This is a genomic window from Microbispora sp. ZYX-F-249, from assembly GCF_039649665.1.
GTDB classification, from domain to species: Bacteria; Actinomycetota; Actinomycetes; order Streptosporangiales; family Streptosporangiaceae; genus Microbispora; species Microbispora maris.
Genome location: NZ_JBDJAW010000002.1, coordinates 171,232 through 284,461, shown reverse-complemented (window position 1 = coordinate 284,461; position 113,230 = coordinate 171,232). Strand labels below are relative to the sequence as shown.

101 protein-coding genes and 1 pseudogene (2 of these 102 running past the window's edge) are annotated in these 113,230 nt (G+C 72.6%); 58 read left to right on the top strand and 44 right to left on the bottom strand.

Going from position 1 to position 113,230, the window contains the following annotated elements:
- A protein-coding gene (locus AAH991_RS03780) for a hypothetical protein (RefSeq protein ID WP_346224306.1) crosses the window boundary here: on the bottom strand, positions 1-735 show its start. The gene continues 1,182 nt to the left of window position 1, outside the view; the window shows 735 of its 1,917 coding nt (coding positions 1-735); the start codon lies at positions 733-735; its stop codon lies off the left edge, out of view.
- A gap of 183 nt (positions 736-918) precedes the next feature.
- Positions 919-1,464: a YbhB/YbcL family Raf kinase inhibitor-like protein gene (locus AAH991_RS03775; protein ID WP_346224305.1), complete on the bottom strand. Its 546-nt coding sequence runs from the start codon at positions 1,462-1,464 to the stop codon at positions 919-921.
- 178 nt (positions 1,465-1,642) lie between these two features.
- On the opposite strand from AAH991_RS03775, the gene AAH991_RS03770 reads away from it, so the two are divergent.
- Positions 1,643-4,879 (top strand): ATP-binding protein, encoded by a 3,237-nt coding sequence (locus AAH991_RS03770; RefSeq protein WP_346224304.1) that lies wholly within the window; start codon positions 1,643-1,645, stop codon positions 4,877-4,879.
- A 27-nt stretch (positions 4,880-4,906) separates the two neighbouring features.
- Here the strand turns inward: AAH991_RS03770 and AAH991_RS03765 are convergent, their stop codons facing one another.
- Both AAH991_RS03765 and AAH991_RS03760 read right to left on the bottom strand, forming a co-directional pair.
- Positions 4,907-5,719: an ABC transporter permease gene (locus AAH991_RS03765; RefSeq protein WP_346224303.1), complete on the bottom strand. Its 813-nt coding sequence runs from the start codon at positions 5,717-5,719 to the stop codon at positions 4,907-4,909.
- A gap of 55 nt (positions 5,720-5,774) precedes the next feature.
- Positions 5,775-6,737 carry an ATP-binding cassette domain-containing protein gene (locus tag AAH991_RS03760; protein ID WP_346224302.1) on the bottom strand — a complete coding sequence of 321 codons (963 nt, stop codon included), beginning with the start codon at positions 6,735-6,737 and terminating at the stop codon, positions 5,775-5,777.
- A 112-nt stretch (positions 6,738-6,849) separates the two neighbouring features.
- On the opposite strand from AAH991_RS03760, the gene AAH991_RS03755 reads away from it, so the two are divergent.
- Positions 6,850-7,359, top strand: coding sequence for a PH domain-containing protein (locus AAH991_RS03755; RefSeq protein ID WP_346224301.1), 510 nt, complete (start codon positions 6,850-6,852; stop codon positions 7,357-7,359).
- Positions 7,356-9,032 (top strand): PH domain-containing protein, encoded by a 1,677-nt coding sequence (locus AAH991_RS03750; protein ID WP_346224300.1) that lies wholly within the window; start codon positions 7,356-7,358, stop codon positions 9,030-9,032. The genes AAH991_RS03755 and AAH991_RS03750 overlap by 4 nt, the downstream gene beginning before the upstream one ends.
- Here AAH991_RS03750 and AAH991_RS03745 read toward each other — a convergent pair.
- The 5 genes from AAH991_RS03745 to AAH991_RS03725 all read right to left on the bottom strand — a co-directional run bounded on the left by AAH991_RS03745 (position 9,029) and on the right by AAH991_RS03725 (position 16,760).
- A complete protein-coding gene (locus AAH991_RS03745; RefSeq protein ID WP_346224299.1) occupies positions 9,029-10,339 on the bottom strand; it encodes a helix-turn-helix domain-containing protein in 1,311 nt (436 codons plus the stop codon). The two genes, AAH991_RS03750 and AAH991_RS03745, sit on opposite strands and share 4 nt — an antisense overlap.
- A 127-nt stretch (positions 10,340-10,466) precedes the next feature.
- Positions 10,467-10,721 carry a hypothetical protein gene (locus tag AAH991_RS03740; RefSeq protein ID WP_346224298.1) on the bottom strand — a complete coding sequence of 85 codons (255 nt, stop codon included), beginning with the start codon at positions 10,719-10,721 and terminating at the stop codon, positions 10,467-10,469.
- Positions 10,722-11,138: 417 nt separating this feature from the next.
- Complete coding sequence (gene sepH / locus AAH991_RS03735) at positions 11,139-13,688, bottom strand: septation protein SepH (RefSeq protein ID WP_346224297.1); 2,550 nt, start codon at positions 13,686-13,688, stop codon at positions 11,139-11,141.
- 500 nt (positions 13,689-14,188) lie between these two features.
- The gene (locus AAH991_RS03730) at positions 14,189-15,481 is read right to left on the bottom strand and encodes a D-arabinono-1,4-lactone oxidase (protein ID WP_346224296.1); all 1,293 of its coding nucleotides are present in this window, start codon (positions 15,479-15,481) and stop codon (positions 14,189-14,191) included.
- Positions 15,482-15,569: 88 nt separating this feature from the next.
- The gene (locus AAH991_RS03725) at positions 15,570-16,760 is read right to left on the bottom strand and encodes an MFS transporter (protein WP_346224295.1); all 1,191 of its coding nucleotides are present in this window, start codon (positions 16,758-16,760) and stop codon (positions 15,570-15,572) included.
- A gap of 176 nt (positions 16,761-16,936) precedes the next feature.
- On the opposite strand from AAH991_RS03725, the gene AAH991_RS03720 reads away from it, so the two are divergent.
- Entirely contained in the window at positions 16,937-18,163 is a 1,227-nt protein-coding gene (locus AAH991_RS03720) for a lytic transglycosylase domain-containing protein (protein WP_346224294.1), read from the top strand.
- Between the two features lie 10 nt (positions 18,164-18,173).
- Here the strand turns inward: AAH991_RS03720 and AAH991_RS03715 are convergent, their stop codons facing one another.
- Entirely contained in the window at positions 18,174-19,172 is a 999-nt protein-coding gene (locus AAH991_RS03715; RefSeq protein WP_346224293.1) for a ferrochelatase, read from the bottom strand.
- 116 nt (positions 19,173-19,288) lie between these two features.
- On the opposite strand from AAH991_RS03715, the gene AAH991_RS03710 reads away from it, so the two are divergent.
- Together AAH991_RS03710 and AAH991_RS03705 are read left to right on the top strand one after the other, a co-directional pair.
- Positions 19,289-21,235 carry a prolyl oligopeptidase family serine peptidase gene (locus AAH991_RS03710; protein ID WP_346224454.1) on the top strand — a complete coding sequence of 649 codons (1,947 nt, stop codon included), beginning with the start codon at positions 19,289-19,291 and terminating at the stop codon, positions 21,233-21,235.
- A 115-nt stretch (positions 21,236-21,350) separates the two neighbouring features.
- Entirely contained in the window at positions 21,351-22,172 is an 822-nt protein-coding gene (locus AAH991_RS03705) for an inositol monophosphatase family protein (RefSeq protein WP_346224292.1), read from the top strand.
- Between the two features lie 225 nt (positions 22,173-22,397).
- Here AAH991_RS03705 and AAH991_RS03700 read toward each other — a convergent pair whose 3' ends face one another.
- Positions 22,398-22,655 (bottom strand): DUF2795 domain-containing protein, encoded by a 258-nt coding sequence (locus tag AAH991_RS03700; RefSeq protein WP_346224291.1) that lies wholly within the window; start codon positions 22,653-22,655, stop codon positions 22,398-22,400.
- A 163-nt stretch (positions 22,656-22,818) separates the two neighbouring features.
- Here AAH991_RS03700 and AAH991_RS03695 point away from each other — a divergent pair, with 163 nt between their 5' ends.
- Positions 22,819-22,995 carry a hypothetical protein gene (locus AAH991_RS03695; protein WP_346224290.1) on the top strand — a complete coding sequence of 59 codons (177 nt, stop codon included), beginning with the start codon at positions 22,819-22,821 and terminating at the stop codon, positions 22,993-22,995.
- A 413-nt stretch (positions 22,996-23,408) separates the two neighbouring features.
- Here AAH991_RS03695 and AAH991_RS03690 read toward each other — a convergent pair whose 3' ends face one another.
- Positions 23,409-23,573, bottom strand: a complete 165-nt coding sequence (locus tag AAH991_RS03690; protein WP_169949406.1) for a hypothetical protein — start codon at positions 23,571-23,573, stop codon at positions 23,409-23,411.
- Between the two features lie 241 nt (positions 23,574-23,814).
- Here AAH991_RS03690 and AAH991_RS03685 point away from each other — a divergent pair, with 241 nt between their 5' ends.
- The 5 genes from AAH991_RS03685 (at position 23,815) to AAH991_RS03665 (ending at position 29,042) form a co-directional block, all read left to right on the top strand.
- Entirely contained in the window at positions 23,815-24,468 is a 654-nt protein-coding gene (locus tag AAH991_RS03685) for a response regulator transcription factor (RefSeq protein WP_346224289.1), read from the top strand.
- 48 nt (positions 24,469-24,516) lie between these two features.
- Positions 24,517-26,001: a sensor histidine kinase gene (locus AAH991_RS03680; protein ID WP_346224288.1), complete on the top strand. Its 1,485-nt coding sequence runs from the start codon at positions 24,517-24,519 to the stop codon at positions 25,999-26,001.
- A gap of 258 nt (positions 26,002-26,259) precedes the next feature.
- Complete coding sequence (locus AAH991_RS03675) at positions 26,260-26,559, top strand: DUF4193 domain-containing protein (protein WP_030505490.1); 300 nt, start codon at positions 26,260-26,262, stop codon at positions 26,557-26,559.
- 19 nt (positions 26,560-26,578) lie between these two features.
- The gene (locus AAH991_RS03670; protein WP_346224287.1) at positions 26,579-27,388 is read left to right on the top strand and encodes a hypothetical protein; all 810 of its coding nucleotides are present in this window, start codon (positions 26,579-26,581) and stop codon (positions 27,386-27,388) included.
- Positions 27,389-27,644: 256 nt separating this feature from the next.
- Positions 27,645-29,042, top strand: a complete 1,398-nt coding sequence (locus AAH991_RS03665; RefSeq protein WP_346224286.1) for an alpha,alpha-trehalose-phosphate synthase (UDP-forming) — start codon at positions 27,645-27,647, stop codon at positions 29,040-29,042.
- On the opposite strand, the gene AAH991_RS03660 is transcribed toward AAH991_RS03665, so the two are convergent.
- Positions 29,032-29,349: a DUF4235 domain-containing protein gene (locus AAH991_RS03660; RefSeq protein WP_346224285.1), complete on the bottom strand. Its 318-nt coding sequence runs from the start codon at positions 29,347-29,349 to the stop codon at positions 29,032-29,034. The genes AAH991_RS03665 and AAH991_RS03660 overlap by 11 nt on opposite strands.
- A 69-nt stretch (positions 29,350-29,418) precedes the next feature.
- Here AAH991_RS03660 and valS point away from each other — a divergent pair, with 69 nt between their 5' ends.
- The 6 genes from valS (at position 29,419) to AAH991_RS03630 (ending at position 35,790) form a co-directional block, all read left to right on the top strand.
- Entirely contained in the window at positions 29,419-31,959 is a 2,541-nt protein-coding gene (gene valS, locus AAH991_RS03655; protein ID WP_346224284.1) for a valine--tRNA ligase, read from the top strand.
- A 179-nt stretch (positions 31,960-32,138) separates the two neighbouring features.
- Entirely contained in the window at positions 32,139-33,341 is a 1,203-nt protein-coding gene (locus tag AAH991_RS03650; protein ID WP_346224283.1) for an AI-2E family transporter, read from the top strand.
- An 11-nt stretch (positions 33,342-33,352) separates the two neighbouring features.
- Positions 33,353-33,793, top strand: a complete 441-nt coding sequence (gene dut / locus AAH991_RS03645; protein WP_182906672.1) for a dUTP diphosphatase — start codon at positions 33,353-33,355, stop codon at positions 33,791-33,793.
- Positions 33,794-33,840: 47 nt separating this feature from the next.
- Positions 33,841-34,518 carry a DUF3710 domain-containing protein gene (locus AAH991_RS03640; protein ID WP_346224282.1) on the top strand — a complete coding sequence of 226 codons (678 nt, stop codon included), beginning with the start codon at positions 33,841-33,843 and terminating at the stop codon, positions 34,516-34,518.
- A 170-nt stretch (positions 34,519-34,688) separates the two neighbouring features.
- The gene (locus AAH991_RS03635) at positions 34,689-35,081 is read left to right on the top strand and encodes an OB-fold nucleic acid binding domain-containing protein (RefSeq protein WP_030505482.1); all 393 of its coding nucleotides are present in this window, start codon (positions 34,689-34,691) and stop codon (positions 35,079-35,081) included.
- Between the two features lie 16 nt (positions 35,082-35,097).
- On the top strand, positions 35,098-35,790 hold the full coding sequence (locus tag AAH991_RS03630; protein WP_346224281.1) for a DUF3159 domain-containing protein: 693 nt from the start codon (positions 35,098-35,100) through the stop codon (positions 35,788-35,790).
- Positions 35,791-35,840: 50 nt separating this feature from the next.
- On the opposite strand, the gene AAH991_RS03625 is transcribed toward AAH991_RS03630, so the two are convergent.
- Positions 35,841-36,509, bottom strand: coding sequence for a potassium channel family protein (locus AAH991_RS03625; protein WP_346224280.1), 669 nt, complete (start codon positions 36,507-36,509; stop codon positions 35,841-35,843).
- Positions 36,509-37,177: a potassium channel family protein gene (locus AAH991_RS03620; protein WP_346224279.1), complete on the bottom strand. Its 669-nt coding sequence runs from the start codon at positions 37,175-37,177 to the stop codon at positions 36,509-36,511. The genes AAH991_RS03625 and AAH991_RS03620 overlap by 1 nt, the downstream gene beginning before the upstream one ends.
- Positions 37,178-37,283: 106 nt before the next feature.
- Between AAH991_RS03620 and AAH991_RS03615 the strand changes: the two genes are divergently transcribed.
- Together AAH991_RS03615 and AAH991_RS03610 are read left to right on the top strand one after the other, a co-directional pair.
- Positions 37,284-39,326, top strand: coding sequence for an APC family permease (locus tag AAH991_RS03615; RefSeq protein ID WP_346224278.1), 2,043 nt, complete (start codon positions 37,284-37,286; stop codon positions 39,324-39,326).
- 49 nt (positions 39,327-39,375) lie between these two features.
- Entirely contained in the window at positions 39,376-40,647 is a 1,272-nt protein-coding gene (locus tag AAH991_RS03610; protein ID WP_346224277.1) for a class I SAM-dependent RNA methyltransferase, read from the top strand.
- Here the strand turns inward: AAH991_RS03610 and AAH991_RS03605 are convergent.
- Entirely contained in the window at positions 40,637-41,209 is a 573-nt protein-coding gene (locus AAH991_RS03605) for a TetR/AcrR family transcriptional regulator (RefSeq protein ID WP_346224276.1), read from the bottom strand. The genes AAH991_RS03610 and AAH991_RS03605 overlap by 11 nt on opposite strands.
- A gap of 120 nt (positions 41,210-41,329) precedes the next feature.
- On the opposite strand from AAH991_RS03605, the gene AAH991_RS03600 reads away from it, so the two are divergent.
- Positions 41,330-42,280, top strand: coding sequence for an NADP-dependent oxidoreductase (locus AAH991_RS03600; protein WP_346224275.1), 951 nt, complete (start codon positions 41,330-41,332; stop codon positions 42,278-42,280).
- Positions 42,281-42,369: 89 nt separating this feature from the next.
- On the opposite strand, the gene AAH991_RS03595 is transcribed toward AAH991_RS03600, so the two are convergent.
- The gene (locus AAH991_RS03595; RefSeq protein WP_346224274.1) at positions 42,370-43,572 is read right to left on the bottom strand and encodes a glycoside hydrolase family 18 protein; all 1,203 of its coding nucleotides are present in this window, start codon (positions 43,570-43,572) and stop codon (positions 42,370-42,372) included.
- A gap of 92 nt (positions 43,573-43,664) precedes the next feature.
- On the opposite strand from AAH991_RS03595, the gene AAH991_RS03590 reads away from it, so the two are divergent.
- The 3 genes from AAH991_RS03590 (at position 43,665) to AAH991_RS03580 (ending at position 48,915) form a co-directional block, all read left to right on the top strand.
- Complete coding sequence (locus AAH991_RS03590) at positions 43,665-44,591, top strand: LLM class F420-dependent oxidoreductase (RefSeq protein WP_346224273.1); 927 nt, start codon at positions 43,665-43,667, stop codon at positions 44,589-44,591.
- A 107-nt stretch (positions 44,592-44,698) separates the two neighbouring features.
- Positions 44,699-46,432 (top strand): 3' terminal RNA ribose 2'-O-methyltransferase Hen1, encoded by a 1,734-nt coding sequence (locus AAH991_RS03585; protein WP_346224272.1) that lies wholly within the window; start codon positions 44,699-44,701, stop codon positions 46,430-46,432.
- Complete coding sequence (locus AAH991_RS03580) at positions 46,429-48,915, top strand: polynucleotide kinase-phosphatase (protein ID WP_346224271.1); 2,487 nt, start codon at positions 46,429-46,431, stop codon at positions 48,913-48,915. The genes AAH991_RS03585 and AAH991_RS03580 overlap by 4 nt, the downstream gene beginning before the upstream one ends.
- Positions 48,916-49,057: 142 nt before the next feature.
- On the opposite strand, the gene AAH991_RS03575 is transcribed toward AAH991_RS03580, so the two are convergent.
- On the bottom strand, positions 49,058-50,644 hold the full coding sequence (locus AAH991_RS03575) for an MDR family MFS transporter (RefSeq protein ID WP_346224270.1): 1,587 nt from the start codon (positions 50,642-50,644) through the stop codon (positions 49,058-49,060).
- Between the two features lie 106 nt (positions 50,645-50,750).
- Here AAH991_RS03575 and AAH991_RS03570 point away from each other — a divergent pair, with 106 nt between their 5' ends.
- Positions 50,751-51,347, top strand: a complete 597-nt coding sequence (locus AAH991_RS03570) for a TetR/AcrR family transcriptional regulator (protein WP_346224269.1) — start codon at positions 50,751-50,753, stop codon at positions 51,345-51,347.
- Between the two features lie 25 nt (positions 51,348-51,372).
- Here AAH991_RS03570 and AAH991_RS03565 read toward each other — a convergent pair whose 3' ends face one another.
- The gene (locus tag AAH991_RS03565) at positions 51,373-51,945 is read right to left on the bottom strand and encodes a TetR/AcrR family transcriptional regulator (protein WP_346224268.1); all 573 of its coding nucleotides are present in this window, start codon (positions 51,943-51,945) and stop codon (positions 51,373-51,375) included.
- Between the two features lie 86 nt (positions 51,946-52,031).
- Here AAH991_RS03565 and AAH991_RS03560 point away from each other — a divergent pair, with 86 nt between their 5' ends.
- The 3 genes from AAH991_RS03560 to mug are packed head-to-tail and all read left to right on the top strand — an operon-like array spanning position 52,032 to position 53,495.
- Positions 52,032-52,403, top strand: a complete 372-nt coding sequence (locus AAH991_RS03560; RefSeq protein WP_346224267.1) for a DUF4267 domain-containing protein — start codon at positions 52,032-52,034, stop codon at positions 52,401-52,403.
- A gap of 36 nt (positions 52,404-52,439) precedes the next feature.
- The gene (locus AAH991_RS03555; protein WP_346224266.1) at positions 52,440-52,946 is read left to right on the top strand and encodes a cupin domain-containing protein; all 507 of its coding nucleotides are present in this window, start codon (positions 52,440-52,442) and stop codon (positions 52,944-52,946) included.
- A gap of 9 nt (positions 52,947-52,955) precedes the next feature.
- The gene (mug, locus tag AAH991_RS03550; RefSeq protein WP_346224265.1) at positions 52,956-53,495 is read left to right on the top strand and encodes a G/U mismatch-specific DNA glycosylase; all 540 of its coding nucleotides are present in this window, start codon (positions 52,956-52,958) and stop codon (positions 53,493-53,495) included.
- Positions 53,496-53,523: 28 nt separating this feature from the next.
- Here the strand turns inward: mug and AAH991_RS03545 are convergent, their stop codons facing one another.
- From AAH991_RS03545 to AAH991_RS03530, 4 genes are all read right to left on the bottom strand, one after another.
- Entirely contained in the window at positions 53,524-54,153 is a 630-nt protein-coding gene (locus AAH991_RS03545; RefSeq protein ID WP_346224264.1) for a DUF6879 family protein, read from the bottom strand.
- Positions 54,154-54,261: 108 nt separating this feature from the next.
- Positions 54,262-54,387, bottom strand: coding sequence for a hypothetical protein (locus tag AAH991_RS03540; protein WP_259401020.1), 126 nt, complete (start codon positions 54,385-54,387; stop codon positions 54,262-54,264).
- A gap of 136 nt (positions 54,388-54,523) precedes the next feature.
- Complete coding sequence (locus AAH991_RS03535; RefSeq protein ID WP_346224263.1) at positions 54,524-55,225, bottom strand: DUF1707 SHOCT-like domain-containing protein; 702 nt, start codon at positions 55,223-55,225, stop codon at positions 54,524-54,526.
- Between the two features lie 2 nt (positions 55,226-55,227).
- On the bottom strand, positions 55,228-55,875 hold the full coding sequence (locus tag AAH991_RS03530; protein WP_346224262.1) for a PadR family transcriptional regulator: 648 nt from the start codon (positions 55,873-55,875) through the stop codon (positions 55,228-55,230).
- Positions 55,876-56,286: 411 nt separating this feature from the next.
- Between AAH991_RS03530 and AAH991_RS03525 the strand changes: the two genes are divergently transcribed.
- Positions 56,287-57,009, top strand: coding sequence for a metal-dependent hydrolase (locus AAH991_RS03525; protein ID WP_346224261.1), 723 nt, complete (start codon positions 56,287-56,289; stop codon positions 57,007-57,009).
- Between the two features lie 233 nt (positions 57,010-57,242).
- A complete protein-coding gene (locus tag AAH991_RS03520) occupies positions 57,243-60,017 on the top strand; it encodes an aconitate hydratase (protein ID WP_346224260.1) in 2,775 nt (924 codons plus the stop codon).
- Positions 60,018-60,195: 178 nt separating this feature from the next.
- Here the strand turns inward: AAH991_RS03520 and AAH991_RS03515 are convergent, their stop codons facing one another.
- Together AAH991_RS03515 and AAH991_RS03510 are read right to left on the bottom strand one after the other, a co-directional pair.
- On the bottom strand, positions 60,196-60,531 hold the full coding sequence (locus AAH991_RS03515; protein WP_346224453.1) for a type II toxin-antitoxin system PemK/MazF family toxin: 336 nt from the start codon (positions 60,529-60,531) through the stop codon (positions 60,196-60,198).
- Entirely contained in the window at positions 60,512-60,826 is a 315-nt protein-coding gene (locus AAH991_RS03510; protein ID WP_183536294.1) for a hypothetical protein, read from the bottom strand. Before AAH991_RS03510 ends, AAH991_RS03515 begins: the two co-directional genes overlap by 20 nt.
- A gap of 176 nt (positions 60,827-61,002) precedes the next feature.
- Here AAH991_RS03510 and AAH991_RS03505 point away from each other — a divergent pair, with 176 nt between their 5' ends.
- Positions 61,003-61,728, top strand: coding sequence for a sulfite exporter TauE/SafE family protein (locus AAH991_RS03505; RefSeq protein WP_346224259.1), 726 nt, complete (start codon positions 61,003-61,005; stop codon positions 61,726-61,728).
- 80 nt (positions 61,729-61,808) lie between these two features.
- Positions 61,809-62,081 (top strand): hypothetical protein, encoded by a 273-nt coding sequence (locus tag AAH991_RS03500; RefSeq protein ID WP_346224258.1) that lies wholly within the window; start codon positions 61,809-61,811, stop codon positions 62,079-62,081.
- A gap of 29 nt (positions 62,082-62,110) precedes the next feature.
- Here the strand turns inward: AAH991_RS03500 and AAH991_RS03495 are convergent, their stop codons facing one another.
- A complete protein-coding gene (locus tag AAH991_RS03495) occupies positions 62,111-63,037 on the bottom strand; it encodes an ATP-binding cassette domain-containing protein (protein WP_346224257.1) in 927 nt (308 codons plus the stop codon).
- Between the two features lie 431 nt (positions 63,038-63,468).
- Between AAH991_RS03495 and AAH991_RS03490 the strand changes: the two genes are divergently transcribed.
- The 4 genes from AAH991_RS03490 to AAH991_RS03475 all read left to right on the top strand — a co-directional run bounded on the left by AAH991_RS03490 (position 63,469) and on the right by AAH991_RS03475 (position 68,118).
- On the top strand, positions 63,469-64,590 hold the full coding sequence (locus tag AAH991_RS03490) for a sugar ABC transporter substrate-binding protein (RefSeq protein WP_346224256.1): 1,122 nt from the start codon (positions 63,469-63,471) through the stop codon (positions 64,588-64,590).
- A 208-nt stretch (positions 64,591-64,798) separates the two neighbouring features.
- Entirely contained in the window at positions 64,799-65,575 is a 777-nt protein-coding gene (locus AAH991_RS03485; RefSeq protein ID WP_169980220.1) for an ATP-binding cassette domain-containing protein, read from the top strand.
- Complete coding sequence (locus AAH991_RS03480) at positions 65,572-66,819, top strand: sugar ABC transporter permease (RefSeq protein ID WP_346224255.1); 1,248 nt, start codon at positions 65,572-65,574, stop codon at positions 66,817-66,819. Before AAH991_RS03485 ends, AAH991_RS03480 begins: the two co-directional genes overlap by 4 nt.
- A gap of 93 nt (positions 66,820-66,912) precedes the next feature.
- Positions 66,913-68,118, top strand: coding sequence for an ROK family transcriptional regulator (locus AAH991_RS03475; RefSeq protein ID WP_346224254.1), 1,206 nt, complete (start codon positions 66,913-66,915; stop codon positions 68,116-68,118).
- Here AAH991_RS03475 and AAH991_RS03470 read toward each other — a convergent pair.
- Positions 68,115-68,927: a neutral zinc metallopeptidase gene (locus AAH991_RS03470; RefSeq protein ID WP_346224253.1), complete on the bottom strand. Its 813-nt coding sequence runs from the start codon at positions 68,925-68,927 to the stop codon at positions 68,115-68,117. The genes AAH991_RS03475 and AAH991_RS03470 overlap by 4 nt on opposite strands.
- Positions 68,928-69,165: 238 nt before the next feature.
- Here AAH991_RS03470 and dxs point away from each other — a divergent pair, with 238 nt between their 5' ends.
- Together dxs and AAH991_RS03460 are read left to right on the top strand one after the other, a co-directional pair.
- Entirely contained in the window at positions 69,166-71,079 is a 1,914-nt protein-coding gene (dxs, locus tag AAH991_RS03465; RefSeq protein ID WP_346224252.1) for a 1-deoxy-D-xylulose-5-phosphate synthase, read from the top strand.
- Positions 71,080-71,145: 66 nt separating this feature from the next.
- The gene (locus AAH991_RS03460) at positions 71,146-72,627 is read left to right on the top strand and encodes an amino acid permease (RefSeq protein ID WP_346224251.1); all 1,482 of its coding nucleotides are present in this window, start codon (positions 71,146-71,148) and stop codon (positions 72,625-72,627) included.
- Here the strand turns inward: AAH991_RS03460 and AAH991_RS03455 are convergent.
- Complete coding sequence (locus AAH991_RS03455) at positions 72,593-73,213, bottom strand: LysE family translocator (protein ID WP_346224250.1); 621 nt, start codon at positions 73,211-73,213, stop codon at positions 72,593-72,595. The two genes, AAH991_RS03460 and AAH991_RS03455, sit on opposite strands and share 35 nt — an antisense overlap.
- Positions 73,214-73,862: 649 nt before the next feature.
- Between AAH991_RS03455 and AAH991_RS03450 the strand changes: the two genes are divergently transcribed.
- On the top strand, positions 73,863-76,043 hold the full coding sequence (locus tag AAH991_RS03450) for an alpha/beta hydrolase (protein ID WP_346224249.1): 2,181 nt from the start codon (positions 73,863-73,865) through the stop codon (positions 76,041-76,043).
- A gap of 103 nt (positions 76,044-76,146) precedes the next feature.
- On the opposite strand, the gene AAH991_RS03445 is transcribed toward AAH991_RS03450, so the two are convergent.
- Positions 76,147-76,515: a MerR family transcriptional regulator gene (locus AAH991_RS03445; RefSeq protein WP_346224248.1), complete on the bottom strand. Its 369-nt coding sequence runs from the start codon at positions 76,513-76,515 to the stop codon at positions 76,147-76,149.
- A 91-nt stretch (positions 76,516-76,606) separates the two neighbouring features.
- Between AAH991_RS03445 and AAH991_RS03440 the strand changes: the two genes are divergently transcribed.
- From AAH991_RS03440 to AAH991_RS03425, 4 genes are all read left to right on the top strand, one after another.
- Positions 76,607-77,416 (top strand): oxidoreductase, encoded by an 810-nt coding sequence (locus AAH991_RS03440; RefSeq protein ID WP_346224247.1) that lies wholly within the window; start codon positions 76,607-76,609, stop codon positions 77,414-77,416.
- Entirely contained in the window at positions 77,353-77,565 is a 213-nt protein-coding gene (locus AAH991_RS03435) for a hypothetical protein (RefSeq protein WP_346224246.1), read from the top strand. Before AAH991_RS03440 ends, AAH991_RS03435 begins: the two co-directional genes overlap by 64 nt.
- 133 nt (positions 77,566-77,698) lie before the next feature.
- Positions 77,699-78,862 carry a DUF4241 domain-containing protein gene (locus AAH991_RS03430; RefSeq protein ID WP_346224245.1) on the top strand — a complete coding sequence of 388 codons (1,164 nt, stop codon included), beginning with the start codon at positions 77,699-77,701 and terminating at the stop codon, positions 78,860-78,862.
- Between the two features lie 175 nt (positions 78,863-79,037).
- On the top strand, positions 79,038-79,676 hold the full coding sequence (locus AAH991_RS03425; RefSeq protein WP_346224244.1) for a hypothetical protein: 639 nt from the start codon (positions 79,038-79,040) through the stop codon (positions 79,674-79,676).
- 428 nt (positions 79,677-80,104) lie between these two features.
- Here the strand turns inward: AAH991_RS03425 and AAH991_RS03420 are convergent, their stop codons facing one another.
- Both AAH991_RS03420 and AAH991_RS03415 read right to left on the bottom strand, forming a co-directional pair.
- Positions 80,105-82,210 (bottom strand): 3-hydroxyacyl-CoA dehydrogenase NAD-binding domain-containing protein, encoded by a 2,106-nt coding sequence (locus tag AAH991_RS03420; RefSeq protein WP_346224243.1) that lies wholly within the window; start codon positions 82,208-82,210, stop codon positions 80,105-80,107.
- Positions 82,207-83,391, bottom strand: a complete 1,185-nt coding sequence (locus AAH991_RS03415) for a thiolase family protein (protein WP_346224242.1) — start codon at positions 83,389-83,391, stop codon at positions 82,207-82,209. The genes AAH991_RS03420 and AAH991_RS03415 overlap by 4 nt, the downstream gene beginning before the upstream one ends.
- A 230-nt stretch (positions 83,392-83,621) precedes the next feature.
- On the opposite strand from AAH991_RS03415, the gene AAH991_RS03410 reads away from it, so the two are divergent.
- The gene (locus AAH991_RS03410; protein ID WP_346224241.1) at positions 83,622-86,045 is read left to right on the top strand and encodes an alpha/beta hydrolase; all 2,424 of its coding nucleotides are present in this window, start codon (positions 83,622-83,624) and stop codon (positions 86,043-86,045) included.
- Positions 86,046-86,098: 53 nt separating this feature from the next.
- Here the strand turns inward: AAH991_RS03410 and AAH991_RS03405 are convergent, their stop codons facing one another.
- Genes AAH991_RS03405 through AAH991_RS03395 form a run of 3 tightly spaced genes read right to left on the bottom strand, consistent with a single transcriptional unit; the run spans position 86,099 to position 88,316 of the window.
- Positions 86,099-86,491, bottom strand: coding sequence for a VOC family protein (locus AAH991_RS03405; protein ID WP_346224240.1), 393 nt, complete (start codon positions 86,489-86,491; stop codon positions 86,099-86,101).
- A gap of 1 nt (position 86,492) precedes the next feature.
- Positions 86,493-87,716: an HRDC domain-containing protein gene (locus AAH991_RS03400; protein ID WP_346224239.1), complete on the bottom strand. Its 1,224-nt coding sequence runs from the start codon at positions 87,714-87,716 to the stop codon at positions 86,493-86,495.
- A 3-nt stretch (positions 87,717-87,719) separates the two neighbouring features.
- Positions 87,720-88,316 (bottom strand): DUF3000 domain-containing protein, encoded by a 597-nt coding sequence (locus tag AAH991_RS03395; RefSeq protein WP_346224238.1) that lies wholly within the window; start codon positions 88,314-88,316, stop codon positions 87,720-87,722.
- Between the two features lie 567 nt (positions 88,317-88,883).
- Here AAH991_RS03395 and hemE point away from each other — a divergent pair.
- A complete protein-coding gene (gene hemE, locus AAH991_RS03390) occupies positions 88,884-89,921 on the top strand; it encodes a uroporphyrinogen decarboxylase (RefSeq protein ID WP_346224237.1) in 1,038 nt (345 codons plus the stop codon).
- 86 nt (positions 89,922-90,007) lie between these two features.
- Here hemE and AAH991_RS03385 read toward each other — a convergent pair whose 3' ends face one another.
- The 5 genes and pseudogenes from AAH991_RS03385 to AAH991_RS03370 all read right to left on the bottom strand — a co-directional run bounded on the left by AAH991_RS03385 (position 90,008) and on the right by AAH991_RS03370 (position 95,973).
- Entirely contained in the window at positions 90,008-91,252 is a 1,245-nt protein-coding gene (locus tag AAH991_RS03385) for a DUF4349 domain-containing protein (RefSeq protein WP_346224236.1), read from the bottom strand.
- A gap of 148 nt (positions 91,253-91,400) precedes the next feature.
- A complete protein-coding gene (locus AAH991_RS40440) occupies positions 91,401-91,928 on the bottom strand; it encodes an FIMAH domain-containing protein (RefSeq protein ID WP_428833935.1) in 528 nt (175 codons plus the stop codon).
- Between the two features lie 3 nt (positions 91,929-91,931).
- Positions 91,932-92,459, bottom strand: a pseudogene (locus tag AAH991_RS40435) (OmpL47-type beta-barrel domain-containing protein); the annotation flags it as partial.
- Between the two features lie 12 nt (positions 92,460-92,471).
- On the bottom strand, positions 92,472-94,718 hold the full coding sequence (locus AAH991_RS03375) for a PQQ-dependent sugar dehydrogenase (RefSeq protein ID WP_346224235.1): 2,247 nt from the start codon (positions 94,716-94,718) through the stop codon (positions 92,472-92,474).
- Between the two features lie 106 nt (positions 94,719-94,824).
- Entirely contained in the window at positions 94,825-95,973 is a 1,149-nt protein-coding gene (locus AAH991_RS03370; protein WP_346224234.1) for a sugar phosphate isomerase/epimerase family protein, read from the bottom strand.
- A 375-nt stretch (positions 95,974-96,348) separates the two neighbouring features.
- Between AAH991_RS03370 and AAH991_RS03365 the strand changes: the two genes are divergently transcribed.
- From AAH991_RS03365 to AAH991_RS03335, 7 genes are read left to right on the top strand one after another with little or no spacing between them, the layout of a single operon-like run.
- On the top strand, positions 96,349-97,491 hold the full coding sequence (locus tag AAH991_RS03365) for an inositol-3-phosphate synthase (protein ID WP_346224233.1): 1,143 nt from the start codon (positions 96,349-96,351) through the stop codon (positions 97,489-97,491).
- Complete coding sequence (locus tag AAH991_RS03360) at positions 97,488-98,333, top strand: SCO3242 family prenyltransferase (protein ID WP_346224232.1); 846 nt, start codon at positions 97,488-97,490, stop codon at positions 98,331-98,333. The genes AAH991_RS03365 and AAH991_RS03360 overlap by 4 nt, the downstream gene beginning before the upstream one ends.
- A complete protein-coding gene (locus AAH991_RS03355) occupies positions 98,330-99,181 on the top strand; it encodes a sugar phosphate isomerase/epimerase family protein (protein ID WP_346224231.1) in 852 nt (283 codons plus the stop codon). The genes AAH991_RS03360 and AAH991_RS03355 overlap by 4 nt, the downstream gene beginning before the upstream one ends.
- Entirely contained in the window at positions 99,147-99,650 is a 504-nt protein-coding gene (locus tag AAH991_RS03350) for an EboA domain-containing protein (RefSeq protein WP_346224230.1), read from the top strand. Before AAH991_RS03355 ends, AAH991_RS03350 begins: the two co-directional genes overlap by 35 nt.
- 6 nt (positions 99,651-99,656) lie before the next feature.
- The gene (locus tag AAH991_RS03345) at positions 99,657-100,499 is read left to right on the top strand and encodes a TatD family hydrolase (RefSeq protein ID WP_346224229.1); all 843 of its coding nucleotides are present in this window, start codon (positions 99,657-99,659) and stop codon (positions 100,497-100,499) included.
- Between the two features lie 2 nt (positions 100,500-100,501).
- Entirely contained in the window at positions 100,502-101,614 is a 1,113-nt protein-coding gene (gene eboE / locus AAH991_RS03340; RefSeq protein ID WP_346224228.1) for a metabolite traffic protein EboE, read from the top strand.
- A complete protein-coding gene (locus AAH991_RS03335) occupies positions 101,614-102,939 on the top strand; it encodes an alkaline phosphatase family protein (RefSeq protein ID WP_346224227.1) in 1,326 nt (441 codons plus the stop codon). Before eboE ends, AAH991_RS03335 begins: the two co-directional genes overlap by 1 nt.
- Before the next feature lie 87 nt (positions 102,940-103,026).
- Here AAH991_RS03335 and AAH991_RS03330 read toward each other — a convergent pair whose 3' ends face one another.
- Positions 103,027-104,205 (bottom strand): ROK family protein, encoded by a 1,179-nt coding sequence (locus AAH991_RS03330; protein WP_346224452.1) that lies wholly within the window; start codon positions 104,203-104,205, stop codon positions 103,027-103,029.
- A gap of 275 nt (positions 104,206-104,480) precedes the next feature.
- Here AAH991_RS03330 and hemG point away from each other — a divergent pair, with 275 nt between their 5' ends.
- Entirely contained in the window at positions 104,481-105,908 is a 1,428-nt protein-coding gene (gene hemG / locus AAH991_RS03325) for a protoporphyrinogen oxidase (protein WP_346224226.1), read from the top strand.
- A gap of 87 nt (positions 105,909-105,995) precedes the next feature.
- A complete protein-coding gene (gene hemQ / locus AAH991_RS03320; RefSeq protein ID WP_346224225.1) occupies positions 105,996-106,697 on the top strand; it encodes a hydrogen peroxide-dependent heme synthase in 702 nt (233 codons plus the stop codon).
- On the opposite strand, the gene AAH991_RS03315 is transcribed toward hemQ, so the two are convergent.
- The 3 genes from AAH991_RS03315 to AAH991_RS03305 all read right to left on the bottom strand — a co-directional run bounded on the left by AAH991_RS03315 (position 106,669) and on the right by AAH991_RS03305 (position 109,896).
- Positions 106,669-107,289 carry a hypothetical protein gene (locus tag AAH991_RS03315; RefSeq protein WP_346224224.1) on the bottom strand — a complete coding sequence of 207 codons (621 nt, stop codon included), beginning with the start codon at positions 107,287-107,289 and terminating at the stop codon, positions 106,669-106,671. The genes hemQ and AAH991_RS03315 overlap by 29 nt on opposite strands.
- A gap of 121 nt (positions 107,290-107,410) precedes the next feature.
- Complete coding sequence (locus AAH991_RS03310) at positions 107,411-108,064, bottom strand: response regulator (RefSeq protein ID WP_346224223.1); 654 nt, start codon at positions 108,062-108,064, stop codon at positions 107,411-107,413.
- Positions 108,049-109,896, bottom strand: coding sequence for a sensor histidine kinase (locus AAH991_RS03305; protein WP_346224222.1), 1,848 nt, complete (start codon positions 109,894-109,896; stop codon positions 108,049-108,051). Before AAH991_RS03305 ends, AAH991_RS03310 begins: the two co-directional genes overlap by 16 nt.
- A 145-nt stretch (positions 109,897-110,041) precedes the next feature.
- On the opposite strand from AAH991_RS03305, the gene AAH991_RS03300 reads away from it, so the two are divergent.
- Positions 110,042-110,647, top strand: coding sequence for a hypothetical protein (locus tag AAH991_RS03300; protein WP_346224221.1), 606 nt, complete (start codon positions 110,042-110,044; stop codon positions 110,645-110,647).
- Between the two features lie 3 nt (positions 110,648-110,650).
- Here AAH991_RS03300 and msrB read toward each other — a convergent pair whose 3' ends face one another.
- Positions 110,651-111,052 carry a peptide-methionine (R)-S-oxide reductase MsrB gene (gene msrB / locus AAH991_RS03295; protein ID WP_346224220.1) on the bottom strand — a complete coding sequence of 134 codons (402 nt, stop codon included), beginning with the start codon at positions 111,050-111,052 and terminating at the stop codon, positions 110,651-110,653.
- A 404-nt stretch (positions 111,053-111,456) separates the two neighbouring features.
- On the opposite strand from msrB, the gene ligD reads away from it, so the two are divergent.
- The 3 genes from ligD to AAH991_RS03280 form a co-directional block, all read left to right on the top strand.
- Positions 111,457-112,470 (top strand): non-homologous end-joining DNA ligase, encoded by a 1,014-nt coding sequence (gene ligD / locus AAH991_RS03290; protein ID WP_346224219.1) that lies wholly within the window; start codon positions 111,457-111,459, stop codon positions 112,468-112,470.
- A 258-nt stretch (positions 112,471-112,728) separates the two neighbouring features.
- Complete coding sequence (locus AAH991_RS03285; RefSeq protein ID WP_346224218.1) at positions 112,729-112,896, top strand: hypothetical protein; 168 nt, start codon at positions 112,729-112,731, stop codon at positions 112,894-112,896.
- A 105-nt stretch (positions 112,897-113,001) separates the two neighbouring features.
- Positions 113,002-113,230, top strand: partial view of a hypothetical protein gene (locus AAH991_RS03280; protein ID WP_346224217.1) — the 5' portion only. The gene runs 62 nt beyond the window's last position; the window shows 229 of its 291 coding nt (coding positions 1-229); it begins with the start codon at positions 113,002-113,004; its stop codon lies off the right edge, out of view.

Genomic DNA, 113,230 nt, shown 5'->3' with positions numbered 1-113,230 from the left:
GGCGAAGGGGTCGCTCGCGGCGGGGGAGTCGAACGGGCCGGTCGAACGGCTCGCGTCGAAGGGACCGGTCGCGGGGGAGCCCGCCGCCGCGGCGGCGGCGTCGAGCAGGTCGGGCGTCGGCGCGGAGAACGTGACGGTCTTCTGGTCGGCGAGGGCCGAGGCGGGAACGGGGGCGGCGGGCATCACGGGCTCGGAGCCGCCGGCGCGGGAGCGGGAGGGCAGGGGGGCCTGCACGGTCGCCGCGTCGGGGTCGGCCGCCTGGGCCGGGGCGCCGGTCACGCCCGCGGTCTCGTCCACCGGACGGGGGGTGGCCATCTTCGCGGCGATCGTCCCCCCGAAGCCGCCGTCGTCGGCGCGTACGCGCGACCAGTAGTCGTCGTCGTAGTCGTCGGCCTCGCCCCACTCGTCCACGCCGCGCTTGCCGCGGGCGGCGGCGGGCTGTTTGCCGCCGCGCTGCGCGGGCCGCGCGGCCTGCCGCCCGCCGGGACGGGGCGCCGGGCGCGGTGCGGGCCGCTGCTTCTCCGGCTCCTCGAAGGCGTCGAACCCCTTGGGGAAGCTCTCGAAGAACGTCTCCTCGGCGGGCCGCCGGGGCTTGGGGCCCTTGTTCTCGGCCATCGCCTTGATGCGCTCGGCGGAGAGAGCGCTCTCCCTGCGGTTCATCGACCGCATGCCCAGCGCCACGACCAGCAGCACAAGAAGCACGACGGCGACAAGACCCACAATGACCGCAGTCATAGCACCACCCTCAAGGCCATGGCCTTTCTGCGGCGCCGGTGAGATCGCGCGGCCATCGACGCGACCTGCCCCCTTTGATCACCTGCGCTCAGCAATTGGAACCGATTCTGCTCGACCACAATGACCGTTGTCACACCCTAGGCGAAGATTGGTGTAGCACGACTACCTCCGGTGCTCGGCATGTCACTCGATCGTGTTCGCCGTGAGGCGCCCACGGGCGATGGTGTGACTCGCGATGCCCTCCAGAGTCTGCGCGAGGTCGGCCCCCTGCTGCAGGTCGAGCTTCGCGTTCAAGGCGTAGACAGTGAAACGGTAGCTGCCGTCGGCCCGGCATGGGGGCGCATAGCCCACCTTCCCGCTCGTCGTCCTCCCCTGCCGGGCACCCCGGGGGACGTCGTTCATGCCCAGCTCCGTCGTCGCGGGGTCGATGTCGTACACCACCCAGTGCACCTCCGGGCCGCTGAGAGGACTGCTGTCGTCGACCACGAGGGCCACCGACTTGGCGCCCGACGTGCCCGACCAGCGGAGAGGCGGGTTGCCCTGCCCCCCCTTGCAGGAGTAGTCGTCCGGCAGGGGGGCGCCGTCGCGGAACTGCGGGCTCGACACGCTGATGACGTCGAGGTTCCTCGGCGATCCCCCGCCCAGGATTCCGCAGCCCGACGCGGCCAGCGTGAACGCCGTCACCGTGACGGCGGCTCGCGCGACCGCTGATTTTCTCGGCGACCCCATGCCCGATGATGCTACGCGGATTGGACAGGTGCCCCGACCGGATCGCGGTGATCCGTACCGGTGATCAGACCCGTTCGGGCCGTTGACCTCGATGTCTTCGGAATCGATCCGTACGCGCCCGAGGACCGTTGTGCGGGGGTGTGAGGCTTCGCGCGCCCTTTTCCGCCACAATCGAGGCATGCAGGGGGACACGCCGGGATCGGGCATGAGCTTCGCCGTCCTGGGCCCCCTCGACGTGCGGCGCGACGGGCGGCCGGTCGAGGTCGGCGGGCAGCGGCTGCGGGCCCTGCTGACGCTCCTGCTGCTCGACGCCGGCCGCACCGTCTCCACCGAGGCGCTCGTGGCGGGGGTCTGGGACGACCGTCCGCCCGGCGGCGTCGGGAACGCCCTGCAGGCGCTGGTGTCCCGGCTCCGGGCCACCGCCGGTCGCGGCCTCGTCGTCGGCGGGCCGTCCGGATACCGCCTGGCCGTCTCGCGTGAACAGGTGGACCTCCACCTGTTCGCCCGCCTCGCGAGGGAGGGGGCGGCCGCACTGGACGCGGGCGACCCGGGCCGCGCCGCCGGCCTGCTGCGTCAGGCGCTCGGCCTGTGGCGCGGCGCCCCGCTGACCGATCTGCCGAGCGCCGAGGCCGAGGTGGCGCGGCTGGTGGAGCTCAGGACCACGGCCACCGAGAACCGTGTCGAGGCGGAGCTGGCCCTGGGACGGCACGCCGACCTGGTCCCGGAGCTGCGGACACTCGTCACCGCCCACCCGCTGCGGGAGCGGCTGCACGGGCAGCTCCTGCGCGCCCTCTACGGAGCGGGCCGCCGGGTCGAGGCGCTGGCCGCCTACGAGGAGGCCCGGTCGGTGTTCGCGGAGCGGCTCGGGGCCGACCCCTCGCCCGCGCTGGCCGGGGTCCACCTCGCGATGCTGAGGGGCGAGCCCGCCGCGGAGGGGACGCGGCCGTCACCGGCCGCGACGCCCGCCGGGCCCGGTCCGGCGCCGCCGCCCGCGAATCCGCCCGGGGTAGGTTCCGGCGGCCCGCGGCCGCCGCGCCGGGGCAACCTGAAAGCCCGGCTGACCAGCTTCGTCGGCCGGGACGACGACGTCGGCCGCATCGGTGAGATCCTCGCCGCCGACCGCCTGGTCACGCTGCTCGGCCCGGGCGGGGCGGGCAAGACGAGGCTCGCGGTGGAGTCCGCCGAGGCGATCGCCGCGCTCGTGCCCGACGGGGTCTGGCTGGTCGAGCTGGCACCGGTCGGCGACGCGGCGGAGGTGCCGCAGGCCGCGCTGACCGCGCTCGGCCTGCGCGACACCGGCCTGGTGCCCGTCCGCCCGGTGTCCGCCAGGTCGTCCGCGCCGGGTGGGGAGTCCGGCCCGGTGGCCCGCATCGTCTCCGCCTTGGCGGGGCGCGACACGCTGATCGTGCTGGACAACTGTGAACACGTGGTCGGGCCGGCCGCGGCGCTCGCCGACCGGCTCCTCGCCGAATGTCCCGGCGTGCGGATCCTCGCCACCAGCCGGGAGCCGCTCGGGATCACCGGCGAGCGGCTGTGGCCGGTCGGGCCGCTCGGCCCCGATCACGCCGTGCGGCTGTTCGCCGAGCGGGCGGCCGCCGTACGCCCCGGTTATGCGGTGGACGGCGAGCGCGACGCCGTGGAGCGCATCTGCCGTGAGCTCGACGGCATGCCGCTCGCCATCGAACTGGCCGCCGCCCGGCTCCGCACGCTGACGGCCGGCCACATCGCCGAGCGGCTCGGCGACCGGTTCCGGCTGCTCACCGCGGGAAGCCGTACGGCCATGCCGCGGCACAGGACGCTCCGCGCCGTCGTGGAGTGGAGCTGGGACCTGCTCGACGCCGACGAGCGGGCGTTCGCCGCGCGGCTGGCGGTGTTCGCGGGCGGCGCCACGCTGGAGGCCGCGGAGCAGGTCTGCGCGGGCGACCTCGACGTGCTCGGCAGGCTGGTGGACAAGTCGTTCGTGGTGTTCGACGGCGGGCGCTACCGCATGCTGGAGACGATCAAGGCGTACGCCGCGGAACGGCTGGCGGAGTCGGGCGGGGAGCTGCGGGTGCGGCGCGACCACGCCTTGTTCTTCGCCGGCCTCGCCGAGACCGCCGAGCCGCACCTGCGGCGGAGCGAGCAGATCGAGTGGCTGGCCCGGCTGTCGGCCGAGCACGACAATCTGTCGGGGGCGCTCAGATGGGCCTGCGACCACGGCGAGACCGACCTCGCGCTACGCCTGGTCGGCGCGCTCGGCTGGTACTGGTGGCTGTCCGGCCACCGGCTGGAGGGCGCGCAGCGGTCGGCGGAGGCGCTGGTCCTGGCGGGCGGCGACGGCGACCCGACGCGGCTGGCGCTGGCCCACGCGGTGCACGGCATCACCAGTGCGGGCGGGGAGGGGAACCTGCGGCAGGCCGGGGAGAGCCTGGCGGCCACGATCCGGTACGCGCGCGAGGGCCGGGGAGGCATCGCTTCGCACCCGCTTGTGGCGGTCGCGGTGCCGATCATGTCGATGTTCTCCGGCCTGCACGAGGAGGCCGAGTCCCGGCTGGAGCCGCTGCTGGGGCACGAGGACCCCTGGGTGGCCGCCTCCGCCCGCGTCTTCCGCGCCCAGCTGCGCTTCAACGCGGGCCGGTCCGAGGAGGGCGAGGCCGACCTGGTCATCGCGCTCGACCGGTTCAGGGCGGTCGGAGACCGGTGGGGAGTGGGGAACTGCCTCAGCGTGCTCGCGGAGACGAACGCCATGCGCGGCGATCTTCGGGCCGCGGTGCTCCTGATGGAGGAGGCGGTCGCGCTCCTGGAGGAGGTCGGGGCCGTCGAGGAGACGCCGTACCTGCGGACCCGCCTGGCCGTCACGCTGGACGCGGCGGGCGACCGGGAGGCCGCCCAGGCGGCTCTGCGTGAGACCGAGCGACTGTGCGACGCCACCGGCGACCCCATCGGGCTGGCCGGAGCGCGGCACGTGCGGGGCGACTTCGCCCGCGCGGACGGCGACCACGGGACGGCGCGGCGCCTGTACGACGAGGCGCTGCGGCTGCTCGGAGCCGGGTGGATGATCCCGCAGTTCGAGGCGACGCTGACGACCTCCCTCGGCATGCTGGCCGAGCAGGAGGGCGACGTCGCGGCGGCCCGCGTTTTGCACGACAAGGCGCTGGCCATCGCCGTGCGGTCCCACGACGCCCCGGTCATCGGGCACGTCCTCGTCGGGCACGCGGCGCTCGCCGCCCGCGACGGCGACCACGCGCGGGCCGCCGTCCTGCTCGGCGGGGCGGAGGCCGTCCGCGGGTTCGTCCACGACCTCAGCGTCGACCACCGGAGGGTGGCCGACGCCGTACGGGCCGCGATCGGGGCAGGGGGGTTCGCCCGGTGCCGCGAGCGCGGGCGCGGCCTGAGCCGCGATGAGGTGCTGGCCCTCGCGTCCGGTGGTGCGTGACCCCTCAGCCACGACCACCACATGAGGTCAGGACCGGTTGCGGAAGGCGCGCACGGCGAGCGGGGCGAAGACGAGCGCGATGCCGGCGGCCCACAGCAGCGAGATCGTGGCGTCCGGCGCGACCGGCCCGCCGCCGAGCAGGCCGCGGACGGCGTCCGCCAGATGACTGACCGGATTGACGTCCACCCACCTCTGCAACCAGGACGGCATGGTGTCCGTGGCGACGAAGGCGTTGCTGGTGAAGGTGATCGGCATCATCAGCGAGAACATCAGGATCTGCACCTTCTCCATGCTCGCCGCCGTCACTCCCACCAGCACCGCCGTCCACGACATCGCGAGCGCGAACGCCAGCAGCAGCGCGAGCGCGCCGAGCACCCCGGCGATCCCCGTGTGCACCCGGAAGCCCAGCACCAGGCCCAGCCCGAGGAACAGGGCGAACGCCCACACCTGCTTCAGCGTGTCGGCGACGATGCGCCCGGCGAGCGGGGCCGAGCGGGAGATCGGCAGACTCCGCAGCCGGTCGAACACGCCCTTGGCGATGTCGGCGTTGAGCCCGACGGCCGTGGTCATGCTCGCGAACAGCATGTTCTGCGCGACCAGGCCGGGCAGGGCGAACTGCAGGTAGTCGCCCGTGGATCCCGCGATCGCGCCGCCGAACACGTAGGTGAACAGCAGCAGGAACATGATGGGCTGCACGCTGAGGTCGATCAGCTCCATCGGGTTGTGCTTGATCTGCACCAGGCCGCGCCAGGCGAGCGTCATCGTGTGGCGCAGGGCGGCCCCCGCGCCCGGCCGGGGGGCCACCGCGACCGCGGGCGCGGTCCGGGTGATCGTGGTCATCACGTCTCCTCGCGTCTCCTCGTGGCTTGTGAGTCCGGTGACTTCCGCCGCGGCCTCACGCCGCGGCCTCCGCGTCCCGCCGCCGGTCCTCGGCGCGGCGCCCGGTCAGCGCGAGGAACACCTCGTCGAGGCTGGCCCGGCGCAGCGACAGCTCCGCCGCGACCACGTCGAGGTCGTCGAGACGCCGTACGATCGCGGGGACGGCCGCGGGGTCGCGGACCGGGGCCGTGACCTGGCCCTGGGAGACCTCCGGCGTGACGTCGAGCACGTCGGCCACCACACGCCGGACGAGGTCGAGGTGGGTGGTCTCGACGGGCCGCACCTCCAGGACCTGGCCCCCGAGCGCCGCCTTCAGGCCGTCCGGCGTGCCGTGCGCGATCACCTTCCCGTGGTCGAAGACGACGATGTCGTCCGCGAGCTGGTCGGCCTCCTCCAGATACTGCGTCGTGAGCAGGACGGTCACGCCCTCGTCCTGGAGACCGCGGACGACGTCCCACAGCTCGGTGCGGCTGCGCGGGTCGAGGCCGGCCGTCGGCTCGTCAAGGAACAGCACCCGGGGGCGGCCCACGAGGCTCGCGGCGAGGTCGAGCCGGCGGCGCATGCCGCCCGAGTAGGTCTTGGCCGCCCGTCCGCCCGCCTCGGTGAGCGCGAAGCGGCCGAGCAGGCCGTCGGCCCGGCGCCGCGCGCCGGCCCTGGTCAGGCCGAGCAGGCGGCCGATCATCACGAGGTTCTCGGCCCCGGTCAGCGTGTCGTCGACGGCCGCGTACTGGCCGGTCAGCCCGATCAGCGAGCGCACCTGGTGCGCCTGCCGGACCACGTCGAACCCCGCCACGCGCGCCCCGCCCCCGTCCGGCCGCACGAGCGTCGCCAGGACCCGCACCGCCGTGGTCTTCCCGGCCCCGTTGGGGCCCAGGACGCCCAGGATCCGGCCCTGGGGCACCTGCAGGTCCACTCCGTCGAGCGCCCGTGTCCGGCTGTACCGTTTCGCCAGGCCCTCGGCCTGGATCGCATATTTCATCGCGCCTCCTCGGATCGTGTGCGCCTCCACTCTGCGGAGCGGCGCTGACAGGGCCCTGAGGGCGGCCGTCAGCCGCTGACATATCGCTGACGGCTTCCCTAGGGTGGGAGGCGTGACAGGTCCGCTCCGTGACCCGGCCCACCCGGTGTCGCGCCGCGCCATCGTGTTGTGGCTGGTGGAGGCGCTGATCGGCTTCGTCCTGCTGGTCGGCGGGACGGCCGCGGCGGCCGCCTGGCTGAGCGGGGCGGGGTGGCCCCCGGACGTGCTGTCCGAGCACGCCTGGCTGCTCCCGGTCGCCGTCGGCGTGGTCATGGCGCCCTTCATCGTCCTGGAACCCCTGCTGCGGTACGCCGTACACCGATGGGAGCTGTCCGGCGACGTCGTCTACGCGCGGGCGGGGTGGCTGAGCAGGCAGTGGGTCTTCGTCCCGGTGAGCAGGATCCAGACGGTCGACCGCGCGCAGGGGTGGCTCGAACGCCTGCTCGGGCTGGCGACCGTGGAGATCCGCACGGCCTCCTACGCCGGCTCGTCCACGATCTCCGGGCTGGACGACGAGGTCGCGGCGCGCCTCGCGGAGGAGCTCGCCCGGCGGGCCGAGGAGCTCAGGGACGACGCCACATGACCGGCCCGCCGCCCTCCGCCGCCGTCCCTCCCGGCGGTCCGTCCGGCGGTCCGTCCGGCGGTCCCGGCGCGCCGGAGCGACACGGGGCCGCGCGGCTGAGCCCGCGGGTGCTGCTGATCGACCCGATCCGCATGCTGCCCTCGCTGATCCTGCCGCTGGCGGGCGTGCTGCTCGCCGGGGGCTTCTCGCCGGCGTCGTTCGGCTGGGCGGCGGCCGGGGTCGCCGGTTCGGTGATCTACGCGGTGCTCCGGTGGGCGACGTTCACCTACCGGGTCGCGGGCGGCAGGCTGGAGTTGACCCGGGCGCTGGTCGGCCGTTCGGTGCGCACGATTCCGCTGGAACGGATCAGGGGCGTCGACGTCAGCGCCTCACCGCTCCACCGCGTGCTCGGCCTGGCCGTGCTCAGGCTGGACACCGGTGCCGGAGGCGGCGAGCAGGAGGGCGTGCTGGACGCCCTCACGGCCGAGCGCGCCGAGGCGCTGCGCGCGGTGCTGCTCGCCCGCGGACCCCTCCCTGCCGCCTCCGAAGCTGCCGCCTCCGGACCGGCCGCCTCCGTACCGGCCGGCGCGGGGACGTCACAGGCCGCCGGCCGGGCCGAGCGCGGTGCCGGCGCGGCGGCGCAGGCCGCCCGGAGCGCCGCCGTCGCGGCCGCGGGAGCCGTTCCCGCCGCAGGGGAGGGCGGCCGGGCCGAGGTTCCGCCGCGGGTGCTCGCCCGGGTGCCGCGCGCCTGGCTGATGTACGGCCCCCTGTCCGGCGCCTATCTCCTCACGCCGTTCGCGCTGGTCGCCGGGGCCTTCGGCCTCGCCTGGCAGTGGCGGCGCGAGCTGGGCCTCGGCGAACGGGCGGCCGTGCGCGCGCTCGAATGGGCGCTCGACCGGCCCGGGCTGCTGATCGCCGCGGCCCTGGTGCTCGTGGCGGCCATGCCCGTCCTCGGCGCGGCGACGTACGCGCTGTTCAACTGGGACTTCACGCTGCGCGCCCGGGAGGGGCATCTCGTCGCCGAGCGCGGCCTGTTCACCCGCAGGGCCGTGTCGCTGGAGCGGCGCAGGATCAGGGGGTACGAGCTGGCCGACGGCCTGATCGAGCGGCGTGCCGGAGTCGTACGGCTGTGGGCCCTGGTCACCGGATTGGGGGACGCCCGGAGCAGGGGACAACTGCTGCCCGTGACGCCCCGGCCGTTCGCCACGGAGGTGGCCGCGGAGGCGGTGGGGCCGATCCGGGCGCCGTTGCGCCGTCATCCGCCCGCCGCCCGCCGCCGCAGGCTCGTGCGCGCGGTCGCGCCGTGGCTTCTGGCCGCCGTGGCCGCCCTGCTCGCGGGCTGGGATCTCGCCGCTATCGTCGCGTCCGTGCTCGCCGTCGCGGGCGTGCCTCTGGCCCTTGACCGCTACCGCTCACTCGGGCACGCCTACGACGGCGCCCGTCTGTCGGTCAGGTCGGGCTCCCTGCGCCGCGGTCAGGTCGTCGTGGAGCGCCGCGCGGTGGTCGGGTGGACGGTGCGGCAGACGCTTCCGCAACGCATGGCGGGCCTGCTGACCGTGGTCGCCGGGGTCGGCGCGGGCAGCGGCGGCTACGCGGTGGTCGACGCGGGGGAGGAGCAGGGCGTCGCCTTCGCCGCCGAGGTCACCCCCGAGTGGCTCGAGCCGTTCCTGGCCCCCCGGCCCCCGGCCGGCTAGGACGCGTGGGCCCGGGGGGTGCGGTCGGCGCGTGTCCAGTCCGGGGCGGGCATGGGACGGAAGAGGAACACCTGGTCGGGCCGCCCGGTGCAGGACATCTGGGCGAGTTCGGCGCCGGGGGCAACGTCGGCCTCGCCGTACAGCGCGCCGAGGCACAGGCCGCTGTGCAGGGGCCGCAGGGTGAACCCCGGCCCCGAGGGCGTCAGCAGGAACCGCTGGTGCGCCGCCCCGGAGCAGTTCGCGGGAGCGAGCAGCGTCTCCGGTCCGGTCACCGCACCGTCGACCATGAGGCAGCCGACGCCCTCCTCGGGATGGTGCCATCGGATCTCGTAGGCGCCGCCGCCTGCCGCCTGCAGGTAGGTGTCGGGGACGAGATCCCGGCAGGGCCGCTGCACGGCCAGTGGCCGGTCGGACCGCTTGTTGCGCTCGCGTCCCTCGCCGATGCACAGATCGCGTCCGGCGACGTGCGAGGGGATCATGCGGTACCACCCGTCGCGCGGGGTACGGCCGCTCCCGGCCGTCGCGGCGCCGGGGATGGCCGAGGGCGGTGTGCGGCCGCTTCCGGCCGTCGCGGCGGCGGGTGAGGGCGAGGGCGGCGCACCGCCGCCGGTCAGGGACGCGCGCAGCTTCGGCAGCATCGCGCCTGTGGCGAGGAGCAGGACCACGATGCCCGCGCCCGCCACGGTGGACCGCCGCAGCGCCCGAGGCCCCGGCCGTACGGCGTCGTCCCGGCGTGGTCCTTCCGCATCCTCCGGTGCGGCGGGGTCGTCGGGTACGGCAGGGGCCGCGGGATCCACCTGACCCGGCCGCTCGGGCCCACCGGCTGGGGTGCGATCGGCGTGGCCGGGCCGCTCGGGCTCACCGGCTGGGGTGCGATCGGCGTGGCCGGGCCGCTCGGGCTCACCGGCTGGGGTGCGATCGGCGTGGCCGGGCCGCTCGGCCGGTGCGGGGTGTTCCGCCCGGCCGGGTACGTGGTCCGGGCCGATGGCCTCGTCCGGCGAATCGGCCGCAGGCGTCAGGCCCGCGGCGAGTCGCTTCCTGTGCGCCACCCAGCGCGCCGTCTCGGCCTCGCCGAGCCCGCAGGCGCGGACGAAGGCGGCCACGAACTCCTCCCTGGGGAGGGTCGTGCGTCCCAGGGCTCCGGCGATCGTGCTGGTGGGCAGCACGTCCCCCACCGCCTTCGCGGCGGCCGTGAGCTGCCGATAGGTCAGGCCGGACCACTGGCGGAGACGGCCCAGCGCGGCGACGAACTCGGCCGGGTTGGTCAGGCCCTCGGGTTGGGGAGGCGCGCTTAAGGGCCCTGACACGACGATCCTCCCAAGCCCCGCTACGGCGTCGATCCGGGCGAAACACTAACAAAGACCGGTGACGCGAGGCACTCCTCCGGGTCAGCGGATTTCGCCGCCCGGAGGGTCCGGAGGTGGTGGTTGGCTCCTATCCCTGGTCGCGCATGGTCACGTAGACGAAATCACCCGGGTTGAACCCCGCGTCGAGGCCGCGGCCGGCGTCCCAGCGGTAGTGGACGCCGAGGGGGATCGTGCCTTCCGTGTAGGAGCGGCCGGATGCCGGCCCGGCACCCGGCCGCCCGGCGATCAACGCCTGCGGCGGTGGCCCCGTGACCGCCGCATGCGATGCCGGGGGGAGCGCGACCAGCGTGCCTGCGGTCACCAGAGCGGCCGCCGCGAGCACACGGAAACGTTCCCAGCGTGATCGTCGATGCGAGAAGAACCTCCGTGAGGGGAAGAGGGGAACACCACGGAAGACTGTCGATCGACGAGCCGCGGGACAAGGCTGATGATCGTCCGGAACTGTTCCGGACGGTCCGACATGGGCTGGTCGCGTGCGATGCCGGGAGACGGGGCCGGCAACGGCCCTCGCCGCGGCCGGCCCTCATGCGCGGCCGACCCTCGTGCGGCCGGCCCTCGTGCGCGGCAGGGCATCCGCGCGGGCGTGCGAAGGGGGGCCATCCGGGCATCCGCGCGGACGTGCGAAAGGCCGGCGGGGAGTTCGCAACTCCCCGCCGGCCTTTCCACAGCGGGTTCATCACGGCCGATGCCGCCACCGGACTCCGCTCAGCGGACTCCGAAGGCCCGGCGCCCCGCGGGGTCAGTCCTGCTTGCGGGCGCCGAACATGATCTCGTCCCAGGTCGGCACCGAGGCCCGGCGTCCGCGCGACTTGCGGGGACGCGGGGGAGCCGGCTTCGGCACGGGCGGAGCGGGCGTCTCGGGCTTGGCGTCCTTCGGGGCGTCCTTGGGGGCGTCCTTCTGCGTCTCCTTCGCGCCGTCCTTGGGCCCGTCGCCCGCACGCTTCCCGGAGTCACCCGTACGGGCAGCCGGGGTGGGAGCCGGAGCCTGCCGCGCGGGTGAGGCCCCGGCGGCCGGCTGCGCCGGAGCCTGAGCGGCCGTCGCGGCCTCCGCCGCCGCAGCGGCAGGGGTGGGAGCGGAAGAGGCAGGGGTGGAAGGGGCCGCCGCAGGCTCCGCGGGCACGCTCGCCGCGGTGTCTGCCGCCGGCGGGGCAGCGGGCGCCGTCGCGGGCTCCGCTGTGGGCTCCGTGGTGGACTCCGTGGTGGACTCCGCGGGCACGCCCGTCGCGGTGTCTGCCGCCGGCCGGGCGGCGGGCTCCGTTACGGGCTCCGCGGGTGGAGCGGGTGCGGGGACGGCGGCGGGAACCGCGACCGCCGCTGTGGCCTCGTCCGTGGCGCCGCCTGCGGCGGCCGCGGCGTCCGCGTCCCCGGAGACGCTCGCCCCGGAGTCCGTCGTCGCGGTGCCGGCCGGGACGGGGTCCGGTGCCGCCGCCGTGCCGGTGTCCACGCCTGTGCCGGCTCCTGCGCCTGTGCCGGTCTCCGTGCCCGCATCGGACGCGGCCGGGTGCTCGGCCTCGGCAGCCGCACGGGGGGCGTCAGCCGCGCCGGGCACGTCCGTGCCGGTGGGAGCGGCCGGGACCGCTGCCGCGGCTGCGCCGGCACCGCCTCCTTGATCGGCGGCCACGGCGTCCGCGGCCCCGGGGACGGTCGCCCCGGAGTCCGTCGTCGCGGTGCCGGCCGGGACGGGGTCCAGCGCCGCCGCCGTGCCGACGGTCGTGGTGCCGACGGTGGTGATGCCGGCGGTCGTGGTGCCCGTGGTCGTGGTGCCCGTGGTCGTCGCGGTGCCGGTGGGCGCCGTGGAGTGCTCGGCGGACGACACGTCCGCGGGCGTCGCGGGGCGCCCGGCCTCCTGCGTGTCCGCGGGTGTGCCCGTGGGGCCGGATGGCGTCGTGGTGACGCCGGCGGACGCCGCAGCGTTCGCGGCGGGCTCCTGCGGGTGGGACGACGGCCCGGTGGCGGTGGTCTCGGCGGCGGACGCCGCAGCGTTCGCGAGGGGCTCCTGCCGGCCCGGCGCCGATGTGGCGACGGTGGCCTCAGCAGTGGCCTCAGCAGTGGCCTCCGCGGCGGCTGGTCGTGGCGTGCCGGGCTGGACAGGGGCGGCATCGGCCGGACCGGTCGCACCGGAGGGCGGGCTTTGCACCCCGGCGTCCGCCGCGGGCACGGGCGTGGCGTCGGCGACGGGCTGGGACGCGGCCTGCCGTTCCACCGCGTCCTGACCGTCCTCGCGGCCCGCGCCGTCTCCGGCGGCCTCCCGGCCGGCGACGGCCCGAGTGTCCGCAGCCTGCGGAACGACCCGGGAGGGCTCCCCGGCGGTCTCCGCTGTGGTCTCCACCGCGGCCTCAACCGGGCGCTCCACCCTGGCGTCGGCGGCGGGCACGGGGTCGGGGGCGGCGATGAGCGACTGCGGCAGCCGGAAGGGCACCGGGGTCAGTTCGGGCCGGTACGCCGCGGGCTCGTCCGCGTACAGCTCCGGCCGTCCGGACTCCGCGCGGCCGGGCTCCGCGCGCAGCGGCGGGCTCAGCCGCGGCGGCGGCACGGGCTCGGCCAGCGCGGCCGGCTCGGAGCGCACGGGCTCGGGACGTACGGCGGGCACGCCGAGACCGCGCTCGTCGCGGGCCGGATAGGTCTCCTGGGGCAGCGGCGGCACCGGGGCGAGCTTGGACGCGAGGCGGGGCACGAAGGGCCGCACGGTGGCGTCGTCCCGCTCCGGCTCGACGTACTCGGCCGCCGACAGGCGCATGGCCTCGTCGTCGTTGGGGGTGATGTGGCGGCGGCGCGGGTCGAAGAGCCACTCGGCGTGCCGGGTGTGACCGTTCCAGACGAAGCCGAGCCGCACCCGCCACAGGTTGTCGTCGCGCTTGGCGGAGTCCCAGTCGATCTCGTCGGCGGGCACGCCGCGCCGGGTCAGCCGCTCGGCGACCAGCTCGCCGAGCGTGGGCCCGGGGGTCGTCTCGCCGGGCATCCGGACCGAGACCCGCTGGGCCTGCTGGGCCATGTACTCGCGCTCCTGGAGAACCGGCCCCTCGAACCAGCGGACTCTCTCCACCGGAATGCCGGCGGTGGCCGCGATCTCCTCAGCCGTCTCGCCGGCACGGATGCGCGCCTGGATCTCCTTGGGACGCAACGGGCTCTCCACTTCGATCTCGTACTGGCCGAGACGGGAGAAGTTGCCGCGGACGGCAGCGCGGAGCCGGTCGTCGACGGGCAGCGTGAAGCGCGTGCCCCGCCCGGCCGTCGCCAGGACGAGGTACGTTCCGTCCTCACTAACCGCGACGAGACGGAGCTCCTGCATGCGAGTCCCTTCGTCGTCGTGCTCTGTCTTCCCCCGGACCCTTGAGTCTCTCGCGTGAGCCGGTTGCCTTCCAGCACCGTACCCGGCATGTCCGAACATCGCCTCGCCAGGGGGCGAGGCAGATGTTGTGACCCCGGTCACATTTTTCGCGTTCACCTTTCCGCAACCTGTCGGTCGTGTGGGAGCGGCAGTCCACGGATGGCGGCCGCGCCGCCGATCCGGCCCAGAAGGCGAGAGCGAGGGTCGTGTCTCCTCAGGTGGTGCGCGCCCACCGCCCGTCCGTACGGCGCGGGCGTGGCGCACGGCGCCGTGACCGTGCCGTACGCCGTGCGGCCGGACCTGCGGGAGGGTCTCATTCCTGCTTGCTCCCTCGGGTTCGAGTGGCGCGCCGGGCTCTGGTGTGCCCGTGCTCCGCAATGTGCCTGCCCGAGGGCCGGCGCGGGCAACGCGACACGCGGAAGACGCCGGACCGTGGAGAGGGACTTTACGCGGGGATGGGGTCAGGCTTCCCGCGACGCGCCGAGCACGCGGTCGAGGTAATCGTTGGCGAACAGCCCGTCCGGGTCCAATTCGCGGCGCAGCGCGAGGAAGTCGCCGAACCTCGGATACACGGTACGCAGGTAGTCCGCGTCCCGGGTGTGCAGCTTGCCCCAGTGCGGCCGGCCCCCCAGCCTGACCATGATCTCCTCCACGCCCTCGAAGTACGCGGGGTTGGGGGCCTGGCGGTAGACGTGGCAGGCGACGTACGCCGAGGGCCTGCCGTACGCGGTGGACAGCCAGGCGTCCGAGGGCGGCGTGACCCGCACCTCGACGGGGAAGGTGATCGGCCAGCCCGACCGCTCCACGAGGTCCCGCGTCTCGCGCAGGGCCTGGGCGAGGTGGTGGCGCGGCACGGCGTACTCCATCTCCAGGAAGCGGACCTCCCGCACCGAGGTGAAGACCCGGTGGGACGCGTCGACGGACTCCGACGTGCCGAGCACGCGCGCGGAGACCCCGTTGATCGTGGGCACCGCGCCGGGGAAGCGGGCCCCGAGGGCGCAGGCGGCGCCGAACAGCGTGTTCTCCAGGAAGACGTTGTCGAGCCACCGCTTGAACGCCGCGGGAGGCCGGGCCGGTCCGGCGTCGCGGTTGTTGCGCTTGACCAGGCAGGTGTCGGTGTGGGGGAGCCAGAAGAAGTCGAGGTGGTCGTCGGTCTCCGTCAGGTCGCCGAGCGTCTCGAGGATCCGGCTGAACGCCATCGGCTCTCGGCGGGCCCGCAGCAGGAACGCGGGCTCGACCCGGAAGGTGACCGCGGTCAGCACGCCCAGCGCGCCGAGGCCCACCCGGGCGGCGTCGAACAGGTCGCCCTCGCGCACGGTCGTCACGGAGCCGTCGGCGAGGACCATCTCCAGCTCGACGACCTGGTCGGCGAGGCCGCCGACGTGCCTGCCGGTGCCGTGGGTCCCGGTCTGGATCGCCCCGGCGGCGGTCTGGGCCGTGATGTCGCCCATGTTGGCCAGCGCCAGGCCGCGCCGGTGGAGCTCCTCGTTGAGCGCGTGGAGCGGGGTGCCCGCGGCGACCTTGACCCATCCGTCGCCCGCGTCGAGGACGCCGGTCAGCGCGCCGGGCCGCAGCAGGATGCCGTCGGTCAGCGCGACCCCGGTGAACGAGTGCCCCGTGCCGGTCATGCGGACCCGCCGGCCGGTCCTGGCGGCGTCCCGTACGGCGTCGGCGACCTCGGCCGCGGACGCGGGGGTGCGGACCTCCGCGGGGGTGACCGACTGGTTGCGCGCCCAGTTGACGAAGGCGTCCATGATCCTCCTCGCCCCGGCGCCTGCCCCGGGGTGAACATGAACATTACTCATGACCGGGCCGGCTGCCTATGGGCCTGCGGCCGGGCGCTCAGCCGGTGTACTGACGCCTCCGGACCAGCGCGGAGCCGCCGAGGCCCGCCACCACCGCGAGCAGCGCGCAGGCGTAGGAGAAACCGTACGCGTTGGACGCGCCGAACAGGTCGGTCAGCCGCCCGCCCGCCCACGCGCCGGCGGCCACCCCGAGCCCGAGGGCCGTGGAGATCCACGCCATGCCCTCGGTGAGCTGCCCGGCCGGGACCATCCGTTCCACGAGGGAGAACCCCGTGATGAGCGTGGGGGAGATCGACAGGCCGGCGAGGAAGAGCGCGGGAGCCATCGCCCGGATGTCGTCCATCAGCAGCACGGGCGTGAGCCCGGCCGCGAACAGCGACAGCCCGCGGACGAAACGGCTGCGCAGGCTGATCTTCCACTGGCGGGAGCCGAACCACAGGCCGGAGACCATGCTGCCGGCCGCGATCGAGGCGAGCAGGAAGCCGGACGCCGCCTTGCTGCCGTGCTCGTCGGCGAAGGCGACCGTGATGATGTCGATCGAGCCGAACACCGCCCCCATGGCGAGGAAGACGGCCGACAGCATCGCGACGCCGGGGATCGCGATCGGGGACCGGCCCGTGCTCCGGTGGCGTACGGCCGGCGGTTCCGTGGCGCGGAAGCAGGCGAAGGCGAGGGTGCCCGCCAGGGCAAGGACGATGGTGGCGATCAGCCCGGCGTACGCGTTGACGCCCGTGGTGAGCGCGGTCACGAAGGCCGGCCCGCCGACGAAGATGACCTCGTCGGCCACCGACTCGAACGAGAACGCGGTGTGCAGCCGGCCGGAGTCCTTGAGCACGTAGGACCAGCGGGCCCGGACCATCGAGCCCAGCGAAAGGCCGGTCGCTCCGGACGCCACGCCCGTGGCGTACAGCGTCCACTGGGGTGCCCCGGCGTGCGCGCAGAGCATCAGGGCGGTGATCGAGACGGCGTGCAGGAGGATGAACGGGACGAGGACCTTCGCCTGGCCGAACCGGTCCACCAGCCGCCCCGACAGGGGCGCGGCGACCGCGAACGCGAGCGACACGGCGGCCGAGACCGCCCCGGCGGTCGCGTACGACCCGGTGACCGCGGAGATCAGCAGGATGACGCCGATGCCGAGCATCGACATGGGCGCGCGCCCGATGAACCCGGAGATGACGAAGCCCTTGACTCCGGGCGTGCCGAACAGCCCCCGATACGGCCCGACCATGGTGTGTTTCCCTTCCGCACGGTGGTGCGTGTGCGTCCGGGCCGGCCGTTCGACAGCGGCGGCGGTCCCGGGGCGACCCCGGGACACGCGGACGGCGTTTGTCTCCGGTTTGGTTATCGCCTACCCGCATATCATGAGGCAAGTGATTTTTCCGGGTCGGGGGTGCAGGGGCTGAGGTGAGGACACCCACTCATGCCGCCTCCGCGCGGCTCCGCCCGATCGTGACCGGCCTCGCCGTCGTGATCCTCTGCGTCATCACCGCGGGTACCGCCTTCCTGGTCACCTGGCCGGACAGGGGCGCGCTGGCTGCGGGCGGCGGCCGTCCGGGGCAGGACGCGGCACGGGCGGAGACCGACGGGGCGCGGGCGGGCGATCCGCCTCCGGCCGCGCGGGCGACGGCGGGAAGCCTCGTGCCCGACCGCACGCTGCCGTCGAGCGCGCCCGTCGTCGGCGGGCCCGGCGTGCAGGTAACGCCGCCGCACCTGATGGCGATCGCCCCGAAACGGGTGCCGGAGCGCACTCTGCTGAAGATCGCCAAGCTGCGGCACGTGCAGAAGGTGACGGTGACCGACGGCGGCGCGGTCCACGTGTCGGGCACGGCCCTGCGGCTGCTCGCGGTCGACCCGGCCGCGTTCCGGTCGTGGACGCCCAAGCGCGTGGCCGACCACCCGGAGGTGTGGAGCGCGCTCGCCCGGGGTGAGATGGTCGCCGACGTGGCCACGATCAAGCGTCTCGGCATGGTGCTCGGCGCGGAGTACCAGATCGACCGCGGCCCCAGGCTGCGCGTCGCGGCCTCGGCCTCACTCGGGCTGCCCGGGGTGGACGGCCTGGTCAGTCAGGACCTGGGACGCAGGCTCGGCTTCCCCGGCGGCGTCGTCGTGCTGGTCCACGGCGACCCGGGCAAGGTGAGCGACACGGCGGTCAGGCGCCTGCTCGGCAAGGGCGCGCAGGTCGTCCGGGTCGGGCAGGCGGCGGACCGGCCCCATGCCACGGCCACACCGGGACAGGCCCTCGTCGGACGGCCCGGGAGCTACCTGGACCTCTACCAGCGGGCCGCCACCGTCTGCCCCGGCCTCTCGTGGACCGTCCTCGCCGCCATCGGGCAGGTCGAGAGCAGCCACGGCCGCAACAACGGCCCCTCGTCGGCGGGGGCGCTCGGGCCGATGCAGTTCATGCCCGCGACCTGGAAGGCGTACGGCGTGGACGGCGACGGCGACGGCGAGGCGGACATCTGGAGCCCCTATGACGCGGTGCCGTCGGCCGCCAAATACCTGTGCGCCAACGGAGCCGGCGCCGGCGGCGAGAAGCTCAGGAAGGCCGTGTGGTTCTACAACCACTCCTGGGACTACGTGAACAAGGTCCTGTCCCTCGCCGACGCCTACGCCCGCGCGTACGCCTCCTGATCCCGGGCACCTAGGCCGGCGGGCGGGCGGGCCGCACGGGCGCCGGGCAGCAGGTCGCCGCGCACGCAGCGGGCTCGGGCTCGGCGAGCAGTTCGGCCACCATCGACACGAACCGGGGGTGGGTGCCCGCCGTCGAGGCCCTGGTGAGGGCCATGCCGAGCTTCTCGGCCGTGGCCGCCGCCTCGACGTCGAGGTCGTAGACGACCTCCATGTGGTCGGAGACGAACCCGATGGGCACCAGGACGGCCGACCGCACGCCCTCGGCGTACAGCGCCTCCAGGTGGTCGCAGACGTCGGGCTCCAGCCAGGGCACCTGCGGCGGGCCGCTGCGGCTCTGCCAGACCAGGTCCCAGGCCCGCCCCTCGCCGAGCCCTGCCTCACCGATCTGGGCCGTCACCAGCTCGGCGGCCCGCCTGAGCTGGGCCTCGTACGCGCCGCCCGCCGGCCCCGCCGTACGGGCCATGGAGACGGGGATGCTGTGCGCGGTGAACACGAGCCGGGCCCGATCGCGGTCGCTCTCCGGCAGCCGGCCGAGGGCCTCGCGGGTGTGATCGGCCATCGCCGCGATGAACCCGGGGTGGTCGTAGTAGTGCCGGAGCTTGACGATCTCGGGGGCGCCGGGGACGGCCGCGCGGGCACGGGCGATGTCGTCGAGGTACTGCCGGCAGGAGGAGTAGGAGCTGTAGGCCGCGGTGACGAAGGCCGCCGCCTTGCGGACGCCGTCCTCCTTCATCCGGCGGACCGTGTCCTCCAGGAACGGGTGCCAGTTGCGGTTGCCCCAATAGACCGGCAGGTCCACGTCGAGCGCGGCGATCAGGTCACGGCACTGCCGGTTGATCGGGCTGACCCCGCCGAACCCCTGGTAGTGCGCCTCGACCTCCAGCAGCCGCTCGCGCGGCACGCCCCGGCCGCGCACGACGTTCTCGAGGAACGGCATGACGTCCTCGGGCTTCTCCGGCCCGCCGAAGGAGACGACGAGCAGGGCGTCGTACCCATTGGTGCTCCCCATGCGCCACACCTTACGCGGGCGGTACGACGGTTCGGCCCGCGCCTTCGGGGTTGGGCGGGCGGCGCGTCTGCGAGTAGGTTCGAGCGGTGAGCCAATTTCCGGACATCCGCGAATACATGGCCCTGCCGCGCGTGAACTCCCTGCGGCTGTCGCCCGACGGGACCCGGCTCGTGTCCGTGGTCCAGTCGCTCAACCCCGACGGCAAGTCGTACGGCACCGCGCTGTGGGAGCTCCCCCAGGACCCCGGAGGCGAGCCCCGCCGGCTGACCAGGTCGGCGAAGGGGGAGGCGGGGGCCGAGTTCGCCCCCGACGGCGCCCTGTTCTTCGTCTCCCGCAGGCCCGACGAGACGGCCAAGGAGACCGGCGGCGACAGCGCCGCCCTGTGGCTGCTGCCCGAGCGCGGCGAGCCGGTGCGCGTCGCCACCCGCCCCGGCGGGGTCTCCGGCGTGCGGGCGGCCGGCGGCACGGTCGTCTACACCTCCGCGGTGCTGCCCGGCGACGCCGGCACCGAGGAGGAGCGACGCAAGGCCCGCGACGAGGCCGGGGTGAGCGCGATCCTGCACGAGGGCTACCCGGTGCGTTACTGGGACCACGACCTCGGCCCGGCGCAGACCCGGCTCTTCGCCGGCCGCGCGGCGCGCGAGGGCCTGGAGGACGTGCGCGACCTCACGCCCGAGCCCGGCGGCGCGCTGGACGAGCACATGTCGTTCGACGTCACCCCGGACGGGCGGACCGTGGTCACCACCTGGCGGGTGCCGCTCGGGAACGGCGACATCCGCTGGGACCTGGTCGCGATCGACGTCGCCGACGGATCCCGGCGCACGCTCGCGACGTCCGGCGGGCACGACTTCGGCGGTCCGGTCGTGGTGTCGCCCGACGGGCGGCTGGTCGCCTGCGTGCGGGAGCGGCACGGCACCGAGGAGGTGCCGGTCGCGCTCGACCTGTGGGTGATCGACCTGGAGACGGGCGAGGGACGCGTGGTCGCCGGGGAGATCTTCCCCGCGGCGGTCGCGTGGGCGCCCTCCTCCCGGGAGCTCTTCTTCGCCGCCGATCACCAGGGCCGCCGGCCGGTCTTCCGCGTCCCCCTCGACGGCGCGGTCACCCGGGTGACCGCCGACGACGGTGCGTACGCCGAGCTGTGCCCGGCGCCCGACGGCTCGGTCTTCGCCCTGCGCGGCGCGATCGACTCGCCGCCGCGGCCGGTGCGGATCGCCGCCGACGGTTCGGTGACGACGCTGCCCTCGCCCACGCCGCCGCTCGACCTGCCCGGCACGCTGACCGAGGTGACCGCGACGGCCGAGGACGGGACCGAGATCCGGGGCTGGCTGGTCGTCCCTGCGGACGCGACCGCCGAGGACCCCGCGCCGTTCCTGCTGTGGATCCACGGCGGCCCGGTGTCGAGCTGGAACGACTGGAGCTGGCGCTGGAACCCCTGGATCATGGCGCGGCACGGCTACGCCGTGCTGCTGCCCGACCCCTGCATGTCCACGGGATACGGCCAGGACATGATCCAGCGGGGCTGGGGCGACTGGGGGCCGGTGACCCACGCCGACCTCATGGCGATCACTGACGAGTGCCTCAAGCGGCCGGAGATCGACGAGCAGCGGACGGCGGCGATGGGCGGCTCGTTCGGCGGCTACATGGCGAACTGGGTCGCCGGGCACACCGACCGGTTCCGGGCCATCGTGACGCACGCCTCGCTGTGGAACCTGGACCAGTTCGCCGGCACCACCGACGGCGCCAACTTCTGGCAGCGGGAGTTCGGCGTCCTCGGGTCCGCCCGGTACGCCCGGCTGTCGCCCCACCGGTCGCTCGGCGAGATCAGGACGCCGATGCTGGTGATCCACGGCGACAAGGACTACCGCGTGCCGATCGGCGAGGGCCTGCGGTTGTGGTGGGACCTCCAGCGTTCGGGGGTCGAGTCGAAGTTCCTCTACTTCCCCGACGAGAACCACTGGGTGCTCAAGCCCGGCAACGCGATCGCCTGGTACGAGACCGTCCTGGCCTTCCTTTCTCAGCACGTCCTGGACGAGGAGTGGACCCGGCCACCGTCCCTGAGCTGACCGTTGAGTGGCGGTACATCCTGGTTTGGGAGGATGTCATCCGTGCGGCCGACGCCCGAGCCGGGCGTCGGCCGCGCTTCGTTCTTGAGCACGTACGAGGAGGGGGCAGGCCAGGATGGACGAGCGGGAGTACCGGCATGACCGCGCGCGGGTGGAGGAGCTGCTGGAGCTGGCGGCCGGCATAGCGGAGGAGGCCGGCCAGATGCTCCTCGCCAAGCGGCCCGCGCGGCCCGAGGTGCTCGCCACCAAGTCGAGCCCCACCGACGTCGTCACCGCCCTCGACCGCGCCGCGGAGGAACTGATCCGCGGCAGGATCGCCGAGGCCAGGCCGCACGACGCGATCCTCGGCGAAGAGGGCGGCGACACCCCCGGCGAGGGCGCCGTACGGTGGGTCGTCGACCCCATCGACGGCACGGTCAACTTCCTGTACGGCCTGCCGGACTGGGCGGTGAGCATCGGCGTCGAGGTGGACGGCGAGATCGTCGCGGGAGCGGTGCACAACGTGCCGCGCGGCGAGCTGTTCACCGCGTCGAAGGGCGGGGGCGCCTGGCTGAGAGGCGAGCGGCTGCGCTGCAACACGGGCGTCCCGCTGGCCAAGGCCCTCGTCGCCACCGGGTTCGGCTACGCGGCCGGGCGTCGCCGGGTGCAGGCCGAAGTGCTGGCACAGGTCGTGCCCCAAGTCAGGGACATCCGGCGTGGTGGCTCGTGCGCCGTCGATCTCTGCTCCGTCGCGACGGGCCGCGTCGACGCCTACTACGAGCGCGGCACCAACTACTGGGACCACGCGGCGGCGGGGCTGATCGCCGCGGAGGCCGGGGCCCGGCTCGGCGGCCTGAACGGCAGGCCGGTCGGCCCCGACATGGCGCTGTGCGCCGCCCCGGGCCTCTTCGAGGAACTGCACGACCTGCTCGTTCCCCTCGACCCCGAGCGCGACTGAGGCCCCCGCTTCGACACCGTCCGCGGCGCCGGCCGGTCGATCCGGCCGGCGCCGTGGTCGCTCGTCAGACGAGCTGCGCTGTGCTTGTCGATCGCGCTGCGCTGTATCTGTTGATCGCGGTGCGCTGTGTCTGTTGATCGCGGTGCGCTGTGTCTATTGATCGCGGTGCTTCATGCTTGTCGGCCGCGCTGTGGTGTGCTCGTCAATCGCGCTGCTCCGTCCTCGTCAGTCGCGCTGCTCGCCGCCGCCGACGCCGAGCTCGCGTGCCACGTCCTCGATGTTGGCGAACGTCCGGTCAGGCAGGGACCGCAGGGCGGACAGCACCCCGTCCGGCGCCGACTCGGACGTGGCGCGGGCCAGCAGGTCTTCCCGGCCGGCCGGGAAGACGTGCGTCCCGCTGATCCAGCGTGCGAGGTCGCTGCGGCTGTCCACCTCCTGCTTCGTCATGCCCTCCGGCGAGCCCGGCTCGTGCTCCTGTCGCATACGCTCCACCTTTCCGTCACAGGGACCGGAGGCCCTACCCGTGTCCCTGACGGCAAACCTGACGCCGCCGTACGCGCCGGCCGGAGCGATTGCCCAGGTCCCGGCCGCATGCCCGGCCGCCTCGCGGGTACGCGGCGCAGGACGACGGCGGAAGGAGCAGAACATGACCGTGCCCGAAGAGAACGCCCCCAAGACCGACCAGAACGACCCGGCGCTGTCGCGGCAGGCCGCGCCCGCCCAGCAGGGCGAGTCGGGACGCGGGTCACAGGACACCGAGATGGCCGCCAAGCTCAAGGAGGCCATGTCCGAGGCCGACGTGGACCGTGACGACTTCGCGTGACGCCGGCGGCGCCCGCGCGCCGCGCCGCGTCGGCCCGGGGCGCGAGCCGGCGGCGCCCGCGCGCCTGACCGGGAGCCACCGGGAGCCACTGGGAGCCCCGGAGAGTTCACGAGGGGGCCGGGCAGGGTTCGCGCAGGGTTCGCGCAGGATTCGCGGTGATTTCACGCAGAGCCCGCCGCGCGCGACGCGCGCGGAGCGGAGGCGAACGGGCGGAGAGCGCCGGGCGCAACGAGCAGAAAGTGCCGGGTGCAACGAGCACAGGGCGCCGGGCACAACGAGCACAGAGTGCCGGGCGTACTGAGCCGGGCGTACTGAGCCCGGCGTCCGTCCGGCACGGACGCCCGGAGATCGCCCGGCTACACAGGCGAGGGGGCCCGCCGATCGGCGGGCCCCCTCGTCAGTGTTCGTAGCGGTCAGCGCGGGATGGAGATGCCGTGATCCTCGGCGAGGCGGTGCAGGTCCTCGATCTCGGCGGTGAGTGTGTCGGCGAGGAAGTCGTCCCCGCTCGTGGTGGCCTCTTCAAGACCCTTGTAGGCCTGGTCGAGCCTGGTTTCGATCGTGGTCGTGAACTCGCCCATCTCACCTTCTTTCTCAGGGGGCGAAACGTGTCACTGGGGGCTCCGGCACGGCTCCTGCGGAGAGGCGCGCCCTTCCCCGGGACACGACAATGGAGGGTGTCACGGGCCTTACCCATGTCCGGACCGACCGCAAACCTGTGAATTTCTGTGCTCTACGTCACGTAGAGCGCTGGAACCGCTTACCGGCGGCTTACGTCGAATGTGACCACAATGAGGACGTCGTACCAGCTAGGAGGACTTGATGCGCGTGCTTGTGGTGGAGGACGAGCGGGTGCTCGCGGACGCGATCGCCACCGGCCTCCGCCGGGAGGCGATGGCCGTGGACGTCGCCTACGACGGCGCCGCCGCTCTGGAGAAGACCGGCTACATCGACTACGACGTGATCGTGCTCGACCGCGACCTGCCCAAGGTGCACGGTGACGAGGTGGCCCGCCGGCTTGTCGCCCAGCGGTCGGCCTCGCGGATCATCATGCTGACGGCAGCGGGCGATGTGGACGACAAGGTCGAGGGGCTGGAGATCGGCGCCGACGACTACCTGGCCAAGCCCTTCGTGTTCATGGAGCTCGTGGCCCGGGTGCGCGCGCTCGGCCGCAGGTCCGCGCCGCCGCTGCCGCCCGTTCTCGAACGCGCCGGCATCCGGCTCGACCCCGGCAGGCGTCAGGTGACGAGGGACGGGGCGGAGATCCACCTCACCAAGAAGGAGTTCGCGGTGCTGGAGGAGCTGCTGCGGGCCGAGGGCGCCGTCGTCAGCCAGGAGGACCTGCTCGACAAGGCGTGGGACGAGAACATCGACCCGTTCACCAACGTGGTCAGGGTGACGATGATGACGCTGCGCAAGAAGCTGGGCGACCCGCCGGTCATCGAGACCGTGCCGGGCGTCGGGTACCGGCTGTGACGACCCGCGCCGCCGCCGTCTCCGCTTGTTCCCCGGGGGAGGGGCCCTGTGACCGAACCGCGTGACGCCTCCGAGAGGGGGACGCCGCAGATCCTCCCGCCGTCCGGCGAAGCGGGATCCGCGACGACGCCGGATTCCGCGACGACGCCGGGTTCCGGGACCACGCCGGGCTCGCCGGCTCCGGCTGGAGCACAGGCGGCCGGTCCGACCCGCAGGATGTCGAGCCCGATGGGCACCGGCCCCTACCGCAGCCAGGTGCCGCCGCCGCCCAGCGGCCCGCCCGCCTGGGACGGGCCGCCGCCGCTGGTCGCCCACCCGGTGCAGCGGGGCAACCTGCTCGACGAGATCAGGTCGCTGCAGAACCGGATCAGCATCCGGTGGCGCCTGACCCTCACGTACGCCGCGCTGGTCTTCGTCGCGGGCGCGCTGCTGGTGATGGTCATGTACGTGCTGGTCGGCCAGGCGATCGACGTCGGCTGGCAGAACGTGCCGAAGATCTACCTTCCGAGCGGCATCGTGCCGCAGGAGTGGGTCGACCAGGTCAACAGGCAGTTCGGCCAGTCGCAGGCGGCGGTGACCGCGGCGGCGCGCAGCGAACTGCTGAAGCGGGCGCTGCTGGCGCTGCTGGGCGTGGGGATCTTCGCTCTGATGCTCGGCTACGTCGTGGCCGACCGGGCCCTGCGGCCGGTCATGAAGATGACGGCGACCGCGCGGAAGCTGTCGGAGACCTCGCTCGCCCACGAGCGCATCGACCTCCAGGGCCCCGACGACGAGCTGAAGGAGCTGGCCGACACCTTCGACGCCATGCTCACCCGGCTCAACACCGCCTTCGACGCCCAGCGGCGGTTCGTGGACAACGCCTCGCACGAGCTGCGCACGCCGCTGGCGATCAACCGCACGGTGCTGGAGGTGGCGCTGTCCGACCCCGAGGCCTCCGACGACCTGAAGGTGCTCGGGCGTACGCTCCTGGGCACCACGGCCCGCAACGAGCGGCTCATCGAGGGCCTGCTGCTGCTCGCCCGCAGCGAGCGCGAGCTGTCGGTGCGCAAGCCCGTGGACGTCCAGGAGGTCGCCAGGACGGCGGTGGAGCAACTGGCCCCCTTCGCCGGGGAGGAGGGCGTCACGGTCGAGCACGACCTGCACCCGGCGGCCACGACAGGCGACCCCGTACTCATAGAACGCTGCGTCTCCAACCTGGTTGAGAACGGCATCAAGCACAATCTTGGTGAATCCGGAAAAGTATGGGTCCGGACGGGAATTGTGGACGGGGGTGCGGTTGTTCAGGTCGCGAACACGGGACCGCACGTTCCCGCGTACGAGGTGGAGAGCCTGTTCGAGCCGTTCCGACGGCTGAATGCCGACCGGGTGCAGTCCGCCAAGGGCGCGGGTCTCGGCCTGTCCATCGTCCGCGCGATCGTCCGCGCGCACGGCGGTACGGTCGCCGCCGTTCCCCGAGACGGGGGCGGCCTCGTGGTGACGGTACGACTCTCCGGGACCGGGGGCTCTCCGGGGACGCCGCAGTCGGCGCGCTGATGGAGCGAGCGCGCCGTACATGTGGTTGGATGTGCCGTCGAACGCGGTAGGGATACCGCCGATACTGTGGTTTTCGCCATATTTGGCTAACCGCAGCCTCCGGCGGGATGCCCCTCGCGTGTCGGAAGGTTCAGTGTTCGTTCAAGCGGGTACCGATTGCACAATTTACCGGCCCCCGCGGGCACAACACCGGCCTTCCGAGCGTTATCCACGCGCGACACAGGCGCAGGCAGATAGATGAGGGGGATGGAGTAGCAGATGGCTACCGACTACGACAGCCCGCGTAAGACCGACGACGACCTCAACGAGGACAGCCTCCAGGAACTCCAGGCGCGCAGGAGCGACAAGTCGTCGGGCAGCATCGACATCGACGAGACCGATCTGGCCGAGTCGTTGGAGCTGCCGGGGGCGGATCTGTCGAATGAGGAGCTCTCGCTGCGGGTGATTCCTCGGCAGGCCGATGAATTCACCTGTTCGCGGTGCTTCCTGGTGCACCACCGCAGCCAGCTGGCCTCGGAGAAGAACGGCCAGCAGGTCTGCCGCGAGTGCGCCGCCTAGGAGACCCTTGGGAGGGTCCGTGACTTCAGCAGCGGATGATTCAAACAACGAGGTCGCCGACCTGGTCGGCAAGCTCGTCGCCTCTGAGGAGACGGACGGGGCCGAGCGGCGCCGGCTGCTCGGCCGCCTCGGCGGGGCCCTGGCACGGTCCGCGGGGAAGGCACGTCAACGGGGAGTCGGCCGGGGCCGATGGCTTGCCGACGTCTTCATGAACATCGCTCCGCGGTTACCGGTCAGGGACCTCGAGACCCTGCGGGAACACCACTACGGGCTCACCGGTGAGCAGCTCGCCGACGACCTCGTCCGCACCGCCGCCAAGGCGACGACGGCGGTCGGCGCGGTCGGCGGGGCGCTCGCCGCGGCCGAGTTCGCCGCTCCGCCGCTCCTGTTGTCCGCACCCGCCCAGATCGTGGCCGAGACGCTGGTCGTCGCGGCCATCGAGGTGAAACTCCTCGCCGAACTGCACGAGGTGTACGACGTCCGGGTGCCCGGCAACGGCACCCAGAGGGCGGCCGCGTTCGCGCTCGCCTGGTCGAAGCAGCGGGGCGTCAACCCCCTCGCCCCCGGCTCGGCCACGCTCGCGCTCGGGACCGCCGCCAAGACCGCGCTGCGCAACCGCCTGATGCGTACGCTCGGCCGCCACCTCACCACACTCGGCCCCTTCCTCACCGGCGCCGTGGCCGGCGGCGCGCTGAACCGGGCCGCCACCAAGAAGCTCGCCGCCGCCGTGCGCGCGGACCTGCGCCGCCAGCGCGCCCTGCCGCGATCCGACGCCCCCGCCTCCGAGCTGACGCCCCCGTCTTCGGGCAAACCCCCCGCGTCCGGCTGATCCCCCGCCGATCCGGTTGCGTCTCCCGGGAAAACGGGCATCAGCCCAGGTGCCCGTCCCAATCGGCACTCTCGGACCGTCCTGATCTTCAGGTAGGGAAGTGTCACCGAGTGGTCTAAACCACTTGCCGACCCCGTATGAGCTGCGTGAGATCATTCTCACAACAACCGGTGGGAATTGTGCACGTTCTTACGGGTATGGGGGTCACTGGTGACTTTCCGTATGGTGGTCACAGGCGACCACCTGGAGGAGATGCATGCGTGGCACCAGCTCATTTCTGATCGTCGCGAACCGGCTACCGGTCGACCGCGTGGGCGAGAACGAGTGGCGGCGCAGCCCGGGAGGGCTCGTCACCGCCATCGCGCCCGTCATGCAACGCCGTGACGGGGCCTGGCTCGGCTGGACCGGTGCGGCCGGAGAGGAGCTGAAGCCCTTCGACCACGACGGCATGCACCTCATCCCCATCCCGCTGTCCCAGCTCGAGGTCGAGCTGTACTACGAGGGCTTCTCCAACGCCACCCTGTGGCCGCTCTACCACGACGTGGTCGCCACGCCCGTCTACTCGCGCGTGCTCTGGGACGCCTACCGCGCCGTGAACGACCGGTTCGCCCGCGCGGCCGCGGACGCCGCCGCGCCCGGCGCGGTCGTGTGGGTGCAGGACTACCAGCTCCAGCTCGTGCCCGCGATGCTGCGCAAGCTGCGGCCCGACCTGAAGATCGGGTTCTTCCTGCACATCCCGTTCCCGCCGGGTGAGCTGTTCTACCAGCTGCCCTGGCGCAACGAGATCCTCGAGGGCCTGCTCGGGGCCGATCTCGTGGGCTTCCAGCGGCCGGGCGGCGCGGCCAACTTCCTGCGCCTGTGCCGCCGTCTGCTCGGGGTGCAGTACCTCCGCAACGAGATCCAGCTCGAAGACCGCACCGTACGCGCGGAGTCGTTCCCGATCTCGGTCGACTACGGCGAGCTGGACCAGCTCGTCCGCGAGCCCCGCATCCAGCAGCGGGCCAAGGAGATCCGCGCCGAGCTGGGCGACCCGGAGCACGTGCTGCTCGGCGTCGACCGGCTCGACTACACCAAGGGGATCGGCCAGCGGCTCAAGGCGTTCGGCGAGCTGCTCGACGACGGCGCGATCAAGCCGGACGAGGCGGTCTTCGTCCAGGTGGCGACGCCCACGCGGGAGCGCGTCGCCGAGTACATCCGGCTGCGCAACGACATCGAGCTGCGAGTCGGCCGCATCAACGGCGAGCACGGCGTGCTCGGCCGCATGCCGATCTCCTATCTGCACCAGTCGTACGCCAAGGAGGAGCTGGCGGCCCTCTACCTGGCGGCCGACGTCATGGTCGTCACGCCGCTGCGCGACGGCATGAACCTCGTCGCCAAGGAGTACGTCGCCTGCCGCCACGACCTGCGCGGGGCGCTCGTGCTGAGCGAGTTCGCCGGTGCGGCCGACGAGATGCGCCAGGCCTACATGGTCAACCCGTACGACATCGACGGCATGAAGCGGACGATGCTGGCGGCGATGCGGGCGACCCCGCACGAGCTGGCGCGCAGGATGCGCTCGCTCAGGCGCAGGGTCGCCACCTACAACGTGGACAGGTGGGCGAGCGACTTCCTCGCCGCCCTGGAGTCCGGGGAGCGGGCCGCTTCTACGGAGTGAGGTCCCGGGCGGCGTCCTTCCAGTTGCGCCACTTCTTCGCCGCCGACCGGGTGACGACGATCCTGGTGATCTCCATGCCCAGGCCCATCACCACGGCGTACGCGATCGCCTCGCCGAGCCCGATGTCGGGGGAGTCGGCGCTGGCCGGCGGCTTCTTGCCGGTGGCCTTCTCCCACGCGAACGACAGCACCTTGCGCGAGCAGAAGCCCACCGCCAGGCCGAGCAGGCCGCCGACGATACGCCACTGCATGTCGGGTTTGTCCATCGCGCCGAGTTCGCGCTTGGCCTCCCGAACCGTGTCCGCCATGATTCCTCCTCGATAACGACCTTAGTGTCTCCGCACGGGGTGGCGGTCCACGCCATACCATGTGGTGGCATGACCGAACAGCGACTCCCCGCAGCCATGCCCGAGAAACCCGCACTCGACGGCTTGGAAGCGGTATGGGTAGAGCGCTGGGAGGCCGAGGGCACCTACCGGTTCGACCGGTCCCGGGGCAGGGACGAGGTCTACTCCATCGACACCCCGCCGCCCACCGTGTCCGGGTCCCTCCATGTGGGGCACGTCTTCTCCTACACGCACACGGACACGATCGCCCGCTACCAGCGGATGCGGGGGCGCGAGGTCTTCTACCCGATGGGATGGGACGATAACGGCCTGCCCACCGAGCGCCGCGTGCAGAACCACTTCGGCGTGCGCTGCGATCCCTCCATGCCGTACGACCCGGGCTTCACGCCGCCGGAGAAGCCGGACGCCAAGCGGCAGGTGCCGATCTCCCGCCGGAACTTCATCGAGCTGTGCGAGCGGCTGACCGCCGAGGACGAGAAGGCGTTCGAGGAACTGTGGCGCCGTCTCGGCCTGTCGGTGGACTGGTCGATGACGTACGCGACCATCGACGCGGGCGCCCGGGCGGCGTCCCAGCGCGCGTTCCTGCGCAACCTCGCCCGCGGCGAGGCGTACGTCGCCGAGGCCCCGACCCTGTGGGACGTGACGTTCCGCACGGCCGTGGCCCAGGCCGAGCTGGAGGACCGGGAGTGGCCCGGCGCCTTCCACCGGATCGGCTTCGAGCGGCCCGGCGAGGGCGGTGAGGGCGGCGAGGGCATGGTGTGGATCGAGACCACCCGCCCCGAGCTGATCCCGGCCTGCGTGGCGCTGGTCGCCCACCCCGACGACGAGCGGTATCGGCCGTTGTTCGGCACCACCGTCCGCACCCCGGTCTTCGGGGTCGAGGTGCCGGTCGTGGCCCATCACCTCGCCGAGCCGGACAAGGGCTCGGGCATCGCGATGATCTGCACGTTCGGCGACGTCACCGACGTCACCTGGTGGCGCGAGCTCGACCTGCCGACCCGGCCGGTGATCGGCTGGGACGGCCGCCTGCTCCCCGAGCCGCCGCAGGGCGTGCCCGCCGAGCCGTACGCCGAGCTGGCCGGCAAGACGGTGCACAGCGCGCGCGAGCGCATCGTGGAGATGCTGCGCGAGTCCGGCCACCTGGACGGCGAGCCGCGCAAGATCCAGCGGCCGGTGAAGTTCTACGAGAAGGGCGACCGGCCGCTCGAGATCGTCACCACCCGGCAGTGGTACATCCGCAACGGCGGCAGGGACGCGCGGCTGCGCGCCGAGCTGCTGGAGCGCGGCCGGGAGCTGGAGTGGCATCCGCCGCACATGCGGGTCAGGTACGACAACTGGGTCGAGGGCCTGGCGGGCGACTGGCTGATCTCCCGCCAGCGGTTCTTCGGCGTGCCGATCCCGGTCTGGTACCCGCTCGACGCCGAGGGCGAGCCGATCCACGAGGCGCCGATCGTCCCGCCCGAGTCGGCGCTGCCGGTCGACCCGTCCAGCGACGTGCCGCCGGGATACACCGAGGACCAGCGGGGCAAGCCGTTCGGCTTCGTCGCCGATCCCGACGTCATGGACACGTGGGCGACGTCCTCGCTGAGCCCGCAGATCGCCGCCGGGTGGGAGCGCGACGACGACCTGTTCCGCCGCGTCTTCCCGATGGACCTGCGGCCCCAGGCCCACGAGATCATCCGTACCTGGCTGTTCTCCACGGTCGTGCGTTCGCACCTGGAGCACGGTGGGCTGCCCTGGCGGCACGCGGCGATCTCGGGATGGATCCTCGACCCCGACCGCAAGAAGATGTCGAAGTCCAAGGGCAACGTCGTCACGCCCATGGGGCTGCTGGAGGAGTACGGCTCCGACGCGGTCCGCTACTGGGCGGCGAACGGGCGTCCCGGCACCGACACGGCGTTCGACACCGGGCAGATCAAGATCGGCCGGCGGCTGGCCATCAAGATCCTGAACGCGTCGAAGTTCGTGCTCGGATTCCGGTCCGAGGGCGGCGGCGAGGTCACCGCGCCGGTCGACCTGTCCATGCTGGCCGCGCTGCGGGCGGTCGTCGCCGAGGCCGGCGAGGCGTTCGAGGCGTACGACTACACCCGGGCGCTGGAGCGGACCGAGCGGTTCTTCTGGGCGTTCTGCGACGACTACCTGGAGCTGGTCAAGGCCCGCGCGTACGCCGGGGACGCCTCGGCCGTCGCGGCCCTGCGGCGGGCGCTCGACGTGCTGCTGCGGCTGTTCGCGCCGTTCCTGCCGTTCGTGACCGAGGAGGTCTGGTCGTGGTGGCGGGAGGGCTCGGTGCACCGCGCCGCCTGGCCGTCCGCCGGCGAGCTGCCCGAGGCGCGGCTCGGCGACCCCGCGGTGCTCGACGCCGTGGCGGAGGTGCTCCGCCGTGTCCGGCGGGCGAAGTCCGAGGCGCGGCTGTCGATGCGGGCCGAGGTCTCCCGGCTGACCGTGTCGGGAGACCAGGCGGAGCTGGTCCGGCCGGCCCAGGACGACCTGTGCGCGGCCGGCAACGTCGAGGAGTTCGTCCTCGAACCCGGTGACGCCCCGCTCGACGCGGTCGCCGAGCTGACCGGCTGAGCGCCGACGCCGCCGGCCGCGGGGGAGACCCGTGGCCGGCGGCCGGCGGTGGCACCGCCGAATCGATCCCCAATCACGGGTAAAACGGCCGCGCGCCGTGCCCGCCGACATGCCAGGCTGGATCCGTGATCCCGTCTAACCGCAGTACCCATGAGAGGGTTCCGCCGACCCTGGCCGCGATGGCCGCGTGGAGTTGGCGGCTGCTGCTGCTCGGCGCGATGGTCTATTTCCTGTGGCAGATCATCGGCAGGATCAGCTTCGTCGTCATGCCGGTGGTCGTGGCGCTGCTGCTCGCGGCCCTGCTGTATCCGCTGACGCGGCGGCTGCGCTCCGCCGGGCTCCGGCCGATCTACGCGACGTGGATCACGATGCTGCTGGGCCTGGCGCTGATAGTCGGCATCGGATTCCTGATCGGCGTGCGGGCGAACGAGGAGTTCCCCCGGCTGGTCCTGCAGATCCAGGTCACCGTGCGCAACGTGCAGGACTGGCTGCTGCACGGCCCCCTTCACCTGAAGGAGGCGCAGATCGCCGACTTCGTGGACCAGCTCAGCAGCCAGATCACCCAATATCGCAGCCAGATCACCAGCACGGTGCTGAGCGGCGCCACCGCGGTCGTCGAGGTGCTCACCTCGATCGTGCTGATCCTCTTCGTGACCTTCTTCCTGCTGAAGGACGGCGAACGGATCTGGGGCTGGTTCCTGCGCGCCTTCGGCGACACCGCGCCGCGGGTGGACCGGGCGGGCCGGGCGGCCTGGGCGACGATCTCGCACTACGTGCACGGCACGGTCGCGGTCGCGGCCATCCACGGGGTCGTGATCGGAGTGGTGCTCGCCGGGATGCGGGTGCCGCTGTGGGCGCCCCTCGCGGTGCTCGTCTTCCTGGCGAGCTTCGTCCCGGTCGTCGGCATCCTGCTGGCGGGCGGCATCGCGACGCTGGTGACCTTCGGTTCACAGGGCTGGGTCTACGCCTTGATCTTCGTGGGCGTCCTCGTGGTCGAGCAGCAGCTCGAAAACCACGTGCTCCAGCCGCTCATCGTCGGCCGGGCCCTGGAGTTCCACCCCTTGGCGATCATCCTCGTCCTCGCGGTGGGCGGCGTGCTCGGCGGTATCGCGGGCGCCGTGGTGGCCGTGCCGCTCACGGCGGTCATCTATCGCGCGCTGCCCGAGCTGCGCCGCGGTCAGCCCGCGATCGAGCCGCCGGCGGAAGGAGGCCCGCACGGCGGCGAGGAGGCCGGCCCCCCGGACACGGAGCCCGGCGCACCCGAGCCCGCACCCGAGCCCGCACCCGGGCACGACTCCTCCGGGCGGGGCGGGCAGGAACCGGAGACGGCACGCCCGTCCCCGGGAGCGGGGGAGGCGGTGTCTCCCCAGCGCAACGGGTAGGGTCTTGCCTCATGAGCGATGTCGAGATCCTGATCCACCGGCTCGACCCCGGCCTCCCGCTCCCGTCGTACGCCCATCCCGGCGACGCCGGGGCCGATCTGTACGCGGCGGAGGACGTCGAGCTGCTGCCCGGTGAGCGGGCGGTCGTGCGGACCGGTGTCGCCATCGCGCTGCCGGACGGCTACGCCGCCTTCGTCCACCCGCGTTCGGGCCTGGCGGCCCGGCACGGAGTCACGCTGGTCAACGCGCCGGGCACGATCGACGCCGGCTACCGGGGCGAGATCAGGGTGACGATGATCAATACTGACGCCAAGGACGCGGTACGGCTCCGGCGCGGCGACCGCATCGCCCAGCTCGTCGTCCAGCGGGTGGAACGGGCGGCGTTCTATGAGGTCGACCGGTTGCCCGGCTCCGTACGGGGCACGAACGGGTTCGGCTCGACGGGGAGCTGACACCGCGGGGCCCGGGAACGGGCCACGATGCGAGGAGAGTGAGACGAGTGTTGCGACGCCGGCGACGCGTGGAGGAGGAGACCGCGCCAGCCGTCGGGCGGGAGGAGAGTCCCGCCCCGGCGCGGACGACGGGCCCCTGGGACTCCGGCGACGACTACCCGGAGGCCGAGCGGGTGGACCTGGGGGGCCTGCGCCTGCCCGTCGGTCCCGGGTTCGAGATCCAGCTCAGCATGGCGGGCGACCAGGTCGACGGTGTGATCGTCCTGGTCGAGGAGAGCGCCCTGCAGGTGAACGCCTTCGCCGCGCCCAAGCGCAGCGGGATCTGGGGCGAGGTGCGGGCCGAGCTGGCCCGCGAGGTGGTGGCCGCGGGCGGAGCCGCCGAGGAGCGGGAAGGCCCGTTCGGCCCGGAGATCGCGGCCGAGGTGCCCGCACAGGGCCAGGCGCAGGGACGGCAGCCGGTGCGCTACGTCGGCGTCGACGGGCCGCGCTGGTTCCTGCGGGCCGTGATCAGCGGCAGGGCGGCGGTCGACCCGGAGGCGGCGCGGATCCTGGAGGACGTCGTGCGCGACATCGTCGTCGTGCGCGGCGACGAGCCGATGCCGCCCAGGGAGGCGATCCAGCTCCGCCTGCCGGCCGAGGCGCGGCAGGCCATGGAGGAGCAGGGGGGCCGCCGGGAGGAGTTCCGGCCCTTCGAACGCGGGCCGGAGATCAGCGAGATCCGCTGACCTCCGCCGGGGGCGGCGCGCCGGTTGACCGAATCGGGGAGCAAGCCCTGCCCTGACCGTCCTTCTGGCCCGTACGCGGCTCACGTATGCTGCGGTGGAAAATGACGGGCCTAGGCTGGAAGCCGGGACGACGAATCCCCCTCAGGGGGAGGAAGCTGGGTGAGTGACCGATGGGCACGCCGGAGCCTGCCAGACGAGGCGGACTGCGGGGCTTCTTCCGACGGCTGACCACCAGCCAGGCCGAGCTGGAGGCCGCCGAGCTCCAGGAGGACCTGGAGCAGCAGGGGGCCACACCCATCGCCCGGTGCGGTGAGCGTCAGCGGACCTGCGTCGCGGGCACGCTGCGCACCGTCACCCTCCGCCCGCGCGGCGGGGCGCCCGCCCTCGAGGCGGAGCTGTACGACGGGTCGGACGTGATCGACCTGGTCTGGCTCGGCCGCCGGAAGATCGCCGGCATCGAGCCGGGCCGGGTGGTGCGGGCCGAAGGACTGGTCAGCGTCCAGGACGGCCGCAAGGTCATGTTCAACCCCCGTTACGAGCTACGCCCGGCCGGTGGCCCTTGATCTCTCAGGAGACCGTATGAGCACAGCGGACATGACGGCCCCCGCGGCGCACGCCACCGTTGAGGCGGCCGTTCGTGCCCAGATGAGCAAGGCGCTGGGCGGCAGGCGCGGGATCGTCGAGGCGGCCGTGCCCACGATCGCCTTCACCGGCACGTGGGTGGGCACCAGCCAGCTGAAGACCTCGCTGATCATCGGCATCGCCTCGGCGGTGGTGCTCCTGCTGGTGCGGCTCGCGCAGCGCACGACGCCGCAGTTCGTGCTCAACAGCCTCGTCGGCATCGGCATCGGCGCGTTCTTCGCGACCCGCACCGGCGACGCCAAGGACGTGTTCCTGCCGGGGATCCTCTACAACGGGGCCTACGCCGCCGGCATGCTGCTGTCGATCGTGGTCCGCTGGCCGGTCGTGGGGTTCCTGATCGGCTCGGTGACCGGCGACCCGACGGCCTGGCACAACGACTCCGCGCTGGTCCGGCTGTGCTCGCGGCTGACATGGCTGCTCATGCTGCCCTGCCTGCTGCGGGTGGTGATCCAGCTGCCGCTCTACTGGGCGGACCAGGTGACCGCCCTCGGCGTGGCCAAGATCGCCCTGGGCTGGCCGCTGCAGATCGCGGCACTGGGCGCGATGGTGTGGGTGCTCGCCCGGGGCCGCACCCCGATCGAGCCCGCTCTTCAGTCGCCCGCCCAGCCGCCCACGCAGCCGTCCGTCTGACGGAACGCGAAGGCCCCGGGCGCGTGTCCCGGGGCCCGAGCCGGTGCCGGTCAGGGACGTTCGTGGGCCGACAGCAGGACGGTGAGCTCGTGCTCGACCTCCTGGTTGGCCACGAACAGCAGTTCGTCGCCGGCCTCCAGCGGGTCGTCGGCCGAGGGGACCAGCACCCGGCCTTCGCGCAGGATCGCCACGAGGGCGGCGTCCACCGGCCACGGCACCGAACCCGCCCGCTGGCCCACCACCGGCGCGTCCTCGGCCAGCGTGAGCTCCACCAGGTTGGCCTGCCCCTGCCGGAAGGTCATCAGGCGCACCAGGTCGCCGACGCTGACCGCCTCCTCGACCAGGGCCGACAGCAGACGCGGGGTGGAGACGGCGACGTCCACGCCCCACGACTCGTTGAACAGCCACTCGTTCTTGGGGTGGTTGACCCGGGCGACCACCCGCGGCACGCCGTACTCGGTCTTGGCGAGCAGCGAGACCACGAGGTTGACCTTGTCGTCGCCGGAGGCGGCGATCACCACCTGGCAGCTGTTCAGCCCGGCCTCGTCCAGTGAGGAGATCTCACAGGCGTCGGCGAGCAGCCATTCGGCCCGCGGCACGCTGTCGATCTTGATGGCGTGGGGGTCGATGTCGATGAGCAGGACCTGGTGGCCGTTCTCCAGGAGCTCCGCCGCGATGGAGCGGCCGACGGCTCCGGCGCCGGCGATGGTGACGCGCATCAGTGCTCCTCGTCGGACGGCGGGGCGGACAGCATCTTGTTGATGCGGTCCATGTCGTTCTCGGCGGCGACCAGGTGGAGGATGTCCCCTTCCTGGACGACGGTCGCGTCCTTCGGCACCAGCGCCTCGCCCATGCGGTTGAGGAAGGCCACGCGCGCGCCGGTGACGTTCTCGATCTCCCTGGCCCGGGTGCCGATCCAGCCCTGGTGGAAGGCCACCTCGGCGAGGACGACCGTACCGGTCGGGTCCCGCCAGAGGGGTTCGGCACCCTCGGGCAGCACCCGGCGCAGGATCTGGTCGGCGGTCCAGCGGACCGTCGCCACGGTGGGGATGCCCAGCCGCTGGTAGACCTCGGCCCGCCGGGGGTCGTAGATGCGGGCCACCACGTTGTCCACGCCGAACATCTCCCGCGCGACCCGCGCGGAGATGATGTTGGAGTTGTCGCCGCTGCTGACGGCGACGAACGAGGTGGCCGAGGCGATGCCGGCCTCTTCGAGGACGTCGCGGTCGAAACCGATGCCGGTCACCCTGCGGCCCCGGAAGCCCGCCCGCAGCCGACGGAAGGCCTGCGGGTCACGGTCGATCACGGCGACCGAGTGCCCGTTGTCCTCAAGGATGTGCGCCAGGGTCGAGCCGACCCGTCCGCATCCCATGATCACAATATGCATGCTCTCCCGCCGTGGGTTGTGGCGGTCTCCTATTGCAGACAGTATGTCGCCCTCATGGCGCACCGCATGACCCGGGCACGGCACGGGGGGACTAGGCTCAACAGACGTGTCCAAGGTGCCAGATCTTGTCAAGCGGCTCCTCGTGGGGCGGGCTCTGCGAAGCACCGCGCTCCACCACCAGCTGCTGCCCAAGCGTGTGGCACTGCCGGTCTTCGCCAGTGACGCGCTGTCCTCCGTGGCGTACGCGCCGCAGGAGATCCTGATCATCCTGTCGATCGCCGGGGTCGGGCTCTACAGCATCAGCCCGTGGGTCGCGGCGGGGGTCGTCCTCGTGATGCTCGTCGTGGTGGCGTCCTACCGGCAGAACGTGCACGCCTATCCCAGCGGCGGCGGCGACTACGAGGTGGCCACGACGAACCTGGGTCCGACGGCGGGGCTGACCGTCGCGAGCGCCCTGCTCGTCGACTACGTGCTGACCGTGGCGGTGTCGGTCGCCAACGGCGCCGACTACGTGGGCGCGACGATTCCCTTCGTCGCCGAGCATCGCCCCTTGGTAGCGATAGCCATCGTCGTACTCCTGACGATCATGAACTTGCGCGGCATCCGGGAATCGGGTGTCGCTTTCGCTGTTCCGACCTACGCCTTCATGGCCGCGGTCATCGGCATGATCCTGTGGGGGCTGTTCCGCCTGCTCGTGCTGGGCGAGGAGCTGCGCGCCCCGACGGCGGACTACAAGCTCGTGGCCGAGCAGGCGGATCTGGCCGGGTTCGCGCTGGCGTTCCTGGTGCTGCGCGCCTTCTCCTCCGGCTGCGCGGCGCTGACCGGTGTCGAGGCGATCAGCAACGGCGTGCCCGCCTTCCGCAAGCCCAAGAGCAAGAACGCCGCGACGACGCTGCTGATGATGGGCCTCATCGCGGTCACGATGTTCAGCGGGATCATCTTCCTCGGCCTGAAGTCCGGGGTGACGGTGGCCGACCCCGCCACCGCGGCCAGGGACATCATCATCAACGGCCACCCGGCCGGGCCCGGCTACTACCAGCAGCCGATCATCGCGCAGGTCGCGTCGGCCGTCTTCGGCCACGGCTCGGTCCTGTTCGTCGTGATCGCCGCGGTGACCGCCCTCATCCTGTTCCTGGCGGCCAACACCGCTTTCAACGGCTTCCCGGTGCTCGGGTCGATCCTCGCCCAGGACCGCTACCTGCCGCGTCAGCTCCACACCCGGGGCGACCGCCTCGCCTTCAGCAACGGCATCGTCATCCTCGCGGCCGGGGCCTGCCTGCTGATCTGGGCGTTCGACGCGGACGTGAGCAAGCTGCTCAACCTCTACATCGTCGGGGTGTTCGTCTCGTTCACCCTCAGCCAGATCGGCATGGTCCGGCACTGGACCCGTCACCTGAGGACCGAGAGCGACGCGAGGGCGCGCTTCCACATGATGCGCTCGCGGCTGATCAACGGCTTCGGCGCGGTCATGACCGGGCTGGTACTCGTCGTCGTGCTCGCCACCAAGTTCACGCACGGCGCGTACATCGTCTGCATCGCGATGCCGGTGCTCTTCCTGATGATGAAGGGCATCAGGCGGCACTACGACCGGGTCGCCGCGGAGCTCGCCGCGCCGGAGGAGAGCGAGATCGACGAGTCGATGCTGCCGGCCCGCAACCACGCGGTCGTGCTCGTCTCGAAGATCCACAAACCCACGCTGCGCGCGCTCGCGTACGCCAGGGCGACCCGCCCGTCGACTCTGGAGGCCGTGACCGTCATGGTGGACGCCGACGAGGCGAACAGGCTCAGGGAGGAGTGGGACCGGCGCGGCATCGACGTGCCGCTGAAGATCCTCGACTCGCCCTACCGGGAGATCACCGGCCCCGTGCTCGAATACGTGAAGTCGCTGCGGCGGCGCTCGCCGCGCGACGTCGTGACGGTCTACATCCCCGAGTACGTGGTCGGCCGCTGGTGGGAGCACCTCCTGCACAACCAGAGCGCGCTGCGGCTCAAGGGCCGGCTGCTGTTCAAGCCCGGCGTCATGGTCACCAGCGTGCCGTTCCAGCTCGCCTCCTCCGACCGCCTCAAGGGCCGCAGGGAGCCGGCCGCGCCCGGCGCGTCCCGCCGCTCCTACCAGCCGCCGTCGAAGGACACGCAGGTCAAGACGTGACAACCCGGCAGCCTGCGACCGGTGCGGCGTGCCGCACCCCTCAAGACCGATGATCGACACAAGAGAGGCCGACCGGATGAACAAAGGACGGCTCGAGCTGACGGTGGACGCCGTCGCCAACGGCGGCTGGTGCGTGGCCAGGCACGAGGGCCGGGTGGTGTTCGTCCGGCACGCCCTGCCCGGCGAGCGGGTGGTCGCCGAGGTGACCGAGGAGACCGCGCGGTTCCTGCGGGCCGACGCCGTCGAGATCCTGGAGCCCTCACCCGACCGGGTCACGCCGCCCTGTCCGTTCGCCGGCCCCGGCCGGTGCGGCGGCTGCGACTGGCAGCACGCCACGCTCGCGGCGCAGCGCCGGCTCAAGGCCGACGTGGTCGCCGAGCAGTTCCGGCGGCTCGCGGGCCTGGACCTCAAGGTCGTGGTCGAGGAGGTGCCGGGGTCGGAGGACGGCCTCGGGTGGCGCACCCGCGTCCGGTTCGCCGTGGACCGGGACGGCACGGCCGGGCTGCGCAAGCACCGGTCGCACGAGATCGAGCACGTCACCGAGTGCCTCATCGCGCACCCCGCCGTCGAGGGCGTCGGCGCGGAACGCCTCGCCTGGCCGGGAGCCGCGTCGGTCGAGGTGGTGGCGGCCGCCGGCGGCGAACGCGCCGTGATCGTCGAACCCGAGCCGCGCCGCAGGGCGGTCGTCCCGGACGTCGACGCCTCGGTCCTGCTCGACGAGGGCAGGCGGGGCACGCGTGCGCTGCGCGGCCGGGCCTCGCTGACCGAGCGGGTGGGCGAACGGGACTTCCGGGTCACCGCCAGCGGGTTCTGGCAGGTCCACCCGGGTGCGGCGGCAACGCTGCTCGACGCGGTGCTCGACTTCGGCCGGCCCGGGCCGGGGGAGTGGGCGCTCGACCTGTACTGCGGCGCCGGCCTGTTCGCCGCCGCGCTGGCCGACGCGGTCGGCCCGGAGGGCGCCGTGCTCGGCATCGAGTCCGAGCCGCAGGCGGCGCAGGACGCCCGGTTCAACCTGCGCGACCTGCCGCAGGCGCGGATCGAGCGGGGCAGGGTTGAGGAGGCGCTCGACCGGCTGCGGATCGAACGGGCCGACCTGGTGGTGGCCGACCCGCCCCGCGCGGGACTCGGCCGCCCGGTGGTCGAGCGCGTCGCCGCCCTCGAGGCGGCGCGCGTGGTGTACGTCTCGTGCGACCCGGCGACCCTGGCGAGGGACGTCGCCTGGTTCGGTCAGCACGGCTACCGGCTGGAGGACCTGCGGGCCTTCGACCAGTATCCGATGACCCACCACGTGGAGTGCGTGGCCCTGCTCGTCAGGGACTGACCCCCGGGCGGGACATGCCGGCGACCAGGAGGTCCGCCAGCCGCCGGACCGCCGCGGCCCCGCTCTCGGGGGAGCCGGCGCGGAAGGAGGCGATGGCCCTCAGGCCGATCCGCACGTCCTCGGCCGACAGCCCGGGGCGGACGCCGCCCGCGCTCCGGGCCCGCTCGACGAGCCGCTCGAGCCGTCGGGCCTGTGCGCGACGCTGCCCGGCGAACGCCGCGCCCGCCGGATGGGAGCCGAGCAGCGCCTCGTTCAGCCCGCGGTGGCGTACCTGGTTGTCGGCGAACCGGTGGACGGTCACGCGCAGCGCGCGCCAGGGGTCGGGGTCGTCCAGAGCGGCACGCATCTGCGCGCCGCACACGGCCACCTGCTCGGTGAGCACGGCGCCGACGAGGTCCTGCCGCGACGGGAAGTGCCGGTAGACGGTCGCGACGCCCAGACCGGCACGCCGGGCGATCTCGTGCACGGGCAGGTCGAGACCGTCCGCGGCGAACGCGGCACGGGCGACCGCCACGATGTGCCGCCGGTTGTGCTCCGCGTCCGTCCGGGCTTTCCGAGTCAATGTGGTCCGCGCCCCTCTCACTTCCGGCCATCCGAGGCATCTGCTCCGGTCAGTCTGCCTACCGTGGTCGACGCCCAGTCGGAAGCAGCGGGATAGGTGATTATGTTCCCGGACTCGAAAATGTTTGCAGTTCGCTTCGACCGGTTCGGTCCCCCCGAGGTCCTCGGCGTGGGGGAGTGTCCCGAACCGCACGCGGGTCCCGGTGAGGTACGCGTCAGAGTCAGGGCCGCCGGGGTCGCACCGGTCGACCTCGCGCTGCGCGCCGGCACGTCGCCGTCAAGCGGGCGGTTCCCCCTGCCGCACATCCCCGGCGTCGACGCCGCCGGGGTGATCGACGAGGTCGGCGACGGCGTCACCGGCGTCGCCCCCGGGGACGAGGTCTTCGGCGCCGTCGACGTCGCGCGGCTGGGCGGCGCCGCCGCCGAGTTCGCGGTGCTGGCGATCTGGGCCGCGAAGCCGCCCTCGATGTCGTGGGAGGAGGCCGGCGCCGCAGGCACGAGCGTCGAGACCGCCACCCGGGCGCTCGACCGGCTGGGCGTACGCGAAGGAACGACGCTCCTGGTCGACGGCGCCTCCGGCGGCGTCGGCAGCGTCGCCGTCCAACTGGCGGCCGCCCGCGGCGCCCGGGTGATCGGCACCGGCCGCCCGGAGAACCACGCCTTCATCTCCGGGCTCGGCGCGGTCCCCGTCGCCCACGGGCCCGGGCTCGCCGAGCGCGTCCGCGCTCTCGCGGGCGCACGGGCCGATCTCGCGCTCGACGTCGCCGGCGCCGGCTCGCTCCGCGAGCTCGTCGCGATCACCGGTACGCCGGCGGCGGTCCTCACCATCGCGGACTTCACCGGCCCGGAGCTCGGTGTCGCCATGTCGGTGGGCGAGCTCGGCGGCGAGCCGGACGGGCGGCACGGTCTCGCCCTCGCGGCCGCCCTGTCGGGGGAGGGGCGGTTCCGGGTTCCGGTGCGGGCGGTGTTCCCGATGGACCGGGCGGCCGAGGCGCACGCGGCGGCCGCGCGAGGGCCGCGGCAGGGCAAGGTCGTCCTCGCGGCTCCCCTCGCTCACGGCGAGCACGACTGAGGCGCGCCGCTGGCCGCCGCCGGGTCAGGGTCTCAGCCTGGGAAGTGGGATCGGTGATCTCGCGGACCGCGACGCCGGGGTGAAGATCATCAGGGGTGTACGTCCCGGTCGCCGGGCACGGTCTCAGGCCGGGCCACACCGGCGTCGGGGTGCGACGGCCGGGCCAGGATCCGTACGACGTCGTCGGCAGGTCTGGCGCCGCGCAGGGACAGCCAGGCCAGGCCGTTGCGGGCCCGGAACGCCGCCAGCCGCACCGCGTCGCCCGGCCCCAGGTCGCCGGAGCCGGCGAGGACGGGCGCCAGCCCCATGCGCCGCCACGCCGCGTCGGGCGGGACGCCCAACGCCGCCGCGATCTGCGGGCGCGCCGCGCGGGCCGCCACGGCCAGGCCGTGGAGCGCGGTGGGGCCGGGGGTCATCGGCACGAGCAGGCCGACCGACTCGATCTCCACTCCCGCCTCCCGGGTGATCCGCAACGCCTCCCGGTCGGCCGGCCTCAGGCCGTCCCCGGAGGCGGGAAGCGTGAAGGTCACCCGCAGCGAGCCGGCCTCGCCGGTCGAGCTCTCCACGGTCCGCGCCTCGTGCTGCAGGCGGGCGAGTACGGCGGCGCGGCGGCGGACGGCCGCCTCCCCGTCCGGGTCCGTCGTGCCGGTCCATTCCGGCTCGCCGGGCGAAGCCGCCGGATCCGCGGGCTCGAAGTCGACGCCGGCAGGGGTCAGCGCGGCGACGACCCGCCGGTAGGCCGCGAGCAGCCGTGCCGGGTCCTCGCACGTGACCGACAGCTCCTGCCCGTACGGGCCGCCGAACGCCGGCCACACCTCGCCGCCCTCGGCCCGCAGCCGTCCGATCCGCGCGGCGACGGCCTCCCCGCCTCGCGGCCGCACCCCCGCCCAGTGCGGAGCGCACCCGCCGGGGCCGGCGACGACGTGGCCGATGGCGAAGGACCGCACGCCCGCCTCCGGCAGTTCGGGGTGCGGCCTGCCGGCGGCGTCGAGGAAGCCCCGATAGCGCGCCGCGGGTCCGCCGGCGGGGGGAACGGCGGGCGGTGCGGGCGACGCCGTGACCGTCTGACGCGCGGCGACCAGCGTCTCGGGCGTCGCGGAGGCCGGCGTCCGCGCGTCGGTGGGCGGCCTGGTCCCGGCCGCGACACCGGAGGCGACGTTCCACCCGCCGGGCGGGGCCGGGGGCAGGGCCCACAGCGCCGCGCCGGTGCCCGCGACGAGCGCGGCCGACGCCAGGAGGACGAGGGATCGCGGAGGGCGGCCCGCTTCGCGGGAATGACGTGCGGAGTCCACGCTCACCACCCTGAGTTGCGATACGACCACGGAGCGCACAGGCGGCTCGCACTCTAGCAAGCCGCGGGCTCGCGGGAGGGGATAATGGACGGATGAAATTGAGGATCTTCACCGAACCCCAGCAGGGGGCGAGTTACGACGATCAGCTCAGGGTGGCGCAGGCCGCCGAGCGGCTCGGATTCGACGCGTTTTTCCGGTCTGACCATTATTTGCGGATGGGTGACGGTGATCCCGCCCCCGGCCCCACCGACGCGTGGATCACCCTGGCCGGCCTGGCCCGGGAGACCTCGACCATCCGGCTCGGCACGCTGGTGAGCGCCGCGACGTTCCGGTTGCCCGGCCCGCTGGCGATCAGCGTCGCCCAGGTGGACCAGATGAGCGGCGGTCGTGTGGAGCTCGGTCTCGGCACCGGCTGGTTCGAGGAGGAGCACACGGCGTACGGAATTCCGTTCCCCTCCCTGGGGGAGCGGTTCGAGCGCCTGGAGGAGCAGCTCGAGGTCGTGACCGGGCTGTGGGCGGCGGCCAAGCCGTTCTCGTTCGAGGGCGCGCACTACCGGCTGGCCGACTCCCCGGCGCTGCCCAAGCCGGCGCAGCGGCCCCGGCCGCCCGTCATCATCGGCGGCGGGGGCGCCAAGCGGACGCCGCGGCTCGTCGCGCGGTTCGCCGACGAGTACAACGTGCCGTTCCACCTTCCCGAGGACACCGCCGCGGCCTTCGACCGGGTCAGGCGGGCGTGCGACGACGCGGGGCGGGAGACCGTCCTGCTGTCGGCGGCGCAGGTCGTCTGCGCCGGGCGGGACGAGGCGGAGGTCGCCCGGCGGGCCGCCAACATCGGCCGCGAGGTCGGCGAGCTGCGCGTCAACGGGCTGGCGGGCACGCCGCAGGAGATCGTGGACAAGATCGGCCGGTTCGCCGAGATGGGCGCCGAGCGGCTCTATCTCCAGGTTCTCGACATGCACGACCTGGAGCACCTGGAGCTGATCGCGGCCGAGGTGCTGCCGCACGTGTCGGCGGCGTGACCCACCGCCCGGCCCGCGACGCCACCCGAGGCGGCGTCGCGGGCCGGGCGTCGTCCGCCGCTGAATTCGCTGGCTCAACGAAAGGGGCATCCGGCACACTTTGCCGGGTGATCCTCACGATCTCGACGACTCTGCGGCCCGCCACGGACCTCGGCTTCCTCCTGCACAAGCACCCCGACCGGGTGCAGGAGTTCGAGCGGTCGTTCGGCACCGCCAGGGTGTTCTACCCGGAGGCGGGCGAGGACCGGTGCACCGCGGCGCTGCTGCTGGAGGTCGACCCCGTGCGGCTGGCCCGTTCCCGGGGCTCGTCGTCGCCCGACTTCTCCCTCGGCCAGTACGTCAACGACCGGCCGTACGCCGCGTCCTCGCTGCTGGCGTCGGCGCTCGCGGACGTGTTCCGCACGGCGCGGGCCGGGCGGTGCGCCTCGCGCCAGGACCTCGCGGACGGGCCGATCCCCCTGGAGATCACCCTGCCCGCGCTGCCGTGCCGGGGAGGGGCCGATCTCGCGCACCGGCTGTTCGGGCCGCTGGGCTGGGAGGTCGACGCCGCGCCCGTGCCGCTCGACCCCGGCTTCCCCGAATGGGGTGAGTCCCGATACGTACGGCTCGCGCTGCGCGGGAACGTGCGCCTGGCCGACGCGCTCAACCACCTGTACGTCCTGCTTCCCGTGCTGGACGACGCCAAGCACTACTGGCTGGCGGGCGACGAGGTCGACAAGCTCGTCCGCGCGGGGGAGGGATGGCTGGCCGGCCATCCGGACAAGGGACTGATCACCCGCCGCTACCTCGGCCGGAGATGGGCGCTCACCCGCACCGCGTTCGCCCGTCTCGCCGAGCTCGGCGACGACGTGGAGGAGAGCCTGGACCCGCCGGTCGAGGAGGAGCACGCCGTCGAGGGCGACACCGCGCAGGAGCACGTCCCGGTGGGAGACGCCGAGGAAGAGCGCGCCGCGGTGGGCGACACCGCGCGAGAGACCGCGCGAGAGACCGCGCGAGAGACTGTGCGAGACACCGGGCGAGACACCGCGCGAGACACCGTGGGGGAGACCGTGCGGGAGCCGGGCGCCGAGGCTCCCGGCGACACCGTCCCAGGCTCGGACGGCGGCCCCACCGCGGGTGAAGGACCGGCCTCGGACGGCGGCCCCACCGCGGGTGAAGGACCGGCCTCGGGCGGCGGCCCCACCTCGGGTGACGGACCGGCCCCGGGCGAGGGCGCCGGGGAGGCGCGGGTGCCGCTCAACACGCTGCGCCGCGAGGCCGTCGTGGCGGCGCTGGAGGAGCTCGGCGCCCGCACCGTGGTGGACCTCGGCTGCGGCTCGGGGCAGCTGCTGTCGGCGCTGCTGGACAGGCCGGCCTTCGCCAAGGTGGCCGGCATGGACGTGTCGGCCCGCGCGCTCGCGCTGGCCAAGCGGCGCCTGCGCGCCGAGCGGATGCCGGACGCCAAGCGGGCCAGGCTGGAGCTGTTCCAGGGCTCGCTGACCTACACCGACGCCCGCCTGGCCGGGTACGACGCCGCGGTGCTGATGGAGGTCGTCGAGCACGTGGACCCGCCGCGGCTGGCCGCGCTCGAGCGCGTGGTCTTCGGCACGGCGCGGCCCGCCCACGTGATCGTGACCACGCCCAACGTGGAGCACAACGTCAGATACGAGCTCCTCGCGGGGGCGCGGCGCCACCCCGACCACCGGTTCGAGTGGAGCCGGGCGGAGTTCGCCCGGTGGGTGGCGGGCGTCTGCGAGACGTACGGCTACGCGGCCGATCTGCGGCCGGTCGGCGAGGACGATCCGGAGGTGGGCCCGCCCACCCAGATGGCGGTCCTCAGCAGAAGGGAGGGACGGCCGTGACCGAGATCAGCGTGCCAGAGCTGTCGCTGGTGGTGCTCGTCGGCATCTCCGGGAGCGGCAAGTCGACGTTCGCGGCCCGGCACTTCGCGCCCACCCAGGTCGTCTCGTCCGACTTCTGCCGGGGCCTGGTCGCCGACGACGAGAACGACCAGACGGCCACGCCCGAGGCGTTCGACCTCCTCCACCACATCGTGGGCATCCGTCTGCGCCGGGGCCTGCTGACGGTGGTGGACGCGACCAACGTGCAGTGGGAGGCCCGCAAGAAGCTCATCGAGCTGGCCAGGTCGCACGACGTGCTCGCCGACGCGATCGTGCTCGACGTGCCGGAGGAGGTGGCGCGCGCCCGCAACGCGGAGCGTCCCGACCGCGCCTTCGGCGCCCACGTGATCACTCGGCAGCGCAAGGAGCTGCGCCGGTCGCTCGGCAAGATCTCCAAGGACGGTTTCCGCCGGGTCCACGTCCTGCGCGGCGACGAGATCGACGACGCGGTGATCACGTACGAGAAGGCGTGGACGGACAGGACCCACCTCACCGGTCCTTTCGACATCATCGGCGACGTGCACGGGTGCCGGGCCGAGCTGGAGTCCCTGCTGACGAAGCTCGGCTGGGAGGTCGGGCCGGACGGCGCCGTCCACCCCGAGGGGCGTACGGCGGTCTTCGTCGGCGACCTGGTCGACCGCGGCCCGGACACCCCGGGCGTGCTGCGGCTGGTCATGGGCATGGTCGAGGCCGGGACCGCGCTGTGCGTGTGCGGCAACCACGAGCAGAAGCTGGTCCGGGCGCTCGACGGCCGCAAGGTGCGGGTGGCCCACGGCCTGGAGCGGTCGCTGGAGCAGCTCGCGGCCGAGCCTGCGGAGTTCCGCGCGGCCGCCAGGACGTTCATGGACGGGCTCATCAGCCACTACCGTCTCGACGGCGGCCGGCTGGTGGTCGCGCACGCCGGCCTGAAGGAGGCCTACCACGGGCGGGCCTCCGGGCGGGTGCGGGCGTTCGCCCTGTACGGCGACACGACCGGCGAGACCGACGAGTACGGCCTGCCCGTGCGCTACCCCTGGGCGAACGACTACCGGGGACGTGCCATGGTCGTCTACGGCCACACCCCGGTGCCCGAGCCGGAGTGGGTCAACAACACGATCTGCCTCGACAACGGCGCGGTCTTCGGCGGGCGGCTGACCGCCCTGCGCTACCCGGAGCGGGAGCTCGTCTCGGTTCCGGCGGAGAAGGTCTGGTATGAGCCCACGCGGCCCCTCGCCGCGCCGGCTCCCGCCCGCGATCCCGGCGTGCTCGACATCGGCGACGTGGACGGCACCCGCTTCGTCGAGACGCGATTCGGCGGCCGGATCAGGATCGCGGAGGAGAATTCCCGCGCGGCGCTGGAGATCATGAGCCGGTTCGCCGTGGACCCCCGCTGGCTGGTCTACCTGCCGCCGACCATGGCCCCGCCGGAGACCTCGGCCATGGCGGGCTTCCTGGAGCACCCCGCCGAGGCGTTCGAGGAGTTCGCCCGGGCGGGGGTGACCCGGGTGGTGTGCGAGGAGAAGCACATGGGCTCGCGGGCCGTCGCCGTGCTGGCGCGGACGCCGGAGGCCGCGGCGCGCCGCTTCGGCATCGCCGACGGCACGACGGGCAGCGTCTACACCCGCACGGGGCGGCCCTTCTTCGACGAGCGCATGCCGGAACTGGTCGACCGGCTGCGCGAGGCCGCGGCGCCGCTGTGGGAGGCGCTGGAGACCGACTGGGTGGTGCTCGACTGCGAGCTGCTGCCGTGGTCGGCCAAGGCGGAGGGGCTGATCCGCGACCAGTACGCCTCGGTGGGGGCGGCCGCCCGGGTGGCGCTGCCCGAGGCGGTCGCGGCGCTGGAGATGGCGGCGGGACGTGGCCTGGATGTAGGCCCTCTGCTCGACCGCACCCGCCGCCGTGCCCACAACGCTGCCCTTTTCCGCGATGCCTATGCCCGCTACTGCTGGCCGGTCTCGGGCCTCGACGGCGTACGGCTCGCGCCGTTCCAGATCCTCGCGTGCGAGGGGAGGGCGACGGCGGTGGAGGAGCCGCACGAGTGGCACCTGAAGACGCTCGCGCTGGTGGACTCGCCGCTCGTCACGCCGACCCGCCACGTCTTCGTGTCCCTCGACTCGCCGCAGGAGCGGGAGGCGGCGGTCGCGTGGTGGACGGCGCTGACCGAGGCCGGGGGCGAGGGCATGGTGGTGAAGCCGGCCGCCCATCCGGAGGGGCGGGTGCAGCCGGGCGTCAAGGTGCGCGGCAGGGAGTATCTGCGCATCATCTACGGCCCCGACTACACGGAGTCGCTCGACGTGCTCCGGCGCAGGTTCACCGGCAGGAAGCGGTCGCTCGCGCTGCGGGAGCACGCGCTCGGCCTCGAGGCGCTGGCGCGGCTGGCGGAGGGTGAGCCGCTCTGGCGGATCCACGAGGCGGTCTTCGCCGTCCTCGCGCTGGAGTCCGAGCCGGTCGACCCGCGTCTGTGACCGGGCGGCCCGGCCTGTGACCGGAGGACCCGCGTCTCTCACCTGAGGGCCCGCGTCTCTCACCTGAGGGCCCCCGGGACGGCCGCCCGCCGGTGAGGCGGGAGCCGTACCCGGGGGCCCGGGGTCTATTCCGGGACGCGGCTCAGCGGGACTCGGCCGCCGCGGGCGCGCCCGCTCCGGGGGCGGCCTGCTCGGGCAGGTCCACGCTGTCGCGCAGCCGCACCTGCGGGAGGAACAGCACGGCGAGGATGCCGACGACCGCGATGCAGGCCGAGATCAGGAAGATGTGGCCGGTGGCGTCGCCGTAGGCGGCGCGCACGATGCCGCGGATCGGCTCGGGGAGCGCCCCCATGTTGAGGCTGCCGCCGCCGCTGCTCTGGCCCGCCGGCACCGGGATGCCCGCCTTGGCCAGGCCCGTGGTGATGTTCGCGGTGACCTGGTTGGCCAGCACCGCGCCGAGGACAGAGACGCCGATCGTGCCGCCCAGCGAGCGGAAGAAGGTGATCGCGCCGCTGGCGGCGCCCAGCTCGCGCAGCGGGACGGTGTTCTGCACGGCCAGCACGAGGTTCTGCATGGACATGCCGACGCCGGCGCCGACCACGAGCATGCCCGCGCCGACGAGGACCAGCGAGGTGTCGTGGTCCATGGTGGACAGCACGAGGAACCCGAGTGTGAGCACGATCGAGCCGACGAGGATGTACGGCTTGACCCGGCCGCTGCGGGACACCATCCGCCCCGAGATCGTGGACGACACCAGCACGCCGAACATCATCGGGATCGTGAGCAGGCCCGACTCGGTGGGGGTGTAGCCGCGGCCGATCTGGAAGTACTGGCCGAGGAAGACCGCGCCGCCGAACATGGCCATGCCCACGGCCAGGCTGGCGAGGATCGCGAGGGCCGGCGTGCGCCGCCGGATGACGTGCAGCGGGACGACCGGCTCGCGGACCACGGACTCCACCCAGACGGCGATGCCGAGCAGCACCACCGAGGCGCCGACCATGACGAAGGTCTGCCAGGAGATCCAGTCGAAGGAGTTGCGGACGAAGGTGACCCAGATGAGCAGGATGCTCACGCCGGCGGCGATGAGGATCGCGCCGGGGTAGTCCACCGAGGTGCCCGGACGGCGGACCGACGCGATGTCGAGCGTACGGTGCAGGATGATCAGCGCGAGCGCGGTGAACGGGATCGGCAGGAAGAAGCACCACCGCCAGCCCAGCCAGGACGTGTCGGTGATCAGGCCGCCGAGCAGCGGCCCGCCGACCGTGGCCACGGCCATGACCGCGCCGAGGTAGCCGTTGTACTTGCCCCGGTCCTTCGGGCTGATCATGGCGGCGATGACCACCTGCACCAGGATCTGCAGCGCGCCCATGCCCAGGCCCTGCACCGCGCGGAAGGCGATCAGCATCGGCGTGTTCTGCGCGAAGCCGCAGGCGAGCGAGGCGACGAGGAAGATGCCGATCGCGATCTCGAGCAGCAGCTTCTTGCTGAACAGGTCGGCCAGCTTGCCCCAGATGGGAGTCGAGGCGGTCGTGGTGAGCAGGGCCGCGGTGACCACCCAGGTGTACTGGGACTGGGTGCCGTTCAGCGCGCCGATGATCTGCGGCAGCGCCACCGACACGATCGTGCTGCTGATCATCGCGAGGAACAGGACGAGGAGCAGGCCGCTCAGCGCTTCGAGTACCTGCCGGTGGCTCTTGGCCCCCGTCTCCGGCAGCGTGGGTGCGCTCACGCGCAGCCTCCAATGCGAGTTCGAAGGGGATTACCAGTCAACGATACATGCCCGGCAGGCAACTTTGCTCGGTGGGCAATGTTTCAGCGGCTAAGCTGAACCCACCATGGAACCGACGGCGGGATTGCGCGAGCGTAAGAAGGCCGAGACGCGGCAGGCCATCCACAAGGCCACGCTGCGGCTCGCCGTGGAGCGTGGGCTCGACCACGTCACCGTCGACGACATCGTGGAGGCCGCCAACATCTCGCGCCGGACCTTCTCCAACTACTTCGGCAGCAAGGAGGACGCCCTCCTGTACGGCGAGGAGGAGCGCGTCCGGTCCCTGGTCCGTGCGGTCCGCGAACGGCCGGCGGGGGAGCCGGGCTGGCAGGCGCTGCGCGGAGCCGTGCGCGACATGTTGGAGGACATGGGCGAGCTCGACCGCGAGTGGGCGGTGCGCACCGCGCTCACCAAGCGCCACCCGTCCCTGCTCGCCCGGCAACTGGCCAACCACGCCGCGCTGGAACGGGACCTGGTCCAGGCGATCGGCGAGCGCGACCGGCCGGGGGATCCCGCCGCCGACCCGAGGTCGCGGATCATGGCCGCGGCCTTCCTCGTCGCGTTGCGCATCGCCACTCACATCTGGATCGAGGAGCAGGAGTCGCGCCCCCTCGCGCGGATCGTCGAGGAGGCCCTCGACCAGCTGGAGCGGCCCTTCCGCTGAGTCCCGGCGCCCGCCGGGGGCCGGCTCAGCCCGCGAACCGGGCCAGGAGCAGCCCGAGCCTGAGCTCGTGGTGCTCGCGCGGGAGCCGTCCGCCGCGCATGAGGGTCACCAGGCCGTGCAGGGCGGCCCAGAAGGTCTCGGTCAGCGCGCCCAGGTCGTCGTCGCCCGCGTGCGGGCGGACGGCCTCGGCCAGCTCGCCGAAGGCCGCCTGCAGGGCGGGCGGGGCCTCGGGGGTGGCGAACGGCAGGGGGACGGCCAGGCTGAAGATCACGTCGTAGAGGGCCGGGTGCCGGTCGGCGAAGGCCACGTAGGCCGCGCCGACGCCGGCGAGGGCGCGGTGGGCGTCCGGCGCCGCGGTCCGGGCCGCGCGCAGCTCCACGGCCAGGTCGGCGCAGCCCTCCACGGCGACGGCCGCCATGATCGCGTCCTTGCCCTTGAAGTGGCTGTAGAGCACCGGCTGGCTGTACTCGACGCGCTCGGCCAGCCGCCGGGTCGTGACCGCCTCCCAGCCCTCGGCCTCGGCCAGCTCCCGGGCGGCCGTGACGATCAGATTCTCCCGCTCGGCGCGCTCGCGCTCCCGGCGCGACTGGATCGACATGCTTGGAACTCTAGCACCGCTAGCGTTTATCGCATTGCTCTGCTAGCTTCGATCTCGTTCCTAGCGCTGCTAGATGAGAGAGAGACATGCTCACCCCCATCGCGTACGGCCTCGCCATCGTCCTCAACCTGTTCGTCCTGTTCATCGGCGCCCGCTTCCTGTTCGTGCCGCACGCCGCGGCCGCCGGCTACGGCGTCCCGGCGAAGAAGGACGGCGACGTGGCCTACCTGACAATCAAGGGCCTGCGCGACGGGGGCTACGGCCTGCTGGGCCTGGCCCTGCTGGCCTTCGCCGGCGCCCGCGCCGAGGCCTGGTACATGCTGATCGTCGCCCTGCTGCCCCTGGGCGACACCCTGATCGTGCTGCGCAACGGCGGCACCCGGGCGGTCGCGTTCGGCATCCACTTCGCGACCGCCGTGATCATCCTCATCAGCGCCGCCCTGCTCTTCGCCGTCTGATCCCCGCCTGCCGCACCGCCAACGAGAGGATTCGACATGTCGCTGGTCGTCCCCCACTTCCCCGACTCGGTGATCGTCCGCTCCGCCGACGCCGAGGTCATCGGCCGGGCCCCCATCACCATGCGGCTGCTGGCCGACAGCAGCGCCACGGGCGGCGCCCTGTCCGCCCAGCGCGTCACGCTCAACGACGGGGCGGACGGCGCCGCCCCCCATCACCACACCGGCTCCGCCGAGCTGTTCTATCTGCTCGACGGCCGCGCCCAGCTCCTGAGCGGGGACGAGGTCGTCACCGCCGAACGCGGCGACCTCGTCATCGTCCCGCCCGGCCTCGCCCACGCGTTCGCCGCCGCCCCCGGCCACGACGCCGACATCCTCATCGTCGTCACCCCGGGCGTGGAGCGCTTCGAATACTTCCGCCAGTTGGAGCGCGTCGCCTACGGCAGGCAACCCCCGGAGTCCCTTCTGGAACTCCAGGAGCTCTACGACAACCACCTGCGCACCAGCGCCGCCTGGACTGCGGCCAGGACCGGGCGGGCCGTCTAGCATCGCGGCATGGCGCCCACCAAGGCCGACCTCGAGGCGGCCAGGAACGCGACGATCGACGACGTGCTCGGTCCCGGGCTCGACGTGCTGTTCTGCGGGATCAACCCCAGCCTCTACTCCGCCGCCACCGGACATCACTTCGCGCGGCCGGGCAACCGGTTCTGGCCCGCGCTGCACCTGTCCGGGCTCGTGCCGCGCAGGCTCGCGCCGTCCGAGCAGCACCTGCTCCCGGCGTACGGCCTCGGCATCACCAACGTCGTGGCCCGGGCGACCGCCCGCGCCGACGAACTGGCCCCGGAGGAGTTCCGCGAGGGCGGCGCGCGGCTCGCGCGGCTGGTGGCGGACGTCCGCCCCCGCGTCCTGGCGGTCGCGGGGGTGTCGGCCTACCGCGTCGCCTTCGCCCGCCCCGCCGCCCGGATCGGCCCGCAGGAGGAGACGATCGGCGAGACGGCGCTGTGGGTGCTGCCCAACCCCAGCGGGCTCAACGCCCACTGGACGCTGGAGGCGATCGCGGCCGAGATGGGCCGTCTCCGCACGGCGCACCTGTGATCGCGGCCGCCGTCCGGAGCGGGGGCCGTCACGGGTGGCCGGGGCGGGACAGGACGCGTCCGGCGACCGGCGGAGGCAGGTGCGCCACCTCGCGGTCGTGGAAGGCCACCATGTCCTCGGCGCGGGCGTACAGCTCGGCGACGGCCCGGGCACAGCCCTCGATCACCCGGGTGTCGGTGATCCGCCGTCCGCCCACGTGGGCGCCGATCTCGTCGTAGAGGACCTCGTACATCAGGCCGTGGTTCACGATCAGCAGCTCGGGCAGCGGCGCGCGGCTCTCCAGCGGCCGTACGGACCGGGCGTGCAGCGCCCGCGCCCGCTCGCCCGCCCGGGTGCGCGCCGCGAGCAGGACGATCTCCCATTGCAGGTACGGCGTCGGCGGCATCTCGACGATCCGCAGCCGGCGCAGCTCCGCCCGCGGCGGCAGGTCGTCGGCGAAGCGCATCTCGTCCATCAGCGCGAGCGACCGGTCCCAGTCTCCGCTCGTCATCGCGACCCAGCTCGGGGTGTCGGGCTCGTGGAAGTGCTGGGCGCGCTCCAGCTTCCACACGACGCCCTCGGTCCCGCGCAGGTGATCGTAGAGCTCGGTCCGGTACTCCGCGGCGGGAAGGACCTCTCCCGCTGCCTGTCTGACGTGATCGAACGCTTCTCCGGGCATGGAGCCTCCCTCGGCCGAAGCCGAATCGATGGTCGGAGCGCGCCCGGCTCCGGCCCGGATCTGGATACGTGGCGCGCGTGGGTCTTCCGCGGACGTCTTGGGTGGGTGTCAGTTCCCCGTCGAGTTGCTGCACACGGCCGTCTCCACCGCGTCCAGCAGCCTGATCCTGATCTGCCTCGTCCCCGCAGTTTCGGTCTCCCGCACCACCTCGGGTTCTGGCTCGGCCGGCTTCACTTCACCCTCCGTTCGTCGGCGTGGCCGCAAACACTCCCCCGAGGGCGACATGACGATCGTTGGCCGCTCCCGATCCCGGGTCAAGGCCCAATTCCGGCCGACGGGGGGCGCGCCGGGCAGCGGCACGCCCCGCCGCTCACCGGTATCCCATGCCCTGTCCGTGGTGACGGCGCCGGATGAGCCCCACCACGGTCGTCACCAGCCAGACGACCAGCAGCAGCCTGCCGATCACGAACAGCGGCCAGGCCCCGGTGAGGAGCCCGACGACCAGGATCGCCACGGCGGCGAGCGCGATCGGCGCGGGGCCGCCCCTCGTGCGCGTCATGGCGCCCCGCCGCCCGGCCGGTCCCCGGGCCGGGCCGTGGTGGTGACGCCTGGCCCAGGGCGGCCCCGGGTGCGGGCCCCACGCACCGGCCCCCGTCCACGGCCCGCCGTACGGCCCGGGTGCCCCGCCCGGCAGCCCGGGGGAGCCCGGGTGCCACGGGCCCCCGGCCCGGCGGCCGCCGTGATGGGCGCCCGCCTGCCGCGGGTCGTCCGGCCAGGCGCCGGGGAGGTCGGCGGTCACCCGCCGCAGGTCCTCGGCCGTGCGGGCCGAGAGCGTCGCGTCGAGGCGCTCGTCGAGTTCCTCGCGGGTGATGCGGCCCTGCGCGAACGCGTCGTGCAGGAGCCGCGTCACCTCGTCGCGCTCCCTGTCCCCGATGCGAAGGCCGCCGGTCCGCGGCCCGCCGTACGCCGGACCGCCCGGCGGGGCGTGGCCCGCGGACGCGCCGCCGCCGCGGGGAGTGTGTGCGCCGCCTCCGGCGGCGGGCCGGCCGGGAGAGCCCTCGGGGGAGTCCATCGTCACTCCTCCGCGGGGTCGCCGTCGGCGAGGATCTGGTAGAGCCGCCGCCTGGTCTCGGCCAGGACCTGCTTCGCCTGCCCGACCTGCCCCTCGGAGCCCGAGTGGGCGATCTGGAACAGCGCGGAGGCCGCCTGCCTGGACAGGTCGAACAACTCGTGGACGTCGTCCCCGATGTCGGGCGTCATCTCCTCCCACGGCGCCCGGACCTCGTCCCCGTGCTCCTCCACGTAGCCGCGCCCGGCGTCGGTGAGCTGGAACGTCTTGCGCCCCTCGGTCTCCTCCGCGCGCACCAGGCCCTCGTCGGTGAGCTGCTGCAGCGCGGGGTAGACGGCGCCGGGACTCGGCTTCCACCCGCCCTGGCTGCGCTCGGCGATCTCCTGGATGATCTGGTAGCCGTTGCGCGGCTGCTCGGCGAGCAGGGCGAGGATCGCGGCCCGCACGTCACCGCGCTTGGCCTTCCTCGGCCGGCCGAAGCCCCGGGGGCCGAACGGGAAGTTGCCGCCCGCCCACGGTCCGAACGGGCCACCGGGCCCGAAACCGCCCCATGGGCCGCGCCCCCGCATGCCGCCCCTGTGCCGGTGCTCGTGAGGGCCGCCGCCCTGTTCCTGATGCCACATGGCCGCCCCCTTGATGAACCTCTCGCGCATGGCGCGCCGCATCTCCTGCCTCAAGTGTCGTCTCAAGTCGGGGCGGGTCCAGGGCGCCCCCATCGCGTGTGCCGAACTCATCGCAGTGCCCCCTTCTGGTTTGCGATCTGTTCTCGATGGCTCAACGATATATCGCGACCGTTCTGGCAACAACGCGAGGTAAGAGTGACATAGCTCACGCGGAAGTTTTTTGAGTACGGGGAACAGCGTCCGAGACCGTAGCGTTATCTCACACGAAGACGGGATCGTTCTGCTCTGAGAGGGCTGGGGGGTGCTCTTGGAGCGGGACGATCCCGTCTTTGTCGTTCCGGCGGCCGCGCCCGGCGGACGCGTGCGACACGTGCCCGGGCGGTGGGCGCTTCGCGGAATTTGTCGGTGCTTTGCCGTACAGTCTGCAAGCGTGATCTTGTCATGATGGGGCACTCGCACGCCCTCAGCGGGGCGGCGGTGTGGCTGGCGGTCGCCCCGGCCCTGATGGCGCTGCCGGACGCGGTGGGGCACCCGGAGCTGGCGACGCTGACGGGGCCGATCCTGACCCCGCCCGAGCTCGTCGCGGGCGCCGTGGTCTGCGCCGGTGCGGCCATGCTGCCCGATCTCGACCATCCAAGCGCCACGATCGCCCAGACGTTCGGACCGGTGACCTGGCTGCTGAGCAAGGGTGTGAACTTCGTCAGCGGCGGGCACCGGCACGCCACTCACTCGCTGCTGTTCAGCGTCCTGGCCGGCGTGGGCGCGCACCTGCTCGGGGAGCGCTACGCCATCGGCCGCGACATCCTGGTCGTACTGATGATCGGCCTGGCGATCCGCGCGGTGGGCATCGGCGTGCCCGGCAGGACGCTCACCTCCGCCATCGTGAACATCGGGCTCACGGCGGCGCTGTTCTTCACCTTCATGACGCTCGGGGTGACCTATGCCTGGCTGGGCCTGGCCATCGGGGTCGGCTGCCTGGTGCATGTGATCGGCGACTGCCTGACCGAGCGCGGCTGTCCCGTCTTATGGCCGATCAAGGGGCGCTGGCTCCTGCCGTGGGACATCGGCATCAAGACCGGCAAGGCGTTCGAGAAGCAGTTCCTCGGCCCGGCCCTGTCGATCGTGGTGATCGCGCTGTTCTGCCTGCGGCTGATGCCGGCCTGAGCGAGCGCACTGGCGCACCGGGAAGAATCTGGCTGTTTGCCGGTCCCGGCCGCATGGAGATCTTTCTACCGCCGAGTAACTTGATGTCGAGATATCTCGAGGGATATCTTGACGTCGAGACATCCGCCGAGCCGCACAGGTTAGGGCAACCTAATTGTCGGGAGTGTCCCGTGCGTGCGGGAGGATGCACACGAAACCTGTGACTAGCCCGGAACCCTGGGGAGGCGAACTTCGTGTCCGCGAACAGCTTCGGCAGCCGTGACACGCTGCGCGTCGGTGACGCGTCATACGAGATCTACCGGCTGGACGCCGTCGAGGGGTCGGCGCGCCTCCCGTACAGCCTGAAGATCCTGCTGGAGAACCTGCTCCGCACCGAGGACGGCGCGAACATCACCGCCGACCACATCCGCGCCGTCGCGGGCTGGGACCCGAACGCCCAGCCGAGCGTGGAGATCCAGTTCACGCCCGCCCGCGTGATCATGCAGGACTTCACCGGTGTGCCCTGCGTGGTCGACCTCGCCACGATGCGCGAGGCCGTACGCGACCTGGGCGGCGACCCGGCGAAGATCAACCCGCTCGCGCCGGCCGAGATGGTCATCGACCACTCGGTCATCGTCGACTTCTTCGGTCACCCCGACTCCTTCCAGCGCAACGTCGAGCGGGAGTACGAGCGCAACCGCGAGCGCTACCAGTTCCTGCGCTGGGGCCAGACGGCGTTCGACGAGTTCAAGGTCGTCCCGCCCGGCACCGGCATCGTCCACCAGGTCAACATCGAGCACCTGGCCCGCGTGGTCATGACCCGCGACGGTAAGGCGTACCCGGACACCTGCGTGGGCACCGACTCCCACACCACGATGGAGAACGGCATCGGCGTCCTCGGGTGGGGCGTCGGCGGCATCGAGGCCGAGGCCGCGATGCTCGGCCAGCCGATCTCGATGCTGATCCCCCGGGTGGTCGGCTTCAAGCTGACCGGCAAGCTGCCGGCCGGCGCGACCGCGACCGACCTCGTGCTCACGATCACCGAGATGCTGCGCAAGCACGGCGTGGTCGGCAAGTTCGTGGAGTTCTACGGCGAGGGTGTGTCCAGCGTGCCGCTGGCCAACCGCGCCACGATCGGCAACATGAGCCCCGAGTTCGGCTCCACCTGCGCCATCTTCCCGATCGACGGCCAGACCGTCGACTACCTCAAGCTCACCGGCCGCTCGCCGGAGCAGGTCGCGCTGGTCGAGGCGTACGCCAAGGAGCAGGGCCTGTGGCTCGACCCCTCGGCGCCCGAGCCCGTCTTCAGCGAGTACATCGAGCTCGACCTGTCGACCGTCGTCCCGTCGATCGCCGGGCCCAAGCGCCCGCAGGACCGCATCCCGCTGGCCGACGCCAAGTCGGCCTGGCGCGCGGCGGTGCGCACCTACGTCACCGACGACAGCATCGAGGGTCCGGCCGACGAGGCGTCGGCCGAGTCCTTCCCGGCCTCGGACTCCCCGGCGATCGCCCACAGCGGGGCGGGCGACGTGCCGCACGCCGTGCGGCGCAACGGCGAGCGCCCGCACCGGCCCACGCCGGTGACGCTGTCGGACGGCACGTCCTTCGAGATCGACCACGGCGTCGTCACGATCGCCGCGATCACGTCCTGCACGAACACCTCGAACCCGTACGTCATGCTCGGCGCGGCCCTGCTGGCGAAGAACGCGGTGGACAAGGGCCTGTCGCGCAAGCCGTGGGTGAAGACCTCGCTCGCCCCGGGCAGCCAGGTCGTCACCGGCTACTTCGAGCGGTCCGGCCTCCAGCCGTACCTCGACAAGCTCGGCTTCAACCTCGTCGGTTACGGCTGCACCACCTGCATCGGCAACTCCGGCCCGCTGGAGCCGGAGATCTCCGCCGCCATCCAGGAGAGCGACCTCGCGGTCACCGCCGTGCTGTCGGGCAACCGCAACTTCGAGGGCCGGATCAACCCCGACGTCAAGATGAACTACCTGGCCTCGCCGCCGCTCGTGGTGGCCTACGCGCTGGCCGGGTCGATGGACGTCGACCTGAACAACGAGCCGCTCGGCGTCGGCACCGACGGGCAGCCGGTCTTCCTCAAGGACATCTGGCCGTCGCCCGAGGAGGTCGCGGCGGTGGTGTCGGAGTCGATCAGCCAGGACATGTTCAAGCGTGACTACGCGGACGTGTTCAAGGGCGACGAGAACTGGCGGTCGCTGCCGATCCCGACCGGCGACACCTTCGAGTGGGACCCGGAGTCGACGTACGTCCGCAAGGCGCCGTACTTCGACGGCATGCCGGCCAAGCCCGAGCCGGTGACGGACATCAGGGGCGCCCGCGTCCTGGCCAAGCTGGGCGACTCGGTCACGACCGACCACATCTCGCCCGCGGGCTCGATCAAGGCCGACACCCCGGCCGGTCGCTACCTGCGCGAGCACGGCGTCGAGGTCAGGGACTTCAACTCCTACGGCTCCCGCCGCGGCAACCACGAGGTGATGATCCGCGGCACGTTCGCCAACATCCGGCTGCGCAACCTGCTGCTCGACGGCGTGGAGGGCGGCTACACCCGCGACTTCACCCAGGGCGGGGAGCAGGCGTTCATCTACGACGCGTCGCAGAACTACCAGGCCGCCGGAATCCCGCTGGTGGTCCTGGCCGGCAAGGAGTACGGCTCCGGGTCGTCGCGTGACTGGGCGGCCAAGGGCACCGCGCTCCTCGGCGTGCGCGCCGTCATCGCCGAGTCGTACGAGCGCATCCACCGGTCGAACCTGATCGGCATGGGCGTGCTGCCGCTGCAGTTCCCCGAGGGCGAGAGCGCCGACTCGCTGGGCCTGACCGGCGAGGAGACCTTCGACATCGCCGGCATCGAGGAGCTCAACAGCGGCTCGACCCCCGCCACGGTCACCGTCCGCGCCGGGGACGTCGAGTTCCAGGCCGTCGTGCGTCTCGACACGCCCGGTGAGGCGGACTACTACCGCCACGGCGGCATCATGCAGTACGTCCTGCGCTCCCTGCTCGCCAAGAGCTGAGCGGCTCGCCAAGAGCTGACACCGGGGCGGCCCGGGCCGGCGGTAACTGACCTGTCGGCCCGGGCGGCACTGCGCCGAGGACGGAGCGCGGAGCGTAGAAGGCCTGAGTCCTCGCCGTACGGCACGAGGAGCTCATGCGTCCGTCCTCCGGACATGGCAGAGGCCGCGAGCGGCTCGTCTACGCCCGGATGAGGTGGCTCAGAATGACGCGCATCTTCTCCAGCGTCGGCTCCTCCACCCAGCCGATCCTCCTGGTCAGCCGCTGCACGGAGATGGCGCGGAACTGCTCCACCATCGCCCAGCTCTGCTTCTCCAGACCCGTGCCGGGGGCGATTTCGACATGGCTGGGCCAGCCGCGCTCGGTGGTGGTCAACGGCACGGTGAACACCAGGCCCGTCCGCACGTCGTTGACCGCGCGGCCGCTCATGACCACCATGGGCCTCGGCCCGCCCTGGTCTCGGCCCGTCGGTTGACCGTGGTCGGCCAGCCAGAGGTCACCGCGCGTTATCCGCATCATGCTCCTTCGGGGGCAGGTGGGAGGACCAGTCCTCCGGCTCGAGGCCGTCCGGAGCGGCGCGGTCGAAGACGGCTGTCTCCGCCAGGTAGTCGGCCCAGCCCTCGGGGTCCTCTCGCCGGGTCCGCTCGACCGCTGCTCGCATCTCCTCCCAGAACTTCTTGTGCTCGTATTCGGCGACGGCGTCGTCGATCACTGCTGTCATGGGTCTGCCTTCCTGCTTGGCGATCGCCGCGAGTTTGTCGCGAGTGAGAGTGCTGACCCGGATCGTCGTGTGGCGTTGCTCGCTGCCCATACCGCGAGGCTACGATCCTGTCTACAAAAAGCGCTATGGCGATGTCGCCACGTGGGAGCCTACGAAGGCTCTGATTACTCTCGCACCATATTTCAGTTACTGACGGTGATTGTCCGAGTTCCTGGCCACGGATAACCGGTTGCCGGGACGCCGGGGGACGCCGCTAGGGTCCGCGCATGGATCACGACGTGGTGCTGCTGCTCATCGGGGGAGCGGCCGTCTTCATCGGGGCGGTCGTGCAGGGCGGGGTGGGGTTCGGGCTGGGCCTGGTGGCCGCGCCGCTGATCACGCTGCTCGACCCCTCGGTGATGCCGGGGGCGGTCCAGGTCGTCAACCTCGCGATGCCGGTGTTCACGCTGGCCCGGGAGTGGCGCAGGACCGAGTGGCGGGGGGCCGGATTCGCCCTGCTGGGCCGGCTGCCGGGCAGCGCGGTCGGCGCCCTCGTGGTCGTCTATGTGAGCACGGCGGCGCTCGGCGTGCTGGTCGGCGTGATGGTGCTGGTCGCGGTGGCGCTGACGGCGCGTGCGGTCTCCGTGCCGCGCAACGGCGCGACGCTGACCGTCGCGGGCTTCCTCTCGGGGATCACCGGCACGGCGACCGGGATCGGCGGCCCGCCGATCGCCCTGGTCTACCAGAGCGCCCGCGGCCCGCAGATCCGCGCGACGCTGGCGACGTACTTCTGCCTGAGCGCCGCCCAGTCGCTCGTCATCCTCGCCGCCCTCGGCAGGCTTCCGGGGCGCGCGCTGGCGGCGGGGGCGGCGCTGGTGCCCTTCGTCCTGCTGGGCTTCGCGGTGTCGGGACCGCTGCGCCGCTATCTGGACGGCGGGCGGGTCCGTGCGGCCGTCCTGACGGTGGCCACCGTCTCCGCCTGCGCGCTTCTCGGGCAGAGCCTCGCCCCCTGAGCGCGGCTGTCCGAGATCCGAGGACTGGACAGTTCCTCCTTGAGATCGGCAGGCTTGTGTCCTCACACATAAGGGGAGCGATGATCAGCAGCGTCCTGGGGGTGCTCATCTCGCTCGCCGTTTCGGCGACCGTGATGTTCCTCGTCATCTACTGGGCCGTGCGGCTCGCGGTGCGGCACGAGCGGATCGGGGCGCAGGCCGCTCAGGTGGTTCAGCAGCCCGCATATGGTCCGCCGCAGCCTTACGGTCCTCCTCCCGGTTACGGCACGGCGCAGCCGGGACCGCCCGTCCAGCCCGCGCAGCCCTTCCCGCCGCCGCAGCGGCCTTACGGGCCGCCGGGCCACGGCGGATAACCGTACGGGGGGCGGGCCGCGGAATCGGGTCAGGCGGACGACCCGCGCAGGCGCTCCACCCGGACGCCGCGCAGGAGCAGTTCGGCGGTCGCCGGGGCGGCGACCAGGCAGGCGGCCAGGGCGGCGGCGGCCACGAGGACGACCGGCCCGGGGACGATCGTGTACGCGAGCGCCGGCGTCAGCGGCGGCTCGGCGAACTCGGGCACCTGGGGCAGCGCCACACGAGCGGCCGTCACGCCGGCGAGCACGCCGGTGATGGCCGCCCACGTGAGCGTCACGGCCTGCTCGATCAGCAGGGAGCGCCGCAGCGGGGCGGCGCGGGCCCCCGCCGCCGCCAGTGCGGATAGCTCCAGGATGCGCCGCCGCGAGGCCGCGTACAGCGGCATGACGGCGCGGCCGGGCGCGAGCAGGGCTCCCGTGTCCTGGGCGGCGGCGCCGCCGAGCGGGCCGCCGGCGAGCAGTTCGACGAGTCCGGCGCCGGTGAGGGCGAGCACCACGGCCTCGGGGATCCAGGTGCGGCCCCGGGCACGCGGGGTGCGCCCCCGCTGCTCGACCACGGGACGCGTGATCGCGCTCCACGCCGTCGCGGCGGCGAGCAGCCCGCCCGCGACGGCGGCCGGGCCGTACAGCGCGGTCGGCCCGTCCGGCGCGACGGGCACGTCCGCGCGCAGGTACTCGCCCATATCCGCGCGGTGCTCAGGCCGCGCAGCCGGGCCGAGGCGGTCTCCGGGGTGCGGGCGGCGACGAGGTCGCAGGCCGTAGGACTGGAAGACCAGCGCGGTCCCCCGGCGCAGGTCCGGGCGCTCGGCGAGTGGCACCCCGCCGACCACCACCCGGCCGGCCGTGGGCTTCAGCAGGCCGCCGGGCGTGGTCGGCAGGGTAGTCTTCCCCGAGCCCGAGGGACCGACGAGGGCGACGCGTTCGCCCGGCGCGACGTCCGGCGACAGGGAGCTCACGGCCGCCGGCGCGGCAGCTCGGCGACTGGCAGGACCGGGCGGGATCGGGCACCACCGGTCTCCGCGTCGCCGTCCCCGCCGCCGTACGCGGGCGGGGCATCCCTGCCGATGGTGGGAGCGCGGGGACCACGACGTGTCACGATCGCCTGCCGAGCCTGTCGTGAAGGAACGCCGCCCGATGTTGATCGTGCGTTTCTTCATTGTTACCGCGGACAACAAACGTTACCGTCCTGTGTCTTTCACCACCTGGGCTTTGGGCTTACGTTGTCTCAAACAACATTCCCTGGAGCGGTGAACGCCGTGACCCGGCTCCTGCCGTACCGGGTGGCCGGAGTGTCTTGACCGACAGCATTCGCCCAGACGGCGGGACGAGGCACTGGCTCGGCCGCACCCCCTCATAGACCCCCAGCCAAAGAAAGGACCCACGCATCATGCGCAAGGGGATCCTCAGCATCGGCGCCGCCGCCGCGGCGCTCACCCTCGGTCTCACCGCCTGCGGGGGCGAGAGCGGTGACACCTCGGCGGAGACCAGCAGCGCCCCCTCGGCCGCTGCCGGCGACGCCAAGCCCGGCAAGATCGGCGTCATCCTGCCGGACAGCAAGTCCTCCGCGCGGTGGGAGACCGCCGACCGCAAGTACCTCGAGGAGGCCTTCAAGACGGCGGGCGTTCAGTACGACATCCAGAACGCCCAGGGCGACAAGACGGCGTTCCAGACGATCGCCGACCAGATGATCACCAACGGCGCGACCGTCCTGATGATCGTCAACCTGGACAGCGGCACCGGCAAGGCCGTGCTGGACAAGGCCAAGTCGCAGGGCGTGGCGACGATCGACTACGACCGCCTCACGCTCGGCGGCAGCGCCTCCTACTACGTGTCCTTCGACAACACGGCGGTCGGCAAGCTGCAGGGCGAGGGCCTGGTCAAGTGCCTGACCGACAAGAAGGCCGACAAGCCGATCGTCGCCGAGCTGAACGGCTCGCCGACCGACAACAACGCCACGCTGTTCAAGCAGGGCTACGACGGCGTGCTGCAGCCGAAGTACGACTCCGGTGAGTACAAGAAGGGGCCGGACCAGTCGGTTCCCGACTGGGACAACACCCAGGCCGGCACGATCTTCGAGCAGATGCTGACCCAGGAGCCGAAGATCGCCGGCGTCCTCGCCGCCAACGACGGCCTCGGCAACGCCGCGATCTCCGTGCTGAAGAAGCAGAAGCTGAACGGCAAGGTCCCGGTCACCGGCCAGGACGCCACCGTGCAGGGCCTGCAGAACATCCTCGCTGGCGACCAGTGCATGACGGTCTACAAGGCCATCAAGAAGGAGGCCGACGCGGCCGCGCAGCTCGCGGTCTCGCTGGCCAAGGGCGAGCAGCCGCAGGCGAGCGGCACGGTCAAGGACACCGAGGGCAACCGTGACGTCCCCTCCGTGCTGCTGGAGCCCCAGGCCATCTTCTTCGACAACGTCAAGGACGTCGTGGCCGACGGGTTCGTGAGCAAGGACGAGCTGTGCACCGGCGAGTTCGCCGACAAGTGCACCGAGGCCGGCATCAGCTAAGCCCATCCATCCACCGGGTGCGTACGGCGACGCGGACCCCCTGAGCGGGTGACGTGCTGAGCCGCGACGAGCACCGTGCGGGGCGCCCAGTCCCGGGAAACGACACAGTCCCGGAACGAGACAGGGCGCCCCGCACCGCCCGGAGCGACGAGTGGCGGCCCGGAGAACGGCGCCGTACCGGCCCCATCGATCTACGGAGTAGCCCATCGTGTCCCAGGGACCGATCCTGGAACTGCGCGGCATCAACAAGAGCTTCGGCCCCGTGCAGGTCCTTCACGACGTCGCCTTCTCGGCCTATCCGGGCGAGGTGACAGCACTGGTCGGCGACAACGGCGCCGGCAAGTCGACGCTGGTCAAATGCATCGGCGGCATCCACCCGATCGACTCGGGCGAATACTTCTTCGAGGGCGAGCGGGTCCAGGTGCACGGGCCCAGGGACGCGGCGGCGCTGGGCGTCGAGATCGTCTACCAGGACCTCGCCCTCTGCGACAACCTCGACATCGTGCAGAACATGTTCCTCGGCCGCGAGCGCCGCAGCGGGCTGGTCCTGGACGAGGACACGATGGAGGAGATGGCGGCCAAGACCCTGGCCGGCCTGTCGGTCCGCACCGTCAAGTCGCTGCGCCAGCACGTCTCCAGCCTGTCCGGCGGCCAGCGGCAGACCGTGGCGATCGCCAAGGCCGTGCTGTGGAACAGCAAGGTCGTCATCCTCGACGAGCCGACCGCCGCCCTCGGCGTGGCGCAGACCGCCCAGGTGCTCGAGCTGGTCCGCCGCCTGGCCGACAAGGGCCTCGCGGTGGTGCTCATCTCGCACAACATGAACGACGTCTTCGCCGTGTCCGACCGGATCGCGGCGCTGTACCTGGGACGGATGGCGGCCCAGGTCAAGGCCTCCGAGGTGACCCACTCGCAGGTCGTGGAACTCATCACTTCCGGGCGGAGCGGGGAGCTCGGGCTCAGGAACGGCAACGGAGCGGCATCATGACAACCGAAACGCTCCCCAAGCAGGAGAACGCCGACTCCTCGATCGGCGTGCACGTCAAGGGCTACCTCGAGCGGGTCAAGGGCGGTGAGCTGGGGGCGCTGCCCGCGGTCTTCGGCCTCGTCATCCTCTGCGTGGTCTTCTCGATCCTGCGCCCGGCCTTCCTGTCGGCGGTCAACTTCGCCAACCTGTTCACCCAGGGCGCGGCGGTCGCCGTCATCGCCATGGGCCTGATCTTCGTGCTCCTCCTCGGCGAGATCGACCTGTCCGCCGGTTTCGCGAGCGGCGTCTGCGCCGCGGTGCTCGCCGTGCTGCTGACCCTGCAGGGCTGGCCCTGGTATCTCGCGGTCCTGGCCGCGATGGTCACCGGCGCCGTCATCGGCATGGTCCTCGGCTCCCTGGTGGCCAAGCTCGGCATCCCCTCCTTCGTGGTCACGCTGGCGGCGTTCCTGGCCTTCCAGGGCGTCGTGCTGCTGCTGGTCAAGGACGGCACCAACATCTCGATCCGCGACGAGACGATCCTCGCGATCGCGAACAAGAACGTCCCCCCGATCGCCGGCTGGATCGCGCTGGTGGTGGGCGTCGCCGCGTACGCCGCCCTGCAGTTCGTGCAGGCGCGCCGCCGCGCGTCCCGCGGCCTGGTCGCCACCCCGATGGCGGTCATCGGCGCCCGGATCCTGACGCTGGCCGTGGTCGCCGGGTTCGCGGTGTACGTGCTCAACCTGGAGCGCAGCCGCAACGCGGCGATCGTGTCGCTCAAGGGCGTGCCGATCGTCGTCCCGTTGATCGTGATCCTGCTGATCGTCTGGACCTTCGTGCTGCGGCGGACGTCGTACGGCCGGCACATCTACGCGGTCGGCGGCAACGCCGAGGCCGCCCGCCGGGCCGGCATCAACGTGGACCGCATCCGCATCTCCGCGTTCGTCATCTGCTCCTTCATGGCCTCGATCGGCGGCATCATCGCGGCGTCGCGGGCCAACTCGGTCGACCCCAACACCGGCGGCAGCAACGTGCTGCTGTTCGCGGTCGGCGCGGCCGTCATCGGCGGGACCAGCCTCTTCGGCGGCAAGGGCCGGGCGCTCGACGCGGTGCTCGGCGGCGCGGTGGTCGCGGTCATCGAGAACGGCATGGGCCTCATGGGCTACAGCGCCGGCGTCAAGTTCGTCGTGACCGGATCGGTGCTCCTGCTCGCCGCGGGCGTGGACGCGCTGTCGAGGAAGCGCGCGGCGGCGACCGGCAGAAGATGACGTGATCGGGACCGCTAAGGTGATCTCCGCCCCCTGAGCCCTCTCACGGCACCCCCCTGACCGCCCCCCCACGTAATCCGCGAGGCTGCCCCGATGATGCGCGCCGGTCCCTCACAGGAGGAGATCCGCAAGCACAATCTCGGGACGCTGCTGCGGCACGTCCACCTGGGCGGGCCGACGTCGCGGGCCGAGCTGACCGCGCTGATGGGGCTGAACCGCAGCACCATCATGGCGCTCACGGCGGACCTCACGGCGGCCGGGCTCGTCAGGGAGGAACTTCCCAAGGACACCGGCCGGGCGGGACGGCCGTCGCTGGTCGTCCGCCCGGAGACCGCCCGCGTCTACGTGCTCGCCTTCGAGGTGGGGGTGGACCGGCTGGCCGCCGCGCGCATCGGCCTCGGTGGCGTGATCCTCGACCGCCGGGAGACCGCCCGGGCGCGCCAGCCGTTCGACATGGCGCAGGTCGTGGGGACGCTGGCGGGCTTCGCCCGGCAGATGCGGCGCAAGACGCGCGAGGACACGATCTGCGTCGGCGCGGCCGCGGCGGTCTCCGGCGTGGTCCGGGCCTCCGACGGCGTGGTCAGGATCGGGCCCAACATCGGCGCGTTCGAGGTGCCGCTGGGGGAGGAGCTGACGAAGCGGCTCGCGCTCGGGCTGCCGGTCGCGGTGGGCAACGAGGCCAACCTCGGCGCGCTCGCCGAGCACACCCGCGGGATCGGCGCCGGCTGCCGCGACCTGATCTACCTGCACGCCGACGTGGGCATCGGCGGCGGGATCATCGTGAACGGCCAGCTCCTCGGGGGATACGGCGGGTACGGCGGCGAGGTGGGCCACATGGTGGTCAACCCGGACGGCCGCCCCTGCGCCTGCGGCTCGCGCGGCTGCCTGGAGGCCGAGGTGGGGGAGCCCGCCCTCATGGAGCACGCCGGCCGGTACGGCGAGATCATCGGGCGGGACGCGGTCCGGGCCGTCGTCGACGCCGCGGACCGCGGCGACGTGCGGGCCCAGGAGGCCCTCGCCCGCGTGGGGAACTGGCTCGGGCTCGGCGTGGCCAGCCTGGTGAACATCTTCAACCCCGAGATGGTCGTCTTCGGCGGCATCCTGCGGGAGATCTACCTGGGCTCGGCCGCCCAGGTGCGCAGCCGGATCGCGACCGGCACCCTGCGCGCGACGCGGGAGCAGGTGCGGCTGCGCACTTCGGCCCTGGGCGACGACGCGACCTTGATGGGGGCCGCCGAGCTGGCCTTCGCCCAGGTGCTCGCCGACCCCCTCGAAGCGCTGTCCCGGGTCGCTCCCTAAGCGGTCTTCGACGCGGGGGCGGAGAAGGTGTTGCACACCTTCGGGCCGTTGCCGTACCAGCCGCGCTTGAGCCAGTAGCGGATGTTGTTCGCCTTGCCGTGCCACTTGTCGCCGATGATCCACTTGAGCTGGTCGTCCCAGTCGACCTGGTCACGGCCGAGCGAACGCCAGACGCTGCCGATGAAGGCGCCGGAGAAGCACTCGGCCTGCAGCTCGATGCGGCGGTTGAGGTCGTCGACGCGCTTCTTGCTCAGCCGGGGGTACTGCCGGGCGAACTCGAGCAGGATGCCGGCCCGGTCCTGCGCGTAGTGGCCGTACTCGTGGGCGATGACCGTGAAGAGGTTGAACTCGTTGGGGTCGGACAGCTGTCCCTTGGACAGCAGGATCCACATCGTGCCGTTCCTGGGGCAGTACAGGCCCGCCGCGTAGCCGGCCGGGTACTTGCCGCAGCCCGTGGCGACGCTCTTTGTGATGTAACGCACCTTGGGCGGGGAGAACTTCAGCCCGGCCTGCCGGAACTCCTCGGTCCAGGTCCGGTTGAGGCAGTCGAGCAGGTTGTCCAGATAGACCCGGTAGGTGTCGATGTCGCCGGGCCTGCGGCTCAACTCGCTGCACGCGAAGAACTCGAACTCGCCGGTGGTGTAGAGGGGGTTCCTCGTCAGCGCCTTCGGACCCGTGGGCAGGGGCCGCGCCGCCGATGTGGCCGATGCCGCCGTCGCGCCGGAGGCGCCCGCCGTACCGGTGAGGGACAGGACTCCGGCCACCGCCGTGGCCGCGACGGCCACCGGGCGGAGGCTTATGCGAATCATGAGTGGGCATCCCAAGCGGACAGAGAGACAGTCAGGAATGTGGCGAGGAGCCCGAAGGCGCATTAATACGGACTTTCCCCACGTGGATCATGAGGGTAGGGCAGGAGGCGGCAACGGGTAAAGCGGAATCGATGTCGTAACGGGAAAGGTCTTGTGGAGGTTCGGTGCCTCCCCTGATACCTCCAGGCCTGCCTAGAACTAGACTCGATCCGTTCGATGGCGAGCGGAAGGATGCGCGGTGGGGATTCTGGAGACGATCAAGGACCCGCTCGACGTGAAGCGCCTTGAGGCGGGAGAGCTGCCCGCGCTGGCGGCGGAGATCCGCGATCTGCTGGTTTCCTCCGTCGCGAAGACCGGCGGTCACCTCGGCCCCAACCTGGGCGTCGTCGAGCTGACCATCGCCCTCCACAGGGTCTTCGACTCGCCGCGCGACCCGATCCTGTTCGACACCGGCCACCAGGCGTACGTGCACAAGATGCTGACCGGGCGGGCCGGGCAGTTCGGCACGCTGCGCCAGGAGGGCGGCCTGTCGGGCTATCCCAGCCAGGCCGAGTCCGAGCACGACGTGATCGAGAACTCGCACGCCTCCACCGCCCTGTCGTACGCCGACGGGCTGGCCAAGGCCATCACGCTGCGCGGGGAGACCGGCCGCACGGTGGTGGCGGTGATCGGCGACGGCGCGCTGACCGGCGGCATGGCCTGGGAGGCGCTGAACAACATCGCCGGGCGCAAGGACCTGCCGCTGATCATCGTGGTCAACGACAACGGCCGCTCCTACTCGCCGACGATCGGCGGTCTGGCCTCCCATCTGTCGTCCCTGCGGATGACCCAGGGCTACGAGCACGTGCTCGAACTGGTGAAGAACAACCTCGCCAGGGTGCCGGTCGTCGGCACGCCGCTCTACGACACGCTGCACGGCATCAAGAAGGGCCTGAAGGACATCCTGACCCCGCAGGCCATGTTCGAGGACCTCGGGCTGAAGTACGTCGGCCCGATCGACGGGCACGACGAGGGGGCCGTGGAGGCCGCCCTGCGCCGCGCCCGGGCCTTCCGCGGGCCCGTCATCGTCCACGTGCTCACTCGCAAGGGCAACGGCTACACCCACGCGGAGAACCACGACGAGGACTGCTTCCACGGCCCCGGCCCGTTCGACCCGCTGACGGGCGAGGAGCGGCCCAAGCCGCACAGCTGGACCAACGTGTTCAGCGAGGAGATCGTGAAGATCGGCCGCGACCGGGACGACGTCGTCGCGATCACCGCCGCGATGCTCCACCCGGTCGGCCTGGCCGCCTTCGCCGAGGCCTACCCGGACCGCATCCACGACGTGGGCATCGCCGAGCAGCACGCCCTGACCAGCGCCGCGGGGCTCGCCCTCGGCGGAGTCCACCCGGTCGTGGCCCTCTACGCCACGTTCCTCAACCGGGCCTTCGACCAGCTCCTGATGGACGTCGCGCTGCACCGCCTGCCGGTCACCGTCGTGCTCGACCGCTCGGGCGTGACGGGAGACGACGGTCCCAGCCACAACGGCATGTGGGACCTGTCGATCCTGCAGGTGATCCCCGGGCTGTCGATCGCCGTCCCGCGCGACGGCGCGCGGCTGCGCGAGCTGCTGGCCGAGGCGGTCCGCATCGACGACGGCCCGTCGGTGGTCCGCTATCCCAAGGGCGCCCTGCCGCAGGACGTGGAGGCCGTCGGCAAGCTCGGCGAGATGGACGTCCTGCGCGCCGGCGACGCCGACGTGCTGCTGGTCGCGGTCGGCCCGATGGCCGAGATCTGCCTGGAGGCCGCGGGCCTCCTCGACGCCCAGGGCATCTCGGCCACCGTGGTGGACCCCCGCTGGGTGAAGCCGCTGGACCGGGCCCTGGTGCTGGCCGCGGCGGCGCACAAGCTGGTCGTCGTGGTGGAGGACAACGGCCGGGTCGGCGGCGTGGGCGACGCCGTGGCGCGCCTGCTCCGCGACGCCGACGTGGACGTGCCGGTGCGCACCTACGGCATCCCGCAGCGCTTCCTCGACCACGCCAAGCGGGCCAAGATCCTCTCCGAGATCGGCCTGACCGGGCAGGACCTCGCCCGTCAGATCACCGAGGCCGTGGCACGCCGGTCGCCGGTGATGGAGAGCCACCCGGCGCGGCTGGTGCAGCCCACCGATTGACAACCAGGAGTAATACCGGTGTGACCGGGAAGTCTGCAGGTCGTCGACACGATGAGGAGCCTGCGGATGAGCGTGTTCCGGACGAAGCCGGTGGAACAGTCGATCGAGGATGCCGAGGGCGGCGAGCATCGGCTCAGGCGCAGCCTGAGCGCTCTCGATCTGACCGTCTTCGGCGTCGGTGTCATCGTGGGCACCGGGATCTTCGTGCTCACCGGCGTGGCGGCGCGCAACACGGCCGGCCCGGCCGTCGCGATCTCCTTCGTGGTCGCCGGGGTCGTGTGCGCGCTCGCGGCCCTGTGTTACGCCGAGTTCGCCGCCACGGTGCCGGTGGCCGGCTCGGCCTACACCTACGCGTACGCCACGATCGGTGAGTTCCCCGCCTGGATCATCGGCTGGGACCTGATGCTGGAGCTCGCCCTTGGCGCGGCGGTGGTCGCCTCGGGCTGGTCGGGCTACTTCGCGTCGCTGCTGAAGAACTTCGGCGTCTACCTGCCGCCGTCCATCGCCGGAGACGAGGCCGTCTTCAACATCCCGGCGGCGCTGATCGTGATCCTGCTGACCGGGGTGCTGGTGGCCGGGATCAAGATGTCGGCCCGGTTCAACGGCGCCATGGTGGCGGTCAAGCTGGCCGTCGTGCTCCTCGTGATCATCGCAGGGCTGTTCTTCGTCAAGGGGGCCAACTACCGGCCGTTCATCCCGCCGGCCCAGGCGATGCCCGCGACCGAGGGCATGAAGGCGCCGCTCATCCAGGTGCTGTTCGGCGTGCAGCCGGTCGCGTACGGCGTGTTCGGCGTCTTCACGGCCGCCGCCCTGGTCTTCTTCGCCTACATCGGGTTCGACGTCGTGGCGACCGCGGCCGAGGAGACCCGCCGCCCCCAGCGCGACCTGCCGATCGGGATCATCGCCTCGCTCGTCGTCTGCACGATCCTCTACGTGGCGGTCTCCCTCGTGGTCGTCGGCATGCAGCACTACTCCGAGCTCAGCGCGTCGGCCCCGCTCGCCGACGCGTTCCGGGCGGTGGGCCAGCCCTGGATGGCGACGGTGATCAGCATCGGGGCCATCGCCGGGCTCACCACGGTCGTGATGATCCTCATGCTCGGGCAGAGCCGGGTGCTGTTCGCGATGTGCCGCGACAACCTGCTGCCCCGCTCCCTCGCCCGGGTCCACCCGACGTTCCGCACGCCGTACCGGATCACGATCATCATCGGCGCGGTCACCGCTCTGCTCGCGGCGCTGATCCCGCTGAGCGCCATCGCGGAACTGGTGAACATCGGCACGCTGTTCGCGTTCGTGATCGTCGCGGTGGCGGTGGTGATCCTGCGCAGGACCCGCCCCGACCTGCCCCGCTCCTTCCGCACCCCGCTGGTGCCGCTGGTGCCGATCCTGTCGGTGCTGGCGTCCGCCTACCTGATGCTCAACCTGCCGGTGGAGACCTGGATCCGGTTCTTCGTCTGGATGGCCATCGGCGCGGCCGTCTACTTCCTGTACGGCCACCGCCGCAGCAGGGTGGCGACTACAGCCCCCGGGGAAGCAGTCCTCGGACGGTGAGCACGGCGCCGACGGCGGCCAGCAGCACGCCGCTCGCGCCCAGCAGCAGGCGGTAGCCGCGGGCGGTCAGCCGGTGCCGGCCGGCCCCCACGGCCCCCGCGAGCACCACCTTGGAACCCACCAGGACCAGGTAGAAGCCGCCCACGAAGGCCAGGGCGTACGCGGGGGCGTGGTCCCACGCCGAGACGAAGATCGGGGAGCCCACGGCGATCCAGAACAGCCAGGGGTGCGGGTTGAGCAGGTTCACCACGACACCGCGCAGGACCTCCCCGGCCGAGGAGGGCGCCGCCTCGCCCGGCCGGGGCGGCAGGGCCGTACGGGCCTCGCGCAGCGTCCCCACGCCCAGGTACACGACGTAGAGCCCGCCCCCGACGGCCAGGACGCGCAGGAGCACCTGCGGCAGCGCCCCGACGGCCGTCACGGCGAGCAGCACCACGGGGAGGTCGGACAGCAGCGGCACGCAGGCCAGGCGCACCCCCGCGCGGAACCCGCCGCGCAGGCTCGCCGTGATGACGAGCGTCAGCAGCGCCCCGGGTGTGACACCCGCACCCAGGCCGAGGCTGAGCCCCATCAACAGTTCCGTCACGCCCGTAACCTCCCGTTTCGTCCGGACGAGAGGCTATCGGCCCGCGGCGACCGCCTCGTAGACGGCGACCTCGATCAGGGAAAGACGGTCCGGGCGGAGCCCGGCTCGCGGTCGTCTCCGAGTGCCGGAGAACAGCGTCTCCGAATGATTCGCCGATGCGGCGATGACACCGAGGCCAGTAGCGCACCGGCACCGGTTACGCCGTAAAAATTACGGGTTGCGTTTCCGGTGGAGACAATTTCTATCGCCGGACGTGACACTCGCCGACCGCGGGCCACCCCATCTGCCGGCGGTCGCCGGACTTATGCGAGACCACCCTCACGTCCGCGAACCCGTGCCATGTCCGCCGCGCTCATGAGGGCCGTCATCCTCGGACCGGTGCCGGCGTGACGGCCCTGTCCTGGCCGTTCTGCGCCATCCGCGGCGTTCTCCCATGGCGTACGTCCGGCGAGTCGCGGGCGGGCTTGTGCTTCCAAAGCGTATCAATTAACTTGACTTGGTGAAAACGCGACTGATAACGCTTGCGATGAAAAGAGGGCGAATGTCCCCGTGACAACGGAGGTCCAGGCGCGGAATTCGTGGCACATTCACCGATAAGTCGGGCCGGTTGGTCGGAGCGACCACTGCCGGCCATCAGGGGAGTTTCGGTATGACGTTATTCCAGCACGGCGGCCTGCGCCCCAAGGGCGTGCGCCGGCTCTCGGCGGTGATCACCGCCGGAGTCATGGCGGTCGCGGCAGTCCTGGCCGCGCCGCGACCAGCGGTGGCGGACACCCCATGGCTGAGTGTTTCGGACGACGGCTACGTGGCGATCAGCATCCCGGCCGCGTACATCGAGGCCAACGCGGGCCCGGTGTCGCAGCTGGCCGTCGAGGGGAACTTCGGCCCCTCCTTCGCCTGGGCGGAGTACGGCCTGACCCGCAGGGGCGACATCTGGTGGGGGGCCCTCGGCCCGCTCAAGCCGGGGCTGTACTCCTACCAGGTCACGGGTGACGACACCAAGGTTCTCAAGGACCCGACGAACTCCACCGCCGTGGCGTCCAAGCCCCTGTGGAGCACGTTCCTCGTCCGGGGCGACTCGGCGCGCCTGCTGGCGGACGCGCCGCAGGGGCAGGGCGGCAAGGTCGAGACCCTGACCTACCGGGTCAAAAAGGAGGAGCGGTCGGCTCTGGTCTGGACCCCGCCGGGGTACGCGGCCAAGGGCGGCAAGCCGTATCCGGTGCTGTTCCTGCGCTCCGGCGACGGGCGGAGCGCCACCGACTGGCTCGATCTCGGCCGGGCCAGGCAGATCCTCGACAACCTGTCGGTCCAGGGCTCCATGGAGCCGATGGTGGTCGTGATCAGCGATGGTCGCGGACCGGACGACGGCAAGGAGCTCAAGGACCTCCGCAAGGCGGTCGCGGACGACTACCGCGTCCTCCGCGATCCGGCGCACCAGGCGATCGCCGGTGTGGCCGAGGGCGGGTCGCAGGCGCTGCGTGCCGCGCTGACTCACCCGAACGAATTCGGTTATGTGGGCTCGTTCTCGGGCCTGCTGACGGACGGCGCCGGCCGGCCGGACGCCAGGGCGATCAATCACGGCCTCAAGCTGCTGCGCCTGTACACCGGCAACGTGACCGATCCCGCGTACAACGCGACCGTCCGCCTGACGAAGGCGCTGGACCGCAGCGGTGTCAGGTACGAGTTCGACGGGGTCAATCCCGACGGCGGGGCGAACTGGAACGCCTGGCAGGAGAACCTGATCGACTTCGTGCCCCGGCTGTTCCGGAACGTGCCCGGCCACGGTCCGAGCGCAGGTCACGGGCGCTTGAAGGGCGAGTTCCACCCGCCACGGCCCGGCACGACCCCGACGCCGTTCGTGTCCGAGGACGGCTTCGTCACCTTCGAGACCACGACGGACTTCACGGACGCCGAGCACGTCACGGTGTGGGCGAACGACGCTCCCGGCGGGAGCTGGCTGCGCGTCCCGATGTCCCGCGACGGAGACCGGTGGCGGGTGACCATCGGTCCGCTGGAGCCGTGGTTCTACTACTACCAGTGGATCGTGGACCGGGTCTCGGTCAAGGACACGTCGAACCCGACGAAGGTGACCTCCGAGCCCAACTGGAGCACCTTCTTCATCCCGGGGGAGCGGGCACGCCTGCTCTCGGACGTTCCCGCCGGCCGAGGTGGCAAGGTCGAGAGCCTGACGTACGCGAGCACGGTGGCGAACCAGGACCGGACCGCGCTGGTGTGGACCCCGCCCGGGTACGACGCCAAGCGCGCGGAGCCGTATCCCGTCCTCTATCTCCAGCACGGCAGCGGCCAGAGCTACACGGACTGGGTCGAGATGGGCCGCGCCAAGCAGATCCTCGATCACCAGTTCCTCGACGGGAAGCTCGTGCCGATGGTGGTCGTGATGGGCAACGGCAACGTGCCCGACTTCACCAAGGAGCTGCTGGACAACATCGTCCCGGCGGCCCGCGCCCGCTTCAACATCTCCGGCGACCCGTCGCGGCAGGCCCTCGCCGGCCTCTCGATGGGCGGGGTGCAGACGCTCAACGTGCTCAAGGCGTACCCGGGCCGGTTCGCCTACGTCGCGGCGTTCTCGGCCTGGTTCGGCGACGGCGCCGGCGTCGACGTGGCGGCGATCAACAACGGGACGAAGATGCTGCGCCTGTACGTCGGCGACCAGACCGACTTCGTGCAGCCGTTCTTCATGGGAACACTGACCACGCTGAACGATCTCGGCATCCGCTACGAGTTCGACGGGGTCACCCCGGGGCCGCACGGCTGGGACGTGTGGCAGAAGAACCTCATCGACCTGGCGCCGCGTCTGTTCAGGCGCTGACCCGAGGCCTTCGCGGCGGCCCTCCCGTGCGTGCGCGGGAGGGCCGTGGCGTTCTGCCGCGCGGGTCGCGATCGGCGGCGCGCCCGTCGCCGTCATGCCCCGGTCAGCCGGGCGTCAGGTGGGTGCGGTGCGCTCTGTTGGCGTCGATGAGCAGGTCGAGGGCGTCGCGGGCCTGGGCGAGCTCGTCGATGTGCCGGCTGATCCGGTCCCGTTCCCGGACCAGCCGCTCGAACGCCTCGTCGGAGTTCCGCTCGCTCGGGGAGTCGACGCACGGCAGGACCTCGGCGATCGTCCGGCTCGACAGCCCCGCGCCGTACAGGCGCTGGATGAACCGCACCCGCTCGACCTCGTCCTCGGTGTAGTGGCGCTGGCCGCTGGGACTGCGCGTGCTGGTGAGCAGGCCCTGCTCCTCGTAGTAGCGCAGGGACCGGACGCTCACGCCCGCCTGTGCCGCCAACTCACCGATCCGCATCGGGCCTCCTGCCGGAAATCTCGGCTCGAACGCTTGCATCTGACGTCAATGTCAGGTCCGCGCGGCCGCGGGCGGCCTGGCCACACCGTCGATGGCGGCCTACTACGCCCAGCGCGCCACCGCCGGGCTCATCGTGACCGAAGGAGTGCAGCCGAGCCTCGTGGGGCAGTCCAACCCGGGCACTCCGGGGCTGTACACCGACGAGCAGGTCGCCTCCTGGCGGCCGGTCACCGACGCGGTCCACGCCAACGGCGGCCGCGTCTTCGCCCAGATCATGCACGGGGGCCGTGTCTCCCACCCCGACACCACGGGGATGCGGCCGGTGGGCCCCTCGGCCGTCCCCGCTCCCGGCGAGGTGTTCACCCCGTCGGGGCCTAGGCCCGCGCCCGTGCCGAGGGCGCTGGAGACCGCCGAGGTGCCCGAGCACGCCAGGTCCTACGCGCAGGCCGCGCTCAGGGCCGTCGACGCCGGCTTCGACGGCGTGGAACTGCACGGCGCGAACGGCTACCTCATCGCCCAGTTCCTGTCGAGCACCGCCAACCTGCGCACCGACGCGTACGGCGGATCGATCGCGGGCCGGATCCGTTTCGCGGTGGAGGCGGTGTCGGCGACCGCGGAGGCAGTGGGGGGCGACCGTACGGGCATCCGGCTCTCGCCCGGCGCGGGCTTCTGGGGCGCCGAGGACGGAGACGTCCCCGAGCTGTACGGCGCGCTGCTCGCCGAGCTGGCCCCCTGGACCTGGCGTACGTCCACCTCGAGGCCACCACCGACGAGGACGTGCTCGTCGAACTGCGCAAGGCCTGGCCCGGCACGCTCATCGTCAACCCGGTCTTCCCGATGGGCCCCCGGAGGGCGGACAAGGCGGCGGCCGATCACTGGCTGGGGCTCGGCGCCGACCTGATCAGCTTCGGCCGCGCGTTCATCGCCAACCCCGACCTCGTGGAGCGGCTGCGCCAGGGGCTCCCCATCGCGCCGGACGACGAGTCCACCTGGTACCAGGGCGGTGACGCCGGTTACCTCACCTACCCCGCCTACCGGCACGCGGCCTGACCGCGTCGTCACGGGCAGCCGGAGCAGAAGTGTCGGCACCGGCCGCTAAGGTCTGGGCGAATCCACGGGAAGGCGGGGTCGGCGGGTGTTCGTGAACGAGTTGGACATCACGTACTGCGAGGGATGGGATCCCGTGAGGAAGGCCGCGGCCGGCCACCTTTCCGAGCAGGTCGCCGCCGAACGGGACGGGCGTGGCGAGCAGTACGCCGTTCTCGTGTCCGCCGGCCGCCCGTGGATGATGCTGGAGGTCGCCTGGGGACACGGTCACTGGGCCGTCTGGCTGTTTGACGAACAAGGCCGGCGGACCGTCAAGTACGACCATCGCGTTCTGGCCGACGACCAGATCTTCCTGCGCCACACGTGCGAGTGGCGCTACGACTCGGCCGAGCAGGCCGAGTTCGACGCGCGGGCCTGGACCAGGAGTCGCACGTTCGATCCCGACGGCCGCTGCCGGGAGATTCTCGAGCCCAAGGGAGACAGGGGCGGTTCGAGGCACACGTGGCCGAAGGCCGACCCCGGCCGGTTGTGGTTCCCGATGCCCGTGTTCGGCGAGTGGGCGTTCGCACACCGGTACCTCTCCGGTCTCTCTCCGGATGCCGCTGTGCGCGTCACCGGCGCTCCGGACGCGCCGGAGCGGGTGACATCCCCATGGCGTCCTCCCGCGCCGATGCGTCCCAGATGGCTCGATCGGATGTTCCGGCAGGGGGAGCGCTTCGCCCTCCCCCGGATGGGCGAGGTCGTCATGGACGTCCAACCGGGCCCATCCCTGGTGATGCCCACCGGCAGGTTGGTCGCGGCCGATCCGGGGTGCGTCGAGGACGACACCGAGGCGTTCACCGCCGCGGTTCCCCCGGGCACGTACGAGGTCAGCCTGGCCGTCGCGGCCTTCGTGGACGACCCCGAGCACCGGCGCGTGGCCGGCGTCAAGGTGGTCATCGCCGACCGGCAACCGGTGACCTGGGAACTCGCGCTGGAGCCGGGCCAGGATCCGAGACTGCTCGGCGATGGGGAGTTCTACGGCTTCGGCGTGGACACCGGCATGGGGTGCCTGTTCGACGCCTCGGCGGCCCGGGCACTGGCCGCCGCCGGCGAGGACGACGACGAGTTCGATCGGATCTGCGACCTGGTTCACGAGCACGTGTGGGCCGGGATCGACGTCGGACCGGGCGCCAACTGCGTCGCGTTCCTGAGCGGCTGGGGTGACGGCGCCTATCCGGTCTGGGCGGGCCGCGACGCGGACGGCGACGTCGTCTGCTTCGTCGCCGACATGATCATCCTGAACGACGCAGCCGTCTGATCCAGCGGTCAGCGATCTCCATCCCGGAGCGCCCGGCGGACCCGGCCGGTGGAACCTGTCTGCCGGCCGCGGTGCTGACCGCGCCGTGCCCCGCGCTCAGCTGAGGGGCACAGTCAGGGCGCACGATCAGGGATCTGGACGTGTCTGTAGAGGACGACGGGAAAGCGAGGGATCTTTGACCGGTTACCTCATGGAGTTGGAAGCTCTCATCGGGCCTCCTGCCAAGGCTGCACCACCCGTGGATTGGCCACGAGTGGAGCGCGATACAGGTCTCACATTTCCGCGGGACTACAGGGAACTCACCGCCCGCTATGCGCAACTGACTCTGGGCGAATACCTCATCATCGACCATCCCGGTGTCTTTCCCGAACGCTCCGAGAGGCGAGCGGCCATCGACGGACTTGGCTCGATCCGCCCTGATCGGACGTTGGAGTACGTCTATCTCCTGGATGACGAGGGGGAGACGAGGGTGCCGCCATTTCCGTTCTTTCCCGAGGAAGGCGGACTCTACCCGTGGGGATCCACGGTAGACGGGCAGACGCTCTGCTGGCTGACATCCGCGGACCCGGATCATTGGACGATCATGGTCGCGGAATACGGGCGGTACTGGCACTTCCGGGGGTCACTGCTGGAATTCCTCGTGGGAATCCTCTCGCAGTCGATCCGTTGCCCGCTTCTCTCGTCCAACTGGACGGAGAATCGCACGGTCGAGGAATCCACTCGCGCTGATGTCGACGCTGCCCATGCCATTTCCGAGGCCCGAAGCCGTGAACGCAGGGAGCGGAAGGAACGCCTTCGCCGGCAGGGTCACTGATCACGGCTGCGCTCCGGACGGCTGTTCCGCTGAGTGGCGAGATCGCCGAGGGCGGACCCGAGTGCCGGGTCGGGGCGGGCTGCCCGTTGTAGGGTTCCCCGCTCCACGGAGTGGTCTCCAGACTTGCCCTCCGCACGGGGGCCGCCGGCGAGCCCGCTCACAGAGCCTACGGAGAAGGAGCGACATCTTTCCGGTCCGGCAGGCTCTCGGGCTCAGGCATGCCGGCACCGGATGCGGCTGCCGTAGGACCGGGCCGCCGCGCCGGTAGGGCGCGGCGGCCCGGGGTCCGGGGGCCCTGTGGTGCGGGGCCCCGGTGTTCCGCGGCCCTGTGGTGAAGGGCCCGGCGGGTCCGCGGTCTCGTGGTACGCGGGTCCGTGGCGGAAGGCTCGGCCGGGCCGCCCGGCGGGGCGGCCCGGTTCGGGGGCGGTTCAGGCCGGTACGGACGCCACGCCGGGCTCCAGGAACCGGGAGCCGGTGACCTCCTCGGAGATGCCCGTACGGTCCAGGTACGGCGTGATGCCGCCGGTGTGGAACGGCCAGCCCGCGCCGAGGATCATGCACAGGTCGATGTCCTGCGGCGCGGAGACCACGCCCTCGTCGAGCATGAGCCTGATCTCCTGGGCGAGGGCCCGCAGCGCGCGCAGCCGCACCTCGTCCGCGGTCGAGGGGGACGAGCCGCCCTCGAACAGCGCCCGCACCTCCGGGTCGATCCGGAAGTCCGCGCCGTACAGGCCCGGCTTGCCCGCGGCGACCAGCTTGGCGAGGTTCTCCGACACGCCGAACCGGTCGGGGAACGCCGCGTGCATGGTCTCGGCCACGTGCAGCGCGACGGCCGGGCCGACGAGCTGGAGCAGCGCGAACGGCGTCATCGGCAGGCCGAGGGCGTCCAGCGCGTGGTCGGCGACCTCCAGCGGGGTGCCCTCGTCGGCGGCGGCCGTGACCTCGCCCATGAAGCGCGTCAGCAGCCGGTTGACGACGAACGCGGGCGCGTCCTTGACCAGCACGGACGACTTCTTCAGCGTCTTGCCGACCGCGAACGCCGTGGCCAGCGTGGCGTCGTCGGTGGCCGCGCCCCGGACGATCTCCAGGAGCGGCAGCACCGCGACCGGGTTGAAGAAGTGGAAGCCCACGACCCGCTCCGGATGCCGCAGGCCGGAGGCCATGTCCGTGATCGACAGCGAGGAGGTGTTGGTGGCGAGCACGCAGGTGTCGGAGACGACCTCCTCGACCTCGGCGAACACCTTCTGCTTCACGCCGAGGTCCTCGAACACCGCCTCGATCACGAAGTCGGCGTCGGCGAAGGCGTCCTTCGTCAGCGACCCGCGCACCAGGCTCTTCAGCCGGTTGGCCTGGTCGGCGGAGATCCGGCCCTTGCCGAGCAGCTTGTCGACCTCGGCGTGGACGTAGCCGACGCCCTTGTCGAGCCGGGCCTGGTCGAGGTCGGTCAGCACGACCGGGACCTCGAGGCGGCGGGCGAACAGCAGCGCGAGCTGCGAGGCCATCAGCCCGGCCCCCACCACGCCGACCTTGGTGACCGGACGGGCCAGCGACCTGTCCGGCGCGCCGGCCGGCCGCTTGGCCCTGCGCTGCACCAGGTCGAAGGCGTACAGCCCGGACCGCAGCTCGTCGCTCATGAGCAGGTCGGCCAGCGCCTCGTCCTCGGCGGCGAAGCCCTCGTCGCGGGACGCCGTACGGGCCAGGGCCACGAGGTCGAGCGCCCGGTACGGCGCGGGGGAGGCTCCCCGCAGCTTGAGGTCGACGAGGGTGCGGGCCTGGTCGATCACCGGTGCCCAGTCCCCGGCGGCGTGGTCGGCCCGCTCGACGGTCACCTCGCCGCGCAGCACCTGGGCGGCCCACCGCAGCGACTCCTCGACGAAGTCGGCGGGCTCGAACATCGCGTCGGCGATCCCGAGGGCGAACGCGTCCCGCCCCTTGATCATGCGGTTCTGCGACAGCGGGTTCTCGATGATCAGCTTGAGCGCCTTCTCCGGGCCGATCAGGCGGGGGAGGAGCTGGGTGCCGCCCCATCCGGGCACCAGGCCGAGGAAGCACTCCGGCAGCGCGATGGCCGGGACGCCGGACGACACGGTGCGGTAGGTGCAGTGGAGGGCGATCTCCAGGCCGCCGCCCATCGCCGCGCCGTTGACGAACGCGAACGACGGCACGTCCAGCTCGCCCAGGCGGCGGAAGACGTGGTGCCCGAGCCGCCCGATGGCCAGCGCCTCCTCCCGGGAGGAGACCGCCGCCGCGCCCTTGAGGTCGGCCCCGACCGCGAAGATGAACGGCTTGCCGACGACGCCCACGGCCGCCAGATCGGACCGCGCGGCGATCGCGTCGAGCGCGTCGTTCAGCGCGAGCAGCCCGTGCGGGCCGAAGGTGCTGGGCTTGGTGTGGTCGAGGCCGTTGTCGAGCGTGATCAGCGCCATCGTGCCCGCGCCGTACGGCAGCTCGACGTCGCGCACGAGGGCCTTGGTGACGACCTCGTCGGCGTTCTTGCCCTCCAGGAGGGCCTTGCAGGTCTCGATCGTGCTCATGCCAGGTTCTCCCAGATGACCGTGCCGCCCATGCCCATGCCGACGCACATCGTGGTGATCCCGTACCGGACGTCGGGACGCTCGGCGAACTCGCGCGAGAGCTGAGTCATCAGCCGCACGCCCGACGACGCGAGCGGGTGGCCGAACGCGATCGCGCCGCCGTACGGGTTGACGCGCGGGTCGTCGTCGGCGATGCCGAAGTGCTCCAGGAACGCCAGCACCTGGACGGCGAACGCCTCGTTGATCTCGAGCAGGCCGATGTCGTCGATGGACAGCCCGGCCAGGCGCAGCGCGCGCTCGGTCGAGGGGATCGGCCCGATGCCCATCACCTCGGGGTCCACGCCGGCGAAGGCGTAGGACACCAGCCGCATGCGCGGGGTCAGGCCCAGCTCCCGCGCGACGTCCTCGGCGGCCACGATGCAGCCGGTCGCGCCGTCGTTGATGCCGGAGGCGTTGCCGGCCGTGACCCGCCCGTGCGCCCGGAACGGCGTCTTGAGGGAGCGCAGGCCCTCCAGCGTGGTGCCGGGGCGCGGCGCCTCGTCCGCCGTGGCCAGGCCCCAGCCCTCGGCGGCCTTGCGGGCGGCCACCGGCACCAGGTCGCGCTGGATCTTGCCGTCGGCGTACGCCTTGGCGACCTTCTCCTGGGAGGCGACGGCGAACGCGTCGGCGCGCTCCTTGGTGATGGACGGGTAGCGGTCGTGCAGGTTCTCCGCGGTCATGCCCATGATCAGCGCCGAGCCGTCGACGAGCTGCTCGGACAGGAACCGGGGGTTGGGGTCGACCCCCTCACCCATGGGGTGGCGGCCCATGTGCTCGACGCCGCCGGCGATGGCCACGTCGTACGCGCCGAAGGAGATGCCGCCCGCCACCGTGGTCACGGCGGTCATCGCGCCGGCGCACATGCGGTCGATGGCGTAGCCGGGAACCGACTTCGGCAGGCCGGCGAGCACCGCCGCGGACCTGCCGATGGTCAGGCCCTGGTCGCCGATCTGTGTGGTGGCCGCGATGGCCACCTCGTCCACCCGCTCCGGGGGGAGGCCGGGGTTGCGCCGCATCAGCTCGCGGATGACGCGGACTACCAGGTCGTCGGCACGCGTCTCGGCGTACAGGCCCTTCGGGCCCGACTTGCCGAAAGGCGTCCGAACGCCGTCGACGAAGACGACTTCACGGGACGCAGGCACGGGTTCGCTCCTACTGGTCGGTAGCTTCCGGAGCCTATGCTACTGGTCGGTAACCGGTCGCGGGATCGGTGGGGCCATCGAGGCCTGTGAATGATCGTTAACCGACGGGAAACCAGCCGGAATCAGTACATGTCGCCGGTGACGATCTCATTCGGGATGCAAACGTACAAACCCCAAGAACCACCCAAGAGAGTGATGTTCCTGGGGCATTGCACTCGAAAAAGGAACCGATGCGCTCTCCTGTGCGCGCCTGGACCAAGGCGCTCGCCGCGGCCGTGACGGCCGCGACCCTGTCCACCCCCCTCCTCACGGGACCCGCGCACGCCGCGCCGGCGCCGGCCGGCTCGAGGGGCGGGGACGGCACCTGGACCGTCGAACCCGTCAGCGGCGGCCACCGGGTCACGCTCCACCTGAAGAACCCGCTGCCGGTCCGCGACGCGGTCCCCGAACTCGCGGCGGACGGCCGGTCGCTCGGCCCGGCCGAGGAGTCGCCCGACGGCATGACGCTGACGGTCGTCACCCCCGACCCCGCCGTCGCCACGGCGTCGTCGGTCGACGTCGCCTGGAACGGCGAGGTGCCCGAGGCCACCGCCGCGGCCATCGGAAAAGCCGCCCCGCACCCCGCCGCCCCGGACCCCGCCGAGTCGCACGGCGAGAAGTCCCCGGCGCCCGTCGATCCGGCCGCGCCCGGCCCCTACACCGTGAGGCACGACGAGTACGACCTCGGCGACACCGCCATCACCCTGGAGGGACTCGGCGGACGTCAGGCCGAGATCCGGGCGAAGGTCTACCTGCCGGAGGGTGCCCGCGGCAAGCGCCCGCTGGTCGTCTTCCTGCACGGCCGCCACTCGGCCTGCTACAACCCGGCGGCCTGGACGACGTCCAACACCCAGTGGCCGTGCCCGGCCGGGCAGCGGCCCATCGCCAGCTACCAGGGCTACGACGGCCCCGCCGACGTACTGGCCGGCCACGGGTACGTCGTCGTGTCGGTCAGCGCCAACGGCGTCAACGCCGCGGACAACCCCTACAGCGAGGACCGGGGCGCCCTGGCCCGGGGCGAGGTCGTCATGCGGCACCTCGACCTGCTCGCCGACGCCGGCAGGGGCGTGGGCGACGCGCGGCTGGTGCGCCTGTTCAAGGGCCGGCTCGACATGACCGACGTCGGCCTGATGGGCCACTCGCGCGGGGGTGAGGGCGTCGTGAAGGCCGCGCTGATGAACGCCGGCCGGGCCACGCCGTACGGGATCAGGGCGGTGCTCCCGCTCGCTCCGACGGACTTCGCGCGGGCGACCCTGCCCGGCACGCCGATGGCCGTCATCCTGCCGTACTGCGACGGGGACGTCTCCAACCAGCAGGGCCAGCACTTCTACGACGACTCCCGGTACGCCGACGCGCGCGACCCGGCCTTCCGCTCCTCGCTGATGGTCATGGGCGCCGACCACAACTTCTTCAACACCGAGTGGACCCCGGGCGTGGCGCACGCGCCCGCGTCCGACGACTGGTCGAACCGCGACGACCCGGTCTGCGGCGGCGCCGCGCCGTCCCGGCTGACCGCCGCCGAGCAGTACGCCGTCGGCACGGCGTACATCGCCGGGTTCTTCCGCCTGGTCCAGGGCGGCGAGCAGGGCCTGCTGCCGCTGTTCGACGGCAGCGGCGGCACCACCGCGTCCGCCGGGCGGGCCGTCGTGCACGCCGTCGCCCAGGCGCCCGCGAACAAGCGCCTCGACGTGGCCCCCTTCACGTCGCCGTCGGCGTCCGCGCGGGTCTCCGGCTCGGCCGCCGCGGTCGTCTGCGCCGGGATGCTCGACCGCTCGCCGCAGAGCGGCCTGCCGTCCTGCGCCTCCACGCTGACCACCTCGCAGGCGCCGTCCTGGACGCCCGCGACGTACGCGAACAACGTCGCCTCGACCCCGGTGCTGCGGTTCTCCTGGAGCGACCCCACGGGCACGGTGACGGTGCCGCTGGACAAGCCGGACCAGAACGTCTCCCGCTACGACGCGCTCACCTTCCGCGCGGCGCGGGACGAGACGGCGACCGGCGACGTGGACCTCGCGGTCGAGATCGTCGACAAGCGGGGCGCGTCCCACACGGTCAAGGTCTCCGAGGCCGGTGACGCGCTCACGGCGTTCCCGGGCACGGCCTCGCCGCTGCCCAAGACCTGGTTGCGCACGGTGCGCGTCCCGCTGAGCTCGCTCACCGGCGTCAGACCGCAGCAGATCGCCGAGATCCGGATCTCGGGTGCCAGTCAGAAGGGCGCGGTCTACCTCGCGGATCTCGCGTTCACCACGATGGCCGCGGGTGAGGCCCGCACGGACAGGCTGCCGCAGGTGTCGGTGCGGGGCGCCACGGTCGACGAGGGCGACGGGCCCGGCATGGCCACGATGACCGTGCGGCTGTCGGACAGGAGCGCCACGCCGGTGACGGTAGAGGTCCAGACGATCGCGACCGGAGCCAACCCGGTGATCGCCTCGGCGGCGCAGGAGGTCGTCATCCCGGCCAGGTCCCTGGAGGCGTCCTTCCAGGTGCCCGTCCAGGGCGACACCGCGGTGGCGTCCGCGCCACAGTCCTACCAGGTGGTCGCCTCGGTGCCGGTCGGCGCGACGATCGGGAACGGCTTCGCCCGGCTCGTCGTGACCGACGACGACGCGGTCTGATCACGGACGGCTCCCGGGGGCGCCGGCCGCGCCTCCGGGAGTCTTCGCGTAGCTCACCGGGGTTCGAGAAACTCCAGGCGGTTGCCGACGTTGTCGTGGGCGTAGAAGCGACGATGGCCGGGGAAGTGCGGATCCCAGGCGACCTCGGCACCGGCGGTCCCCAGGCGCGCGGCGAGGTCGTCGAGGCCGGTCACCAGGATGCCCGGGTGCGCCTTGCGCGCGGGGCGGAAGTCCTCCTCCACGCCGAGATGGATCTCCAGGGCGCCGGCCCGCACCCACAGGCCGCCACGTGCGGCGAGCGCGGGGGGCTTGCCGATCTCGGTCATCCCGAGCACGTCCACGTAGAAGGCGCGGCAGTCGTCCTCCGCCCCGGCCGGGATGGCGAGCTGGACGTGGTGCAACCGGTAGCCGAAGGGAGACTCCGCGTTCCGGCCGTCGCCCCGCATGTCACACCTCTCCTTTGATCTCCAGCCGTTCGAGCGCCTTGGTCAGCGGATGGACGGTCAGGCCGATCTGCCAGTCCCGCGCGCCCAGCTCGCGCAGCCGGTCGCCCACGGTCTCCTCGCTGATCGGCACGGGCGGTTCCCACGTCAGCCTGCGTACGGCGTCGGGCTGGAGCAGGTTCTCCGTCGGCATGCGGTGCTCGTCGGCGAGCGCCGCCACGACGGTCCGCGCCGCCGCGAGGCGCCTGGCGGCGGCGGGGTCCCGGTCGGCCCACCGGTTGGCCGGGGGAGGGCCGTCACCCGGCCCCACGGGCTGCGGCAGGGCCTGCTCCGGCATCGTGCGGGCCCGGTTCACCGCCGCCAGCCAGTCGTTGAGGTGGCGGCGGGCGCTGCGGCCGACGAACGGGGTGATGTCGGTGAGGGCCTTGGTCGTGCGCGGCTGGTCGAGGGCGGCCTGGACGATCGCCGAGTCGGGCAGCACCCGCCCCGGCGCGAGGTCGGCCTCCCGCGCGATCTGGTCGCGCAGCGTCCACAGCTCCCGCACCACCGCGAGCCCGCGCAGGGTGCGCACGCGGTGGATGCCCGAGGTGCGCCGCCAGGGGTCGGTGCGCGGCGGAAGGGCGGGGGCGGCCAGGATCGCCGCGAACTCCTCCAGCGCCCACCCCAGCTTGCCGGTGGCGGCCAGCTCCTCGTGCAGGACGTCGCGCAGCTCGACCAGCACCTCCACGTCGAGTGCCGCGTAACGGAGCCAGTCCTCCGGCAGCGGGCGGGACGACCAGTCGGCCGCCGAGTGCCCCTTCTCCAGCCGCAGGCCGAGGACGAGCTCGACCATGGTTCCCAGGCCGACCCGTTCGTAGCCGAGCAGCCGTCCGGCCAGCTCGGTGTCGAACAGCCGCCGCGGGCGGAAGCCCAGCTCGGCCAGGCACGGCAGGTCCTGGTTGGCGGCGTGCAGGACGATCTCGGCGTCGCTCACGGCCTCGTCCAGCGCGGACAGGTCGGGGCACCCGATCGGGTCGATCAGCGCGGTGCCCGCGCCGGCCCGGCGCAGCTGCACCAGGTAGGCACGGCCGCTGTAGCGGTATCCGGAGGCGCGCTCGGCGTCGACCGCCACCGGCCCCGTCCCGCGGGCGAAGGCGTCCACGACGGCCGCGAGCGCGACGGAGTCCTCGATGACGGGCGGGATTCCCTCGCGCGGCTCCAACAGGGGCTGGACTACGGGTTCTGTCACGGGCTACGGAACTTTCGGATCATCTCGGCGGGCGGGACGCGGGTGCAGCGTCGCGACGTCGGGCGGCAATGGGGGGATGCCCGCGGCCAGGCACATGAGGTCGCACCACGCGGCCGCGTGCGGCGACAGGTCCTCGTCGAGCGGGGACCACGAGGCGCGCAGTTCGATCTCGGTGGTGACGGGGTCGTCGGCCTTGCCGCCGAACCCCTCGGAGACGGCGCGGGTGACCGTGCCGCCCACCGCGGCGTACCGCGCGCCGTGGGCGTCGAGGGCCTCGGTCAGCCAGCTCCAGGCCACCGGTCCCAGCAGCGGGTCGGTGGTCATCTCCGGCTCCATGTCGGCGCGTACGTAGGCGACGAGGCGGAACGGCCCCTCCCAGCCGCGCTGGCCCTCGGGGTCGAAGAGCATGATCAGGCGGCCGACGGCGAGCTCGTCGTCGTCGCGGTACACGGACGCCCCGACGGCTCCGGAGTACGGCGCGAGCCGCTGGGGGGCGGGGATGTCCTCCAGCTCGATCTCCGGCCGTACCTCGGCGGGGCGCAACGTCTCCAGCGCGCGACTGAAGGCGGCGGGAGGCGCCGGCGGTTCACCGAGGGTCATGACGGAAGAGTAGGTCGGATTCGGGATGGCGCGAAGCAGGGGGGTGGCTGTGGGGGGCATCGCAAGTCGTCAAACCGTCGCCGCCAGTCGAGCCGTCACCCGGGTGGACCTCCGCGCGGGGGTGCGTCCGAGCGCGCCGTCCCGGCGGTCGCCGCAGCCGTCCGCGCGGCGGCGCCGGCCCGTCGCGCGCGCCGCGCGGCTCGGGCGGGCGGGGCGCGCGGCGTCGCTGCCGGCACAGTGCTCAGTGCGGCGTTCGGGGGAACTCCACATCGAAGTCATCGCTCCGGGGCCTCTCGTCGGATCCACGGTCGTGGCGGTCGCTCGGGACTGATCCGACGTTGGCACGTCCCGGCGACATTTCCCCGCATCGCGCTCGGCGTGTCTCGAAAGTGGTATTGGAATCGATGCCGGATGGCCGATTGGCGAACACATTGCCGAGGTGTGAGACGACTCACGGGAGGGGATGGGATTCACCTTACGCGATGAGCGGCCTTTCTCGCGTCGTTCTGGAACCCCAGGTCATGGGTCCGGGCACCGGGCGACCCCCGGACATGGGAGGCTGGTGCCGTGAAACCCCAGCTCGCCGATTCCGTTTTCGTCCGCGCCTGCCGGCGCGAGCCCGTCCCGTACACGCCGGTGTGGTACATGCGCCAGGCCGGGCGTTCACTGCCCGAGTACCGCAGGGTGCGCGCGGGCGTGGAGATGCTCACCGCCTGCGCCACGCCCGACCTCGTGGTCGAGATCACGATGCAGCCGGTCCGCAGGTACGGCACGGACGCGGCGATCTTCTTCAGCGACATCGTGGTGCCGCTCAAGGCCATCGGCGTCGACCTCGACATCAAGCCGGGCGTCGGCCCCGTCGTCGGGACCCCCATCCGCGACAAGGCGGGCATGGAGATCCTGCGCCCGCTGGAGCCGGACGACGTCCCGTACGTGACCGAGGCGGTCGGCGCGCTCACCGGGGAGCTGGGCGGGACCCCGCTGATCGGCTTCGCCGGCGGGCCGTTCACCCTCGCGTCGTATCTGATCGAGGGCGGCCCCTCCAAGAACCACGACCGCACCAAGGCCATGATGTACGGCGAGCCGGACCTGTGGCACGAGCTGATGGAGCGGCTCGGCGCGATCACGCTCGCCTTCCTGCGCGTGCAGGCGGCGGCGGGGGCCTCGGCCGTCCAGCTCTTCGACTCGTGGGTCGGCGCGGTCGCGCCGCAGGACTACCGCTCCTACGTGCTGCCGCACACCAGCCGGATCTTCGCCGGCCTGGCGGACCTCGGCGTGCCGCGCATCCACTTCGGCGTCGGCACCGGCGAGCTGCTCGGCCTCATGGGCGAGGCCGGCGCCGACGTGGTGGGCGTCGACTGGCGGGTGCCGCTCGACGAGGCCGCGCTGCGCGTGGGCGCGGGCAAGGCCCTGCAGGGCAACCTCGACCCGGCGATCCTGCTCGCGCCCTGGGAGGTCGTCGAGAGGCGGGCCAGGGACGTGCTCGAGCGGGGCAGGGTGGCCGAGGGGCACGTGTTCAACCTCGGCCACGGCGTGCTTCCCTCGACCGACCCCGACCAGCTCGCCCGGCTCACCGACTTCGTCCACGAGTCGTCGGCCCGCTGAGGTCCTACCGCCGTGTGTGCCCGGACGCCCGGCCCTCGTCCCGGGCGTCGTCGGGGACCTCGGCAGAGGCGTCCGCGGGGCCGTTTTCAGGTGGCGTCGTCACGGCCCGAGTCACGGCCCGAGTCATGGCCCGCGGCACGGTCCGCGTCACTGTCCTCGTGCGGGGCCGGCTCCGGCGACGCGGAGCGCGTCCGCCCGGGATGAGGCGCGGCAGGGGCCGGTGAGCTCGTCGGGTGCGGCCCGGCGGGCTCGCCGCCCGGCCCGTACGGCGCCACGGGGACGGGGGAGCCTCCGGGGGAGGCGGGTCCGTATCCGGGCGGCACGGGACCCGAGGGGACGGCACTGTGAGGCATGGCGCCGGAGGGCATGGCGCCGGAGGGCGCGGGACCGGCAGGCATGGCGCCGGGGGGCACGGGACCGGCGGGCGGAGCGGCACGGCGGCGCATCCGGCGCATCAGGGTCCGGACGGCCAGCCACACCAGCCCGGCCACGACGAGCCAGGGCAGCAGCGCGCCCAGCACGGTGAGCGCCACCACGGTCGACGTGGTGAGGGTGTCCCATCCGGTCCGCAGCCCGCCGAGGAAGCCCGACCTGTCCTCCTTGCCGGGCCGGGCCGAGGGCTTCGGCGGGAGCACGAGGGTGAGGGTCACGGTGGCCATGCCGGTCTGCGCCGCCAGCGCCTTCTGCCTGGCCTGCAGCGACTCCAGCTCGGCCTCGCGGTTGGTGATCTCCCGCTCGATCTCCAGGATCTCGCCGATCTTGTCCGCCTTCGACAGCAGCGTGCGGAACTGCCCGAGCGCGGCCTCGGCCGACTTCACCCGGCTGGCGACGTCGGCGACCTCCTCGGTGACGTCCTGCGCGTTCTGCCGCATCGACCTGCGCTTCCCGAGGTCGCGGCCGAGCTGCGCCAGCACGTCGGCGTAGCGGTCCGGAGGCACCTTGAACGCGATCACCGCGCGCTGCCCGCCCGAATAGGAGTCACTGCGCTCCTCGGCGACGTACCCGCCCACGCCCGTCGCGATCGCCTTCGCGCGGTCGGCCGCCGCGGTGACGTCCTTGGCCTCGACGGTGAGCTCGGCCTGGTAGATGATCGCCCGGTCGGCCGGATCGATCCTGGCCTTCTCCTGCCCGCCGCCTTCGCCGTCCACGGCCTGCCGCTCCGCGCTCTGACCCGTGGGCCCCGTCGTGGGAGCGTCCGCGGCCGGCGCCGCGGGCGCGCCGCCGCTGTCGGCCGCCCCGCTGCTGCTCGACATGTCCTCCGTGCCGCCGCACCCCGTCAGCAGAAAGGCGACGGCCACCAGGACCGCCGCGCCGTACCGCATTCGCCTCATGCCCTTACATCGGATCACCGCCGGGCACAGTTCAGCGCCGGCGATCACGATGGCATCACGATGCCATCGCGGTCGCCGGCGCCTCGGCTGGGGGGTGGGGGCCCCGTGGGTCCCGGCCGGGCCGGGCCGGAACCCACGGGACGTCTGGCTAGCCGCGCAGCTGCTCGATCAGGGCCTGCGCGTCGCGGATGAGCGCGTCGCTCGCGGCCTTGTCGGTCACCCGCTTGGCGTCGCCGGCGAAGCCGGCGAACCGCTCCAGGGCCTTGATCGCGTCGTCCTTCTTGCCCTTGCCGGCTTCCTTGACCGCCTGGTCGAGCTGGGCGCCCAGGACGTTGCCGGTGTCACCCGCCACAGTGCCGGCGCTCCGGAAGGCGGTGAGGAGGGCCTCCACGTCGTCGAAGGAGGTCGTGACCGTGAAGGTCACCGACTTCTCCGTGATGTGCCCGGCCTTGTCCTTGGCGGTGACGGTCAGCGTGTTCTCGCCGAGCGGCAGCTTCCACAGGGGGAGAGCCTCGCCCGACTTGACCTGCAGGCCGCCGATGGCGCCCGTGACGCTCGCCACCCCGGAGGCCGCGTCGGTCGCGGTGAAGACCGGCGTGATCGAGGCCGAGTCGCCGTGCTCGCCGCCCTCGACGCCGTCGACGGTCAGCGCGGGCGCGGTCTTGTCGATCTTCACCGTGACGGTGCCGATCTGCGACACGTTGCCGCCGCTGTCGGTGGCGCGGTAGCGGACCTCGGTGGAGCCCTCGGTGCTCAGGGTCACCGGGTTGTTGGCGTTCGACCAGGTGGCGCCGTCGTTGACCGAGTACTGCCGGCTCGACACCGTGCCGTTGTCGGTCGCGGCGACCGTCAGCGTGACGTTGCCCTTGTACCAGCCGTTCTCACCGTTCGGCTGGGCCGGGTTGAGGGTGGCGGTCACGGTCGGCGGGGTCTTGTCGGCGGCACCGTCGCCCACGAAGGTGAACGCGTCCACCTCCACGCCGCCGGTCGAGGTGACGTACAGCTTGCCGGTGCCCGTGGGGGCGTTCTTCAGCTCGGTGGTCACCGTCTGCCAGCCGGAGCCGGCCGGGATCGCGACGGTCGCGAACGGGGTCGCGTCCGGCGAGTTCCAGCGCAGCGACAGCGTGCCCGCACCGCTGGCCGCGGTCTTCACCGAGGTGATCCCGGCGAGGTTCACCGGGTCGTACCCGATGTGGTCGCCGGCGTCGAACGACGTGACCTAGTTGAGGCCGGACGCCGTCTCGTCCTGGGTCTTGGTGACGCCCTTGCTGTCGTCCCCGTGCTCGGCCTCCATGAGCTTGGGGTTGAGGATCAGGGTCGCGTCACCGGTGGCACCGGGGATGCCGTTGGCGCCGTTGTCGCGGTAGCTGACCACGACCACGCCGAAGATGTTCTCGGTCTCGCCGTGCTCGGGCGCGTCCGCGGGGGTCGCCCAGGTGACGGTGCAGCCCGTGCCGGTGGTGATCGGGTGGGCGTGCGTGTCGTGGCCGAGGCCGAAGGTCCACGAGACCCGGCTGCAGGTCGGGTCGTCGCCGTCCTCCTGGTCGGTCACCTTGACGGTGAACGGAACCGCGTTGCCCCAGTCGATGAAGGAGCCGTCGCCGGGGGTCTGGATGCTGACCTTGGGCGCGGTGTTGCCGACGGTGATCTCGACGGTGGCGAGGCCGAACCTGCCGCCGGCGTCGGTGACGCGGAGCCGGGCGGTGTACTGCCCGAGCGTGTCGTAGGTGTGGCTCGCCGTCACGCCCTTGGCGTCGAAGGTGCCGTTGCCGTCGAAGTCCCACTCGTAGGTCAGGTCACCGGCCTCGGAGTCGGAGGACTTGGCGCCGCTGAACTCGACGGTGAGCGGCGCCTCGCTGCCCGACGTCCGGTCCGTGCTGATCTTCGCCTGCGGGGCCTTGTTGCCGGGCGAGTAGTCGATGCGGTACAGACCCGAGTCGGGGTTGGCGCGGAAGAAGCCGTCGCCGTACTCGAGCACGTACAACGCGCCGTCGGGGCCGAACTCGAGGTCCATCGGGTTGTCCGTGATGGGCATCGCCATCTTGGTCAGCTCGGCGTTCGGCAGGAAGTGCTCCAGCTTGGTCACCGGCCCGTCGGAGCCGGACACCGTGAACGCCGCCAGGTAGTCCTGGGAGAACTCGCCGAAGAAGAACTTGCCGTCCCAGTACTCGGGGAACTTCGTCGCCGACGGGTTGGCCGCGTCGTAGTGGTAGACCGGCCCGCCCATGGGGGCCTGGCCGTTCTGCCTCGGGTCGAACTCGGTCAGCCCGGACCACTCCGCCGGCTGGTCGCTCGCGCGGTCGCCGTAGTACAGGTCTGCCGGGGTCGCCGGCGGCACCGTGTCGAGGCCGGTGTTCCACCGCGAGGTGTTCTTCGCCCCCGCCGCGCAGTCGAACCAGTCGCGCGGCTTGGACGTCGCGTAGTCCCAGTTGTTGTAGTTGAAGTTGTCGCCGGTGCAGTACGGCCAGCCGCCGTTCATCGGCTTGTTCAGCGGGGTGACGTTCCACTCGACGAGACCCATGGGGCCGCGGTTGGGGTCGGCGGCGCCGGCGTCCGGGCCGTAGTCGCCCCACGACAGCGTGCCGGTCTTCCCGTCGACGTCCATGCGGAACGGGTTCCGCACGCCCATCACGAAGATCTCGGGCCGGGTCTTGGCGGTGCCCTTCGGGAACAGGTTGCCGTCCGGGACCGTGTAGGAGCCGTCCTCCTGCACCGTGATCCGCAGGATCTTGCCGCGCAGGTCGTTGGTGTTGCCCGCGCCGCGGCGGTCGTCGAAGCCCGGGTTCATGCCGGGGGCGTCGTTGTTGGGCGCCATGCCGTTCGCGCCGGGGGTGCTGGCCGGGGTGTTGTCACCGGTGGCCAGGTAGAGGTTGCCCTCGTCGTCCCAGTCGAAGTCGCCGGCGACGTGGCAGCACTGCCCGCGGTTGGTCTCGACCTTGATGATGACCTGCTCGGTGGACAGGTCGAGCTTTTCGCCGTCCCACTTGAACCGCGAGAGCTGGTTGTAGCCCTTCCACTGGTTCCAGTACGACTCGTCCGCGCCGGCCGGCAGGGAGTTGGGCGCCGAGCCCGTGGGGGTCTCCTCCGGGTACGGCCCGGTCATCTTCCGGGGCGCGTAGTAGACGTAGACCCACTTGTTGTTCGCGAAGTCGGGGTCGATCCCGATCGTCTGCAGGCCGTCCTCGGAGTTGTTGTAGACGTCGATCTTGTTGATGATCTTCGTCACGCCGGTGGCGGGGTCGGTCAGCCGGACGTCGCCGTTGCGGGCCGTGTGCAGCACCCGGTTGTCCGGCAGGATCGCCATGTCGATCGGCTCGCCGACGTCCTTGGTGAGCGTGACCTTCTCGTAGTTCTCCCAGTGCAGGGCGTCGTCGTGCGCCTGCGCCGGTGCGGCGGTGAGCGCCGCCGCGAACGGGAGCGTCAACGCGGCGGCGAGAGCGCCGCCCAGAATGCGAGTACGCTTCAAGTCTCCTGCGCCTCATCTTTCGGGGGGTGACAGGGGAAAGGCGGGCCGCCGCGTGCCGGTGGAACGGGTCGAACGCGTGGCGGTCCGCCATACTTCGTTGAAGTCGTCAGCCGCGCAGCTCGGACATGTTGCGGTAGCTCAGGTCGGCGTACTGCAGGGACTGACCCGGATTCGACGCGTTGCCGGGGGCGTTGTCCTGCTCGTACATCGGGTTGTGGTAGCCCTTGGCGCCCACGCCGCGCAGGAACGCCGCGTAGTCGATGTCGCCGGTGCCGAACGGGACCATGTCGTAGCCGTTGGACGAAGCGGCGTTGAGCTTGCCGTCCTTGGCGTGGAACAGCGGGAACCGCTTGGTCTGGGCCTGCACGACGCCGAGCGGGTTGAAGACCTGCGTCTGGGTGGAGCCGTCGGGCGCGGTGAAGGTCTTGTGCTTGTACTGCGCGACGTGGGCCCAGAAGATGTCCATCTCGAGCCAGACGTGCTTGGGGTCGGTGATCTGGAGGAAGTACTCGAGGCGGCGGATGCCGGAGGAGCGGGTGGGCCGGCCCTGCGCGTCGAGCGGGCCGCTGTCGAGCAGGAAGCTGTAGGCCACGTCGTGGTTGTGCGTGTACAGCTTGAGGCCCGCGGCGGTGGCGATCTCGCCGAGCGCGTTCCACTTCTCCGCGGCGACGTCCCAGTCGGCCTTGTAGGCGCTGCCGGTCGGGTCGCTGCCGGTGCCGACGTGGGCCATGCCGAGGATGTTGGCGATCTCCAGGTGGAGCTTGAAGCGGTCCAGGTCGGCCTGGCTCAGCGGCCACGAACCGGGGATGAAGCCGTGGTTGCCCTGGGCGACCAGGCCGTTGTCGTCCAGCCAGCCGCGCAGCAGCTTGGCGCCCTCGACGCTCTCCAGGCTGGCGCCGCCCTCGGCGTTGCGGTGCTGGCTGTAGCCGGCGAACTCCACCTGCGCGTAGCCGATCCGGGCGAGCTCTTCGAAGACGGCGCGGAAGCCGGAGGGGAGGTTGCTGGACAGCGGGTCACGGGAGATGGCGTCGCGGACCGTGTACAGGATGATGCCGCGCCGCGGCGGCGGGACCAGGATGCCGTTCGGGCCGTTGCCCGCGGTCGCCGCACGCGCGACCGACTTCATCGGACCGGCCGCCGCCACGGCGGCGGCAGCCGCCATGCCGGTCGTGGCCGCGAGCAGCTGACGGCGGCTGAGCCCCAGCCGGCGTCCGAGGTTGCCGGCCGACTCCATCTCTTCTTCGTACGCACTCATCGTCTTGCCAACTCCATCTGCGTGAAGAACCTTGATCCCCCGATGTCGCGGCCGAGCCGCTGGTGCACTTGGCGAGCAAGCTACGCCACTTTTGTCTGACAGGGAAGAAGTTTCTACATGATCTTTTGAACTTTGTGTCATCGCAGGACAAAGTCGGCTGGGTGAAGCGAGAAGGGCGGCGACGGCGGCCGTCCGTGCGCGGGGCTCCGATGGAGTGGTCGGCGGCCCGGGACCCGGGGATCACGGATCTGAGGCAGGAGCCTTGAACTTTCCGTAGCCTGCTGGAAACTTTTTCTTGTCAGCGACGAAAGATGCCTCTTAGTATCCGAATGTTCCGGGGTCATCCTTCATACCCGAGTTGACGGGAGAGTTACAGTGCCCATCGGTGTCTGGCTGGTCGGCGCCCGGGGGTCCGTCGCGACCACGGCGGTAGTCGGGGCGGCGGCGGTACGCGCGGGAGCGGCCCCGCCCACCGGGTGCGTCATCGAGGCCGCCGGCTTCCCGGGGGGCTTCGCTTCCCTCGGCGACCTGGTGTTCGGCGGTCACGACGTGGTCGGGACCCCGCTGCGAAAGAGAGCCGAGATGCTCGCCCAGGCGGGAGTGTTCCCCCCCGTCCTGACGACGCTGCTCGCCGCGGACATCGACGCTGCGGAGGCGGAGAGCAGGCACGGCTACGTGCCCGGCGAGGAGAGCCAGGCCGACGCCGCGCGGCGGCTGGCCGCCGACATCACGGACTTCCGGGAACGGCACGGCCTGTCCCACGTCGTCGTGGTGGACGTGTCGTCGACCGAGCCTCCCGCCGAGGTGCCGTACGCGCGCCTCGCCGACCTGGAGGAGGCGCTCGCGTCGGGGCAGGACCCGCTGCCCGCCAGCTCCCTGTACGCCTACGCGGCCTTCACCGCCGGCTGTGGCTACGTCGCGTTCACCCCGTCCGCCGGCCCGACGCCGCCCGCCCTGGACGAGCTGGCGCGGCGCAACGGCGTGCCGTACGCGGGACGTGACGGCAAGACCGGGGAGACGCTGGTCAAGAGCGCGCTCGCGCCGATGTTCGCCGGCCGTGCGCTGCGCGTGCGCTCGTGGTCGGGGCTCAACCTGCTCGGCGGCGGCGACGGCGCCACGCTGGCCGACCCCGCGGCCCGGGCGAGCAAGTCGGCGAGCAAGGCGCGCGCCGTCCCCGCGATCGTGGGCGAGGACGTCGAGGGCCTGACGCACATCGACTACGTCGCCGACCTCGGCGAGTGGAAGACCGCCTGGGACCACATCACCTTCGAGGGATTCCTCGGCGTCCGCATGACCATGCAGTTCACCTGGCAGGGCTGCGACTCGACGCTGGCCGCCCCGCTCGTCCTCGACCTCGCCCGCCTCGTCGCGCGGGCTCACGAGGCCGGGCACAGCGGCGTGCTCCCCGAGCTCGGCTACTTCTTCAAGGACCCGCTGGGCGGCGCGGGACACGACCTGCCCACCCAGTACGCCCGGCTGGTCGACTTCGCCCAATCGATCTCAGGTGAACGGCCGTGAGGGCCTGGCTGGAGCTGGTCCGCGCGCCCGCCGCGCTGTCCGTCCCCGGTGACACGCTGGCGGGCGCGGCGGTGGCCGGGCGGTCGGCCCGGCCCGGTCTCGCCGCCGCGTCGGTGCTGCTCTACTGGGCCGGCATGGCGCTCAACGACTGGTCGGACCGCAAGCTCGACGCGAAGGAGCGCCCGGAACGCCCCATCCCCTCCGGCAGGATCAGGCCGGAAGGGGCGCTCGGCCTCGCCGTCGCCCTGACCGGCGCCGGGGTGGCCGCCGCCGCGGTCTTCGGCGGGCGTCGCGGGCTCGCGGTCGCGAGCCTGCTCGCGGGCTCTGTGTGGGCCTACGACCTGAAGCTCAAGCACACCCCGGCGGGCCCCGCCTCGATGGCGGCCTGCCGCGCGCTCGACGTCCTGCTCGGGGCGGGCCCCGACACCCGGGCGGCCGCCCCCATGGCGCTGGCCGTCGGCGCGCACACCTACGGGCTCACCGTGCTCGGCACGGCCGAGGTCGACGGCGCCACCCCCGCGATCGTCACCCAGGCGCTGGCCGCGACCGGCGCGTCCGCGGCGCTGGCCGCCGTCGCCTGCCGGAACGGGGACACGCAGGGGCGGCTGGGCGCGGCCGCGATGATCGCCGGCTACCTCGCCACGGCCGGCCGTGCCCAGCTGGCGCTGCGCGCCGACCCCGACCCCGGGCAGGTGCGGCAGGCGGTGCGGATGAGCATCCTCGGCCTGATCCCGCTGCAGGCGGCGGCGGTGGCCGGGCGGGGCAGGCTCGCCCAGGCGGCGGCGCTGCTGGCCGCGCTGCCGGCCGGCCGCTGGCTGTCGGCGAAGGTGGCCACATCGTGAGCGTGCTCATGAACTGGGCCTACTGCACCAACGGCTTCCGCGACCACCCGCTCGACCAGACGCTGGAGGTGCTCGCCGACCTCGGCTACACCGGCGCGGCGGTCACGCTCGACCACGGGCACCTCATGCCCGGCGCCTCTCCGGCTGAGGTCGGGCGGATCGCGGCGCTGGCGCGGCGGCTCGGCCTGGCCCTCGCCGTGGAGACGGGCGGCAGGTACACGCTCGACCCCCGGCGCAAGCACTTCCCGACGCTGCTGCACGACGAGGCCGGGGCGCGGGTGGACTTCATCCGCGAGGCGATGCGGATCGCGGCCGACCTCGGCGCTCCCGTGGTGCACCTGTGGAGCGGCATCCGGCCGCCGGAGGTGCCCGAGGCCGAGGCCTGGGACCGGCTCGTACGGCACTGCGAGCGCCTGCTCGGCGAGGCCGACAAGGTGGGCGTCATGCTCGGGTTCGAGCCCGAGCCGGGGATGCTCGTGGCGGACCTGGCCGGATACGAACGGCTGCGCGGCCTGCTCGGCGGCCACGCGAGGTTCGGTCTCACCCTCGACATCGGGCACTGCCGCTGCCTGGAGCCGTACGACGTGCCCGAATGCGTCGAGCGGGCGCTGCCGTACCTCGTGCACGTACAGATCGAGGACATGCGGCGGGGTGTCCACGAGCATCTCGAGTTCGGCGAGGGCGAGATCGACTTCCCGCCCGTGCTCGCCGCGCTCGACGGTTTCGGCGGGCTGGTCGCCGTCGAGCTGGCCAGGCACAGCCACGCGGCGCCCGACGTGGCGCGAAGGTCGATCGAATTCCTGAGGAGGGCCCATGACCTGGCTGGCGCAGGCCGTAGCCGACGTTGAGCGCGACCCGGAGACCGTCCACGCGCTGTTCCCCCGGGCCGCGCGTGAGGGCGGCCCCGGCGCCCGCGCCGAGCTGTTGAGAGCGCTCACAAAGGCCCTGCCGGACCCGGTGGCCGCCATCACGAAGCTCTACTGGCAGGGCGACGCGGGGGAGCGGCTGGAGATCCTGGAGTCGCTTCCGCAGCTCGACCTCGGTCCGGCCGCTCTCCCGCTCGTCCACGACGCCCTGCGCACCAACGACACCCGGCTGGTCGCCGCCGCGCTCGGCCCGTACGGCTCGGCCTGGCTGGACGACCACGCCTTCCGCCAGGGCGTGCTCAAGTGCGTCTTCATGTCCGTCCCGCTCGCGTCGGTCGAGGGCCTCGACCGGCGCTTCGACGACGAACTGCGGCGCATGCTCGCCGACTTCGCCGCCGAGCGCCGTGCGGCCGGACGGTCCGTTCCCCCCGACGTTCTCGAGAGGCTCTGATTCCCGATGAGGATCTTCGACCCCCACATCCACATGACGTCCCGCACGACGGACGACTACGAGCGCATGTACGCCGCCGGGGTCCGTGCCATCGTGGAGCCCGCGTTCTGGCTCGGCCAGCCGCGTACGAACGTCGGCAGCTTCCTCGACTACTTCGACGCGCTGCTGGGGTGGGAGCCCTACCGTGCCGCGCAGTACGGCATCCGCCACCACTGCACGCTCGCGCTCAACCCGAAGGAGGCCAACGACCCGCGCTGCCAGGGCGTGCTGGACGAGCTGCCCCGCTACCTGCTGAAGGACGGCGTCGTGGCGGTCGGCGAGGTGGGCTACGACTCGGTGACGCCGGAGGAGGACCGCGTCTTCGAGGCCCAGCTCGCGCTGGCCGAGGAGCACGGCCTGCCGGTGCTCGTGCACACGCCGCACCGCGACAAGGCGGCCGGGACCCGGCGCACGCTCGACGTGGTCAAGGGCATGGATCCGGGCAAGGTCCTCGTCGACCACCTCAACGAGCTGACCGTCGGCATGGTCCGCGACGCCGGGTGCTGGGCGGGCTTCTCCATCTACCCGGACACCAAGATGGACCCGGACCGGATGGTGGCGATCCTCAAGGAGTACGGCACCGAGCGGATGATCGTGAACTCCGCCGCCGACTGGGGGCGCAGCGACGTGCTGAAGACCCGAGAGGTCGGCGAGGCCATGCTGGCCGCCGGGTTCACCGACGAGGACGTCGACCGGGTGCTGTGGCAGAACCCGGTGGAGTTCTACGGCCAGAGCGGGCGCCTGCACCTGGACGACGTCGAGTCCGGCGGCGACTACGAGGGCAACACGATCCTGCGCGGGACGCGCTGACCATGCGCCTGCTGCATCCCTCCGGTTCCGTCGTCCACCTGGCCTACTGCACCAACGTCCATCCCGCCGAGGACCTCGACGGGATCCACGGACAGCTGTCCGGGGTCGCCGCCCGGGTGCGGGCGCTGACCGGCGCGCCGGTGCTGGGCCTCGGGCTGTGGCTGTCGTCCCGCGCCGCGCGGGCGCTGCGGGCCGACCCCGCCGAGCTGGCGCGGCTGCGCGCCCGGCTGGACGAGCTGGGGCTGGAGGTGGTCACCCTCAACGGCTTCCCCTACCAGGGCTTCCACGACCAGGTCGTGAAGCTCCGGGTGTACCGGCCCGACTGGGCCGAGCCGGAACGGCTCGCCTACACCCTCGACCTGGCCGAGATCCTCACCGCGCTGCTGCCGGACGACGTGACCGAGGGCTCGATCTCGACGCTGCCCCTCGCCTGGCGCACGGACTGGACGCCGGACAAGGCCGCGGCGGTCCAGGCCAACCTGGGCGCGCTGACCCGGGGCCTGCGCGCGCTGGCCGAGCGCACCGGCAAGACGATCCGCGTCGCCTTCGAGCCGGAACCGGGCTGCATCGTGGAGACCACCCCCCAGGCCGTCGCGCTGCTGGGCGGCACCGACCCCGAGCACATCGGCGTCTGCCTCGACGCCTGCCACCTCGCCGTCGGTCTCGAGGAGCCCGCCGACGCCGCCGCCCTCGGGCTGCCGATCGTGAAGCTCCAGGTGTCGGCCGCCGTCGAGGCGCCGCCGGGCGGCCAGTCCGCCCTGGCGGCGTACGAGGAGGAGCGGTACCTCCACCAGACCCGCTGCGCGGCCGGCTACGCCGACGACCTGCCGGAGGCACTGGCCGGGGGGCTCCCGGCGGACCTGCCGTGGCGCACGCACTTCCACATGCCCCTGCACGCCGCGGCCCCGCCGCCGCTCACCACGACGGCCCCGTACCTGGAGGACCTGCTGGAACGCCTCCTGGCCTCCCCGGACGCGCCCCTCACCCGGCACCTCGAGGTCGAGACCTACACCTGGAGCGTGCTGCCCGGCCCGGTCGACGTCGCCGAGGGCGTCGCGGCCGAGCTGGACTGGACCCGGCGGCGGCTCGCCGCCCTCGGACTTAAGGAGATCTGATGGCGCCCGTCGTCGTCGTGAACGTCGTCGGCCTGACCCCGCGCCTGCTGGCGCACATGCCGAACGTGGCCAAAGTGGGGGCCGCCGCGTCCCTGAAGCCCGTCCTGCCCGCCGTGACCTGCTCCGTGCAGGCCACCCTGCTGACCGGCCTGATGCCGCGCGACCACGGCATCGTCGGCAACGGCTGGTACTTCAGGGACCTCGGCGAGGTCTTCCTGTGGCGGCAGCACAACCGGCTGATCCAGGGCGAGCAGCTGTGGGACGCGGTGCCCGGGATTCGCACGGCCAACGTCTGCTGGTGGTACGCCATGGGCGGCTCCAGCGACTTCATCGTCACCCCGCGCCCGATCTACTACGCCGACGGGCGCAAGGAGCCCGACTGCTACACCAGGCCGCCGTCGCTGCACGACGACCTGGTGGGCGAGCTGGGCGAGTTCCCGCTGTTCACCTACTGGGGACCGACGGCGAGCATCACCTCGTCCAAGTGGATCATCGCGGCCGCCCGCCGGATCCTCGCGAAGGAGCGGCCCGACCTGCTCATGGTCTACATCCCGCACCTCGACTACGACCTGCAGCGTTTCGGGCCCGACGCGCCGCAGGCGATCGCGGCGGCCCGTGAGGTCGACGCCGCGCTCGCGCCGCTGCTGCGGGAGGACGCCACCGTCGTCGTGCTGTCGGAGTACGGCATCACCAACGCCTCCCGCCCGGTCGACGTCAACCGGGCGCTGCGCCGGGCCGGCCTGCTGGAGGTCTACACCCAGGACGGCATGGAGTATCTCGACCCCTGGGCCTCGCGGGCCTTCGCGGTCGCCGACCACCAGGTCGCCCACGTCTATGTGAACGACACCGCCGACCTGCCCCGCGTACGTGACGTCGTGGCCGAGCTGCAGGGGGTGGACGAGGTCCTGGACCAGGAGGGCAAGGCGAGGTACGGCCTCGACCACGAGCGGGCCGGGGACCTCGTCGCCGTGGCGGACCCGGACGCCTGGTTCACCTACTACTACTGGCTCTCGGACGACCGGGCGCCCGACTTCGCGAAGCTCGTGGAGATCCACCGCAAGCCCGGCTACGACCCGGCGGAGCTGTTCATGGATCCCAACGACCCGCTGGTGAAGCTGCGCGCGGGCGCGGCGCTGGCCCGCAAGAAGGCGGGCATGCGCTACAAGATGTCGGTGGTGCCGCTCGATCCCGCGCCGGTGCGCGGCAGCCACGGCCGGCTGCCCGACGCGGCGGCGGACGGGCCGGTGCTGCTGGGCCCCTTCGACAAGGACGCGTACGCCGCGACCGAGGTCAAGGGCCTGCTCACCCAGCTGCTGAAGGGCTGACAGGATCACGCGGAACGGCCGCCGTCCCGGCAGGGGACGGCGGCCGCTGCGCGTCCGGAGGGAGCGCGGCACGCGGTGCCGCGCGGCTCACTCGGCGGAGAAGACGTGGTCGCTGATCAGGCGGGTGGCCCCGATGACCCCGGCCGTCTCGCCCAGCTCGGACAAGACGATGGGGAGATTGCCGGTGGCCAGCGGCAGCGAGCGCTGGTAGACGACGCTGCGGATCTCCGCCAGCAGCGCGTGACCGAGACCGGCGACCCCGCCTCCGATGATCACCAGGCCGGGGTTGAAGAAGCTCACGAGGGACGCGAGCACGAGGCCCACGTGCCGGCCGCCCTCGCGGATCATCCGTACGGCGGCGGCGTCGCCCGAGGCGGCGGCCGCGGCGACGTCCTCGGCCGTCAGCGTGCCCTCGTGCAGGAGACGCTCCGCGAGGAAGGGGGAGTCGCCCGACTCCGCCGCGGCCAGGGCGTCGCGGGCCAGCGCCGCGCCGCCGAAGTAGGCCTCGAGACAGCCGGTGTTGCCGCACGTGCACAGGGGGCCGTCGTCCGACACCCGGATGTGGCCGATGTCGCCGGCGCTGCCGGTCACCCCGCGGTAGATCTCGCCGTCGACCACGATGCCGCAGCCGATGCCGGTGCCGATCTTCACGAGCAGGAAGTCGCCGACGGCCCTGGCGAGCCCGGCGTGCAGCTCGCCGAGCGCCATGATGTTCACGTCGTTGTCCACGAGCACCGGGCAGCCGAACTCCCGGCTCAGCGACTCCCGGACCGGAAAGCGGTCCCAGCCCGGCATAATCGGGGGCGAGACCGGCGTCCTGTCGAGGAAACTCACCGGACCGGGCACCCCGATTCCGACGCCGTGGATCTCGGTCGTCTCGCCGGTGCGCAGCTTGCCGACGAGTTCGAGGGCCTGCTCCAGCACCGCCTCGGGGCCGTCTCGCACGTCCGCCGGCTTCGACAGGTGACCGAGCACCTCCAGCTCGCCGTTCGTCACCCCCACGTCGATGGACGTGGCTCCGATGTCGATGCCGACGAAACGCAGGTGCGAGGCGATCCGCACGATGCCCGACCGCCGCCCGCCACGCGAGGCCGCGAGGCCGCCGGTTTCGAGGAGGTTCAGCTTGGTGAGCCGGTCGAGCTCGAGTGCGAGCTTCGAGGGTGACAGACGGGCCACCTCGCCGAGTTCGGCGCGCGAGCGCGCGCCGTCCTGACGCAGGAGGCGCAGGAGCCGCGCCTGGTGCGGGTTCTCGGGGCGAGCCGTCATTCGCTTCACGCCGCTCTTCGGGTCGGGGATCAGGATGCGTGCCAGAAGTGACTCTACTTCTGCTCCGACGACATCAACTTTATTACAGCGAACCCTTACTTTTTGCCCAACAGGTGAAAAGTTTCTGAGAATCTTGCCTTCTCGGCCCCTTTGTCGGGCATTGTTCCGATGGGTAACTATCTGTGCTCTTTCTGTGGTGGCGAGGTGCCCGCTTTCCTGCGGACACGCCCCGCGCCGGTGCGGGAGCCGCGCGTACGGGCCGATAGTTTTTCCCCATGGACGGGATTGCGGGTCGTCATGTGGTCGTCGTCGGCGGGGGCATCGCGGGTCTGGCCGCGGCGCTGCACCTGAACCGGGCCGACGCCGGCCTGCGGATCACAGTGCTGGAGGCGGCGCCGAGGGTCGGCGGCAAGCTGTACGCCTCGCAGGTGGCGGGGGTGGAGGTCGACGCGGGCGCCGAGTCGATGCTGGCGCGGCGGCCCGAGGGCAAGGAACTGGCCCGGCTGGCCGGCCTCGGCGACGACCTGGTGGATCCGGGCACGACCCGGGCCGCGGTCCTGTCGCGCGGATCGCTGCGCCCGCTGCCGAGGCAGCAGGTCATGGGCGTCCCCTCGGACGTGGTCGCGCTCGCGCGCTCGGGCGTCCTGTCGCCGGCCGGGCTCGCCCGGGTGCCCCTCGACCAGTTCCTGCCGCCCACGCTCGTGACCGGCGACGTCTCCGTGGCGGCCTACATCCGGGCCCGGATGGGCGGCGAGGTCGTCGACCGGCTGGTCGAGCCGCTGCTCGGCGGCGTGTACGCGGGCCGGGCCGACATGCTGTCGCTGGACGCGACCATGCCGCGCATCGCCGCCGCCGCCCGCACCGAGCGGTCGCTGCTGCAGGCGGCCAGGAGCATCGCCGCGGAGGCGCCCGCGGACGCCGGGCCGGTGTTCACCACGCTCAGGAACGGCCTGGGGGCGCTGCCCGCCGCCGTGGCGAAGGAGTCCGGCGCGCAGATCCGCACCGGCGTCACCGTACGCGACCTGATCCGCACGCCGGAGGGCTGGCGGCTGGTCACCGGTCCCACCAGGGACGCGGAGGTCATCGACGCCGACGCCGTCGTCCTGGCGGTCCCCGCGCGGCCCGCCTCCCGCCTGCTCGGGCGTGAGGTGCCGAAGGCGGCGGCCGAACTGGCCGGGATCGAGTACGCCAGCATGGCGATCATCACTCTCGCCTATCCCCGCACGGCCTTCCCCGAGCCGCCCGAGGGCAGCGGCTACCTCGTGCCGCCGGTCGAGGGCAGGCCGGTCAAGGCCGCGACGTTCAGCAGCGTCAAATGGCCGCACCTGGCAGAGGCCGACCGCAACGTCATGATCGTGCGGTGCTCGGTCGGCCGCCTGGGCGAGGAGCTCGTGCTCCAGCGCGACGACGCCGAGCTGACCGCCCTGGCGATGAACGAGATGGCCGAGATCATGGGCGTGCGGGGCCTGCCGCTGGACACCCGGGTCACCCGCTGGGGCGGCGGGCTTCCGCAGTACGACGTGGGCCACCTCGACCGGATCGCGCGGGTGCGCGCCGCGATCGCCGGGCAGCCCGGCCTCGCCGTCTGCGGCGCGGCGTACGAGGGGCTCGGCATCCCCGCGTGCGTCGCGACCGCCCGCACCGCCGCCAAGCTCGTCGTGGAGCACCTGCGGGGCGGCCGGGCGGCGGCCTCCGGCGCCTGACCGGACGCGCGGCGTCCGGCCGCCCGCGCGTCCCGCCCGCAGGCACCCGGCGGCCGGACCACCACGTCGTACCGGCAGAATGGAGGCATGACGGAGCCTGCCCCGCGGCCCAAGGCACGCGATCTCAACCTGGTCATCCGATACACGATGTGGTCGGTCTTCCGGCTGCGCGACCAGCTTCCCGCCGCCCGCGACGGCGTGGCCGACGAGGTCGAGGAACTGCTCGCGCAGGCGGCGGGCAAGGACGTGACGACCCGCGGCTGCTACGACGTCGCCGGGTTCCGCGCCGACGCCGACTTCATGTTCTGGTGGCACGCCCCCTCGCCCGAGGACCTGCAGGAGACCTACACCCGCTTCCGCCGCACCACGCTCGGCCGCGCGAGCGAGCCGGTCTGGTCGGCCATGGCCCTGCACCGCCCGGCCGAGTTCAACAAGTCCCACATCCCGGCCTTCCTCGCCGAGGAGGAGCCCAGGGGCTTCGTCTGCGTCTACCCCTTCGTACGCTCCCTGGAGTGGTACCTGCTGGAGGACTCCGAGCGCCGCAGGATGCTCGCCGAGCACGGGAAGATGGCCCGCGACTACCCCGACGTGCGGTCCAACACGGTCGCCTGCTTCGCCCTCAACGACTACGAGTGGATGCTGGCCTTCGAAGCCGACGAACTGCACCGCATCGTCGACCTGATGCGCCACCTGCGCGGAGCCGAGGCGAGGCGGCACACCAGGGTCGAGATCCCCTTCTACACCGGCACCCGCAAGCCGGTCAGTGAGCTCGTCGCCGCGCTGCCCTGACGATCGCGAACGCCAGGACCGCCCAGGTCAGGGCCTCGACCAGGGGACCCGTCGTGCCCAGGGCCATCGTCAGCGGCAGCGTCGCCGGGAGGGCGACGGCGACGGCACGGGGAACCAGGGCGCAGCGGAAGGCCGCGACCGCGAGCGGGACCAGGCCGGCCAGCCACAGCACGATCCCCGGCGCGTACAGCGCGCCGAGCGGGTCCGGCGGGTTGACGGCGAGGACGAAGGTGGCGGTCACCGGGACCGCCACGACCGCGTGGCCGAGGCCGTACAGCAGCGCCCCGGCGTCGCCGGTCCGCCCCCAGCCCCGCGCCGGGCGGTGGACGCGGCGCAGGGCCAGGACGGCCCCGATCGCCGCGATCAGGTAGAGGGCGTACGCGCCCTCGGCGACGTAGTCGCCCGCCGAGGCGAACGGCACCGTCTGCGTGTGCAGGATCTGCGTCACACCGAGCGTCAGCGACGCCGCGGCGGCGACGACCGGGGCGACGGCGACCGGGGCGACGGCTGGCCTTCCGCCCGCCGGGTCGTCCGTACGCGCGGCCGAATGGTGCGCGGTGGCGGGAGTGCGGGGCGACGCGGTGGCGTCCATGGCGTTTCTCCTCCGGAGGGTGATGTCGTTGCCCGTCCAGATTCGGGCCGCGACGTTCCCGGCCGGAGGAGCCGATGGTCCCGCGGGGCCGGGAACGCCTCCCGGGCCCGCGGGAACCGGCTCAGCCCGTCGCGAGCCCCGCCGCCCGCGCGGCGGCGACCGCCTCGGCGCGGTCGCGCACGCCGAGCTTGACCAGGACGCCGGACATGGTGTTGGCCACGGTCTTCGCGCTGACGCCCAGGCGCGCCGCGACCGCCTGGTTGCCCAACCCCTGCGCGACGAGTTCGAGGATCTCGTACTCCCGCTCGGTGAGCGTGGGGAACGGCCGCGCGGACACCCGGGGCGGCGCGTGCAGCAGCTTGATCACGGCCTCGGCCGCGCCGGTCCCGAAGACGGCCTGGCCACGGGCCGCCGCGCGCACCGCGGCGACCACGTCGTCCTGGGCGGCGTTCTTGAGCAGGTAGCCCCTCGCCCCCGCGCGGACGGCCGCCAGCAGCGACAGGTCGTCGTCCGACATCGTGAGCATGATCACGCTGGGCGGGCGGGGCCCGGCGGACAGGCGCCGGGTCGCCTCGATGCCGTCCATCTCCGGCATCGCGATGTCCATCAGCACGACGTCGGGGGAGTGCTCGCGGACGGCCGCGAGCGCCCGGCGGCCGTCCTCGGCCACCGCGACGACCTCGATGCCCTCCACGGTCGACATCAGCGCCCCGAGGCCGTCGCGGACCACGGGGTGGTCGTCGACGACGAGCAGCCTGATCACAGGGGAATCCACGCGGTCACCACCGTTCCGCCGCCCGGAGCGGCCTCGATCGTCAGTTTTCCGTCCAGCTCCTCCACCCGCTCCCGCATCGAGGTGAGGCCGACTCCCGGAACGGCCTGCGGCCCGAGCCCCCGCCCGTCGTCGCGGACGCTCAGCTCGACCCCGCCCGCGACCCGGCCCAGCCGTACGGCGCAGCGGCGGGGCGCGCCGTGGCGCACCGCGTTCGTGAGCGCCTCGCGGGCCACCAGGTAGGCCGTGACCTCCACGGCGGCGGGCAGGCCGCCCACGTCCTGCGCGGTGATCTCGATCTCGACCCCGCCGTCGCCCAGCGTCGCCGCGGTGTGCTCCACGGCGCCGGACAGGCCGAGCTGGGCCAGTTCGGGCGGCCGCAACCCCCGGACCAGGCGGCGTACGCCCGCGCCGGCCTCGGCGACCTGGGTCCTGATCTGGGTCAGCAGGCCGCGGGCCCGCTCCGGGTCGGTCTTGAGCGCGTTGCCCGCGGCGTCCACGGTGAAGCCGATGCCCGCCAGGAAGGCGCCCAGCCCGTCGTGCAGGTCCCTGCTGATCCGCCGTCGCTCCTCCTCCCTGGCCGTGACGAGCAGCGTCCGCGAGCGCTGCAGCGCCGCGGCGCGGTGGGCGGCGGCGAGCGCGGCCCCGGCGTGCGACGCGAGCGGGGCGAGCACCCGTGCGTCGCCTCCCGACGCGCCCAGGGCGCCGAGGATCTCGTCCTGGAAGCGCAGCGGCACCGACACGCCGAGCGGAGCGGGCGTTCCCCGCTCGACGACCTTGAGCGGCTCGCCCGGCGCGCCCAGCTCGGCCCGTACGTACGGGGCCCGGGTCGCCTCGGCCACGGCGTCGGCGACGGCGGACAGGATCTCCCCGGGCTCCGAGGTCGCGGCCAGGCGGGCGCCCAGCCGGGCGTGGACGGCCTCGGGGTCCGGCCCGCCGCCGTACAGGATGCGGCCGGAGGCCCGGCGCAGCCAGCGGTGCAGCGGCTCGACCGCGACCGCCACGGCCGCCGCGGCGGCGACGTGCGCCCCGGTGAGCCCGTCGACCGTGAAGTACAGCAGGGCCAGCGCTCCCGCCAGCAGCCCCAGGGTCAGCGCGCGGCGCAGCCACGGGCCGGTCCCGTACAGGTCGTGGCGGAGCATCGCCACGCCGACGCAGGCCGGCAGGGCCAGGATGAACGGCACGCCGGCGGCGGGCAGCCGGACGACGGCCGGCAGGAAGACCCCGGCCACGAACGCGGCGGCGCCGAGGCAGATCCACAGCAGCTGGGTGCGCTGCTCGCCCTGCGCCCGTGCCGTACGGACGACGAGCCCGGCCGCGCAGGCGAGCGAGGTCGCGGCCAGGATCAGGACGACCACCGGCAGCGCGTCGCGCACCGGCGCGAGGGCCCCGACGGAGAACGGCCGGTCGGCTCCCTCCGGCACGAGCGCGGCCACGACCGTGAAGGCCGTCGTGGCGGCCGCCCCCGTCGCGGCCACCGGCCGCCAGGCCCGCCCGGGCAGGCGGCCGTCCGGCACGAGCAGCAGCAGGACGCCGCCCACGGTGAGCAGGGCGGGGGCCCAGGTCCACGTGCCCACCCAGGCGGCCCAGCGGGCGCCCGGCAGGCCGGGCCGTGCGGAGTAGGAGTCGGCGAAGTAGGCGACGGCGCCGAGCACGGTCACCAGGCAGCACGGCCCCACCGCCCCGCCCTGGCGGCGGGACAGGAGGTAGGCGCCGAGCGGGGTGAAGCCGAGCGCGACCGCCGCGTCCACGGGGTCGGCGCCGCCCAGCGCGGCGCCCGCCGCGACCAGGACGCAGGCCAGCCCGAACACGAGCCAGGACATGACGGCCGGCACGCACCCTCCCCTCCGAACGGCGGGCACCACGACCCGTTTCAGAAGGGACATTCTGGTGGACCTTGCGCGAAGCGTCGGGAACGGTCTTGGCTGCCGGAAGTCTTTGCCATACTGTGACGAAGGATCGACGTCTATGTGAGGCAGAGTGGCAAGCGGGCTGGCACGTTCCAGGGGGCGCCGCCGCAAGAGGCGGGCCCGTTCGCACGTCGTCGAGGTGTCGCTGGGGGTGACCGCCTTCGCCGTCGGGGCCGCCGCGATCGCCTGGCCGTTGTCCCGGTCCGACGCGGCTCCACCACAGCGCGCGGTCGCCGCGCCCGCGCCGCAGGCCTCCCCGGCGGGGGAGCTGACCGTCGCGAGCGTCGACACCGGCGAGAAGTCCGACGCCGAGCGGGAGAAGAAGGACAAAAAGGCGGCCGAGCACAAGGCCTCGGGACCGTCGAAGTACACCGACACGAAGGCCGAGGCCTACTTCCGCAGCAGGTGGAACGACAAGCCGGCCAAGCGGGTCAAGGACATCCGCACCGAGGGCGGCTACCTGCGCATCTACACGAACCTGCCGGAGAACGCCGACAACTCCAAGACCGCGATCACGCTGTGCAAGCGCGGCCTGGAGTACCTGGCCGAGCGCGGGGAGGCCAACCCCGTCGTGTTCGTCCAGTCCCGGTTCGGCGAGAACGGCAATCCCGTCCTCGCCAACGTCCTCGGGCCGGACGACGACGACTGCCGGGTCACCTACCCCAAGCCCAAGTGACGTTCAGCCGGCCGGCCGCAGGGTCAGGCTCACGGAGTTGATGCAGTACCGGTCGTCCGTCGGCGTGGGATAGCCCTCGCCGTGGAACACGTGCCCGAGGTGCGAGTCGCAGCGGGCACAGCGGACCTCCACCCGGCGCATGCCGAGCGAGTCGTCCTCGTGCAGCGTGACGGCGTCCGACTCCGACGGCTCGTAGAACGACGGCCAGCCGCAGTGCGACTCGAACTTGGTCTCCGACCGGAACAACTCCGCCCCGCACGCGCGGCAGGAGTAGACGCCGACCGTCTTGGTGTCGACGTACTCGCCGCTGAACGGGCGCTCCGTCCCCGCCTGCCGGAGGACCCGGTACTCCTCGGGGGAAAGCCGCGCGCGCCACTCGGCGTCACTCTTGACGATCTTCTCCATGCTCACCACCCTGCCTTCTGTGGCCCCTCGCGGGGATTACGAACTGAGGAACCCCGCGGCGGCCGGGGATCTTCCCGGCAGATGTTCGCGGTGCGAGGCATCCTTTCCCCGGTCTTCCGGCGTCTTCACTGACGAGGGGCCGATCGCCGCACCCGCGGGGGCGGTCGCCCGCACCGCCGTCAGGGCGGCGAAGCACCCGACCCGTGCTGGACGCCGCCGGACGGTGAGAGGAGGCCGCCCACGGGCGGCCGTCGTGGTCCGTCCCGTCGCGTACGGCGCAGCCGAACGCGAGCGCGCCGTACGCGACCACGTGCCTGCGCCGGTAGGGCGCGGCCGTGGGAGCGCCCGGTCCGGCCGCCGTCGGCAGCCCGGGACGGACCCCCTCCTCGCTATAGGGTCGGTCCATGGCTTCGCCGTACATCGAGATAGAGGTGGGTGGCCGCACGGTCAAGGTCACCAACCCGGACAAGGTCTACTTCCCGGAGATCGGCGCCACCAAGCGCGACCTGGTGGAGTACTACGTGAGCGTGGGGGACGGCGTGCTGCGCGCCCTGCGGGAGCGGCCGACCTACCTCAAGCGGCACCCCGACGGCGTCGGCACCGACGCGATCTACCAGAAGCGGATGCCCCGGCATCCCGACTGGATCGAGACCGTCACGGTGCGCTTCCCCAGCGGGCGCACGGCCGACGCGTTCTGCCCGACGGAGGTGGCCGCCATCGCGTGGTGCGCCAACCTCGGCACGATCGACTTCCACCCCTGGCACGCCCGCCGGGCCGACCTCGACCACCCCGACGAGCTGCGCATCGACATCGACCCGCAGCCCGGCACCTCGTTCGAGCAGGCCCGCACGGTGGCCTTCACGGCCAAGGAGATCCTCGACGAGCTGGGCATGACGGGCTTCCCGAAGACCTCGGGCAGCCGGGGCATCCACGTGAACGTGCGCATCGAGCCCCGCTGGACCTTCACCGAGGTGCGGTACGCCGCGATCGCCTTCGCCCGCGAGGTCGAGCGGCGTTCGCCCCTCGCGACGAGCGCCTGGTGGAAGGAGGAGCGGGGGGAGAAGGTCTTCATCGACTACAACCAGAACGCCCGCGACCGCACGGTGGTGGCCGCCTACTCGGTCCGCGCGCGGCCCGACGCGCGGGTCTCCGCCCCCGTGACGTGGGAGGAGCTGGCCGGCTGCGACCCGCGCGACTTCGACATCAGGACGATGCCGGAGCGGTTCGCCAAGCTGGGCGACGTGCAGCGGGCGATCGACGACCGGGCCTGCGACATCGGCACGCTGCTGGAGTGGTACGACGCCGACGAACGGGGCGACATGCCGTACCCGCCGAACTACCCGAAGATGCCCGGCGAGCCGAGGCGGGTCCAGCCGAGCAAGGCCAGGCCTGCCGGAGGTGCGGACGCGGCCGGGTGACCCTCCGTGCCGTACGCCGGCACGATCTGGCTTTTGTCCGCCCGGCTCCGCTCTTGATCGGCTCTTGCATTCCCGCCCGGTGTCCCTGGAGGCGGGTGCGGGGATGGTCCTGGTGAGCGCTCGCCCACGGGGGAGCGGGCGTTCGTCCCCGGGCAAGACCGCACACGGACGAACCTGGAACACCCAAGCGCCTCGCCCTCGCACCGCTGCCGGGGGCGGGGCCGCCTTGCACGAGACCGAGCGGGGGGAGACACCCGGATGTGCCTGAGCTGCGGCTGCGGCGACCCTGACGACGACCACGGCAATCCCGACCACATCACCTGGACGGATCTGCGCAAGGCCTCCAGGGCCGCGGACATCAGTCCGGCGCAGGCCGCCGACAACATCAGGTCCGGGACGCAGTCCCTCGGCACGCCGCCTTCCTGACCGCCGGGGCCCCGGCCGCGCGTCCGGCGAGGAGAGCGGGCCGTTCTCCCCTGACTCGAACAGGTGGAAGCCGCCGCCAGACCGATATTTATGGAGAGTGACCAAGTGACAACACCGGTCAAGAGGATCACCATGTCCAAGCCGTTCTGCGCCCTCGCCGGCGTCGGCCCCTACGCCCTGGCCAAGGCCGGCGAGGTGTACGAGGACATGGCCGTCCGCGGCCGCAGGCTCGTCAGCAGGATGAGCCGGGAGGCCGCGCAGGAGTTCGAGGAGACCGCGCACGAGCTGGAGGACCTCTCCAGGTCCGCACGCCAGGCGCAGGCGCAGGAGAGGG

What these genes read in the sequence shown, in the direction of transcription:
- AAH991_RS03775 (WP_346224305.1), bottom strand. Translation starts at nt 1,464, where the DNA reads ATGGGGTCGCCGAGAAAATCAGCGGTCGCGCGAGCCGCCGTCACGGTG.
- AAH991_RS03770 (WP_346224304.1), top strand. Translation starts at nt 1,643, where the DNA reads ATGCAGGGGGACACGCCGGGATCGGGCATGAGCTTCGCCGTCCTGGGC.
- AAH991_RS03765 (WP_346224303.1), bottom strand. Translation starts at nt 5,719, where the DNA reads ATGACCACGATCACCCGGACCGCGCCCGCGGTCGCGGTGGCCCCCCGG.
- AAH991_RS03760 (WP_346224302.1), bottom strand. Translation starts at nt 6,737, where the DNA reads ATGAAATATGCGATCCAGGCCGAGGGCCTGGCGAAACGGTACAGCCGG.
- AAH991_RS03750 (WP_346224300.1), top strand. Translation starts at nt 7,356, where the DNA reads ATGACCGGCCCGCCGCCCTCCGCCGCCGTCCCTCCCGGCGGTCCGTCC.
- sepH (WP_346224297.1), bottom strand. Translation starts at nt 13,688, where the DNA reads ATGCAGGAGCTCCGTCTCGTCGCGGTTAGTGAGGACGGAACGTACCTC.
- AAH991_RS03730 (WP_346224296.1), bottom strand. Translation starts at nt 15,481, where the DNA reads ATGGACGCCTTCGTCAACTGGGCGCGCAACCAGTCGGTCACCCCCGCG.
- AAH991_RS03725 (WP_346224295.1), bottom strand. Translation starts at nt 16,760, where the DNA reads ATGGTCGGGCCGTATCGGGGGCTGTTCGGCACGCCCGGAGTCAAGGGC.
- AAH991_RS03715 (WP_346224293.1), bottom strand. Translation starts at nt 19,172, where the DNA reads ATGGGGAGCACCAATGGGTACGACGCCCTGCTCGTCGTCTCCTTCGGC.
- AAH991_RS03710 (WP_346224454.1), top strand. Translation starts at nt 19,289, where the DNA reads ATGGCCCTGCCGCGCGTGAACTCCCTGCGGCTGTCGCCCGACGGGACC.
- AAH991_RS03705 (WP_346224292.1), top strand. Translation starts at nt 21,351, where the DNA reads ATGGACGAGCGGGAGTACCGGCATGACCGCGCGCGGGTGGAGGAGCTG.
- AAH991_RS03700 (WP_346224291.1), bottom strand. Translation starts at nt 22,655, where the DNA reads ATGCGACAGGAGCACGAGCCGGGCTCGCCGGAGGGCATGACGAAGCAG.
- AAH991_RS03695 (WP_346224290.1), top strand. Translation starts at nt 22,819, where the DNA reads ATGACCGTGCCCGAAGAGAACGCCCCCAAGACCGACCAGAACGACCCG.
- AAH991_RS03690 (WP_169949406.1), bottom strand. Translation starts at nt 23,573, where the DNA reads ATGGGCGAGTTCACGACCACGATCGAAACCAGGCTCGACCAGGCCTAC.
- AAH991_RS03685 (WP_346224289.1), top strand. Translation starts at nt 23,815, where the DNA reads ATGCGCGTGCTTGTGGTGGAGGACGAGCGGGTGCTCGCGGACGCGATC.
- AAH991_RS03675 (WP_030505490.1), top strand. Translation starts at nt 26,260, where the DNA reads ATGGCTACCGACTACGACAGCCCGCGTAAGACCGACGACGACCTCAAC.
- AAH991_RS03665 (WP_346224286.1), top strand. Translation starts at nt 27,645, where the DNA reads ATGCGTGGCACCAGCTCATTTCTGATCGTCGCGAACCGGCTACCGGTC.
- AAH991_RS03660 (WP_346224285.1), bottom strand. Translation starts at nt 29,349, where the DNA reads ATGGCGGACACGGTTCGGGAGGCCAAGCGCGAACTCGGCGCGATGGAC.
- valS (WP_346224284.1), top strand. Translation starts at nt 29,419, where the DNA reads ATGACCGAACAGCGACTCCCCGCAGCCATGCCCGAGAAACCCGCACTC.
- AAH991_RS03650 (WP_346224283.1), top strand. Translation starts at nt 32,139, where the DNA reads ATGGCCGCGTGGAGTTGGCGGCTGCTGCTGCTCGGCGCGATGGTCTAT.
- dut (WP_182906672.1), top strand. Translation starts at nt 33,353, where the DNA reads ATGAGCGATGTCGAGATCCTGATCCACCGGCTCGACCCCGGCCTCCCG.
- AAH991_RS03635 (WP_030505482.1), top strand. Translation starts at nt 34,689, where the DNA reads ATGGGCACGCCGGAGCCTGCCAGACGAGGCGGACTGCGGGGCTTCTTC.
- AAH991_RS03630 (WP_346224281.1), top strand. Translation starts at nt 35,098, where the DNA reads ATGAGCACAGCGGACATGACGGCCCCCGCGGCGCACGCCACCGTTGAG.
- AAH991_RS03625 (WP_346224280.1), bottom strand. Translation starts at nt 36,509, where the DNA reads ATGCGCGTCACCATCGCCGGCGCCGGAGCCGTCGGCCGCTCCATCGCG.
- AAH991_RS03620 (WP_346224279.1), bottom strand. Translation starts at nt 37,177, where the DNA reads ATGCATATTGTGATCATGGGATGCGGACGGGTCGGCTCGACCCTGGCG.
- AAH991_RS03610 (WP_346224277.1), top strand. Translation starts at nt 39,376, where the DNA reads ATGATCGACACAAGAGAGGCCGACCGGATGAACAAAGGACGGCTCGAG.
- AAH991_RS03600 (WP_346224275.1), top strand. Translation starts at nt 41,330, where the DNA reads ATGTTTGCAGTTCGCTTCGACCGGTTCGGTCCCCCCGAGGTCCTCGGC.
- AAH991_RS03590 (WP_346224273.1), top strand. Translation starts at nt 43,665, where the DNA reads ATGAAATTGAGGATCTTCACCGAACCCCAGCAGGGGGCGAGTTACGAC.
- AAH991_RS03570 (WP_346224269.1), top strand. Translation starts at nt 50,751, where the DNA reads ATGGAACCGACGGCGGGATTGCGCGAGCGTAAGAAGGCCGAGACGCGG.
- AAH991_RS03565 (WP_346224268.1), bottom strand. Translation starts at nt 51,945, where the DNA reads ATGTCGATCCAGTCGCGCCGGGAGCGCGAGCGCGCCGAGCGGGAGAAT.
- AAH991_RS03560 (WP_346224267.1), top strand. Translation starts at nt 52,032, where the DNA reads ATGCTCACCCCCATCGCGTACGGCCTCGCCATCGTCCTCAACCTGTTC.
- AAH991_RS03555 (WP_346224266.1), top strand. Translation starts at nt 52,440, where the DNA reads ATGTCGCTGGTCGTCCCCCACTTCCCCGACTCGGTGATCGTCCGCTCC.
- mug (WP_346224265.1), top strand. Translation starts at nt 52,956, where the DNA reads ATGGCGCCCACCAAGGCCGACCTCGAGGCGGCCAGGAACGCGACGATC.
- AAH991_RS03545 (WP_346224264.1), bottom strand. Translation starts at nt 54,153, where the DNA reads ATGCCCGGAGAAGCGTTCGATCACGTCAGACAGGCAGCGGGAGAGGTC.
- AAH991_RS03535 (WP_346224263.1), bottom strand. Translation starts at nt 55,225, where the DNA reads ATGGACTCCCCCGAGGGCTCTCCCGGCCGGCCCGCCGCCGGAGGCGGC.
- AAH991_RS03530 (WP_346224262.1), bottom strand. Translation starts at nt 55,875, where the DNA reads ATGCGCGAGAGGTTCATCAAGGGGGCGGCCATGTGGCATCAGGAACAG.
- AAH991_RS03525 (WP_346224261.1), top strand. Translation starts at nt 56,287, where the DNA reads ATGATGGGGCACTCGCACGCCCTCAGCGGGGCGGCGGTGTGGCTGGCG.
- AAH991_RS03515 (WP_346224453.1), bottom strand. Translation starts at nt 60,531, where the DNA reads ATGCGGATAACGCGCGGTGACCTCTGGCTGGCCGACCACGGTCAACCG.
- AAH991_RS03510 (WP_183536294.1), bottom strand. Translation starts at nt 60,826, where the DNA reads ATGGGCAGCGAGCAACGCCACACGACGATCCGGGTCAGCACTCTCACT.
- AAH991_RS03505 (WP_346224259.1), top strand. Translation starts at nt 61,003, where the DNA reads ATGGATCACGACGTGGTGCTGCTGCTCATCGGGGGAGCGGCCGTCTTC.
- AAH991_RS03500 (WP_346224258.1), top strand. Translation starts at nt 61,809, where the DNA reads ATGATCAGCAGCGTCCTGGGGGTGCTCATCTCGCTCGCCGTTTCGGCG.
- AAH991_RS03490 (WP_346224256.1), top strand. Translation starts at nt 63,469, where the DNA reads ATGCGCAAGGGGATCCTCAGCATCGGCGCCGCCGCCGCGGCGCTCACC.
- AAH991_RS03480 (WP_346224255.1), top strand. Translation starts at nt 65,572, where the DNA reads ATGACAACCGAAACGCTCCCCAAGCAGGAGAACGCCGACTCCTCGATC.
- AAH991_RS03475 (WP_346224254.1), top strand. Translation starts at nt 66,913, where the DNA reads ATGATGCGCGCCGGTCCCTCACAGGAGGAGATCCGCAAGCACAATCTC.
- AAH991_RS03470 (WP_346224253.1), bottom strand. Translation starts at nt 68,927, where the DNA reads ATGATTCGCATAAGCCTCCGCCCGGTGGCCGTCGCGGCCACGGCGGTG.
- AAH991_RS03460 (WP_346224251.1), top strand. Translation starts at nt 71,146, where the DNA reads ATGAGCGTGTTCCGGACGAAGCCGGTGGAACAGTCGATCGAGGATGCC.
- AAH991_RS03450 (WP_346224249.1), top strand. Translation starts at nt 73,863, where the DNA reads ATGACGTTATTCCAGCACGGCGGCCTGCGCCCCAAGGGCGTGCGCCGG.
- AAH991_RS03445 (WP_346224248.1), bottom strand. Translation starts at nt 76,515, where the DNA reads ATGCGGATCGGTGAGTTGGCGGCACAGGCGGGCGTGAGCGTCCGGTCC.
- AAH991_RS03440 (WP_346224247.1), top strand. Translation starts at nt 76,607, where the DNA reads ATGGCGGCCTACTACGCCCAGCGCGCCACCGCCGGGCTCATCGTGACC.
- AAH991_RS03435 (WP_346224246.1), top strand. Translation starts at nt 77,353, where the DNA reads ATGGGCCCCCGGAGGGCGGACAAGGCGGCGGCCGATCACTGGCTGGGG.
- AAH991_RS03420 (WP_346224243.1), bottom strand. Translation starts at nt 82,210, where the DNA reads ATGAGCACGATCGAGACCTGCAAGGCCCTCCTGGAGGGCAAGAACGCC.
- AAH991_RS03410 (WP_346224241.1), top strand. Translation starts at nt 83,622, where the DNA reads ATGCGCTCTCCTGTGCGCGCCTGGACCAAGGCGCTCGCCGCGGCCGTG.
- AAH991_RS03405 (WP_346224240.1), bottom strand. Translation starts at nt 86,491, where the DNA reads ATGCGGGGCGACGGCCGGAACGCGGAGTCTCCCTTCGGCTACCGGTTG.
- AAH991_RS03395 (WP_346224238.1), bottom strand. Translation starts at nt 88,316, where the DNA reads ATGACCCTCGGTGAACCGCCGGCGCCTCCCGCCGCCTTCAGTCGCGCG.
- AAH991_RS03385 (WP_346224236.1), bottom strand. Translation starts at nt 91,252, where the DNA reads ATGAGGCGAATGCGGTACGGCGCGGCGGTCCTGGTGGCCGTCGCCTTT.
- AAH991_RS03370 (WP_346224234.1), bottom strand. Translation starts at nt 95,973, where the DNA reads ATGAGTGCGTACGAAGAAGAGATGGAGTCGGCCGGCAACCTCGGACGC.
- AAH991_RS03350 (WP_346224230.1), top strand. Translation starts at nt 99,147, where the DNA reads ATGACCTGGCTGGCGCAGGCCGTAGCCGACGTTGAGCGCGACCCGGAG.
- AAH991_RS03345 (WP_346224229.1), top strand. Translation starts at nt 99,657, where the DNA reads ATGAGGATCTTCGACCCCCACATCCACATGACGTCCCGCACGACGGAC.
- eboE (WP_346224228.1), top strand. Translation starts at nt 100,502, where the DNA reads ATGCGCCTGCTGCATCCCTCCGGTTCCGTCGTCCACCTGGCCTACTGC.
- AAH991_RS03335 (WP_346224227.1), top strand. Translation starts at nt 101,614, where the DNA reads ATGGCGCCCGTCGTCGTCGTGAACGTCGTCGGCCTGACCCCGCGCCTG.
- AAH991_RS03330 (WP_346224452.1), bottom strand. Translation starts at nt 104,205, where the DNA reads ATGACGGCTCGCCCCGAGAACCCGCACCAGGCGCGGCTCCTGCGCCTC.
- hemG (WP_346224226.1), top strand. Translation starts at nt 104,481, where the DNA reads ATGGACGGGATTGCGGGTCGTCATGTGGTCGTCGTCGGCGGGGGCATC.
- hemQ (WP_346224225.1), top strand. Translation starts at nt 105,996, where the DNA reads ATGACGGAGCCTGCCCCGCGGCCCAAGGCACGCGATCTCAACCTGGTC.
- AAH991_RS03315 (WP_346224224.1), bottom strand. Translation starts at nt 107,289, where the DNA reads ATGGACGCCACCGCGTCGCCCCGCACTCCCGCCACCGCGCACCATTCG.
- msrB (WP_346224220.1), bottom strand. Translation starts at nt 111,052, where the DNA reads ATGGAGAAGATCGTCAAGAGTGACGCCGAGTGGCGCGCGCGGCTTTCC.
- ligD (WP_346224219.1), top strand. Translation starts at nt 111,457, where the DNA reads ATGGCTTCGCCGTACATCGAGATAGAGGTGGGTGGCCGCACGGTCAAG.
- AAH991_RS03285 (WP_346224218.1), top strand. Translation starts at nt 112,729, where the DNA reads ATGTGCCTGAGCTGCGGCTGCGGCGACCCTGACGACGACCACGGCAAT.